94 protein-coding genes, 1 tRNA gene and 4 pseudogenes (2 of these 99 cut by a window edge) are annotated in these 115,343 nt (G+C 38.0%); 48 read left to right on the top strand and 51 right to left on the bottom strand.

The features are described 5' to 3' along the window. The 6 genes from M9949_05355 to M9949_05380 all read right to left on the bottom strand — a co-directional run. Positions 1-187: the 5' portion of an aminodeoxychorismate/anthranilate synthase component II gene (locus tag M9949_05355; protein MCO5250834.1), read on the bottom strand. 392 nt of this gene lie to the left of the window's left edge; 187 of the gene's 579 nt are visible here — the first part of the coding sequence; the start codon lies at positions 185-187; its stop codon lies off the left edge, out of view. Continuing rightward, the gene (locus M9949_05360) at positions 184-369 is read right to left on the bottom strand and encodes a hypothetical protein (protein ID MCO5250835.1); all 186 of its coding nucleotides are present in this window, start codon (positions 367-369) and stop codon (positions 184-186) included. Before M9949_05360 ends, M9949_05355 begins: the two co-directional genes overlap by 4 nt. Continuing rightward, on the bottom strand, positions 366-1,577 hold the full coding sequence (gene tyrS, locus M9949_05365; GenBank protein ID MCO5250836.1) for a tyrosine--tRNA ligase: 1,212 nt from the start codon (positions 1,575-1,577) through the stop codon (positions 366-368). The genes M9949_05360 and tyrS overlap by 4 nt, the downstream gene beginning before the upstream one ends. 70 nt (positions 1,578-1,647) lie before the next feature. Beyond that, complete coding sequence (locus M9949_05370; protein MCO5250837.1) at positions 1,648-2,631, bottom strand: hypothetical protein; 984 nt, start codon at positions 2,629-2,631, stop codon at positions 1,648-1,650. Further along, positions 2,610-2,906, bottom strand: a complete 297-nt coding sequence (locus M9949_05375) for a hypothetical protein (protein ID MCO5250838.1) — start codon at positions 2,904-2,906, stop codon at positions 2,610-2,612. Before M9949_05375 ends, M9949_05370 begins: the two co-directional genes overlap by 22 nt. Before the next feature lie 193 nt (positions 2,907-3,099). After that, positions 3,100-6,984, bottom strand: a complete 3,885-nt coding sequence (locus M9949_05380; GenBank protein ID MCO5250839.1) for a hypothetical protein — start codon at positions 6,982-6,984, stop codon at positions 3,100-3,102. A 188-nt stretch (positions 6,985-7,172) separates the two neighbouring features. On the opposite strand from M9949_05380, the gene M9949_05385 reads away from it, so the two are divergent. The 12 genes from M9949_05385 (at position 7,173) to M9949_05440 (ending at position 15,431) form a co-directional block, all read left to right on the top strand. Further along, positions 7,173-7,967 (top strand): hypothetical protein, encoded by a 795-nt coding sequence (locus M9949_05385; GenBank protein MCO5250840.1) that lies wholly within the window; start codon positions 7,173-7,175, stop codon positions 7,965-7,967. Positions 7,968-7,976: 9 nt separating this feature from the next. Beyond that, positions 7,977-8,921: a major capsid protein gene (locus M9949_05390; GenBank protein MCO5250841.1), complete on the top strand. Its 945-nt coding sequence runs from the start codon at positions 7,977-7,979 to the stop codon at positions 8,919-8,921. A gap of 15 nt (positions 8,922-8,936) precedes the next feature. Next, positions 8,937-9,281, top strand: coding sequence for a DUF2190 family protein (locus tag M9949_05395; protein ID MCO5250842.1), 345 nt, complete (start codon positions 8,937-8,939; stop codon positions 9,279-9,281). Between the two features lie 9 nt (positions 9,282-9,290). Further along, complete coding sequence (locus M9949_05400) at positions 9,291-9,719, top strand: DUF1320 domain-containing protein (GenBank protein ID MCO5250843.1); 429 nt, start codon at positions 9,291-9,293, stop codon at positions 9,717-9,719. Between the two features lie 19 nt (positions 9,720-9,738). Beyond that, positions 9,739-10,032, top strand: a complete 294-nt coding sequence (locus M9949_05405) for a hypothetical protein (GenBank protein ID MCO5250844.1) — start codon at positions 9,739-9,741, stop codon at positions 10,030-10,032. A 4-nt stretch (positions 10,033-10,036) separates the two neighbouring features. Continuing rightward, complete coding sequence (locus tag M9949_05410; protein ID MCO5250845.1) at positions 10,037-10,369, top strand: hypothetical protein; 333 nt, start codon at positions 10,037-10,039, stop codon at positions 10,367-10,369. 229 nt (positions 10,370-10,598) lie between these two features. After that, positions 10,599-10,952: a hypothetical protein gene (locus tag M9949_05415; protein MCO5250846.1), complete on the top strand. Its 354-nt coding sequence runs from the start codon at positions 10,599-10,601 to the stop codon at positions 10,950-10,952. 9 nt (positions 10,953-10,961) lie between these two features. Then, positions 10,962-11,402: a hypothetical protein gene (locus M9949_05420; GenBank protein ID MCO5250847.1), complete on the top strand. Its 441-nt coding sequence runs from the start codon at positions 10,962-10,964 to the stop codon at positions 11,400-11,402. A gap of 12 nt (positions 11,403-11,414) precedes the next feature. Then, positions 11,415-12,551 (top strand): DUF935 domain-containing protein, encoded by a 1,137-nt coding sequence (locus tag M9949_05425; GenBank protein MCO5250848.1) that lies wholly within the window; start codon positions 11,415-11,417, stop codon positions 12,549-12,551. 71 nt (positions 12,552-12,622) lie between these two features. Continuing rightward, positions 12,623-13,687: a magnesium/cobalt transporter CorA gene (corA, locus tag M9949_05430; protein ID MCO5250849.1), complete on the top strand. Its 1,065-nt coding sequence runs from the start codon at positions 12,623-12,625 to the stop codon at positions 13,685-13,687. Between the two features lie 127 nt (positions 13,688-13,814). Next, the gene (locus tag M9949_05435) at positions 13,815-14,213 is read left to right on the top strand and encodes a GxxExxY protein (GenBank protein MCO5250850.1); all 399 of its coding nucleotides are present in this window, start codon (positions 13,815-13,817) and stop codon (positions 14,211-14,213) included. 270 nt (positions 14,214-14,483) lie between these two features. Then, positions 14,484-15,431 (top strand): NmrA/HSCARG family protein, encoded by a 948-nt coding sequence (locus M9949_05440; protein ID MCO5250851.1) that lies wholly within the window; start codon positions 14,484-14,486, stop codon positions 15,429-15,431. A 63-nt stretch (positions 15,432-15,494) separates the two neighbouring features. On the opposite strand, the gene aspA is transcribed toward M9949_05440, so the two are convergent. Together aspA and M9949_05450 are read right to left on the bottom strand one after the other, a co-directional pair. Continuing rightward, on the bottom strand, positions 15,495-16,937 hold the full coding sequence (gene aspA / locus M9949_05445) for an aspartate ammonia-lyase (GenBank protein ID MCO5250852.1): 1,443 nt from the start codon (positions 16,935-16,937) through the stop codon (positions 15,495-15,497). A gap of 132 nt (positions 16,938-17,069) precedes the next feature. After that, positions 17,070-17,219 (bottom strand): annotated as a pseudogene (locus tag M9949_05450) (cyclic nucleotide-binding domain-containing protein). 334 nt (positions 17,220-17,553) lie between these two features. Between M9949_05450 and M9949_05455 the strand changes: the two are divergent. The 3 genes from M9949_05455 to M9949_05465 all read left to right on the top strand — a co-directional run bounded on the left by M9949_05455 (position 17,554) and on the right by M9949_05465 (position 23,996). Next, positions 17,554-19,704: an OmpA family protein gene (locus M9949_05455; GenBank protein MCO5250853.1), complete on the top strand. Its 2,151-nt coding sequence runs from the start codon at positions 17,554-17,556 to the stop codon at positions 19,702-19,704. 524 nt (positions 19,705-20,228) lie between these two features. Further along, positions 20,229-21,422, top strand: coding sequence for a T9SS type A sorting domain-containing protein (locus M9949_05460; GenBank protein MCO5250854.1), 1,194 nt, complete (start codon positions 20,229-20,231; stop codon positions 21,420-21,422). 234 nt (positions 21,423-21,656) lie between these two features. Next, the gene (locus M9949_05465) at positions 21,657-23,996 is read left to right on the top strand and encodes a CotH kinase family protein (GenBank protein ID MCO5250855.1); all 2,340 of its coding nucleotides are present in this window, start codon (positions 21,657-21,659) and stop codon (positions 23,994-23,996) included. Positions 23,997-24,004: 8 nt separating this feature from the next. Here M9949_05465 and ubiE read toward each other — a convergent pair whose 3' ends face one another. Next, entirely contained in the window at positions 24,005-24,700 is a 696-nt protein-coding gene (ubiE, locus tag M9949_05470) for a bifunctional demethylmenaquinone methyltransferase/2-methoxy-6-polyprenyl-1,4-benzoquinol methylase UbiE (GenBank protein ID MCO5250856.1), read from the bottom strand. 33 nt (positions 24,701-24,733) lie between these two features. Here ubiE and M9949_05475 point away from each other — a divergent pair, with 33 nt between their 5' ends. Continuing rightward, a complete protein-coding gene (locus tag M9949_05475; GenBank protein MCO5250857.1) occupies positions 24,734-26,194 on the top strand; it encodes a potassium/proton antiporter in 1,461 nt (486 codons plus the stop codon). Here the strand turns inward: M9949_05475 and M9949_05480 are convergent. Continuing rightward, positions 26,184-26,651 (bottom strand): SRPBCC family protein, encoded by a 468-nt coding sequence (locus M9949_05480; protein ID MCO5250858.1) that lies wholly within the window; start codon positions 26,649-26,651, stop codon positions 26,184-26,186. The two genes, M9949_05475 and M9949_05480, sit on opposite strands and share 11 nt — an antisense overlap. A 149-nt stretch (positions 26,652-26,800) precedes the next feature. Here M9949_05480 and M9949_05485 point away from each other — a divergent pair, with 149 nt between their 5' ends. The 3 genes from M9949_05485 to M9949_05495 all read left to right on the top strand — a co-directional run bounded on the left by M9949_05485 (position 26,801) and on the right by M9949_05495 (position 29,894). Next, the gene (locus tag M9949_05485; GenBank protein MCO5250859.1) at positions 26,801-27,124 is read left to right on the top strand and encodes a hypothetical protein; all 324 of its coding nucleotides are present in this window, start codon (positions 26,801-26,803) and stop codon (positions 27,122-27,124) included. Between the two features lie 114 nt (positions 27,125-27,238). After that, the gene (locus M9949_05490; protein MCO5250860.1) at positions 27,239-27,703 is read left to right on the top strand and encodes a hypothetical protein; all 465 of its coding nucleotides are present in this window, start codon (positions 27,239-27,241) and stop codon (positions 27,701-27,703) included. Further along, positions 27,693-29,894, top strand: a complete 2,202-nt coding sequence (locus tag M9949_05495; protein ID MCO5250861.1) for a TonB-dependent receptor — start codon at positions 27,693-27,695, stop codon at positions 29,892-29,894. The genes M9949_05490 and M9949_05495 overlap by 11 nt, the downstream gene beginning before the upstream one ends. Positions 29,895-29,905: 11 nt before the next feature. Here M9949_05495 and M9949_05500 read toward each other — a convergent pair whose 3' ends face one another. From M9949_05500 to M9949_05510, 3 genes are read right to left on the bottom strand one after another with little or no spacing between them, the layout of a single operon-like run. Continuing rightward, positions 29,906-30,661, bottom strand: a complete 756-nt coding sequence (locus M9949_05500) for a type III pantothenate kinase (GenBank protein MCO5250862.1) — start codon at positions 30,659-30,661, stop codon at positions 29,906-29,908. Next, positions 30,648-31,382, bottom strand: coding sequence for a biotin--[acetyl-CoA-carboxylase] ligase (locus tag M9949_05505; protein ID MCO5250863.1), 735 nt, complete (start codon positions 31,380-31,382; stop codon positions 30,648-30,650). Before M9949_05505 ends, M9949_05500 begins: the two co-directional genes overlap by 14 nt. A 5-nt stretch (positions 31,383-31,387) precedes the next feature. Next, positions 31,388-32,038, bottom strand: coding sequence for a hypothetical protein (locus tag M9949_05510; GenBank protein MCO5250864.1), 651 nt, complete (start codon positions 32,036-32,038; stop codon positions 31,388-31,390). A 72-nt stretch (positions 32,039-32,110) separates the two neighbouring features. Here M9949_05510 and M9949_05515 point away from each other — a divergent pair, with 72 nt between their 5' ends. Genes M9949_05515 through M9949_05525 form a run of 3 tightly spaced genes read left to right on the top strand, consistent with a single transcriptional unit; the run spans position 32,111 to position 35,428 of the window. Next, a complete protein-coding gene (locus M9949_05515) occupies positions 32,111-32,836 on the top strand; it encodes a UDP-2,3-diacylglucosamine diphosphatase (protein MCO5250865.1) in 726 nt (241 codons plus the stop codon). Then, positions 32,833-34,899 (top strand): AAA family ATPase, encoded by a 2,067-nt coding sequence (locus M9949_05520; GenBank protein MCO5250866.1) that lies wholly within the window; start codon positions 32,833-32,835, stop codon positions 34,897-34,899. Before M9949_05515 ends, M9949_05520 begins: the two co-directional genes overlap by 4 nt. 25 nt (positions 34,900-34,924) lie before the next feature. Continuing rightward, positions 34,925-35,428, top strand: coding sequence for a hypothetical protein (locus tag M9949_05525; protein MCO5250867.1), 504 nt, complete (start codon positions 34,925-34,927; stop codon positions 35,426-35,428). Positions 35,429-35,468: 40 nt separating this feature from the next. Here M9949_05525 and M9949_05530 read toward each other — a convergent pair whose 3' ends face one another. Both M9949_05530 and M9949_05535 read right to left on the bottom strand, forming a co-directional pair. After that, positions 35,469-36,245: a DUF268 domain-containing protein gene (locus M9949_05530; protein ID MCO5250868.1), complete on the bottom strand. Its 777-nt coding sequence runs from the start codon at positions 36,243-36,245 to the stop codon at positions 35,469-35,471. 30 nt (positions 36,246-36,275) lie between these two features. Next, positions 36,276-36,794, bottom strand: coding sequence for a TlpA family protein disulfide reductase (locus tag M9949_05535; GenBank protein MCO5250869.1), 519 nt, complete (start codon positions 36,792-36,794; stop codon positions 36,276-36,278). Between the two features lie 92 nt (positions 36,795-36,886). Between M9949_05535 and M9949_05540 the strand changes: the two genes are divergently transcribed. The 3 genes from M9949_05540 to M9949_05550 are packed head-to-tail and all read left to right on the top strand — an operon-like array spanning position 36,887 to position 39,214. Continuing rightward, positions 36,887-37,657 carry a T9SS type A sorting domain-containing protein gene (locus M9949_05540; GenBank protein ID MCO5250870.1) on the top strand — a complete coding sequence of 257 codons (771 nt, stop codon included), beginning with the start codon at positions 36,887-36,889 and terminating at the stop codon, positions 37,655-37,657. A 2-nt stretch (positions 37,658-37,659) separates the two neighbouring features. Next, positions 37,660-38,634: an aminodeoxychorismate synthase component I gene (locus M9949_05545; GenBank protein MCO5250871.1), complete on the top strand. Its 975-nt coding sequence runs from the start codon at positions 37,660-37,662 to the stop codon at positions 38,632-38,634. Beyond that, positions 38,609-39,214, top strand: a complete 606-nt coding sequence (locus M9949_05550; GenBank protein MCO5250872.1) for an aminotransferase class IV — start codon at positions 38,609-38,611, stop codon at positions 39,212-39,214. Before M9949_05545 ends, M9949_05550 begins: the two co-directional genes overlap by 26 nt. Here the strand turns inward: M9949_05550 and M9949_05555 are convergent. Then, the gene (locus tag M9949_05555) at positions 39,201-39,881 is read right to left on the bottom strand and encodes a hypothetical protein (protein MCO5250873.1); all 681 of its coding nucleotides are present in this window, start codon (positions 39,879-39,881) and stop codon (positions 39,201-39,203) included. The genes M9949_05550 and M9949_05555 overlap by 14 nt on opposite strands. Before the next feature lie 313 nt (positions 39,882-40,194). Between M9949_05555 and M9949_05560 the strand changes: the two genes are divergently transcribed. Then, on the top strand, positions 40,195-41,577 hold the full coding sequence (locus M9949_05560; GenBank protein MCO5250874.1) for a tyrosine phenol-lyase: 1,383 nt from the start codon (positions 40,195-40,197) through the stop codon (positions 41,575-41,577). 246 nt (positions 41,578-41,823) lie between these two features. On the opposite strand, the gene M9949_05565 is transcribed toward M9949_05560, so the two are convergent. The 6 genes and pseudogenes from M9949_05565 to M9949_05590 all read right to left on the bottom strand — a co-directional run bounded on the left by M9949_05565 (position 41,824) and on the right by M9949_05590 (position 48,339). Further along, positions 41,824-42,321 (bottom strand): hypothetical protein, encoded by a 498-nt coding sequence (locus tag M9949_05565; GenBank protein MCO5250875.1) that lies wholly within the window; start codon positions 42,319-42,321, stop codon positions 41,824-41,826. A 420-nt stretch (positions 42,322-42,741) separates the two neighbouring features. Continuing rightward, complete coding sequence (locus M9949_05570; GenBank protein MCO5250876.1) at positions 42,742-44,214, bottom strand: Eco57I restriction-modification methylase domain-containing protein; 1,473 nt, start codon at positions 44,212-44,214, stop codon at positions 42,742-42,744. Continuing rightward, positions 44,191-44,553, bottom strand: a pseudogene (locus M9949_05575) (endonuclease domain-containing protein). Before M9949_05575 ends, M9949_05570 begins: the two are co-directional and overlap by 24 nt. A gap of 324 nt (positions 44,554-44,877) precedes the next feature. Further along, positions 44,878-46,535, bottom strand: a pseudogene (locus M9949_05580) (BREX-1 system adenine-specific DNA-methyltransferase PglX). Between the two features lie 109 nt (positions 46,536-46,644). Continuing rightward, a complete protein-coding gene (locus M9949_05585; GenBank protein ID MCO5250877.1) occupies positions 46,645-47,838 on the bottom strand; it encodes an adenylate kinase in 1,194 nt (397 codons plus the stop codon). 87 nt (positions 47,839-47,925) lie between these two features. Continuing rightward, positions 47,926-48,339: an ATP-binding protein gene (locus M9949_05590; protein ID MCO5250878.1), complete on the bottom strand. Its 414-nt coding sequence runs from the start codon at positions 48,337-48,339 to the stop codon at positions 47,926-47,928. A gap of 87 nt (positions 48,340-48,426) precedes the next feature. Here M9949_05590 and M9949_05595 point away from each other — a divergent pair, with 87 nt between their 5' ends. Together M9949_05595 and M9949_05600 are read left to right on the top strand one after the other, a co-directional pair. After that, entirely contained in the window at positions 48,427-48,762 is a 336-nt protein-coding gene (locus tag M9949_05595) for an STAS domain-containing protein (GenBank protein ID MCO5250879.1), read from the top strand. A gap of 11 nt (positions 48,763-48,773) precedes the next feature. Next, positions 48,774-49,388, top strand: coding sequence for a transferase hexapeptide repeat family protein (locus M9949_05600; protein ID MCO5250880.1), 615 nt, complete (start codon positions 48,774-48,776; stop codon positions 49,386-49,388). 21 nt (positions 49,389-49,409) lie between these two features. Here M9949_05600 and M9949_05605 read toward each other — a convergent pair whose 3' ends face one another. From M9949_05605 to M9949_05630, 6 genes are all read right to left on the bottom strand, one after another. Beyond that, entirely contained in the window at positions 49,410-49,931 is a 522-nt protein-coding gene (locus M9949_05605) for a hypothetical protein (protein ID MCO5250881.1), read from the bottom strand. Further along, positions 49,932-50,747, bottom strand: a complete 816-nt coding sequence (locus M9949_05610) for a cobalamin-binding protein (GenBank protein MCO5250882.1) — start codon at positions 50,745-50,747, stop codon at positions 49,932-49,934. It abuts the gene before it with no gap. Positions 50,748-50,768: 21 nt separating this feature from the next. Continuing rightward, entirely contained in the window at positions 50,769-53,081 is a 2,313-nt protein-coding gene (locus M9949_05615; protein MCO5250883.1) for a BamA/TamA family outer membrane protein, read from the bottom strand. Between the two features lie 111 nt (positions 53,082-53,192). Beyond that, positions 53,193-53,432, bottom strand: a complete 240-nt coding sequence (locus M9949_05620) for a DUF2795 domain-containing protein (GenBank protein MCO5250884.1) — start codon at positions 53,430-53,432, stop codon at positions 53,193-53,195. A gap of 179 nt (positions 53,433-53,611) precedes the next feature. After that, complete coding sequence (locus M9949_05625; protein MCO5250885.1) at positions 53,612-54,298, bottom strand: serine/threonine protein phosphatase; 687 nt, start codon at positions 54,296-54,298, stop codon at positions 53,612-53,614. After that, positions 54,295-55,923 (bottom strand): T9SS type A sorting domain-containing protein, encoded by a 1,629-nt coding sequence (locus M9949_05630; protein ID MCO5250886.1) that lies wholly within the window; start codon positions 55,921-55,923, stop codon positions 54,295-54,297. The genes M9949_05625 and M9949_05630 overlap by 4 nt, the downstream gene beginning before the upstream one ends. Positions 55,924-56,149: 226 nt before the next feature. Here M9949_05630 and M9949_05635 point away from each other — a divergent pair, with 226 nt between their 5' ends. The 13 genes from M9949_05635 to M9949_05695 all read left to right on the top strand — a co-directional run bounded on the left by M9949_05635 (position 56,150) and on the right by M9949_05695 (position 79,863). Beyond that, positions 56,150-58,294 (top strand): thiamine pyrophosphate-dependent enzyme, encoded by a 2,145-nt coding sequence (locus tag M9949_05635; GenBank protein ID MCO5250887.1) that lies wholly within the window; start codon positions 56,150-56,152, stop codon positions 58,292-58,294. Between the two features lie 160 nt (positions 58,295-58,454). Beyond that, positions 58,455-58,528 (top strand) — tRNA-Arg (locus M9949_05640). 40 nt (positions 58,529-58,568) lie between these two features. Further along, on the top strand, positions 58,569-59,300 hold the full coding sequence (locus M9949_05645; protein MCO5250888.1) for a tetratricopeptide repeat protein: 732 nt from the start codon (positions 58,569-58,571) through the stop codon (positions 59,298-59,300). A 100-nt stretch (positions 59,301-59,400) separates the two neighbouring features. After that, positions 59,401-67,431, top strand: coding sequence for a YCF48-related protein (locus tag M9949_05650; protein MCO5250889.1), 8,031 nt, complete (start codon positions 59,401-59,403; stop codon positions 67,429-67,431). A gap of 83 nt (positions 67,432-67,514) precedes the next feature. After that, positions 67,515-69,446, top strand: coding sequence for a T9SS type A sorting domain-containing protein (locus M9949_05655; GenBank protein MCO5250890.1), 1,932 nt, complete (start codon positions 67,515-67,517; stop codon positions 69,444-69,446). Between the two features lies 1 nt (position 69,447). Continuing rightward, complete coding sequence (locus tag M9949_05660; protein MCO5250891.1) at positions 69,448-70,653, top strand: T9SS type A sorting domain-containing protein; 1,206 nt, start codon at positions 69,448-69,450, stop codon at positions 70,651-70,653. A 28-nt stretch (positions 70,654-70,681) separates the two neighbouring features. Beyond that, a complete protein-coding gene (locus tag M9949_05665; GenBank protein ID MCO5250892.1) occupies positions 70,682-73,933 on the top strand; it encodes a T9SS type A sorting domain-containing protein in 3,252 nt (1,083 codons plus the stop codon). Positions 73,934-74,007: 74 nt separating this feature from the next. Then, entirely contained in the window at positions 74,008-74,769 is a 762-nt protein-coding gene (locus M9949_05670; protein MCO5250893.1) for a T9SS type A sorting domain-containing protein, read from the top strand. 6 nt (positions 74,770-74,775) lie between these two features. Then, the gene (locus M9949_05675; protein ID MCO5250894.1) at positions 74,776-75,849 is read left to right on the top strand and encodes a glycosyltransferase family 2 protein; all 1,074 of its coding nucleotides are present in this window, start codon (positions 74,776-74,778) and stop codon (positions 75,847-75,849) included. Positions 75,850-75,915: 66 nt separating this feature from the next. Next, complete coding sequence (locus M9949_05680; GenBank protein MCO5250895.1) at positions 75,916-76,659, top strand: hypothetical protein; 744 nt, start codon at positions 75,916-75,918, stop codon at positions 76,657-76,659. 2 nt (positions 76,660-76,661) lie between these two features. Next, the gene (locus M9949_05685; protein ID MCO5250896.1) at positions 76,662-77,738 is read left to right on the top strand and encodes a glycosyltransferase family 9 protein; all 1,077 of its coding nucleotides are present in this window, start codon (positions 76,662-76,664) and stop codon (positions 77,736-77,738) included. A gap of 29 nt (positions 77,739-77,767) precedes the next feature. Beyond that, the gene (rlmD, locus tag M9949_05690) at positions 77,768-79,195 is read left to right on the top strand and encodes a 23S rRNA (uracil(1939)-C(5))-methyltransferase RlmD (GenBank protein ID MCO5250897.1); all 1,428 of its coding nucleotides are present in this window, start codon (positions 77,768-77,770) and stop codon (positions 79,193-79,195) included. Continuing rightward, positions 79,192-79,863, top strand: a complete 672-nt coding sequence (locus M9949_05695) for a 7-carboxy-7-deazaguanine synthase QueE (GenBank protein ID MCO5250898.1) — start codon at positions 79,192-79,194, stop codon at positions 79,861-79,863. The genes rlmD and M9949_05695 overlap by 4 nt, the downstream gene beginning before the upstream one ends. A 2-nt stretch (positions 79,864-79,865) precedes the next feature. On the opposite strand, the gene M9949_05700 is transcribed toward M9949_05695, so the two are convergent. Both M9949_05700 and M9949_05705 read right to left on the bottom strand, forming a co-directional pair. Continuing rightward, complete coding sequence (locus M9949_05700; protein ID MCO5250899.1) at positions 79,866-80,564, bottom strand: glycosyltransferase family 2 protein; 699 nt, start codon at positions 80,562-80,564, stop codon at positions 79,866-79,868. Positions 80,565-80,698: 134 nt separating this feature from the next. Next, on the bottom strand, positions 80,699-83,839 hold the full coding sequence (locus M9949_05705; protein ID MCO5250900.1) for a DUF2723 domain-containing protein: 3,141 nt from the start codon (positions 83,837-83,839) through the stop codon (positions 80,699-80,701). Positions 83,840-83,994: 155 nt separating this feature from the next. Here M9949_05705 and msrA point away from each other — a divergent pair, with 155 nt between their 5' ends. Continuing rightward, entirely contained in the window at positions 83,995-84,639 is a 645-nt protein-coding gene (msrA, locus tag M9949_05710) for a peptide-methionine (S)-S-oxide reductase MsrA (protein ID MCO5250901.1), read from the top strand. Here msrA and M9949_05715 read toward each other — a convergent pair. The 4 genes from M9949_05715 to M9949_05730 are packed head-to-tail and all read right to left on the bottom strand — an operon-like array spanning position 84,636 to position 88,330. Next, on the bottom strand, positions 84,636-86,237 hold the full coding sequence (locus M9949_05715) for an SPFH domain-containing protein (GenBank protein MCO5250902.1): 1,602 nt from the start codon (positions 86,235-86,237) through the stop codon (positions 84,636-84,638). The two genes, msrA and M9949_05715, sit on opposite strands and share 4 nt — an antisense overlap. An 18-nt stretch (positions 86,238-86,255) precedes the next feature. Next, the gene (locus tag M9949_05720) at positions 86,256-86,837 is read right to left on the bottom strand and encodes a DUF1449 family protein (protein MCO5250903.1); all 582 of its coding nucleotides are present in this window, start codon (positions 86,835-86,837) and stop codon (positions 86,256-86,258) included. Positions 86,838-86,891: 54 nt separating this feature from the next. Beyond that, positions 86,892-87,182 (bottom strand): hypothetical protein, encoded by a 291-nt coding sequence (locus M9949_05725; protein ID MCO5250904.1) that lies wholly within the window; start codon positions 87,180-87,182, stop codon positions 86,892-86,894. Then, positions 87,179-88,330: an aminotransferase class V-fold PLP-dependent enzyme gene (locus M9949_05730; GenBank protein ID MCO5250905.1), complete on the bottom strand. Its 1,152-nt coding sequence runs from the start codon at positions 88,328-88,330 to the stop codon at positions 87,179-87,181. Before M9949_05730 ends, M9949_05725 begins: the two co-directional genes overlap by 4 nt. A gap of 111 nt (positions 88,331-88,441) precedes the next feature. On the opposite strand from M9949_05730, the gene M9949_05735 reads away from it, so the two are divergent. Beyond that, positions 88,442-89,446 (top strand): hypothetical protein, encoded by a 1,005-nt coding sequence (locus M9949_05735; protein MCO5250906.1) that lies wholly within the window; start codon positions 88,442-88,444, stop codon positions 89,444-89,446. 9 nt (positions 89,447-89,455) lie between these two features. Next, positions 89,456-90,202: a bacillithiol biosynthesis deacetylase BshB1 gene (gene bshB1, locus M9949_05740; protein ID MCO5250907.1), complete on the top strand. Its 747-nt coding sequence runs from the start codon at positions 89,456-89,458 to the stop codon at positions 90,200-90,202. A 30-nt stretch (positions 90,203-90,232) separates the two neighbouring features. On the opposite strand, the gene M9949_05745 is transcribed toward bshB1, so the two are convergent. The 3 genes from M9949_05745 to M9949_05755 form a co-directional block, all read right to left on the bottom strand. Then, positions 90,233-91,369, bottom strand: coding sequence for a Fic family protein (locus M9949_05745; GenBank protein MCO5250908.1), 1,137 nt, complete (start codon positions 91,367-91,369; stop codon positions 90,233-90,235). A 275-nt stretch (positions 91,370-91,644) separates the two neighbouring features. Continuing rightward, the gene (locus tag M9949_05750) at positions 91,645-92,280 is read right to left on the bottom strand and encodes a hypothetical protein (protein ID MCO5250909.1); all 636 of its coding nucleotides are present in this window, start codon (positions 92,278-92,280) and stop codon (positions 91,645-91,647) included. 54 nt (positions 92,281-92,334) lie between these two features. Continuing rightward, on the bottom strand, positions 92,335-95,526 hold the full coding sequence (locus M9949_05755; GenBank protein ID MCO5250910.1) for a PDZ domain-containing protein: 3,192 nt from the start codon (positions 95,524-95,526) through the stop codon (positions 92,335-92,337). A 275-nt stretch (positions 95,527-95,801) separates the two neighbouring features. Between M9949_05755 and M9949_05760 the strand changes: the two genes are divergently transcribed. The 3 genes from M9949_05760 to M9949_05770 all read left to right on the top strand — a co-directional run bounded on the left by M9949_05760 (position 95,802) and on the right by M9949_05770 (position 102,555). Then, positions 95,802-99,806: a PKD domain-containing protein gene (locus M9949_05760; GenBank protein ID MCO5250911.1), complete on the top strand. Its 4,005-nt coding sequence runs from the start codon at positions 95,802-95,804 to the stop codon at positions 99,804-99,806. A 179-nt stretch (positions 99,807-99,985) separates the two neighbouring features. Further along, positions 99,986-101,683 carry a proline--tRNA ligase gene (locus M9949_05765; protein ID MCO5250912.1) on the top strand — a complete coding sequence of 566 codons (1,698 nt, stop codon included), beginning with the start codon at positions 99,986-99,988 and terminating at the stop codon, positions 101,681-101,683. Between the two features lie 41 nt (positions 101,684-101,724). Continuing rightward, the gene (locus tag M9949_05770) at positions 101,725-102,555 is read left to right on the top strand and encodes a PHP domain-containing protein (GenBank protein MCO5250913.1); all 831 of its coding nucleotides are present in this window, start codon (positions 101,725-101,727) and stop codon (positions 102,553-102,555) included. An 80-nt stretch (positions 102,556-102,635) separates the two neighbouring features. Here M9949_05770 and M9949_05775 read toward each other — a convergent pair whose 3' ends face one another. The 14 genes and pseudogenes from M9949_05775 to M9949_05840 all read right to left on the bottom strand — a co-directional run bounded on the left by M9949_05775 (position 102,636) and on the right by M9949_05840 (position 114,952). Continuing rightward, positions 102,636-104,837 (bottom strand): DUF262 domain-containing HNH endonuclease family protein, encoded by a 2,202-nt coding sequence (locus tag M9949_05775; GenBank protein ID MCO5250914.1) that lies wholly within the window; start codon positions 104,835-104,837, stop codon positions 102,636-102,638. 99 nt (positions 104,838-104,936) lie between these two features. Continuing rightward, positions 104,937-105,920: a PDDEXK nuclease domain-containing protein gene (locus M9949_05780; protein ID MCO5250915.1), complete on the bottom strand. Its 984-nt coding sequence runs from the start codon at positions 105,918-105,920 to the stop codon at positions 104,937-104,939. 99 nt (positions 105,921-106,019) lie between these two features. Further along, entirely contained in the window at positions 106,020-106,907 is an 888-nt protein-coding gene (locus M9949_05785; protein MCO5250916.1) for a hypothetical protein, read from the bottom strand. 242 nt (positions 106,908-107,149) lie between these two features. Then, on the bottom strand, positions 107,150-107,425 hold the full coding sequence (locus M9949_05790; GenBank protein ID MCO5250917.1) for a hypothetical protein: 276 nt from the start codon (positions 107,423-107,425) through the stop codon (positions 107,150-107,152). A gap of 279 nt (positions 107,426-107,704) precedes the next feature. After that, complete coding sequence (locus M9949_05795; GenBank protein MCO5250918.1) at positions 107,705-108,190, bottom strand: DsrE/DsrF/DrsH-like family protein; 486 nt, start codon at positions 108,188-108,190, stop codon at positions 107,705-107,707. A gap of 133 nt (positions 108,191-108,323) precedes the next feature. After that, positions 108,324-108,641: a TusE/DsrC/DsvC family sulfur relay protein gene (locus M9949_05800; protein ID MCO5250919.1), complete on the bottom strand. Its 318-nt coding sequence runs from the start codon at positions 108,639-108,641 to the stop codon at positions 108,324-108,326. A gap of 9 nt (positions 108,642-108,650) precedes the next feature. Next, on the bottom strand, positions 108,651-109,361 hold the full coding sequence (locus M9949_05805) for a DUF1641 domain-containing protein (GenBank protein ID MCO5250920.1): 711 nt from the start codon (positions 109,359-109,361) through the stop codon (positions 108,651-108,653). Positions 109,362-109,363: 2 nt separating this feature from the next. Continuing rightward, positions 109,364-110,593: an NAD(P)/FAD-dependent oxidoreductase gene (locus tag M9949_05810; GenBank protein MCO5250921.1), complete on the bottom strand. Its 1,230-nt coding sequence runs from the start codon at positions 110,591-110,593 to the stop codon at positions 109,364-109,366. Then, positions 110,590-111,150: a hypothetical protein gene (locus M9949_05815; protein MCO5250922.1), complete on the bottom strand. Its 561-nt coding sequence runs from the start codon at positions 111,148-111,150 to the stop codon at positions 110,590-110,592. The genes M9949_05810 and M9949_05815 overlap by 4 nt, the downstream gene beginning before the upstream one ends. A gap of 150 nt (positions 111,151-111,300) precedes the next feature. Further along, a pseudogene (locus M9949_05820) lies at positions 111,301-111,396 on the bottom strand (AraC family transcriptional regulator). Positions 111,397-111,471: 75 nt separating this feature from the next. Next, positions 111,472-112,149 (bottom strand): N-formylglutamate amidohydrolase, encoded by a 678-nt coding sequence (locus tag M9949_05825; GenBank protein MCO5250923.1) that lies wholly within the window; start codon positions 112,147-112,149, stop codon positions 111,472-111,474. 169 nt (positions 112,150-112,318) lie between these two features. After that, positions 112,319-113,206 (bottom strand): site-specific DNA-methyltransferase, encoded by an 888-nt coding sequence (locus M9949_05830; protein MCO5250924.1) that lies wholly within the window; start codon positions 113,204-113,206, stop codon positions 112,319-112,321. After that, the gene (locus M9949_05835) at positions 113,206-114,045 is read right to left on the bottom strand and encodes a type II restriction endonuclease (protein MCO5250925.1); all 840 of its coding nucleotides are present in this window, start codon (positions 114,043-114,045) and stop codon (positions 113,206-113,208) included. The genes M9949_05830 and M9949_05835 overlap by 1 nt, the downstream gene beginning before the upstream one ends. Next, positions 114,029-114,952: a DNA adenine methylase gene (locus M9949_05840; GenBank protein MCO5250926.1), complete on the bottom strand. Its 924-nt coding sequence runs from the start codon at positions 114,950-114,952 to the stop codon at positions 114,029-114,031. Before M9949_05840 ends, M9949_05835 begins: the two co-directional genes overlap by 17 nt. Positions 114,953-115,256: 304 nt before the next feature. On the opposite strand from M9949_05840, the gene M9949_05845 reads away from it, so the two are divergent. Beyond that, positions 115,257-115,343, top strand: partial view of a serine protein kinase PrkA gene (locus M9949_05845; protein MCO5250927.1) — the start only. It continues 1,992 nt past the right edge of the window; 87 of the gene's 2,079 nt are visible here — the first part of the coding sequence; the start codon lies at positions 115,257-115,259; its stop codon lies off the right edge, out of view.

Here is a 115,343-nt window from a genome sequence, read left to right on the forward strand (position 1 = left end):
TTGTGTATTCGTCAGGATGTCCGGGACCCGGTGAAATAATTATATGGCTGTACGCATCACAAATTTCAATGTCAAAAATGTCATACCGTACTACATCGCATGAATGACCAATTTTGCGTAATAATTCAACTACGTTGAACGTGAAGGAATCGAAATTATCAATCAAAAGAATTCTTGGTCTCTTCATGAAATCTCATAGCTATTTACAAAGTGCATCTTAAGTGGCTTCCGACGCAAATAAACAGGATGATAATCTAATGTTTGAACAATAGGCACAGGGCGGCGATTGGAATAATTCTCCGCACCGACTGCCATTATAGCCAGATAAAATGTAAAAATCAAGGTAAATATGAATTTTTTTGCAATCATTTTGCCATTACGTATAAGAATTTTCTTTTGCCTACTTTGAGCAAACGTTTCGATGTCAAGTCAATTTCAAAAAATGTATCAGCAATTTTTTCGCCGTCAATAGTCACTCCGCCTTGCTCGATTAGTCTTCGAGCTTCTTTTTTGGAAGGTGCTAATTGTGTAAGCACCAACAATTCGTCGGCTCTGAAAGATGGCTCCTCCAATAGCATTTCGTCAATCACATCGGGAATGTCTTTGTTGACAAAAATTCTCTCGAACTCTTCAAAAGCCGCTTTTGCAGCATCTTCCTTATGATAAACAGCTACGATTTTCATTGCAGTATCTACTTTGGCGTTTCTCGGATGTATAGTCCCGTCTGCGAGCCCGCTTTCTAATTTTGCGACTTCTGAATCAGGCATAAAAGCTGCATAATGTGCATATCGTGAAATAACATTATCGGGGATTGACATCACTTTGCCAAACATTTCACGCGGCGTATCGGTAATTGCTATGTAATTATCGAGCGACTTGGACATCTTTTGCACTCCGTCAGTGCCTTCGAGAATCGGCATAGTCAAGATACATTGCGCTTCTTCGCCGTAAGATTTTTGAACTTCTCTACCTACAAGGAGATTGAATTTTTGGTCAGTGCCGCCCAACTCGACATCCGATTTAATATGGACAGAATCCATTGCTTGAGCGAGTGGATATAGAAATTCATGAAGACTGATTGGAGTACCTGAATGATAACGTTTGGAGAAATCATCTCGCTCGAGAAGTTGAGCCACAGTATATTTTGAAGTCAATTTGACTACATCCATAAAATTCATTTTATTGAGCCAATCCGAATTATACACTACTTCGAGCCTGTCCGAACTAAGGATAATCGTCGCTTGTTCGAGGTAAGATTGCCCATTTATTCTCGTATCTTCGATTGTCAGGTGCGGGCGAGTTTTGGATTTGCCCGTTGGGTCGCCAATCATCGCCGTAAAATCACCGATAATCAAAATGGCTTTGTGTCCCAAATCTTGGAATTGGCGCATCTTGTGCAACACCACAGCATGACCTATATGCAAATCAGGTCGGCTTGGGTCTGCACCTAACTTTATTCTCATCGGTTGATTTGTCTTGATTGAGCGTTCGATTTTGTGTGTTAATTCATCTTCTGGAAGTAAATCAACAACGCCTTGTTTGATTAAATCCATCTGTTCGTTCAGTGACGGAAACATAGTATATATTCTGTTTGTTTATAAACAAAGCATAACGTAATTACAATAGATTTATTAAAAATGCAGATTATTACAAGGTTGCAATCACTATAGCGATTATCGCTCCTATGATTGCAAGTACTGCAATAGTCGTTGCGGTAGATAGACTTTTTTTCAGAGCCGCTGTCTCGGTGCCGAATTTTGTGATTTTGCGTTGGAGCTCGTCAATTTTTTTGCTGTCATTGTCTGGCATGACACTCGAAAATTCTTTACTGCTCTGAAATGAAGCCGGCAATCGTCCTAAAATTTCGTCATGGGATTTGCTTTTTTCTTGGATTGATTCAATCAATTTGTGCATAGCATCGAATTTGTTTTGGAAATCCGTTTCAATAATACCTATGCTATTTTGGTCAATTTCAGACTTATTGGCATTAACAGATGAAAATATACTTTTGAGCGTATCCATCTCTTTGTAGAAATTCCTGACTTCTTCGCGATATCTGTCCTGGAAAGCCCAATATATTTGGTCGAAATAAACAATTCGTTTTTCGACGGAAACGAGCTTTGCCATCAATTTATCTTCAGTTTTTGAAATTTCTCTCGAAATTGCTTCACTTAGATTTTTGTCGGCATTTTCAAGAAATTTCTCAACTTCGCGATTGGACCTGTTTTTGATTTCATTTGAAAGATTGATAAAAGCATTTGATTCTTTTTGCAGGAATTCGTATTGCACATTAAGCGATTTTTGGATTTCGCTGATTTCTTCGACTGCTTTGAAGTAGGATTTTTGCAATTTCTCCAAATCCGAAATTTCGGAATATTTTTCTAAGGTTTTGAGTGTTTCGATATTAATGATTTTGATAACATCGTCATATTTTTGTTTAATGCTGTAAAAATCATTGTTTATAACTTTGTAAAATTCTTGAACTTGTTTCTTCAAATCTCCAACAAAATACTCGTAGTTTTCGCGGTCTCGTTCAAGCGTCTCGAAAGCACGATTATACTTCATGGCATGCTCGCGAATCATGTCGAACAAACCTCTGATTTCGGGTCTTATTGCCTTGTTTTCTGCCATTCTTCGGTATATTGATTAAAAAAACTGAGACTTTCGAGAATTTGTTCTAAATAGTAAACTTCCAAATCATCATTATAACTTTCTGCATACCTGTAAATATAATCGTAAATTTTATCACGATATTCGGGGTCTGTATCGAATTTTTCTTTAAGATAATCTTTGACATAATACTCAAGCACGCCAATTTCGGCTAACTCATCAAGATATGTCTTGGGTTCGAGTTGGCTTTTGATTCTAAGTAATCGCTTTAGCTTTTCTTTTTGTATTATATCCATCAAATCAAACCTGTCAAATCAATCCCATTCAAATAGTTTATATATAGTAATATGTAAATCGGTAACTTTACGAATTTCTTTATAATATAAACTTAGCAAAAAGTTTGCCACATAGTGAATAATGTATATAAACAAAAAAACTGCCGCGTTATTAGACGAGACAGTTTTTTAAGATTGTTATGGTTAATTACGCTTACTTGACCATCATTAATTCACCGTTGATAGCTGAATCACCTACTAAAATTCGGTAATAATAAGCACCTGTTGGCAATGATTTTGGTTCCCATACTGTACGAACTTGACCGGGAACGACATAAGCTAAATCCTTGTCGTAAACTTTTTTGCCCGAAGCATCAGTTATCTGTAGTTGAACTCTTGTGAAAGTTTTGGCTTCAAACTCGATTGTCACAGCTTGTGTAAACGGATTCGGATAAGTTCCAACATTTGCAATATAATCATTTACTGAATTTGCAGGACCTGTATAGAAAAACCACACCTGAGACCAATCGGATTTGCCATTACCCAAATCAGCTCTAACTTTCCAGAAATACTGTGTATTATCACTCAATCCTGATACTGTGTGAGTAGTCGTGGTAACTGTCGGTTCGTCTTCAATTACTTGTGTAAATTTGTTATCGGTAGCAAGCAAGAATTCATACGATATAGCTCCGTTGTATAATTCCCAACTGAAAGTAGTTTCCAATGGTACGTATTCTGTGTTATTTGCCGGTGCAATCAAGAGTGGACCGCCAATTCCTGTTTCAAATTTCCAAACTACTGACCATTCGCCCGGACCATCGACGCTATAAGCGCGGACTCTCCAATAGAATGTCGAATTTGGTGCTAAAGTCGGGAATGTATGACTTACAGAACTGATTGTATCTTGAGAGAAAATTAAGTCATTAAATTCCATATCATTGGCAATTTGCAAGTGATAGCGAACTGCATTATTCATCGAAAACCATAAGAATTGCACTGACGAAGGAAGATTCTTTGATTCATTCGCAGGAATACGGAGACTAACCGCTTGAAGTCTTGTTTTCAATGTCCATACTTCAGACCATGTACCGAAATTATCATCATCTTCGACTCGGACTCTCCAGTGGTAACTTGTAAATGGTTCTAATGCTACAGTATGTTTAACAGCGTCTGCGACACTATCATCAATTGCCTTTTCGATAAAGTCGGAATTTTTTGCCACTTGGACATGATATAATTCGGGTCCACCGAATTGAGTCCATTGTAATTCAGGCGAAATTAGTTGGTTGACAGCCATATTTGGAGGCGAAGTCAACATAACCGGTGCATATGCTGTCAAAAATTCTCTCATATCAGACCATTCGCTCATTCCGAATTCATTCGATGAACTGAGAATTGCATAATATCTTGTGTTATAATTCAATCCGTTCACCATATGCGAAGTGCCGACTATTCCGGTTTCATCGTAAAATGGTTCGGAAGCATCGGGATTTGTGCTGATTTTAAGATTGTAACTTGTAGCTTCTAATGCCGGATTCCAAGTGAACTCCAAGTCTATGCTGTTGCCGACTGAAAGGTGCTCGGGAGTTATAAATCTCGGAGGTCCAAGTACAGTAGTAAATGCCCAAACTTCAGACCAATAACTTGTCGAATTATCATTGATAGCTCTAACACGCCAGAAATATTTAGTCAAACCGTCAAGTTTAGGTGTTGCAATTTTCGTTTCAATCACATTGTCATTTGTGAAGAAAATTACGCTGAAATCTTCGGTAGTCGAGACTTGAACTTCGTATTTGTCCGCTCCCCAAACTTCTTCCCAGTCTAATTCGGTGGAAACAGCAACGCCTACAGAATCATTTGCAGGAGATACAAGCACAGGTGGAGCAATTTTGGTAGTAAATACATGTGTACTTGACCAAGGACTGACCGCTGAATGATTTTTAGCTCTAACACGCCAGTAATACTTAGTGTTGTATGTGAAATCAGATTGCATAATATGCGAAGTATCGGAAAGTGTTATTGATTCGAAATTGAAGAAGTATTCATCGTCAATCGAAACATGAACTTGATATAATTCAGACATTTCGACGCTTTTCCATATTAATTCCAAACCGTTTTCTATATCGAATGAATTATGAGCAGGGTTTATGATTTCCGGTGCTGTAAGTATTTCAGGGTCAATAGCACGATATATCATACCGGACTCGCCACCCATAAAAAATGTATTGTCTTCGTTTATAGCATATGCAGTAATTATTTCAGAATGATAATCGCCCCTGATGTAATCGAATGTTGCCCCTTTGTCATCAGATGTAGCTATTGTACTTGATAAAGAGAAATTTGCAGGTAGCATATAAACACCGGAAACGAAAATTTTTCCATTTTGGTCTGCAAAGACTTTATCTGCGTACGTAAGCCCTGTATTCAGCTTTGTGAACTGACTTGGTGTACTTGATTTGTATAAGCCATCCCAAGTTGCAATATAAACATTTCCGTCAGGCGAAGGAAATATGTCTTTAATGCTCCCTCCTAATAAATTAGTCGGGGTCCATTTTGTACCTCCATCAGTTGAGTAGAAAGCCAAAGGTCCAGCTGAGACATAAATGTACTTGTTATTTGTAATAGCTAACTTGTAGGGTGGGTCATTACTTGGCAGAAAGCTTGGCGATATATCAATCCAATTATTACCATTATTAACAGTTATAAAAACATAACGCTTATCAATAGGTTCGCCCGGAGGGTCCGGCATGAAATAGTAATGAACGTTTGCAACGAAATGATTGTCCGGCGAAACTTGGACTGCATAAACGATAGTGTCCGCAAATCTTATTCGATTCCAAGCTGTAGCCGATTGGTCAGAAACATATAAACCTACATCCGTACCGACTAAAAAATTACCGACAGAATCCATCGCAAAATCATTCACCTTTTGACCAATATTTGAAATCATAGCCCAGCTATCACCGTAATCTAATGTTTGCCAAACTTCACCATCTGCCATTATTTTGAACATTCTGTCATTTTTTGCATAAAATATTCTGGATGTGGGAGCAGGGTGTGGATAAATTCTATCATCATCTTCAAACACATCACCATTACCGAGCGAATAGTTCGGTTTGCGACTGGAGAAATATGCAAATAGATTGTCGTTTGCTCCTTTGATTACACTGGTAACACCTTGACCACGGGTGGTTGAAGCAGGAACCCAAGAGAAATTGACTACGTCATCATGCACAAATACTCCGCCATATCGAGTTCCATAAACTACTCTGCCGTTTTTGTTAAAAGTAATTGTAGTTGCATTGAAATCAGGTAATGGTTCTTTATTAGGGTTTAAGGGACGGGTCATGAATGTATCCAATTCTGCCCAGGTCAAACCGCCATTGACTGATTCCATAACACCACGACCATTTGTTGCTGCAAAAACATAGCCCAAAGGAGAGCGTTTGAGGTCGTTAATGAAAAGATTTGTCAGCCCGCTGTTTTGACGTAACCATGTATCACCACCATCGCGAGAAACATAGATTCCGCCACCGTATGTGCCGGCTACAATGTAGTTCTGAGTTGTAGTTTCCAACGAAGTTATATCGCGATACATCAAACCCTCTCCGGTTTGAGTCCACGATGCTCCGTAATCCTTTGAAACATAAATTCCCCCACCATAAGTACCTACAAAGACATCGCCGTTAACTACGGATTTGATTGCTTTGACATGAAGGTGTTCTAATCCGTTGTTAGCCGGATTCCAAGATGCACCATTGTCTGTAGATTTGAAAATGCCATCAATTGTTCCAACATAAACTTCGTTGGTTCTGCCAAATTCGATTGCATTGATGTAGAAGTTTGTCAATCCTGAATTGTTTGCCGTCCAATCTGCACCACTATTTACAGAGGTATAAATTCCGGCACCCCAAACACCGACATATTGCTTGCCATTAGTTGCAGCCTTAGCTACGGTCACATAGTTTGTACCGGGGCTTGGTATTTTTGCAAACAAATCTTGCGATTTCAGCTCATGAGGCAAAATCATCCCGACGCAAAAAATCAGAAACAAAATGCCTTGGCATTTCAATCTCTGTAAATCGTAATCACATATCATAAATTCTCCCAAAAAAAAGTTAACATTATACTTATATAATATCAAAAAACAACAAAATGTTACAGACTTATTTTAAAATATGAAAATATATTTTTAAAAATAAGAAATAATCATACACTATATATGTATAAGCACCCTTTATATTTTTGCACCGTAATTATTTTGTTCAAAAAAAGTAAGGATGTTGCATGTGGATTGAAATCTTCAAAACGGGATTACACACAGATTCCAAGGGTAATGAGAGAAATTTCGATGCCGAAATGTTGGATAAAATTTCCGCAAAGTATAATCAAATGGTCGAACTCGACCGACATTCCGAATCACCGATTGTAAAAGGTCATCCAAAAGATGATTCTCCTGCCGTTGGATGGATTAGCAAGCTGAGTCGTAGAGGCGAAAAACTGCTCGGCAAAGCGCAATTTGTTGCCGATAATATTCTTGATGAACTCAAAAGCGGTGTGTTCAAAAATGTTTCTGTATCTCTTGGAGCGGATTTGGAGCTTCGCCATGTGGCATTGCTCGGAGCTGCTAATCCTGCCGTAAAGGGGCTTGATACCCTAAAGTATTCCGATTTTACGGAGAATCCGGAACATGAAACAGCAATTGAGGATGCTCCAAATGAAAAAGAAGCAGCCCAAACGGAGCCAAATTCGCGGATTAATAGAATCCAAGAAATGGCAAGGGAACTCACGCCGGCTCAAGAAGCTATGGTAGTGGAATTAGCCGAAAAATTTGCAGATAAATCAAATAACGGTTATGATTTTTTCGGGATTTTGGAGCGAATCATTACCTCGATGCTCGACAAAAGTCTGATTAGCGAATTCGCTATTGGATTTGAACGCATTCCCTCGAGCAAGAATTTCTCGCATACATCAGTGAATCCTGACAGATTATCTACTCATATCTCGGCTGAAAGGCTTTCGCAAAACGATAATATCAGCTATGAAGATGCTCTCAACATTATTTATTTTCAAAACCAATAAGGAGGATTTATGGCAGAACGTAGAATTGATGAATTACGGATGGTGGACCCTGTACTTACCACTCTCGCCCAAGGTTATACGAATGCTGCATTGGTGGCAGACAAACTGTTCCCCGTCGTTTTCGTCAACAAGTTGAAGAACAAAATTCCTATTTTCGGGAAAGAGGCTTTTTTAGTTCGTCAGACTGACCGTGCTATCCGCGCATCATCAAATAGGATTCCGCCCTACGAATTTGAGATGATGACAATCGAAACACGCGAGCGGGACATCGAAACGGCTATTGATTATCTCGAAGAAGATGAAACGCCGACATTTTTCAAATTGGAGCAAAAAATCGCCAAAGATTTGAAGGACATTCTTAATCTCGGCTGGGAAAAGGATGCCGCAAGCCTTGCACAAGACGAAACTAATTACGAAATCGGTCTGACGCAAGAATTGACAAGTCTTGAGGCTTTCGATGATTACGAATCTGACACCGACCCTATTGCAATTATCCGTAATGCAATGTCGGCTGTACGTGGTCATATTGCAAAATATCCGAACGTAATGATACTTGGCGATTCGACTTACCAAGCATTATTAGACCACCCCAAAATTCTCGAACGAATCAAATACAACGGCTTGAGCAAAGTAACTACTTCCATTTTAGCCCAAATCCTTGATTTGGAACAAGTGTACGTAGGCAAAGCAGTAGAATGTGATGTTGATGGAGAGCATAGTGATATTTGGCAAGACAATATTGTACTTGCATATGTAGATGACAATCAATCAAACCGACGCTCCGAATTTAACCCAAGCTTTGGATATACTTTTCGACGTGAAAATATGCCCGAAGTGGATTCATACTTTGAAAATGGCGGAAAGATGAAAGTAGTTCGTTGCACCGATAATTATAGTGTCAACCTAACTTCAAAAGCTGCCGGATTTTTAATCAAACATACTAATCATTCATAATCGGAGGAATAAATCATGTCGTTAAATAATAAAAATTATGCTCCCATTCAGACAATGACTATCAAAGCTACTGAAGATATACCGGCTTTCAGATTTGTAGATTTCGCGGGTGCTTTATGTGCTGATGGCTTAAAATCACTCGGTGCAACAGATAATCTTTGCAATGAGGGCGATTTCGCCGCCGTTACCACAATAGGAATTGTACTTGTCGAAGCGTCCGGCTCAATCGGTCTTGGTGCTGATGTGAAATCAGATGTTGACGGTAAAGCAGCCAATGCAAGTGTGGGGGAATATGTCAACGGGCATTCATTGGACGAAGGAGTTGCAGGTGATTTGATAAGAGTTTTGCTCACTACATAGGACATAGATATGGCATACAGCGATGACGACGACTTACTATTGCAAATATCGTTTGCTGATTTGGCACGACTATCAGGCGATGATACCGGCAGTGCAATTGACGAGGACAGAGTCAGCGAAGCTCGACGTAATTCCGATGCACTAATAGATTCATTCTTGAGCGGCAGATACAAACTGCCGCTCGAATCTGTCCCGGAAATAATTCGAACCATTTCAATTGATTTGACTGTTTACTTTTTGCACGAATACAGATACCGCGACTCTTTGATACCTACTGCCATTGTTGCTTTACGTGTGAATTCGGAAAGGGTTTTGTCCATGGTTCAAAAAGGTGATTTAGTTTTATTCGAATCAAATAGCAACCCTCCGGAAATTATTACTAATAAAACGGGATATAAAATTTTCCAAGGAAACAAAACTGATGTATTCTTTAGCTGAAAATATTGAGAGGTACAAAATGACTATTAAAAGTTTGTATTTATTTCATGTAATCAAACGCCATGCAATTTGGCTTATCATGCTTATTGGAGCAGTTCTATTGTTTAATCCTCAAATTGAAGAATTGACTACAATCATGTTTATAATTACAGTCGAATTGATTGCAATTGCACTTTCGGGGGTAGCAACTTATGTTTATACTCGGATAGATTTCCCAAGCCATTCGCCTATTGTATTAGGTTTCATCTTTCTTGGAGTGCATATTTGTGCAGGTTTGACAATTTTGGGTGTTTATTTAGTACAATTCGGATAATAAAATGAAATATTTAATGATATTATTTTTCTTATGCGTAAGTGTCTATTCTAAAGAGCGTTACGAAATAATATGTAGAAGCGATTTGCTTTATTTATCGGAATCAATTGCTAAATTGGAAATTGGAACTATTGAAAGCGGTAAAAATCGGGGTGATGTAGAAAAATATCATAAGATTATGAAGCTATCTTTGGGCGAACCCTATTGCGCTGCCGGTGTCTATTATTGCTTTGCCATCGCAGCGGATTCGCTCAAACTCAGCCGAACAGAAATTCCAATTGCAAAAAGCCCCTTAGCAAATAGTATTTATACTAATGCAAAAGCAAAAGGCAAATGAACTACTTACAAAGCAAAGCGACATGATTTGATTATTTGGAGAAAAGGAAAATCCCGATTTGGGCATATCGAAAGAGTGATTGAAGTGCTCCCGCACGGGAATGTCCGGACAATTGGGTTCAATGTCAAATCGCCCGATAATCCAAAAATTGAAGGTGTATTTATTAGGCGACGCAACATTCATTCTTTTTTAAACGCTATGCATATTCGTGGAATAATAGGATTCAGACATGTTCAACACTAATTTGCTCAAAAATCACACAATGACAATTGATTTCGAGACGGCTTGGTTTCCATTATTTGTGCTGGATAAAAATCAAAGCAGAATTATTCGCAAGGCTGCATCATTGCAAGTTTATTGGAATAATTTAGCTGTTACGGGTGATTATCCGTTAATTAAATTTGCTGTATCGAACGACAGAATTGCATATAAAATAATCCAAACCGTCGAGCCTGACGTGGGCAATAATATTACCGATTCAATATTTTTATCCTTAAATGCTGATTATGTATTTATTAAAATAATATTTGAATCGCGAGATGCAATTTCAGGCAATCTGAATTTAGTTCTTTCTTATAATTAATCGAATAAAATGAAACAAATTCTATTTATATCGCTCCTGTCCTTATTGGCAGGAGCTTTAATTTATCATATTTTATTGCCCGAGAAAGCGGAAAATGTGCGAATAATAAAAAATATCGTCCGCGATACAGTTTTCCAAATCGAATATCGAGAACCAATAATAATCGAAAAAGCCAAGCCGGAAATACTTTACCGTAGTGATACTGTATATGTAACTCAATCATTTTCGGCAATTTTAGATACAGTAGTCCATTACGATACCGTATTTGTGCGATACGATTTTCCGGAGCATTTAATTAATTTATCTGTTAGGCATAAAGCTGATACAAATGCAATCGCAGAAATCATTGTCGAAAATAAAGTCGCAGAATCGCAAAGTTCGTGGGAAACGGTTCTAATCGCTATCGCATCAGTTGTGATTGGTTTCTTGTTGGGCAATTCATCAAAATAAAAGGAAATAATTATGCAGAAAAAATATCTTACCTCCGAACTTGTCAGGCGCGAAAACAGGTTGTCGTTTTTTAATTATATCGGAATTTTGCCCAATCCTGATGAAATATTGAGCAAGACAGGCAATTCCATCGAAAATTATCGCAAACTGAAATATGACCCACACGTTTGGAGTTGTATCCAATCACGCAAGAGCGGATTGCAAAATCTTGAATATTCTCTTTTAATAGACAACGTTGACCCGGCTTTAACTAAATTAATAGAGCAATTTATTTCCGAAATAAACATATCATCGCTAATTAGCGATATTGCGGAATCTGTACTTTACGGTTGGCAACCTTTCGAGTTTATTTGGAATGAAACTAATTCCGCCACCAGATATTTATTGCCTACCAAAATCCAAGCAAAACCACAGGAATGGTTTTGTTATGACACAAAAGGCAGATTGTGTTTAAAAGGAAAACATGCAGAGCCAATGCCGGTTTCGAAATTCAAGTTTGCAACTGCTAGCCATGAAGCGAGTTATGCCAATCCATATGGTGAAGCATTGCTGGCGAGATGCTATTGGGCTGTAACATTCAAAAACGGGGGACTTCGATTTTGGGTGAATTTCATGGAAAAATACGGAATGCCGATTTTGATAGGCAAATACAACCGTGGCGCCACCAAAGACGAAGCCGAGAACTTAGCCCAGGTGCTATCCGATATGCACGAGGACGCCGTAATTGTATCGCCCTCGGATATTGAAATCACTTTGGCAGAAGCCACCAGAACGTCCTCCACAGATTTGTATTTAGAAATGATTAATTTTTGCAATACGGAGATTTCTAAAGCATTGCTCTCTCAAACTTTGACCACGGAATTGAAAACCGGCTCTCTCGCCGCTGCTCAAACACATTACAAAATCAGACGCGAAATCATCACCGCTGATGCTAAAATCGCCGAAAGTTTCATCAATCATATTATCAAACTAATAGCAGAAATCAACTTCGGGGAAGTCAAGTCACCACAAATCAGATTGACATTAAACGATTCCGACAATAATCAGAAATTGGAAAGAGATATTCGATTACTCAATGCAGGCGTACCCTTCAATTTGGACTATTGGACTCGTACTTACGGATTGAAGAAAGAAGATTTGAATTTATAAATTAATCAGACTAGCACTTAAAAAAGTCAGAATTCGTTCATTATCGTATTTCATATGAGAGAGTGAAAATTATGCCATTATATATCCAAAAATATAAACAAAAGGTTGGACTTCCGCCCGGAGCACTTGTTCATATTGGTTCTGAACGCACTGAAAGTAGCAAGATTTCGCATATTTCATATAGTAGTGATGGAACTTTCGAGGAGAAAGAAGTCAGCAAAATCGAAGAACTCAAAATTGATGACCAAAGTTCGGGAGTAAATTGGATAAATGTTATTGGTGTGCACCAAACTGAAGTTATCGAAAGCATTGGCAATCATTTTGGATTGCATAAGCTAATCCAAGCCGATATAGTGAATACAAAGCATCGCCCCAAATTAGAAGATTTCGATGACCACATTTTTGTAGTGCTAAAGATGATATATTTTGATGAAAACGAGAAAATTATCAACGAACAAATAAGTTTGATAGTCGGCAAAAATTTTGTTGTTTCATTTCAAGAAATCGAAGGTGACGTATTTGAACCAATTAGAATCAGATTAAGAAATAGTAACGGACAAATTAGAAAAAGAGGTGCTGATTATCTCGCTTACACTTTGATTGATACAATAGTTGACAACTACTTTGTGGTATTGGAAAGAATTAGCGAGAAAATCGAAAACATAGAAGAGCAATTGCTCAAAAATCCTACCCAAGACACTACTCTTGAAATCCACACACTCAAGAGAGAACTTATATTGCTAAGACGCTCAGTTTCGCCCCTCAGAGAAGTCGTCGGAACACTTGAAAGGGGCGAATCAAAACTCATACATAAAACGACACGAATCTACCTCAAAGACGTTTACGACCATGTAATTCAGGTGATTGACACTATCGAATCATCGAGAGACTTGCTATCCGGTATGCTTGACGTATATCTCACTACCGTCAGCAATAAGATGAATAGTGTGATGAAGGTGCTGACTGTCATCGCAACAATATTTATGCCTCTGACCTTCATTGCCGGAGTTTACGGTATGAATTTCCAAAATATGCCCGAACTAACTTGGAAATATGGCTATTTCTTCGCTTTAGCACTAATGTTTGCAATAGGGTTGCTGATGCTCATTTTCTTCAAACGTAAGAAGTGGTTGTGAAGTCTGAACTATGATTTTTATGATTAAAATGAATCAAAGTCTGAACTATGATTTATATGATTAAATTGATTTATGTGATTAAAACAAAATATTCAGACATTTTCTTTTTATATTAAATTGAACTCATATGATTAAAGAACAATACAAGTATTCTGAAATTACTTCAAAAATCATCAAAGCTGCGATGTCAGTTCATGGTTCGTTTGGAAATGGTTTTCAAGAGTTAATCTATCAAAGGGCTTTAGAGATTGAAATGTCAGATATGGGATTAGTTTTCGATAGAGAATTGGAAATGCCCATATTTTATAAGGAACAACTAATTGGCTCCAGGCGTGTAGATTTCTTAGTAGAAGGGGTTATTTCGGTAGAATTAAAAGCAATCACAAAATTGGAAGATGTCCATTTTGCTCAAGCTATAAACTATTTGGAAGCATATAATCTGGAAATCGGTTTGCTAATCAATTTCGGAGAAATAAATTTGAATTTCAAAAGACTTACTAACAAGAAATTCAAACCTGAAGTGTGAAAGATACAAAGTCTGAAATATGATACAAGTCTGAACTATGATTTATATGATTTAGGTGATTGAAACCCAATCATAGAAATCATAATAAATCAAACAAATCATAGTTCAGACAACTCATAATAATCATCCCCAATCAAACAAATCATAGTTCAGATATTATTTGTCATGACATATAAAATATGATTGCAAAATGTTCGTTTTGTATAATACTTATATTTGTATTATATAGAAAATTAACGTTTTGTAATCATTTTATTAGGAGTGTTTTTTATGAGTAAAATCATTGCTATTACCGGTGCTACAGGAGCCCAAGGCGGAAGTCTGGCTCGTGCTATTCTGAACGACCCGCAGAGCAACTTCAAAGTTAGGGCTATTACGCGCAACCCAAAATCTGAAAATGCCATGAAATTGGTTGAAATGGGTGCCGAAGTCGTCCAAGCTGATTTAGACGATGTGGACAGTTTACGCCGTGCTTTCGAAGGTGCTTATGGCGTATTTTGTCTCACCAATTTTTGGGAACATTTTTCACCTGAAAAAGAAATCCAACAAGCCGCTAATTTGGCACAAGCTGCTAAAGATGCAGGAGTCAAACACGCTGTCTGGTCAACTTTTAGTGATACTCGCAAATGGGTGCCATTGGATGACGACCGTATGCCAACTTTGCAAGGCAAGTACAAAGTTCCTCACTTGGATTCCAAAGGCGAAGCCAATGCAAAATTTGCTGCCCTTGGTGTACCTACAACTTATTTGCTGACATCATTCTATTGGGACAATATGATATACTTTGGAATGGGTCCACAACGTGGTCCTGATGGCGTATTGGGTTTAACATTGCCTATGGGCGATAAGAAATTGCCCGGCATGGCAGCTGAAGATATTGGCAAATGTGCTTACGGAATTTTCAAAAAAGGTGATTCGTATATCGGTAAGACTGTAGGAATTGCCGGTGAACATTTGACTGGTTATGAGATGGCTTCGGCTCTGACTAAAGCAGTAGGTCAAACTGTACGCTATAACGATGTCCCGGCGGATGTTTATCGCGGATTTGGTTTCCCGGGTGCCGATGATTTGGGGAATATGTTTCAATTCAAACGTGATTTCAACGATGTTTATTGCGGTGAACGTAATTTGGACGAATCACATGCACTCAATCCTGAGCTCCAATCTTTTGAAAAATGGTTGAACGTAAACGTTTCGAGAATTGCTATTCCGGAATAATTTGCTTATTGAAAAAAATTAAATCAACCGCAGAGATTATGCTCTACGGTTGATTTTTTTTGCTTAGAATTTTCTTTCAATTGTAACCGGTCTGAGCATATTTTCGGGTTTGAGAACTTCGTCTAATTGCTCTTTGGACATATAATTCGATTCGAGAACTAAATCATAAACGCTTTTTCGTGATGATAGGGCATCTTTGGCGAGTTTTGTACATTTTTCATATCCCAGAATCGGGTTGAGAGCGGTTACAAGCCCGATGCTATTATAGACTAAATCGCGGCAGTGTTCTTCATTGGCTGTGATTCCGTCAATACAACGATATTTTAATGTCATCATCCCGTTTGTGAGCATTTCCATTGATTCGAATATTGATTGTGCGATAATAGGCTCCATTACGTTTAGCTGGAGCTGTCCGGCTTCAGCAGCCATAGTAACAACAATATCATTTCCAATCACTTTGAATGCAATTTGGTTTACAACTTCCGGGATGACCGGATTGACCTTGCCGGGCATAATTGATGAGCCGGGCTGCATAGGTGGCAAGTTGATTTCTCCCAATCCTGTTCGAGGTCCCGAACTAAGCAGTCTCAAATCATTACAAATTTTGGATAATTTCATAGCAAGTCGTTTTACTGCCGAAGAAAACATTACAAAGCTGCCTGTGTCTTGGGTTGCTTCAATCAAATCATGGGCTAAAACGAGCGGCATATTGGTTTCTTCACACAGATGTTTTGTAACTAATTCGCTGTATCGTGGGTCTGCATTAATTCCTGTTCCGATTGCTGTGCCACCCATATTGATTTCGAGGAATAGTTTTGAGTTTTCGTGCAATCTCAGCACTTCTTCTTCGAGCGTGACTGCATACGCAGTAAATTCCTGTCCCAATGTCATTGGTACGGCATCTTGGAGTTGCGTACGTCCCATTTTGATAACATTTTTGAACTCTTTCGCTTTTTTTCTGAAGGATTCTATCAAACTTAATAGTATCTTTTCGAGCTTTTTGCTGTCATAGATAAGTCCGAGCTTGATAGCTGTCGGGTAAACATCATTAGTAGATTGGGACATATTGACATGTTCGTTGGGGTGGCAATGCTCATTTTGTCCTTTTTCATATCCCATCAATTCGAGTGCACGGTTTGCAATTACTTCGTTAGCATTCATATTTGTTGATGTACCGGCACCACCTTGCACCATGTCCACAACAAAATGGACGTGATATTTGCCATTCTTGAGTTCTTCGCAAGCACGTACAATCGCATTTTTCATGTTTTCGGGAATCAAACCAAGCTCGTAATTGGCTTTAGCCGAAGCAGACTTGACTTGTGCCAATGCTATAATAATTGACGGGTAATGCCCAATTGTGACACCCGTGATGTTGAAATTCTCCAATGCTCTCAAAGTTTGGATACCATAGTAATGCTCGAAGGGAACTTCTCTATCTCCTAACAAATCGTGCTCATGGCGAGTTTCCCCTGAGGCATATTGTGCAGATGCACCTATAACCATTGTTGTCGTCAAGCTCATACGTCGAGAGATAACGCGAGAAATCCGAGCTAAAGTTTTGTGAACTAAGGTAGGGTGAGTAGAGAGCAATTTATCAAATTCTACTCGGCCTATCACCAAGGTTTTAGTTGGTTCGATAGCACGTGTGGATGTTGAATGAGGATAATCGTCCAATAAGGAGCCTTCGCCCATGAAATCGTTATTTTCAAAAATTCGTAAGACTTGGTCAATCCCATAAACATCTTTTTTTAGCAATTCAACTCTACCGGTGACTACCAAATACATCGCTTGACGAACTTGATGCTCTTCGAAAATCATTTCGCCGGCTTGGAAATCTTTTTCAGTGATTATCTCTGATAGTACAGCTATCTCAATATCATTCAGGTCTTTAAATAATTCAATTTGTCTAATCATAATTTTATTTGGGTCTTGTTTCATAATAAATCAGAATTTGTAATTAAAACATTCTCAAAATTACAAAATTTTCATTTAACTATCGCGTAATATACAAAAATAATATGAATTTTTAAACTAAAATATTGATTCTGCCGTGTCTAATTTTGACGCTTAGTCTAAACCATGTGCTAATGTGATTTTTAAACATTTTTTAGGTGATTATATGAGAAAGTTGTTTACTTCTATCATTCTATTTGCATTTTTAAGCCTTTTATCAAGTCAACCGAACTTATTCGGTCAAAGTGAAGGCGGCAGAATAGCATTCGGCTTCAATGCCGGGGCTACCAAATACTGGGGTGAGCTGACTGACAATCAGTTTTGGCTTGGTGGAGACCTTTTCTTACGATATACCATTGTACCAAACTTCTCACTCCAAGCTACATTTGGGTTAGCACAATTACGTTACAAAACGGATAAAGACGCTTTGAGCAAATACGCTACATATTTTGGCGAAAATGCTCAACAAGGCGACATATATCCGGGTTTTGAAAGCATAGGTTCGCCGAGAATTCAAGAAAAGAATTCGACGCGGATAAACACTTATGAATTATACGGTACATTGAATCTCTTCCCGTCACAAAAATTCGTTCCTTTTTTGTTTGCAGGTGTTGGGATGATGAATTTTGAACCAAAAGCCGGTGATACAGGCTACGATGGTTCACTTCCGAACAATGCCCTTGGCAAATACGAAAAAAATCTTTTCGTAATACCTGTCGGAGCGGGTTTTGAGATGTACATAACAGATGATTTTGTATTTAGCGGTCGTGCAACTTTGAGATTGACCGGAACAGATTACCTCGATGACCTGTCCCCATTAGAAGATGCGGCTGCAGATGCGGCTGATGACTTGTTTATGACATTTGGCTTAGGTTTCACGTACTATATTTATGGTGAAACTGATTATGACAAAGACGGTCTGTCAAATGTTCGTGAAAGAGCTTTAGGAACAGACCCTTACAATCCCGATTCTGACGGAGACGGATTACTTGACGGCGAAGAAGTTTATACATATTTTACTGACCCATTGAAAGCTGATACTGATGGTGATGGTTTGAACGATTACGAAGAAATTTTCACTTATAAAACATCACCTGTCAGAGCAGATTCTGATGCTGACGGACTTAATGACGGTGAAGAAATTGCTCGTAAAACTGACCCAAATAATCCTGATACTGACGGCGACGGCTTACTTGATGGCGACGAAGTCCATAAATACAATACTGACCCACTAAATCCGGACACCGATGGAGACGGTTTGAGTGATGGCGATGAAGTTCTTACTCACGGCACTAATCCGCGAATGAAAGACACCGACGGCGACGGTTTGAGTGATGGCGATGAAGTCAATATATATAAAACTAATCCTACTCTCGCCGATACAGATGGTGACGGTTTGACTGACGGGAATGAAATTAATATTCACAAAACTGACCCATTAAAACGTGATACAGATGGTGACGGTCTTGATGACGGTGCCGAAATAACTACTCATGGTACTGACCCGCTTAATCCTGACACCGACGGTGATGGACTAAGTGATGGAGATGAAGTTCGTAAATATAATACAAATCCACTTAACCCTGACACTGATGGAGACGGTTTGAGTGATGGTGACGAAGTTCTTGTCCATAAGACTGACCCTCTGAACATTGATACTGATGGCGATGGTTTGCGTGACGGACTTGAAGTTCTGACTTACAAAACTGACCCACTCAAACCCGATACTGATAATGATAAGCTCACAGACGGTTATGAAGTATTTCAGTCGCATACTGACCCACTCAATCCCGATACTGACGGTGATGGTATTATTGACGGCGAAGATAAATGTCCCCTTACGCCGGGTGTTGCAAATACAGAAGAACCGGAAAGACACGGTTGCCCACCTGCACCAAAAATAGGGACTAAGACAGACTTCCCTGACATATTATTCATCGTGAATACAGATGAATTTAATTATGATATGCCGGGAACTGCTCCGAGTTTGGCTAAATTACTTGACTACGTAACACAATGCGAAGGTTTGCAAATCAGACTTGAAGGTCATGCTTCGAAAGAAGGTTCAGCAAAACGTAATCAAGAACTTTCGGACATGAGAGCAAAACGCGTTCGTGCATGGTTGATTGAGCAAGGTGTGTCTTCTGACCAAATTCGCGGTACTATTGGTTATGGTTCATCGCAAGAAAAAGTACCTGAACCAACAGGTAATGCTTTGAAAAATATATCGAAAGATGAATTGGAAGCTATCAGAAAGCAAAATCGCCGTATTACAGTCGAAATTGTAAGAACTTGCGACGAAGGTAAAAAGAAATAACATTATTTCTGATTGATAATATAAAGAGGCTATCTCAAAAGGATAGCCTCTTTTTTTTTATAATTCTCAACTCCGCTTTCTTGTCCTGACAGTTGTTACAAAGACAGGACGAGGATTATAAAAGACGTCCGATAACAGCTTTAAATTAATTAAGATTGACTTGGTGGATGCATATCGTCAGGTGTAACATCTGACGGGACAAAAATCCCTATGTCACAAATTTCCAACATCAATTTTCCATATTGTATGTTCGTTTATTGCTAACAGAAAAAAGCTTTTCGAGATATGCAAATGGTATTTTCGCCATTTTGAGCCGAAGCGATGAATCAAGGTTTCATTTTAAACATGGATTCCTCCTTTTTTTCAAAATTGCAAGGGACTTTTTGGTGCGCAAGTTTAAGTCCCTGAATTATTTTTATGTTGCTTAACTTATATAGTTTACAAATAGAAAGCTAGTAATAAATATAATAGTTTAAGATTTTATTCGTAGTGCTTTCTGATTTAAAACAAGGAAGTAATTAATTATGTTTAGATTATTATTACTAATAATTTTTCTCTGTACAGTAATAAACTCCTATGCTCAATGGGTGAGAGTAGAGCAATTGCCGCAGATTTATTTTACCGGTATTGCTCTTAATAATGAAACAATATTTGTAGCAGCAGACACATGCATTATTTTCAAAAGCACCGACAAGGGGAAAAATTGGCAAAGTATAAACTTTGACTATAATGAAGCCGGAGCTTCAACAATCGCATATCTGAATGGTAAAATCTATGTGGGAACAAATGCCCATGGCGTTTATGTCAGTACTGATAAGGGTAATTCATGGAATAATAAAGGTCCCTCAATGATGCCTGTCTCGGGTTTTTCAGAATTTAAAGGTAAAATTTATTGCTCAACTTTGGGAGACGGTGTTTTTGTTGAGTCAACAAGCTCTTGGGTGCGAATGAATAACGAATTACCCACCTATTCCCAACAAATATACACAATGACTTCGACTCCTAATAATTTACTTATATCAGCAGGGTCTAACGGTGTTTGGTACAGATACGATTTTGAAATTGGTAAATGGATTGAAGGGTATTTTTACGAGGGTTTATCTCCCGGAATGGAAATCTGGAAGATGATTTATGATAACGGTAGCTGTTACGCTTCAGCACGAAATAGAATATTTTCGAGTACAAATGATGGTGAAAAATGGGTCCAAGATATTGTGGGTACAAAAAATGGTACAGACAGGATAATGTACGCCGGAAAAGAACATATATACGCACTCACAAATTCAAACATGGTTGGTGTCTGGATTCAGAAGCGTTATAAGAATTTGCCAGCCGGCTCCTCATGGAGCAACGATGAGGAGTTTGTTAGTGGCATTTACGCTTTCGACATCCTCGAATACGACGACATGCTTTTCCTTGCAACCGACAGAGGACTTTATATAAAGCACTTAAGCAATACTCATGTTGACTATGAAAATTCAAGCCAGGTTGAAATTTTTCCCAATCCGACTTCAGACGGTTTTGTTCAAATCAGGAATTCAGAAATAATTAGTAAATATGAAATTTTCGATTTAGCAGGTAGAATTATCCATAAAGAAAACATCAATGATAATGAGCTTGTTCTTTCTTTAGACCTCGATTCGGGATTATATTACGTATCCATAAATTGTTTAAACGGACAAAATTTTTATATCCCTCTATTAGTTGTTAAATACTGATATATTCACTAAATATTGGTCATATATGGTAAACATCATGCGACTGCAATAACATTTTTACTCGTACGTGCCTTTTCTTATGAAAAATCAATGTATCATGATTAAAACAAATCATGCATCAAACTCTTCCGGGGATGTAGGTATTTCATATTTTCAAAAAAGTACAGATGAGAAACCAACTAAGGTTTTAGCTTATTTTAGTTCATTTTAGGGTATGGTAAGATGTATGCTTATATGAAAAAAAGCTTATTAATTGTTCTGATTATACTCTTCCTATCCTCCGTTTACGGTCGTACACAGGTACTGTTTATAAATGAAATCATGTCGTCCAACAACAAATTCTACTTTGACGAAGACGGAGATGATAGTGATTGGATTGAAATTTACAACAATTCCGGCGAGCCTGTCAATTTGGAGGGATATTGCTTGTCTGATAAATCTAAACAACTTTGTCGCTGGTCATTCCCGGATACTTCAATTCAGGCTTACCACTATCTAATTGTATTCGCATCGAACAAGAATCGGGCTGAAATAGGCAAAGAGTTGCATACGAATTTTGCAATTGCCAAAGCAGGTGAGGATATTTTTCTCAGTTATGGCGGAGAAATAGTACACATGCTGCCCGCAAAGGAACTTGAAACTAACACGAGCTATGGGCTCTTCCCCGATGGTAATAGCCAAAGCTTTGTTTTTGTAAACCCAACTCCAGGCGAAGCCAATTTTTACCAAGATTCAAATGAACAATTGCAATTTTCGCACGAAGGTGGGATTTACGAGAATACTTTTAATCTGGAAATTATCAACCCTAATCCCGAAAAAAGGATATTTTATACCACTGACGGTAGCACTCCTACTGCAGAATCATTATTATACGAATCCGCTCTGGTACTCGATTCTTCCTTTCATTCACAGCGAAACATATCCCAAATTTTGATTACACCGCCTTCGGAGCACCAAGCACCTGACATTTCGGATGTCCCAAAGGCAATAATCATCAAAGCTGCATATTTTGACGAAAATGGCGACATGATTAGCGATGTTACAACTCATTCGTACTTTTTCAAATCCTTAGGTATAAATCATAATAGCCTTCCAATAATCTCGATATCAGCGGATTATGATGATTTATTCGATGAGAGCATCGGAATTTTAGTTCCGGGTGTTAATTGGGATTCAACTAATCCATTTTTGTCCGGAAATTATATGTTAAGAGGTGATACTTGGGAACGAGAAGCATATGCCGAATTTTATGAATCAAATAATCAAATAGGATTTAAGCAAAAGGTAGGTCTAAGAACGCATGGCACTTCTACACGTCGGAATCCACAAAAAGGTCTCAAAATCTATGCAAGGAGCAAATATGGTTTGTCTAAATTCAATTACAAGTTATTCGATGATAGAAAAACTGATATTTTCAATACTCTTATTTTTAAACCGTTTACAGCCTCATGGAATTTTGCGGGTGCTGAGGATTACATTTGCAATAAAATAGTCGCCGGGCTGGATGTTGATGGTGTAGCATCGCGACCTGCTATATTGTATCTCAATGGAGAATACTGGGGTATTTATTATATTTCAGAAAGAATTGATGAAGAATATTTAGAAACATATCACGATATTGACCCCAATAATGTTGATATCATTGGCGATTGGCAGGGTACTCCGAATTGCGGAGACAATACTGATTATCTGGAGATGTATGAATTTGTCAAAAATAATGATTTTTCCGTTTACGTAAATTATAATGAAATCAGTAAACTAATTGATATTAACAATTTTATTGATTATCAGATTTTCCAGATATATGTCGCAAATTACGATTGGCCCGCAAATAATTTCAGATGCTGGCGTTCAAAAACTCCCGGTAGCAAGTGGAGATTTGCTTTCTATGATGGTGATGCTTGTTTGATGAACTACAAACTTGACATGTTCGAACGTTCAACAGACACAACAACTACACATGGACCAACTCATATCGGTGCTACATTGATTTTCAGGAAATTGATGGAAAATGAGATGTTTTGCAATAAGTTTTTCGCTCGAATGGAAGATGTTTTAAATCAATTTTTATATTATCAAAATACCTTTGTTTTTTATAATATTGCATATCAATTTTTAGAACCTGAAATCACAACACTCATCAACCGATTTTCAATCTCCCATCATTACGTATATTGGATATATATTATGGATGTAATAAATGAATTTTTAGAGAAAAGAAGTTGTACCATATTAGAGCAGGTTTACTCAAAATATGGAATTGAGCTTGATATTAATGGATGTGTTCCCATTTCAGTTGACCCCGGAGGTGGGCTGGACAAAAATCCCGGATTTTCCCCCAATCCATCTAATGGCAACTTCAGGGTTGATTTTACGCCCAATTTTTCAGGCAAATATGACTTTTTTCTAATTAATTTATTTGGAGAAAAGATTAATTTAGAAAGCAGATATTTAAAGAAAAAGTTAACATATACTAACTTGTACAGAGTATCTTTATCACCCGGAATTTATTATATTGTAATCCAAGGCGATAAGGAGTATCGTTCAGGGAAAATAATTATAATCAATTATTAAAATTAAATCTATTCTTTCTCGGCAATATAGATATAAACCACTCCGAATTGTAATTTAGTAAAATTGATGTTTTTCAGTTCGGGTGACGTTTGCATAATTTCCACGAAACGCTTTCCGTATGGGAACTCAAGCGATGTTTGCGGCAAATATGTATAAGCATCAGGGTGTTTAGTCAGTATTTTGCCGATTTCGGGCATAATGTGCTTGGCGTAAAACTTATAGACGCCATAAAATCCTGCATCCGGCGTACCAAATTCCATTATCCCCAATTTGCCGCCACTTTTGAGCACGCGTGTCATTTCGGCTATGGCTTTTTCGATTTCGGGAATGTTCCGAATACCGAATGTCATTGTAACATAATCGAATGTTTCTGTCGGCAATTCGAGCTTTGTGGCATCACCAATTTTGAATTCGATGCAATCAAATGAATTTCGCGAATTTGCTACTTCAATCATTTCTTCAGAAAAATCTACTCCTGTGATTGAGCAATCATGTTTCAGTGCCTTTGCGAATGCGAAAGGGAGGTCTCCGGTGCCGGTTGCTACATCAAGGATTGCATTACCGGGCGTGGGTTCGAGCTGCTTTATGAAATATTTTTTCCAGCTGCGGTGTCTCCCAAACGAGAGTATATTATTGGCGGTATCGTACTTTTTTGCGATTTCGTCAAACATTTTTTTAATCTGTTCGCTCTTTTCAGTTTTCATTTTAGTATAATTTTAGCTATATTTAAAATATATATGACACTAAGTCCCGAAAATATATTGTTAATTGGTTCGATTTTACTGTTCATCAGTATTTTTGCGAGCAAGACATCGGGCAAATTCGGGATACCGTCTTTGCTCATTTTTCTAATCGTAGGTATGTTAGCCGGTTCAGAAGGTATTGGCAACATTCATTATGATGACCCGGGAGTAACGCAGTTCCTGGGTGCACTTGCGTTAGCATTCATAATATTTTCCGGTGGGCTTGATACTAAGTACAGTAGCATCCGAAGTATTGTTTCAAAGGGAATTCTGCTTTCAACTTTGGGCGTTATCATTACTGCCGTTGTAGTTGGCTTGTTCACACATTTTGTTCTCGGATTCCCCATGTATAAAGCGATGCTTCTTGGGGCAATAATTTCATCTACTGATGCCGCCGCTGTATTTTCAATTCTTCGCTACAAAGGTGTAGATTTAAAATACAATTTGCGACCCACGCTCGAACTCGAATCCGGAAGTAATGACCCGATGGCTTATGTGTTGATGCTGACTATAATCAAGTTGATTACCGTGCCTGATTTGTCCATGGGTGATATGTTCGTTTTTCTAATCATCCAATTTACTTTGGGTGCGGCAATCGGTTATGTAATGGGCAAAATGATGATTACCATAATTAACAAAATCCGGTTAGATAGTGACGGGCTCTATCCGGTATTGCTCATATGTCTGATGGTTTTCACATATGCCGTGACAAATTATATCGGTGGCAATGCTTTTCTGGCGGTCTATATTGCCGGAATAGTGCTCGGCAATGCGAATTTCATCTACAAAAAGACGCTGATGAAATATTTCGAAGGCATAGCTTGGCTTTGGCAAATCATTTTGTTCCTTGCATTGGGTTTGCTCGTTTTTCCATCAGAAGTTTTGCCGTGGATTGGAACAGGGGTTTTGATTTCGCTTGTCTTAATTTTCGTAGCCCGCCCGATAGCCGTGTTCTTGTCACTTACATTTACTAAGTCAATTTTTCGTGAAAAGCTCTTTTTGTCATGGGTTGGGCTTCGTGGAGCAGTGCCGATTGTTTTTGCTACATATCCTCTTTTGCTCGGCATCGAATACGCAACGGAGATATTCAATATAGTATTTTTCATTGTTATTATTTCGATTTTGTTGCAAGGCACAACGCTGACTTGGGTGGCGAAGTTGCTCGGGGTGCAGGGCGAGAGCGTCAAAAAGAAAGAAAGCCCCTTTTCTGTGGAATTATCGGAAAACGTTGTGAGCGAGCCATTAGAATACGTTATCGGAGAGACGAGCAAAGCAAATGGTAAAAAAATATCCGATTTACATTTGCCCAAAAGCACCTTAATAGTTTTGATATATCGTGACGGCAATTATGTAACTCCACGCGGCAGCACTATAATTCACTCAGGAGATATACTATTTATCATGACTGACGAGCTAAATGCAGTTCCCCAACTTGATGCTTGTCTTAAGAATTGATTGAGTTGAAATAATTTTCAAGTACTTTGAAGCGGTAGTCGAAAATTTGCTCCAATTTCTTACGTACAAAGATTGAGTGGGCGATTCGTCCCAAAATCCCGAAAGGCAAACCATAATAAACTGTATCTTCCATAATCACACCTTCGTCTGTAAGTTTGAATTTATGTGTATGATGCCAAAATTTATAAGGTCCGAATCGTTGCTCATCAACAAAATAATTTAGCCTATCGAGGTGAGTTATTTCAGTCACCCAATTGACCGGCAATCCGGCTATAGGAGAAATTTTGTATGTGATCACCAATCCGGCGTACACTTCTGTTGGCAATTCGCTCGTAACAATAAAACCCATATCCTTCGGCGTGATTTCTTTTAGATTAGTCGGGTTGGAAAAGAAGTCCCATACAAAGTTAATGTCATGCTTAATCAACTGCTTTCTATTTAATCTGTAAATTTTCATTATATTTAAATATTGTAGATAAAATTTTCTTTACTAAAAACACATGAAATATAGAATAGTATTCAACGTTTTTATTTTAGATGAATGGCGCAATTCAAATATCGAAAAAATTCTTTCACAGATTATTAGTATTTTCTGTGATTTTGTCAATGCTGTCAACACTTTCTGTTGATTTGTGGCATTCGCATAATCACGATGGCGACGACAATTGTGCCCATTCAACTTGTTGCGATTCACATTCCAACAGTCCCGATGATTCGGGCGGCACTTTAAATCAAGGGAAATGGATAGAGTCTCATTCTAATGATTGTTTGCTTTGCTTGGCAGTTAAGTTCCAATTTGCGAAATATTTCCAATCTAATGATACACCAAAAAATTTAATCGAAGAAAATTTTACTTTTTCATCAGAATTTGCCAATCCAACGATTAAACAAAATCATATAAATAGTGGCAGAGCTCCACCCTTAGCTTAAAATATTATTATAGAAATTTAAATTAGCAATTTTAATTCAAATAGATTGTAAGCCTATAAATAGTAATGGTTTACATGCTTATATATTATATTATTTCAATCAAAGGAAAATAAAATGAAAAATATTTCAATGTTAATTCTCGCTCTTTCAGTTCTGATATTTTTAAACAACTGCTCAGATGATACCCATTCACCCGCAGACCATTTCGACCCCGAAGGTTGGGTATTCATTGACGAAACGGGTGCAAGATTTATGCAGATTTATCAAGGGAAATTCAAATCCGGCTCGGATGAGGAATTCATAGTGCCTTATGAAAACGATACAGACCATTATAAGATTAAATTTTTAGACAAAAACGGTAAGGAAATAGACCCACCCACTTCTGAAGATTACACTCTTTCTTGGGAAATCAAAGACGGTAGCAAATTAAAATTGGAGCAGCATGACGGCGAAGAATGGGAATTCCATCTCGAAGGCTTGAAACTCGGCGAAACTGAAATCCAATTCCATGTCTATCATGACGGACATTCTGACGTAAGGTCGGGATTTATTAAAGTAAAAGTGGAAGATGTGGACTAAATTCTCATTTATATTGCTTTTCTCTCTGATTATGGCATTTGAAGAATCAATTTCGGCTCCGTTGACAGTAAAAATCAGCGGAGTCGTACTTGATGCTCGTTCCGGTGAGCCCGTGGTCTCTGCATATGTCCGAATAAAAGAATTGAAAAGCACTTGCTATACCAACGATTTCGGAGAATTCGAGGTGCTTGATGTCCCTATTGGGCATTACACTTTGATGATAGGAAGAATTGGCTATAAATCATTTGAAACTTTTATTATGGCAAATGGCGGAAGTCGCAATGTATTCGAGATTGTTCCGGCTGACATAAGCTCAGCGTCTATCGTCGTATCGAGCCATCGATATGTTTCGCCACTTGAGATTAGCAAAATTCAGCCCGATTTAGAAGCTAAGGAGCTACGAATTGCCACTGCAAATACTTTAGCCCAAACGCTATTGTCTATGCCCGGTATCGAAATCAGGAGTATGGGACCTGCTGTAGCTGCTCCGGTAATTCGCGGGCTCAATCCGGCTCGAATCACAGTACTCGAAAATGGCAGCCAAATTAACGATTTGTCCGCCACTTCTGCAGACCACGCTCAAGCAACGGAAACTTCGGGCATCGAAACTATTGAGTTTATTTCGGGGGCAAAAATGCTGACTAAAACGTCTTCTGCGTTCGGTAGTATTATCAATATCAAAAACAACAGAATCCCACTAATTATGCCTGCCGAAGCGATTTACGAAGGGAATGTGTTCCTCGAGAGTATGAACACGGGCTATAACATCGGCTTGCGAACAGATTTTCCACTCGCAGGATTGGCTTTTAATGCTATGGGGAATTTCCGAAATGCCGATAATTACAGCTCTGCCAACAAAACATTGGATAATACTGAGTTCCGCAATTATACTTTTTCGCTTGGCTCTGCTTATATTAAAGATGATTTTACAATCGGCGCTTCAGGTGATTATTATGCCAACGATTACGGTATTCCGGGCGGATTTGTCGGCGCTCATCCCAATGGAGTTAATATCGAATTATTTTCACGAAATTTTAGAGTATTTTCCGCATATCACGCTCACGAAAGCCTTTATGATATAATTACTTTAAATATTTTGCACTCCTTTTATAAGCATACAGAGTATGAGAGCAGCGGATTAATTGGTGCTCAATTTATTAAAAATGATAATAGAATTAATATTGATTTCGCAACTTTTGGCGATAGTTTTTTCGATAACGGTAATTACGGTTTTGAGTATAATTTCACAAATCGAAAAAGTGGGGGATATGTATTTACACCGAATACGGACAAACATAATTTTGCTGCATATATTCTCCGCGAACACGATTTCGATTTCATGTCATTTTCCTCATCTGTCAGATACGAATACACAAAGCTAATTCCCGAGGAAAGGATTGGCATAGACAAAGATTTGCTTATCGAGCGTACTTTTTCGGGCTTGAGTTTTGCACTTTCGACTTTATTCCCGATTACGGATGATTTAAAAGTAGGATTTACGATTTCAAATTCGAGACGTAGCCCGATGAGCGAGGAATTGTACTCTGCTGGTCCACATTTGGCAGCATATTCCTACGAAGTCGGCAATCCATATCTGGGAATCGAAAGCGGAATTGGCGCCGAATTTAATACTTTTTACAGTAAATCTTTTATTGATGTGAAAATTGGTGCATTTGCGTATGATTATGCTCATTATATTACTTTTAGACCGAGTGGTGATACCAATTGGGCACAATTCTTGCCAATTTACAAATCAGACGGTGTGAAAGCATTGCTTTATGGCGTTGATGCAGTCGTAAAGTTCAATTTCACCGACAAGATAAGTTTGAATAATGTGGCATCTTTTGTAAATGCTACAAACAAAAGCGACAATCAGCCATTGCCCTCAATGCCACCGTTTAAGTTTCATTCGGATTTGCGATGGAGCAATTCATCTCTAATCGCCGGTGTCCGCCTCGAAGTAGCATCTGCTCAAAATCGAATTGATTCATTCGAGCAAGCTACCGATGCCTATTGGATTGCAGGGCTTTATGCAGGGTATTCATTTGTGAGTTTGGGGTTCTTGCACGATTTATCGCTAAATATTGATAATATTTTCAATGCTGAATACGCAAATCACTTATCGAAAATTCGCACAATCATGCCCGAACCCGGCAGAAATTTTCGCTTGAATTACAAGTTTTATATTTAGAGAATGCTGCCTTACTCTATCGCAAAATCATCGAGCAATCTCAAAATGCCTTGCAACACTAAGTCTTGTTTCATAATTACATTTGGATACTCGGCGCTTAAATAGTGCGCCAAATGATGAGCATATCCGCCTGTGATATAAATCGGGCTTTCGATTACTGTGATTCCTTCTTTTAGTGTTAGTTTCAGCAATCGCTCAATCCCGCCAATTACCGAACTTATTACACCAATATTGACGGCTGCGGCAGTTGAAGTGCCGATACTGTCTGATTGGAAATTGATTTTAATTGCTTTCAATACGTTCGAGATATTTCCCAAAGCATGAAATTGTGTAAATACACCCGGGAAAATCGCTCCACCTCTGCATTTGCCTGTGTCGTCAATAACGTTGAATGTAACTGATGTGCCACAATCAACTGTTACAAGCGGTGGTTTGGAATTATCCAAAGCGCCAATCATCCCCAACAACCTATCCGAACCGATGCCGGATATATCGCGATAGTCCAAAATATTTTGCCGACTGAGCAACTCGACCGTGTTGATGCGGATAATTGAATTGTAGTCTTCAAGATATTTCAGAAGTTGGATTTCGATTGTAGTATTTACCGATGAATAGCCCACAATCGCATCGGGGGCGTCATCGAGAATTTTTTTGATTAGAGATTGCCAATTTGTGTCGTATTCGCTGGCGTAAAATTCGCCGTTACAAGCAATTTTGATTCTACTGTTTCCGATATCAATTGCTATAAGCTGTCTATTCGTACTCATACCTTATACTGTCTCCGTCGTCGATAATTTTTATAGACGAATCACTGATATTTTCAGCTTGTAATCTGCCATCATCAAAAACTTTAGTCACCAAATAATTTTGACCGTCCGAAACGAGCTTTACGATTCGCCCTTCGATTTCTACCAAATCATGCCATTCATCATAAATAATGCTATCGCTATCAAATTTATACTCGCTAACGATATCGAAAAGGAAATTGAAAATGTCGTGCACTGTGACAGCATAGCCCATCCGATTTAGAGATGTGGCAATGTCTTTGACTTCGTCGGGGTATTCCATTTGTTCGACGTTAATGCCAATTCCGATAATTGTCGCTTGCAAAGTATTGCCGTAAAAAATATGTTCAGTCAATATACCGCAGATTTTGCGAAATTTTCCGTCAGCGTCCTTCACCATAATATCGTTCGGGAACTTCAGTCGAACTTGTTCTTTTGGTACGATGCGTGTGATAGTATTATAAGCAATAATCGCTCCGGCAAATTGATAAGAATGTGGTTCAAGCGTTTTAGAATGGATTCTGTGTCTGAATCCAATCGAACAATAGAGATTTTTACCCTTATCGCCGACCCATGTCCTATTTTTACGCCCTTTGCCACCGAACTGCTCATCGGCAGTAATAATAATCGAATCATGCTCATTGAGCAAGAATTTTGCTTGCTCATTTGTGGAATTGAGACTGTCATAATGAAAATGTTTCATCAATCTTATTCTACTGCTTCGCTTTCCATTGTTTTGGTCATCTCGGCAACTACAAAATCACTAATAACCGATAATGCTTTTGATACAGCCGGTGGAATACTTTCAGCATAATTATTTGGGCGTTTAACCATATGGCTATATGTTTGGCTGAATAAAAGCTTGTTGCCTTCAGTAGTCTCAGTTCTTTTAAAAAAGTTGAAATTGATTGACATTGCTACAAAATTATCAGAAGTAGCTGTCGAATTGCGTATATCCATTTCGATAACCCTACTTTCTAAGTAGTAATCCGGCAATGTAATAGACGAATTACGGACAACACCTTTACCGAACAGCTTGTATCCAATAAGCCTTAATTCTAAAAAATCTGTTGCTAAGTAGCTAAAATCGTTTATCCAGCGGTAATAAAAGTAACGCTGAATGTTTTTGTTATCAACATTTGCGATTATCGAACGCACTGCATAGGTCTCGGGCACTTCAACATTTCTAAGCAAAAGGGCAACATCACGACTAGGGAGGGAATCAATAAGCATCTTGTCTTGAGTCAAGCCATAATACTTGATTTCCGGGTATTCTTTCTTGAAATTCAAGCATCCGCTCAACATTGCAACAATCAAGCCCAGAAAAAAAATCTTCGCTAAGTCATTTTTTCTTAACATATTTGCTGTTGACATTTTGTTACAACCTTTAAAAAAATTATTTATTTAATATAATTATAGAATGAATTGCCAATGATTTATTTTGTTTCTGATATTCATCTTGGATTGTTCGACCGAAAACAAGACATCAAACGTGAAGATTTGTTCATAGAATTCTTGAACAAAATCAAAGTTGATTGCGATAAACTCTATCTGGTAGGGGATATTTTCGATTATTGGTTTGACTATAATACTGTAATCCCCAAATACTTTTATCGAACACTTTCCGCATTGTACGATTTGAGAAAAATTTGTGAAATCGAGTTTGTTTTCGGCAATCACGATTTCGGACATAATGGTTTTTTTGCGGATGAATTGGATATTCCAGTTCACGGTGCAGATATCGAAAGGCAACATAATGGCAAAAACTTCTATATTTCGCATGGTGACGGCAAAGACCCAAAGGATAAAGGCTATCATTTGCTTAAAAAAATAATGCGTGCTCCGGCTTCGTTGGCACTTTATTTGAAGCTACATCCAAATATTGGTATAAAACTTGCGTCAAGCAGTTCAAAGACAAGTCGTGATTATACGACTAAAAAGGATTATGGGGAAGATAATGCAATGTTGAATTTTGCTAAACATAAAATTGATGCCGGTTTTGATTACGTAATCATGGGACACCGTCACAAAGCCGAAACCACTGCATACAATAATGGTTTGTATGTCAATTTGGGCGAATGGATTCGGAATCCTCACTATGGCGTCTTTGACGGAAATAAGTTTGTATTGAAAAATTTTGGTACTGATAATTTGTGAAATCGAAACATTCATTGGTAGGCATTGAGCAATACCTCGATTTATATCGAAAAGGGATTGCCAAATTAAAAAAAGGCAGTGGAAGCGTCATATTGTTTAGTGGCGATTCCGGAATGGGCAAATCCGCTCTTTTAGAGCATTTCGACGAATTTACGAAAAGAAACGAAAGCACAATCATTTCGATATTGACTGAAAGTAACACTCCAATCGGCGATTTCAAAATCGGCAAATTGCAACCTCTGTATTCGTTCAGCAAAGCTGTCGAATATTTGCTCGATTCTAAAGAGCAATCTCCGGAGCGACGATTAGCTAAAAATGTCGGATTGACTGCATTGGCTGTAATTCCTTTGATTGGTGATGTTTTCTACGCAGTAAAGGAAATGGGAAAAGATTGGAGGCAATTCAAGAAAGAAAAATCTTCCGAAAGTGTCCGAAAAGTGAGTAATGTCGCTGCTGATTACTACGATACTTTCCTTGCATTTGCCGATAAAAAGCCTTTAGTAATCCTTATGGATGATATGCACTGGAGTGATGCCCAATCAGTCGAGCTTCTGGGGCTGATGTCTGAGAGAATTACCGAATTCCCGATTATGATAGTTGCGAGTTACAAAGAAAGCGACCTTCAAGCACAAGGTCTGCCTTTTTATAATTATATAAACAAAGCTGAAGAAAATCCCGCAATTACAAAATTTGCCCTCGAGCCTTTCATTTTGGATTATATACGCGATTTATCCAAAGAATACTTTGCAAACTATCGTGGTAATAACGAGTTCGAGAAATGGATTTTCGACCGTTCATACGGTGTGCCGGGCGTCATAGTCGAATATTTGAAATATTTCAGCCAATTCCCTCCATTCGATAATGAAGGCAATTTGGTCATGAATTTCGAGGGGAACGAATTTTTGCCTTCGACAGTACAATCGGTTTTTGCACAACATCTCGAATCACTATCGGACGAAGACCGAAACTTATTGGCAATTTGTAGTGCCGAAGGGCGAGAATTCACTGCAAACATCGTTTCCCAATTGTTCAATCTTGACGTATTGAGCACTATCAAAAAATTACGTTCGCTACAAAATAATACGGGAATTATAAAAAGTATCGGCGCCCAAGTTCGATACGGTGTCAAAACCACAGTTTACAAATTCACACAGGCTTTTTACCATTCATTTTTCGAAAATTCACTCGAATATGAAGAATATACTGCTTTGCACGGACAAATTGCAGCACTGCTAAAGCAAAAATATGAAGCTACCGAAGATGAAAACCTGCGAAGCGAAATAGCTCCTTATCTCGCCGCACATAGTTCCGAATCCGGTGACGAAATCACCACTCGTGATATGTTGATGATAGCTGCGAAAGCGGCTGCCGACAAATATGGCAGTGCTGATATTATCAAAGATGCAGTTGCTGAATATTCTGATTTGGCAAAAGCTTCGGAGAGCGAAAATTTTGAGTACGAATTTGGCGAACTGCTCCACCAAACAGACGTGAATATCGAAACCACAATTAACGGTACGAATGGTGATGATTCGAGTTCATTCCAATCCTTTGAAACAGCTGAATTCAAATTCATCAGGAAATCTATAGTCAATGATTTGCTCAAAAACGATTATGATTCTGCTTTGTTGAAATCTCAACAGGTGCTAACGTCGCTATACGACGATTTGACTCACTTAGAAAAAATTCAAATACTTACACTTTCGGCTAAATCGAATCTTGCCAAAAAAGAATTTGATGCTGCCGACGAAAATTTGAAACAAGCATCGGCTTTGCTTTCGACATACACAGACCCTGTCGCCGAATCCATTGTGTATGTCAACATTGCATTGTACAATTTCCACCGAGACAATTTGAGCAAAGCATATTATTATTTAGATAAAGCGGCATCAATTTCAACTCATTTACCTTCGGAAGTGAAATTGCTTTTATTATCGGCGATTGCGATAATAACCAAGAATTCTTCTGCCGGAAAGGCTTCGGGATATTATGAAGCTGCAAATAAATTGAGCAAATCACTCAAATTTGAAAATTTCGGAAAAGAGCTAAAAGAGCTTGTTTAAGTGAATAAATAAACGAAATTCACAAATGAAAATCATATCTAAAATTATTATTATCTGGGTCGTGCTTTCAGGTGCAGCTTTGGGGCAAGTTTCCCCGAACATGAGCATCGAAATCATTGATGAAAAAGAAAATGCGGAGCGAATGAGCCGTGGTAATTCTAATTGGCTGAATCCGGATTATTACACGCCTCTAAGTCTGATTCAGCATTTAATGATTGAGGAAAATCGAACAAAAGAAGTGAATGTGACCACAATTATGGACGAATTCCCCGACGATTGGGTGACTAAATCTGATATTGAAACACTAATGACAATGGTTGAATCAACTCAAAAATGTGATTGTCTTGTCAATCCTCTTTCGTCCAATATTCCAACAGAGGAAGATGCCGATGTCGGTGGTTATGCTATAAAGTTTCTTAATGCATTTCGCAATCAAGAGAAAGTGTCAATCGGTTATTATATTTGCCCAAAAACAAGCCCGGAAGAAGTAGAAGAAATTCGAAATTGGTGGAATGAAGTAAATAAGTAAGATTTCCTTCCCCATTTACTAAAACTAAAAAAATAATAAGCTATTTTTTCGTGAATTGAAACAGCCCGCAAGCATAATCAGAATTTTCGAGAATGGAAATGTCTATGTTTTGGATGAAATTGCCGTCATCGTCAATTCCGGAAAGTTCGACTAACTGAAGTTCGTCAAAATATTCGAAAATTTGAGCCGGTGAATGAATTCGGTGTGCATTGAAGCATAGTCTTGGTTTCCCGACCGGTAGCGAAAAGTAGAGATTGCCGGTTGGAGCCAATATCCTTTGCAATTCCTTGCATGCTTTTTTTGTACCCAAAGGGTCAAGCGGGTCGCCATAACGCCCCAATCCAATATGCTCGGCAACGTGTAAGCAAGAAAGCGAATTTACCGAATCACTCTCGTAGGGCATTTCGAGAATACTCCCTGCGACAGATTTATAATTGCTAAGATTCGCATTCAATGGGCGAATGTCCACAAATGTAACGTGGGTAACCGCTGTTAGCAATCCGATAGTTTTGATAGACGACCCTACATCAATATGTTCGGGTGCTTTCGAATCGTAAATTTTCTTATATGCCCAAATGTCTTGGTAGAAGTAATGCCTATCGAATGGAGTGGTCTCCATTCGGTCGTGAAGGTTAGGATAAGTATCCATAAATCGAATTTTCTCTGCACCTACAGCGTTTCGATAGCGAATCCAATCACCAAAGAAACGGAAATACCGCGGGAATGCCCCTACAAATTTTATTGGGTCTAGAAATTGACTAAGCCACCTATATGCAAGATAGGCATTATCTTTGAATCCGTTGTTGAATTTTCTCATACTTTCAGTGCTAAATTAATTCAGCAATACTTACTTTTTGCCGACTAATTTTTTCACTTCTTGGAATAACTTTTTTTCGTCGCCGGGTGCGTAACCATTGTGCTCCCAAACAATTTCACCTTTGCCGTTGAGCAAAAAAGTATGAGGTGGGTTTGCAACATTCATAGCACGTTTGAAGTCAGAATTTTCGTCAATATATACCTCATATTTCCAATTACGTCCGCGTACAAAAGGAGCGACCTTTTTGCTGTTACGCGAATCATCTATCGAAATGGCAATGAGTTTGACGCCTGTTTGCTCTTGCCAATCAGGGTAAACGTCTGAGATATTGTTTAGTTCTTGAAGGCAAGGTTTGCACCATGTAGCCCAAAAACTGACAATCATCGGCTTGCCGTCATTGTTGAAGTCTGTAGTGTTTACAGTCTGACCCCGCATATCTTTGACTCTTGCAGAGGCTAATTTCTTGCCGCTATCTTGAGCAATCGTCACCATTGTGAATCCTATTGCCAGAAATATGACACTTATTAAGAATATTTGAGCATTTTTCATTTATTTTCTCCGAAACTGTAACTTTTTTAAATTAATTGTGTTATTTTAGAACGATATAAAAGTGTAAAAGTTTATTTTTAAAGGACAAAATTATGAATATTTTTCGACATATATTGATTTTTCTTTCAGTTTTGATGTTTTCGCCTTCACTTTTTGGGCAATCACTAGAGCTTGTAGAAGGCTCCGGATTTGCAGAAGGAACAGTTGAAGACGTGAACCCTCTTGCTGCTTACGCAACTTTCAAAAACGTTACAGAACAGCCTATATGGTTTAAAATATTCATGCTTACAGAAGGAATCACAGAAGGTCATACTGCAGCACTTTGCTGGCAAGTTTGCTACGAATATACTGACCTAAACTTCGAATCTCCCGAAGCTTATCCTTTAGATGCATTCGAATCTTCATTTCATGGTGATTTTAGTGCTTATCTTTTGCCTTACAAATTTTTAGGTATGGACGAAAACTTCGAACCTCAATACTCAGATCCCGTTCCAGGCGAAAGCTTAATCAGATTTGAATTTGTTAATACTGAAGACCCGGGAGATGTGCTTGTTTACGAAGTCTTATTCCGAGTCCTAAATCCCGGAAATGTGGAAGATGCAGCTATCGAAATTGTAAAAATTGCACCGAACCCTGCTTCATACTTCGTAGGCGTTACTCTTGATGAAGTTCAAGCTCAAACTGCTTCCAAAATCGAAATCTATGATTCAATCGGAAACTTGGTGAGCTCTGTGAATATGATGGGAATCGGCAATTATGCTAATATTAACGTTAGCAGCCTATCGCAAGGCATCTATCATTTGAATTTGGTCAATACTGACGGCAGCAGAAGTAAATTCCGCACGATAGCAATCCAAAGATAAGAATGCTTGATTTTGTACATAAAGCAAATGAATATGGCAGCATCGGGCTGCCATTTTTCTTTTTGGTTGATTTTGAGCTTGAAAAGCCAATTATAATGCCCTTGGACAGCTTGGCTGATGAGGGAATATTTTTCGATTTTGAAGGGCAGGCAAATTCCTCTATCACAAATATGATAAGCAAGGATTTCGCCTTCGAGAAGCATCCCGTCAGTCGCGAAGTCTATACTCAAGCATTTGTCAAAGTGCTCGAAAATATCAACTATGGCAATTCATACCTGACAAATCTAACTTTCGCCTCAGAAATCGAGTGTGACTTGGATTTCGAAACCATTTTCGCAAATTCGGAAGCAAAATTCAAATTGCTATTCCGTGATGAATTCGTTTGCTTTTCGCCGGAAATTTTTGTCAAAATCATTGATGGCAAAATCTTTTCATATCCGATGAAAGGCACAATTCCCTCCGAAATTCCAAATGCTTTGGAAATCATAATGGCTGATAAAAAGGAAGAAGCGGAGCACAACACGATTGTGGATTTGATTCGCAATGATTTATCAATCGTCTCCGAGAAAGTGGAGGTTCTTCGCTTTCGCTATCCCGATTATTTGCACACAAACACAAAAAATCTAATCCAAATAAGCTCCGAAATTTGCGGCTCTTTATCGAATAATTGGCAAAGCCGCATTGGAAATATTTTGGCTGCATTGCTTCCGGCAGGTTCGGTCAGCGGCGCCCCCAAAAAAAGAACTTTAGACATCATTGCCCAAGCCGAATCAGACAAACGTGGCTATTATACAGGTGTAGCCGGTATTTTCGATGGCAACAATTTGACTTCATGCGTTCTAATACGTTTTATCGAAAATCGTGCCGGCAAAAGCTATTTTCGCTCCGGTGGTGGAATTACATCTTTGAGCGATTTGGAAAGCGAATATCAAGAACTAATTGACAAAATCTATGTCCCCATTCATCGAAACACTTAGAATCAGAAACGGTGATATCCCCAATATTGATTATCACCAAAGTCGCATGACGCGAACAATATTTGCACACTACAATTTGGGCAATATACCTTTTCTCGAATTTGAAATTCGCGACCGTGCTAACGAACTTGATGCAGACATCACGTACAAATGCAGGGTCACTTATGGTAAATCAATCGAAAAAATCGAATTTGAAAAATATGATATAAAGCGTCAAATTGCAATCAAGGCTGTTACGGCAAATAATTTGCATTACTCCTTCAAATATGCCGACCGCAGCATTTTTCAAAAGCTTTTGGAGCAAAATCCGGACTACACCGATGTATTAATCATCAAAAATGGATGCGTCACCGATACGACTTATGCAAACATTGTGTTTGTCAGGGATGGCAAAATGTTCACACCCTCAACACCTCTTTTGGCAGGTACGATGCGACAATCATTGCTTGACACCGGATTAATTACCGTAGAACTCATCAGAAGGGAAGATTTAGCCGGATTTGATAAATTTTTACTTATAAATTCAATGATGGATTTGGACGAATCCCCAATTTATGATATAAGCCTTATTTCGGTTTAGCATTCAAAGGATTGATTCCCAAAGAGTCGGGAAAAAGTTCCTTCCAAGCAAAATTTACTCGTACGGCGCCAACTTCTGCGGGTGCAACCTGAAAACTATTGAAAATTACCGAACCACTATCCAGCATAAACAAAAAGTTCTTGAAATTTTCCAACACAGGCTCTGTCCCGTTCCGAATCCACGTAGTATCAGCATCCGGCATTTGGGCTGTTAATTTGCTAAAAGTAAGCTCTGAAAGCCGCTCCAATAGTGTGGTATCAGATTGCAGCACATCTTCGATGAAAATCGTCTCACCGCTCAACAGGTTGAAATTGAGCACTTTATTGTACTGAAGCACATTCTCAGACGGCAAATCGAGTTGCTCGAAATGAAAAATCAGCGATGAAATCAGCCTCGAATTATATGCCAAATCATATTCAATACTCAATTGCGAGAAGGGCGTCAGACTATCATTTTCAGCAACCGTTTCAATGGATTGACCACCCAAAAAAATCTTGAACGATGATACAGAGCCGTCCAGAATTTTCTCGATTTCTGCATTGAATTGCTTTCGGATGTTTTCACGCTCATAGTGCACCAATTCAGGGAATTGGGCATGTATGATGTAATTTGGCTCGGCACTCGTATCGGCAAAAGTGCGATGAATGAAAATCAAAGTGTCAGGCATCTGCGCTGTGCTCGTCAGTGAGTCTACGTTTGGGTATTGGTCACGATGTTGCCTTTGTGTTTCGCTGCACGAAACACATACCAAGCAAACCGCAAACAATATTAGAAATTTTTGTATCATAATCTAAACGAAAATAAGAAATTTTTGAAATAATCGGAGCTTTTTATGTTATTTTGCTTAATAAATTTGGTAAAACAGCCAAATTTGAGTAATTTCGTAAATTAATTATTAGTCATATTTTGAAAATTTAATTGAAGTATAAACTGAATTTGAACAACTAAATAACATTTAAAAATATAAGAGGAATTGTGTGATGTTTAAAAAACACATCCCATGGGCAGAACCCTACAAAATCAAGGTCGTAGAGCCCTTGAAAATGACAAGCCGTGAAGACAGAGTCAAAGCGATTCACGAAGCCGGATACAATACATTTTTGTTGAGGTCGGAAGACGTTTACATTGATTTCCTGACTGACAGCGGCACCAACGCTATGAGCGATGCACAATGGGCAGGAATGATGATGGGAGACGAAGCTTACGCAGGCTCCAAAAATTTCTACAGGCTCGAATCAGCTGTCCAAAAATATTATGGTTACAAGCATTTAGTTCCAACCCACCAAGGTCGCGGAGCCGAAAATTTGCTCTCGCAGGCAATGATTAAACCCGGCGATTACGTACCGGGCAATATGTATTTCACTACAACCAGATTTCACCAAGAGAAAGCCGGTGCTACTTTTATAGATGTCATTGTTGACGAAGCCCACGATACTGCATCACTCCATCCTTTCAAAGGCAATATTGACCTGCAGAAATACGAAGATTTAATCAATCGCGTTGGTGCAGACAAAATCCCCTACATTTGCGTTGCTGCTACTGTCAATATGGCAGGCGGACAGCCAATCTCGATGGAAAATATTCGTGCCGTCAAAGCATTATCCGACAAACACGGCATCAAAGTCATGCTCGATGCAACTCGTGCCGTCGAAAACGCCTACTTTATCCAACAACGCGAAGAAGGCTACAGCGACAAATCTGTGGCTGCAATTCTGCTCGAATTGTCCGGCTATTCAGACGGTGCCACAATGTCCGGCAAAAAGGACCTGCTCGTGAATATTGGCGGATTTGTAGCCGTCAACGATTGGGACTTATTCGAGGAATTGCGGAACATGGTCGTAGTTTACGAAGGTCTCCACACTTACGGCGGATTGGCGGGTCGCGACATGGAAGCAATGGCGATTGGGCTCGAAGAAGCAGTCCAAGACCAAAACATCGGCGCCAGAGTTCGCCAAGTTGAATATTTCGGCAAGCTCTTAGAAAAAGCAGACGTGCCATTCATCAAACCCGTCGGCGGACATGCGATTTTCTTGGATGCAAAACAGTTCTATCCGCATATTGACCAAGAGCAATTCCCGGCACAAGTCTTAGCCGCCGACCTCTACGTCGAATCCGGCGTTAGAGCAATGGAACGTGGCATCGTTTCCGCAGGACGCGACATCGTCACAGGCAAAAACCACAAACCCAAATTGGAACTCGTTCGCTTGACAATCCCGAGACGCGTCTATACACAAGCCCATTTCGACGTCGTCGCCTACTACGTAGAAGAACTCTACAAAAAGCGTCACGAAGCCAAAGGCTTAAAAATGGTTTACGAACCAAAATACCTAAGATTCTTCCAAGCCCGCTTCGAAAGACTGTAGTTTTTTTTTGGCATAATTTTCAACATGGGCTGTCCACCAAGGGCAGTCCATTTTTTTTGTTTTGTGGGGTTGGGGGTTGGGGTATGGGGGATAGGGTCTTTACCCCGAAGGGGTAACATATCTATGTCTCGTGTCTTTACCCCGAAGGGGTAACATGTTTATAGGAAAATTTGTCAAAAAATATTCATCCGACCTCGAAGAGGTCGAATATTATCGGGATTTTCATTTATTATGATTTTTTTTTGTCTATAAACTATATTTTGATTTTATTAAATCACTTAATTTATCCAATTTATTATAATTCATTTTCAATATTATGTTAGCAGAATTGACTTTATCAATTTGCTCTTTATACTCTAAGATTGGATTCATTGAAATCTGTAAAAGATTATTCTTGATTGAATTGATATTTTCAATAATTTCATTTAATATTTTTAACTCGTCAGAATTTAGTAGATACTTTAACTTTCTAAATAATATATTTAATTTCACTATTTGAGGAGAAATTAGAGTATCAAATTCGACAGAATGCTTTTTACCATCCATAGCGGTTAATGTATACATAACTTCAATATCATGGGCTATTTTTATATAAGTTTCATAGAAACCATTAATAACATCAAACCTCATCTTAATATAATTGATTTGTTCTATCTCTTTCAATTTGCTTTTGTAATTCCAATATAATGCAAAAACATTGCCAATTATTGATATTGTAAGTCCAATATAAGGAAACACATCCATCACCCTTCTCCCTCCACAATATTAATTTCTGTAGGTTCTGTAGAAAAATCGGAAATTCCGATTTTTCTATCACTATTTTTCTTAAACAAATTACTCAGTTTACCAACTTTCCTCATCACTTAAATCACCTTCATATTTATCAATTGAATTTGTTATCATGCAAATATAAATGTTTCAATTTTATAGTTTTCAACAAAAAGAGATTTTTTGAAAAATTTTCCTTTGCTATATACATTCAACTCCTTCGGAGTTGGCGTGGGTTTGTGGGCATCCTTTTGCTATAAATATGTTACCACTTCGTGGTAAAAACCTTTATTGGCTCTAAGCGGAGTGGCATGTGGAAAATTCCGCCGTACCATTCATTCAGAGTTGAATCCCCAATCCCCAATCCCCAAACCCCGAACCCCAAACCCCAAACCCCTAAACTTCCCCCTCCACAATCCTTATCTCTTCTTCGCTTAATTCGTAGAGCTGATAGACGAGTTGGTCTATTGTGCGGTCGGTGTGGTTGATTATGGCTTTGATTTCCTGTGCAAGGGAAGTCATTCGGGTTAGGCGTTCCGACCAGTCTTCTTTGTGAACGCCTTTGAGCTCGATTTTTAGCTTGCGGAGTTCGGCGGTGAAGTCTGCCCAACTGAGTTCGTACCAATTTTGCAGTTTGGTGCTTAGTTTTTCGATGCTGAAATCTGCTTTCAGTAGGTCAAGAAACTTATTCTTTACATCCTGCAACTCTTTATTTTTCTCAAGCATAATATCGGCAAGCTCTATGAATGGGACTTGTGCTTCTTTTGAAATTTGAACTAATGGTATATTTCTAACATCGTTAACAAGAATTTTAGGGAATAAACCTTTATTTGCTTTAGGTGCAATTTTATTATGAAGCCATCCAGTTAATTTAGAATTTAAAATTAGCAAAGTATATTTTAAATCCAAAATATCAGATTCATCAATAATATTAATGCATGAAGGTGTATTGTAATATTCTTCTTCTGTATAGCCACAATAAAGTGTATCATCTGTTATCTCTCTTACTAATATTCTTTTAGAAGTAAAGAATTTTTTATCCCGTGGAGCAGCTAACCAACTTCCATAACTAATCCAAAGCTGTTCATTCCATACAATTTTATACCTATTTACATCGCCACCTTTTAGTTCTTTTTTGTAGGTTTCATCTTTCTTAAAATCTGCATGCCAAATTCTATTTTTAATGGTATATTCGTCATGACCTCTATATTTATCATAAGGAATTAAACCTTGAGATACTACATGATATTCTTTTAAAGATTTATTTTTCATTAACTTTTTGATAATATTTTGAGCTTCGATTGATTGAGAAAACAAACTCAGAATATTTTCCGATTCTTTTAATAATTCATTTTTATCATAAACAGAAAAATCAAAAAATTCCTTGTTCATTACTTTTGTAAATTTTGTAGAATAATTACTTTTCGTTTTTTGAAAAGAAAATATACAAGTTCTAACAGAGGCATCACTAAAAGTATTATCATTTGAAAGATCAACAATTTGATTTACTTGTACATCATTAAGCAATTCTTCTCTATATTTTTTCCCAAAAATTGTAGATAAAAAAGTATTTGGAAAAATATATGCAAGCATTGAATCATTTTTCAATAACTTTTTATAGAGTGATATGAAATAAATATAAATCTCATAATCTGGGACTAAATTATCAAATTGTGATAAATATTTTTTCTCCTCATCATTGAAATTTACTCCATACGGTGGATTGCCAATAACGACATCGAAGCCGCCGGAATATTCTAATTTTTCATTTGTTGGAGTATCGGCTTGTGCATTATCGCTATTTTTCAGTAAATACAAACGGTCAACTTCATCAATTATAGAATTACACACACCCTCAAAACTGTTCATCACTTCTAAATTGTTGAATCTTATAACTTTAATGCCATAATGATTTAATATTTCGGAACGGACAGTGTCGTATTCAAGGCCTTCATCACTAAAATGCGAATCGCCGTCAATTTCGATTGCCAATTTCACCTCGGCAATATAAAAATCAACGATATAATTGTCAATTGTTCTCTGCCTTAAAACTCTGAATTTGAAATCATGCAGAAAGTGATACCAAAGCTTTTTCTCGGGCGCGGTCATATTTTTCCTCAACTCTTTCGCCCTATCAATGAGTTTCGGATTATACGGCAAATAATATTGCGAATAAAGCAGCCCTCTTTTGATAATCCAATCTTTCATATGTGCAAAAGAATCCCCCTTTAATTCCCCCTTGGGAAGGGGGATTTCGCCCATATCTTGATTTAATTTCCCCTTGGAAAGGGGGATTTCGCCCATTTCTTCATCAAATTCGTCCATATTTTGATTTAATTCCCCCTTGGGAAGGGGGATTTCGCCCATTTCTTCATCAAATTCGTCCATATTTTGATTTAATTCCCCCTTGGAAAGGGGGATTTTGCCAAACTCTTCATCAAATTCGTCCATATTTTGATTTAATTCCCCCTTTTTAAGGGGGTTAGGGGGATATGACTTTTCATTCATTTTGGGATATGTATTCTTAACTTTAAACACCTGCGGAAACTCCTTCGCCCAATCAAAGGCTTTCTCGCCTGCTACATCGGGGTCGTCTATCAGTGAGTTGCCACATTTTATATTGCTTGTGAGCGTGTTTAGTTTTCTGCCTTTTGTGCAGTCCGCAGCCATAGGGAAAGTTTTGCGATTTCGACGGATTCTTCATTTATATCCACACCGAATATATTATTTTCGAGTATGTCGTTGGTAATATCGGCAAAAACTAAGCCACCACCGAATAGCAAAGCCCGCAGTTCATCAAGCTTTCTGTGCTCTTCGATGAGGAATTCGAGCGCCTGATTCAAAAATGCACCGGAGCCGCAAGCCGGGTCAAGTATTGTGATGGTAAGCAGCCAGTTGCGATAATTTGTGATTTTTGCGTCGAGTGCAATGATTATGTCCTTATCTTTTTTGGTTCTTTCGATTGCATATTCCTCAGCGACGATGCCGAATTCCGCCCGTTTTTCATTACATAATTTTCCGACAGTATTTTCAACGATGTATTTTGTGATGTATTTTGGAGTATAGTAGATGCCGTCTTTTTTGCGTTTGGATTTCTGGGTTTCGACTTTTTCGCCCTTGATTTCCGCCTGCACGTTTTCAATTTCACCAAGCGAATGCTCGAAAATATGCCCGAGAATATTGACGTCAACTTCGGTATCGAAATCGTATTGGGATAGTTTCAGGGTATGACTGTATAGGATTTCATCATCAATAGTGATGTTGTCCAAAATTTCATCTTCAGCGAAAAGCCCTCCATTATAGGCAAAAACTTCCATGTGCTTATTTTTGAATCCGGTGTTCAGGTAGCCGAAATATTTTTTGAATCTGTCGTAGAGCGGCACGTATTCATCAAGCACATCACGCAAAGTTTCCCAATGATTTATAATTTCCCTGATGGAATTTGGTGGCAGAAGCAGTCGGTCCTCAGCAAAAAATACGAACAAAAATCGGTCGAGAAGTTTTTGCGTCTTCTTGAAAAGCAGGAGTTTGTCGAGCTCGGGATTATTCTTAATCAGATTATTATAAATAGCGTTGCGGAATTTGGAGTAATCGGCATAGAGCTTTTTGGTAATGTCTTCTTCCTGCAACAGGGAAGATTCCTTGATTTTGAGCGGTACATCATTTAGCAGATTATCTTTGCCGAGGCAGAGCCACAGCAGAGAAAATTGATTACGCGAAAGATTGAACAAATCAAAATCAATGTAATCAACGGCATTTTGGATATAAAAACGTAACTTGCCGAAATTTGAAGTAATGACATAAATACATTTCGGATGATGATTTTTGTAGCCGAACGCCTGCGATTCGATAGTGTCAAGGTCTGTAGTGGAAAGCGATTTCAGTTCGATGACGGCAAGGGCTTCATCACCGCGTAAAATAGCACCGTCGGCTTTGCGGCTGTTGGTGATATTTTTATATTCGGAAATTAGGTTGTAATCTGGCTCGGGCTGTAGAGTATAGCCCAAAATTTTCACGAATAATTCCCGCAGGAAGCCTTCCTGAAATTGTTCTTCTTTTGCAGATTTAATATTTAGCTGAATCAGCTTATTGCCGAAATATTCCATAAATGCGGAATATTTGACATCAATGAGAGCGGAATCCAACTCATTTAGATATTTTTTCTCAACTGACTTTTGAAATAAACTCATATTTAATTCATGAATATTTTTATTATTAATTTATTTACCCAAACCCCAAACCCCAAGCCCCAAACCCCAAATCCCAAGCCCCAAGCCCCAAGCCTCAAACCCCAAACCACTAGCGCATGTCTTTTAGTACGATTTCGATTTCGTGGGATAATTTTTTGTTGACTTGGTCGAATGAGCCGGTGCCGTCTATTTTGACGCCGCCATGCAGCTTCATGTATTTTGAAATTACGGGGACTGTGCGCGTTTCGTGGTCTTGCAAACGTTGGATGATTTTTTCGTAATTCGAGTCATAGGGGCGGCTGACGTCGGTTTTGCCACGCTTATTCAATCGGCGAATCAGCTCTAATGTGGGGACTTCGATTTCGATTACTTTGGTGATGGACGATGTGTATTTCTTGAGCAATCCGTCTAAGATGTAGGATTGAACCAATGTTCTGGGGAATCCTTTGAAAATAAATCCCTTCATTTCTTGCGATTTCGAGATTTTTTCTTCGATTAGCTGTACTACAATTTCATCGGGTACTAATTGACCGATTTGGTCGGGATTTAATGTGCCGAGGTCGTATAGCGATTTTATTTGGATACCGTAATCGGTCTGCTTTTCGACTTCGTTTTCCAACATTTCTCCGGCTGAAAGGTATTCGAGCCCGAACTTTTCGGCTAATGCTCTGCCTTGGGCGCTACGTCCCGAACCCGGATAACCGAATAGTACGACATTGAGCAAGCTCTTGCTGAGTTCTTCTTTGACGATTTCGGTGATTTGGTCTTTGACGCCTTTGATGTCCAAAAGCCCGTTGACTTCTTTGTAATTGCCTCGGTCTTTGAAAAATTTGAGCACGGGCAGCGTTTTTTGGTTGTATTCTTGCAATCGTGTTCGGATGACGCTTTCGTTGTCGTCGGAGCGGCTCGAAGATTTCCCTCTGCCGAGAAGCCTTTTGACGGATTCTTCTTCTGGCACATCAATGCTGATTAGGCAATTTAGTGAGGTGTTGAGCTTGAGCATCAATCCTTCGAGTATGTAGGCTTGGACGTAGGTACGCGGGAAACCGTCGAAAAGAAAGCCGTTGAATGAGGTGTTTTCGGTGATTGTCTTTTCGATTATCTGTACGATGATTTCGTCGGAAACCAGCCCACCGGACGCTATGACGCTCTTAACTTCTTTGCCGATTGGCGTATCGAGCGAGATTTCGTTGCGGAGCAAATCGCCTGTCGAAATGTAAAATAGATTGTATTTCTTTATCAAATACTCTGACTGTGTCCCTTTCCCTGCACCCGGAGGTCCGAATAAAGCTATGTTCAGCATTTTTATAATCTTCGTAAATTTTCAAAAGGATAATAACGTAAAACTAATGAAATACTTGGTAAATGAGAAAATATTAACGCTTTATGACTATATCTTCATAGTTAAAGTTAGAATATTCCGACTGTGCGAGCGGCGATAGGTAATCGAATCGCAAAGTTTCTTCACTATGAATATGCCTAATCCGCCGACGGTTCGCTCCTCCAATGGTGCTTCGACGTTGGGTGATTCTCTGTCAAGCGGATTAAAATCGATTCCGCTATCGCAAATGGTAATCGTGATTTTGTCGGTCTCGGATTTGATATTTATATCTATTTCGCCGCTTTCGTGCTTGGGGTAGCCGTAGTTTATGATGTTTGTGACAAGTTCGTCAAGGCATAAAGACAGATTGTATGCGACTTTGGGAGCTAATTCGGCTTGCTCGGTAAAAGTTTCCAATTCCGAAGCTAAGGTACGGAGTTCGGAAATTTCGTTTCTCAATTTTATGTCTATGTTCAATTTCATATATCTTTGCTTTGTTTGTCTTGCCGAAATAATCTAAATTTGCTTTTGAAATAATACAAATTTAAAAATAACAAATTGGAGTCAGAAATGAATATTGTTTTTTCTAATGAAAATGAAATTGAGGTCGCAAAGTTATCAGGAAGAATTGACACGACAAATTCTGACGAGGTTCAGAATGAATTGCTCGGCAAAATCACTTCGGGAACAACAAAATTAGCGATTGATTTTTCGGAAGTGACTTATATAAGCAGCGCCGGATTGAGAGCTATTCTTTCGTCAGTCAAGGAAATCACGAAGAGAGAAGGCAAACTTGCAATTTTTTCGATGCAAGACAATATCAAGGATGTTTTCGATATGTCGGGCTTTTCGGCAATCATGAATATCCTTCCCGATTATGATGCAACCGTAAAATTCATGAAGTAAACGAGTATAAAATGAGTAATATTTATGAATTTGACGGCTACATTCCGGTGATTGACGAATCTGCTTTTGTGCATCCGCAGGCGAATGTTACGGGGAATGTAATCATCGGGAAAAATGTTTATATCGGTCCAGGTGCTTCAGTGCGTGGTGATTGGGGGCAAATTATCATCGAAGACGATTGCAATGTACAGGAAAATTGCGTTATTCACATGTTCCCGGGAGTTACTGTAGTTTTAGAAAGCAAGGCTCATATTGGTCATGGAGCTATCATCCACGGGGCTCGCATTTGCCGGAATTCGCTGATTGGGATGAATGCTGTCGTGATGGACGGTGCTGTCGTCGGAGCAGAATCTATCGTTGGAGCCTTATGCTTTGTACCCGCTGATATGATTATTCCTGAACGTAAAATCGTTGTGGGCAATCCGGCAAAAATCGTGAAAGATATTGTGCCTGAAATGGTGGATTGGAAAACAGAAGGCACAGAGCTTTACGTTGGACTGCCACAAGATTGTAGAGATTCACTTCGCCCTTGCGAGCCGCTTCGGCAAGTTCCGGCGAATCGTCCGCCGATGAAATCGGATTATAAAACTTGGAAGGAATATATTGCTTCAAAAAGTAAAATTTGAAAAATGTGGAATTTTTGGTAATTAAATTCTAAATATCATGGCGCCTGATTTCAAACTTGAAGTGAACATATCTAAGACTTTGCCTTGCTCAATCGGACTGAAATGATGCAAAACATTCGAACAAATTATAACATCAAATTCTGTACCGACACTTTTATATGTCAGCAAATCATGTCGTTTGTACTGAACTTTTTGGCGAATTGAATCCTTAACTTGGTAGTAAACATTATCTTCCTCGAAATATCTGCTAATCAGGTCATTTGGCATATTCGTCAAATTATTTTTCGGGTAAATTCCTATCTCGGCATTCGATTTGAAAGTTCGCAATTCGTCAATATCAGTGGCAATAATTATGACTTTGTCTGTATATGCTTGCATTCCGATTGATTCTGCCAATAAAATCGCCATCATGTATGTACTGTGACACATTCCGCATCCGGCATCCCAAATCCTGATTTCAATTTGATTATTTATCAGACTTTTGACATGAGAAACAAGCTCGGAGATGAGTTCTACATTTTTGTAAAATTGCGAGAATGACATTTAGTTTGTTCTCCGATTTAGATATGTAGAGATTATCGAATCAATAATATCAATTCCATCCGTAAGGGCAGCCGGACCGGGTTGCAGTATAATTGCCGAATCTATTTCGTGAATTTCATCATTTTGAATAGCTTTTATTTCTGTCCAACCCTTCCTTTTCAACATACGTTCACGTTTAAAAGGTTTGCCGCACCATGATGCAATTATTATTTCGGGATTTTTCTCGATGATTATATCTGTGCTTTCCAAAATTCGGCGTTTAGCATCGAAAAAATTGCGGTGATGCTCGAATGGGTCAATCCCACCACAAAGTTCAATTATTTCGCTTACCCAGCATATGCCTGTTATCAAAGGGTTATACCATTCTTCGAAATAGACTATAGGTTTGGATTGATAATTTTGGGTACGATTTTGCAAATTTTCAATTTTACTCAGATATTCCCTTACGAGTTTCTCGGCTTCTTGATTTTTTCCCACAATAGCCCCTACTTTGAGTATCATGCTCAAGATTCCTTCGATTGAACGATGATTGAAAGTAAAGACTTCAATACCGTTTCGGATTAGTTCCTCCGAAATTTTTGATTGCAAATCCGACCAAGCAAATACTACATCAGGTTTGAGCTTGATTATTTCATCAATTTCGGCATCAATGTATCTGGCGATAATCGCTTTGGTTAATTTTGCTTCAGGTGGGCGAACTGTATATGCCGTGATTCCGACAATTCTATCGTCTGCTCCCAGTTTGTATAAAGTTTCGGTAGTTTCTTCAGTCAAGCAAACAATGCGTTTCGGCAATGACGGATTGAAATCAAACATATAAAAAAATCTCCGTAAAAATTAGAATGCGTGACCGATACTAAAATGAAACTTCAAATCTTTCATCGTATTGTGCTCAGTCCATATTTTGTAATCGGGTAAATTATAGTTCGGTTTGTAAATTGGCAACGCAAGGTCCAATCTTATCGGTCCAATTGGTGTTTCGTATCGTAAACCAAGTCCTGCCGCCCAAGCCAATTTTGTAAAATACTCCACAAAAGTGATTTGCGATATTTCATCATCTCCTTCGGCAAACCAATGATAAGCATTACCGTAATCCAGAAACGCAGTAATACCAAGCTTGGAAATCTGTTCAGCTACAACTTCATTGATGCTCCGATAAAAGGGGAATGTGTATCTAAACTCTACGCTGCCTTCAACTAAAACACGGCTACCGACTAAATTTGAATACAAGAGGTAGTCGTTTCTATAAGAGGAATCATTAGGATGAAATGAATCGGGTTCATTGCGAGAATAATGTAATTCGCGTGAACTCCATCCGCGGACACTATTTGCACCACCGGCAAAAAATTGTCGCTCAAACGGAACGTATGAATTTTCAGTATCGAATCTGAATATAACACCTGTCCTGAATTTTGTAGCAAATATTGTATTATCGGATATTGGATTGAATACTGAATATGCAGTTTGCAGACGTAAATACCTCGCAATACCCGATACATAAGGATGACCTAAGAAAAAATTCCATCCATCAACCGAACCGAAGAAATAATCTCCTGACGTAGGATTGAAAGGATGATTTCGGCTGTCACCAATGAGCGTAATCCCAAGCAAATTAGCAGTCGTAAGTTTAAGTCCCGGTTCTTGCAGATAGTGGTATAATTGGCTGTAAAAGTCTATCGAACGCTTTATTCTGGCATCAATACTGTCACCAGAGATGTATTTTTCTTGAACTTCCTCGTAATTTACCAAATTTTGCAATTCAAAATTGAAATCTATGATTATCTGATTAATATATGTTTCGTTGGTCAAACTTATTGGAATTCTGAAATTTGCGAACCATGCAGAAATATCGAATAGTTGTTCGACAGTCAGATATGAATAATAGATTCTACCTGCACCACCAATCCGCATATTTTCTATAGCCCAAATCAGTGGTTGTGCAAGTCTAAGACCTATTTGCCCTTCATATTCGGCACGTTCCCCGGAAATTATGCTGCTTATATCCTTAGCCTTTATATTCGCATATAAAGTACCCGATTGGGCTGCACCGCCCCAATTTCGATGCGATATTGAAGCTTCAGTACCAATATTTGTAAGGTTGTCTATCTGTGTATTGTTGACAAATAAGCCGACAGCCCACTCCTTTTGTTTACGGTAATCGGATTTTACTACTAAAGATAATGTGGTATCAGTTTGCATTTTAAAAACAGAACTTGTATCGATATCGACTGCTGTAAATGTCCCCAGAGAATTCAGATTGTTGAGTGAGCGTTGGACGTTTCGTCTGCTGTACCAATCATCCACTTTGATGTCCATCTGCAATCGTTTCATTTTCTCAACTACGATATTTTGATTATTTAGGCTATCAACGAATTCGATTGATGCAATTTTCTGACGTTTTCCGGGTGTGAAAACTGCTGTCACACTATCGGATTCGCTCTCGACATTAATAGAAACAGGCAGGATTTCGAATTTGGAATAGTAATAGCCCGAATTTTGAAGGAGATTAAAGACTATGCCAATTTCTCCCAATATTAACTCTTCATTAAAGAAGTCGCCACTTTTAACTCGTCTGGCATTTTCGATTATTTGCCTTGTTAAAGTATCTACACTTTCAAGACCCAGGTACAATACGGTATCCATCTTGTAACGAGTACCTTCGTTGATACTGAAAGTCAAGACATTGATTTTTTCTACCGAATCCGGTTCGAATCTGTAGCTAATTTCTGCGAAATGGAAGCCGTTTGTATTATAGAAGCTCCACAAAGTTTCGGTATCCATATTCACGTCCACTTCATTGAAATGGCTGATTTCGTGATTATGATTTCTCAGAAATGCTCCAAGCGATGTATCAAGAATCGACGGAGTCCAAGGTATTAGTTTGACATTGTCATAGTAATACTCAGCCATTCTATGTTGAGGACTCATAAAGGTCGCTTTCGTGTTGATTATCTCTAAGAGTTCGCCGTCGCCGAAGGAGTCATTGTTTTCAAATTCGATTTTATCAATTTCGAATTGCTTCGTAAGACGAGTAGAAGGATATAGCCCGGGGGAAATGTGATTTTCAATAGCAAATACTGCAATATCGGTGTAGAACACCGATATTAACAAGACAAGCATAACATATATTGAATATTTTATCGAACCCATTTCCTACACCATTTTTCAAATGGCACAGACGTTATACAAGTATTAAGGTTTTAAATAAAGAAAAAAGCGAGAAAAAATGAAATTCTCGCTTTTTCCATAGTCTTCGAAAACTTAGATATATTGCTCTTCTTCATCATCGTTATAAAAGTACTCTTCAGAATTGAGGTCTTCATACTCGGGCCATAAGTCTTCCATGCCTTCGATTAGCTCGTCTGTATCATCTAATTCAGCCAGGTTATCCAAAACTTCTTGTGGACATCCGGCTCTATTGGCATAATCTATTAACTCTTCTTTAGTAGCCGGAAATGGCGCATCTTCTAAGGATATGGCTAATTCAGGTGTCCAAAACATAATGCTCTCCAGTCTTTTGGTTTTAATCGTTTAACAATTTTGCAAAATTAGCATATTTTTACTGATTATAACAATACTATTTTACTTTAGTTACAAAGAATCTCAATTTTATCTTTATATCGTGGGTTCCTTGATATTATTTTACTTTATTTTTCAAAAGTGAAGATTTCGTTGATAACTTAACTATCTAATTCGCAATTTTCGGTATAGAATAGCTCTTTGGATATTAAATCGAATGCACAGAGATAGCCCAAATCTTTGACTTGGCGATGGTAAACGCATCCTCCGTCAAGTCGGATTATGTCATTGTGCAAACTTTCCTTAATCGCCGAAATTGGCGTAGGTGTGTGCCCAACAAGCATTCTGCGGTCACCGATTTTCTCACGATTGATTTTTGAGGATCGCGTCCATAGCATGGCGTGAAAATCTGAATACGGGTTCTTGATATCGAAATTGAAACTCGCATGTGTGATTGCAAAATCATCTGTCAGGTGGAACATCTTCAAATTGAGGAAGAAATCTAAATACTCCTCGTCAAGGAATCCCGAACTCATGATTTCAAAATCGTCTAATGTACTCTGAGCACCGTTTCGGAGCCAATTCCTGAGTGATTTGGGCTGATTGATTGCATCAATTAGCATTTGCTCATGATTGCCCCTAAGCGTAATTACATCAAATCCGGCTTTTCTCAGATTCAAGATTCTGTCAACAACTGCTTTTGGGTGCGGACCTCTGTCTATATAATCGCCCAAGAAGATTAACGTATCATCAATGTTGATTTCGCAAACATCATCCAATAACTTATCCAATGTATTAGAACATCCATGTACGTCGCCTATGACAATGGTTCTACCCGTTTTACTCATTCTTTTACGATTATTTTAGTTACAACTTGGTTTTTCATTGTTAGAGTAATAAAATATGTACCGTTTGCATAGGAGCTTAAATCGATTTCCGTAGCTCCGAATATATTCTGCATCAAAATATTTTTGCCCATAGCATCGCTGATATTCAAAATAGCGGATTCAATACCGTTTATGTATATGCTCCCGCTGCTTGGGTTGGGGTATATAAGGACCTGGTCTGATTCAATCAATTCTACAGATGTTACTTTGCAAATTTCGTGAATCTCGTTTGGACTATTGCAACCGCTCGCATTATTTTCAATAATCGAATTTTCTGAAGTAGCCAAGTGCATACAAATGCTCCAAACATTGCATTGGGATAATTTTGGGCACGATTGGATGAATAAATAGTTAATGCTTTGGTAATCAATGCTATCCAATCCGGACAAACTCTCAAGCTTTTTCAAATTCAACAGATGAATGTTTCCACCGACGCTTTTCAAGGACTGAAAAGCTAAAAGGTGCTCCATATCTATATTATCCGTCACTAAAAATTCACCACCAACGGAATTCAAAGAATCAAGCCCGTTGCAGTTTTTTAATAATAGATTCCCTGAGATGTCAAGGTAGCCTCCTAATGATTTGAGATTCCCGAAAGCATCAAACTCTTTTAAAGCCAAATTATGCAAAATCATCAAATCGCCGTTTATAAATTCTAATGCTCCGAAACCCTCTATTGACCGCATGAATAAATTATCTTCAATTAACAAATTGCCGCCAATAGATTTAAGATTATCAAAAGATTTAATTGAGGGCAAATTTGTATTAGACATAATTGTAACATTTCCACCTATAGTTTCTACGCCTTCTAATCCTTCGAGAGAATTCAAATTATAGTTCACTCGTGAGCTGAAATATCCGCCAATGGTTTTAAGGGATTCGATGCCTTCGAAATTGACAAAACTTGATGAATCTACATTCAAATTCCAATAAATTGATTTGAGCGAATCCAATCCTTTCAAATTCGTCAAAGCCAAATTTTTGACTATGACTAAAGAGCCGTTAATATGTTTCAAAGAATTCAGCCCTTCTAAGTCCTTTAGCACCTCATGACCGTGAATTACAAAGTCGCTTTTGAGCGTATCAATGGCTTCCAAGCCTTTCAAGGAAGTAAGCTTATTATTAAAATACATCCAAAAGTAACCACCGATAGTTCTAAGTGAATTTAAGCCCTCAAGAGATTTTAATACTTTATTCCATGATATCATTACATCGCCGTTGACTCTTTGAAGATTTTCCAAACCATTCAAATTTTCTAACTTTTGATTGCTAAGTAATAGGAAATTTCCGCTAACTTCTTCCAATGAGTCCAATCCACTTAAATCCGTCAATAGTGCTGTATAATCGAAGCTCAAATTTCCACCGATTTTCTTAACATTTTTCAAAGCTTCTAAATTAGTTATGTTTCCGGTGATGCGAACATTACCTTCGATTTCTGTACAATCTGGATAATTGACAAGGAAATCATCAAGCGACTGTTGTGTAAAAAACGTTACACCATCCGGCAAGCACGATTGAGCAAGTGCTTGATGGGACATCACTATTACAGAGAACAATATTAAAACTCCGGACATGATTTTAGTCATGACAACCTCATTTGATAATGATACTTCCAACAAAAATAACAATTTAAACTTATACAATACTATATATAGCAATTATCTTTCCAAAAATTGAACACAATATCTTAAAATACTGATTACTTCTAAAATTTGAAATTTTACAAATAAAACAAAAGTATAAGCGTCCAAGTAAATCTTAACCATAATAGGTTGATTTTTATTATTTTTGATTATTATGATGGAGATTTTGATGGCAGTTAATGCAACCGCTTCAAAAATAGATGTTAAAACGGCGAAAAACGGGTCAGGTAAAAAGTCTGCTACTGTTACCATGAATTATCAAGACCACGAAATCGAAGTTGACTTATTCAGTGCATTCGACTTTGGCAAATTTGACAAAGAAACTATAATTGACTGGTACAAACTAAATCACTTAGGCAGAAGATTAGATGACAAAGCTGCTTTGTATCTAAAAATGGCTAAGGGCTGGTCATATCATGCACCTTTTGCGGGGCATGACGGCATCCAGCTTGCTTTGGGCTTAATGTTTCGCCAAAATCACGACTTTTTGTTTCCGTACTATCGTGACATGTTGACTTCTTTGGCAGGTGGTATTACAGTCGAAGAAATCATTCTTAACGGATTGAGCAAGGATACTGATGTAGCAGGTGGTGGACGCCACATGAGCAATCACTTTGCCAAACCTTCGATTCGTATCCAAAATGTATCTTCATGTACAGGCAATCACAGCCTTCATGCTGTTGGTGTTGCTCGTGCGATTAAAAAATATAATGGTGACGAAATAGCATTCTATTCAGGTGGCGAATCCGCTACTGCCGAAGGTTATTTCTACGAAGCTATAAGTGCCGCTAATCTTGATAAATTGCCTGTTGTCTTTGTTATTCAGAACAATAAATTCGGCATCTCGGTTCCTTTACACGAAGTATCAGGCAACATGGTTGTGAGCGATAACTTCATTGGATTTAAGAATATGAAAATAATCGAATGCGACGGTAGAGACCCATTTGATTGTCATAAAGCTCTCACTGCGGCTATCGAGCATATTCGCGAAGGCAAAGGACCGGCAATGATTCACGCAGATTGCGACAGAATAGGTTCACATTCCAATTCGGACAGACACGAACTGTATCGCTCAGAAGAAGAAAGAACTACTCTAAAACGTCGTGACCCATTGATGCAGTTCCGCTGGCACTTGCTGGACAAGAAGTTTCTCACTTTGAAAGAAATAGAAGCTATCGAAGAAGAAAACAAGGAAATCATCTTTTCTGCAGCTGATAAAGCTGAAGCTGCTCCTGATGCAGACGGCAAAAGCTGGGACCAATTTATAATTCCCGAACCCTATGTAAAAATTTCTGACAATACTGAAACTGCTATTAATCCTGATGCTCCGCGAATTCAATTTATTGAAGGTATAAATCATACACTGAAAGAAGAATTCCGCAGAAATCCTGATACCTTCTTATGGGGTCAGGACATAGGCAAAGGCGGCGTTTTCAATGTTGTAAAAGGTATGCCTCAGGAATTTGGCAAAGAACGCGTTTTCAATGCAGCTATTGCCGAGGACTGTATCGTCGGTACAGCTAATGGATTTACTCGTTACAACGAAAAAGTCCGCGTAGTGGTAGAAGGTGCAGAATTTGCAGATTATTTTTGGCCCGCAATGGAACAATTAATAGAATGTTCGCATGATTACTGGCGTACTCGAGGGCAATTTTCTCCTAATGTTGTCATTAGAATCGCAAGTGGCGGCTATATCCAAGGTGGATTATATCATTCGCAAAACCTCGAAGGTACATTAAGTACAATTCCCGGTATTCGAATAGTTATGCCCTCGTTTGCAGATGACGCCGTAGGACTTTTGCGTAATGCAATTCGTTCACGCGGTACAACATTATTTTTAGAACCAAAATTTTTGTATAATTTCAAAGCCGCATCAGCACCTACACCTGATGATGATTTTATAATTCCTTTCGGTAAAGCTAAAACTCGCCGTTCGGGTAGTGATATTACCATTGTATCATTCGGGACAACAGTTCATCTGAGTATGATGGCAGCCGAAGAACTTGCAAATGATGGAGTATCGGTCGAAGTGATTGACCTTCGTTCGATAATCCCTTGGGATAAAGAAGCAGTGCTCGAATCGGTCAGAAAGACAAATCGCTTGGTAGTAGTTCACGAGGACAAAGTAACGGGCGGATTTGGTGGAGAGATAGTAGCAACAGTTGCTAAAGAGGCATTCCGTTCATTAGATGCTCCAATTATGAGAGTTGGGTCGAAAGATGTACCTGTAGGATTTGCAAAAAGTTATGAAAGTATAACTTTACCAAATAAAAATGATGTCATCAAAGCCGTAAAGGAGACCTTACAATTTTGAAAATTGTGTGGAATTTAGTTGACAGTGTGAAATATCACACACAAGGATATTGTTTAAAGTTTATTTATTATATTTGATATGCTGAAAGTTGCCGAAATAATAATTGTTTATTCGGCAAACTTAGCATATATTTGCGTACTATTGAGCGGGAAATTTTTTTGCGCCCGTAGCTCAATTGGATAGAGTATTGGATTCCGGTTCCAAAGGTTGGGGGTTCGACTCCCTTCGGGCGTACAAACTAAGATAGTTATTAACTTATTTTCAGAAAGGGTAGATGAAAAAGAGAACAGAATTAGACAAAGAGAACTACATGAATGAAGGAGATTCGTCAGTTGATGAAGTTTCTGAAGACCGCAACCCGGCGGAAAATTTCATTCAAAAATACAGTAAACCAATAATCATTGTATCAATAGTAGTCATAGCATTAGTAGCATTGCTTCTCTATATGAGGTACCAGGCAAACGAAAATGAAATCAGGGTAGCAACCTTGATGACACGCATTGTACCATACTTCCAGGCAGGTGATTTCGATAAGGCGCTCAACGGCGACCCCGATAAAACCTATTTGGGAGAAAAAGTCTTAGGACTCAAGTACATAGCAGATGAATATCAGAGTACTTCTCAAGGCAAAACTGCATCTTTATATGTTGCAACAATTTACGCCGATAAAGCCGATTACGATAATGCTTTGAGCTACTTTGAAAAGGCTTCAAAATCCGATGCAAATATCGTTCATATGGGTGGATTGGCAGGCATTGCTTCTGTTCACGAACAGAAAGGCAATCTGAAAGAAGCTGCTCAAAATTACCAATCGGCATCAGAATTAGCCGAGGATGATAATACCAAATCACGCTATTCTTTCTATGCCGCATTATGTTTTGAAAAAAACGGCGATACAGACAAAGCCGAGAAAATTTTTAGAACTATCATTGAAGAGAATCAGTTAACTGAATTTACACCCATGGCTAAGGCGGGATTGATTCGACTTGGCACGATTATTGAATAAGTTGATTGGGTTCAAACCCGTATTTTTGTTTTATTATATGATTGAAATAGATGTTAATATATAATTTGTTGTACATAAGTATTAAATTTTTGGAGGTATCATGAAACGATTGATTCGTTTGAGTTTTTTGGTGGTACTATTGGGCATCCTGTCTTACGGATACGCTCAGTCAAACCAAGTTTACGTATCCGGCTCCATTGAGCCGGGTCAAGTAAGGGTTTTCATGAAAGACTCTGTTTACATATTCAATAAGGATTACACTGTAAACGGAACTCTTATCATCGAACCCGGAACTACACTCTACATGCATCCCAATGGCAGATTGATTGTCGCCGCAGGCGGCAGAGTTTTAGCCGATGGGCTTGCAAAAGCTTCTTATATTGAAAGACCGGGTGGTTTAAACCCAGTTTTAACGTATGAGCCGCTTGGTCACGCTAGTTACGAGTATTTCTTCTACAATGCTGTTGACCAATACAATGACAACTCTGGTGCTGCTCGCACTATTAGAGTTGAAACACCAAAGGACCCAACGGTCCATTTGGATAAGTATAATCATATTTTCCATGTGTTGTTGAATAAATCAACAAGACAAATTGTTGATATTGTTGACCCCAGCAGTAGCAACTACCCAAGATTCCGTAATGCTGTGGCTCAAAACAATTCAAACCATATCGTACTTTCGTACGAGCAAGCATTGATGTATCAAGCTTCACGTTTGAATTTTGACCCCGAAAATTACGACCCTAATCTTAAAACTATGCCTTGGAGAAGAGTTGGTGGCAAAGTCGCTACTATCAATCCCGAAACGATTAAGTTCATCGGTCAAGCTTTCGATATGTCCCGCGAATGGGGTCATATTATTGTATTACCCGGTGCAAGAGCTGCTTTCTTCAGAAATGTAGAATTCGAATCTTTCAAGAAAGATACAACCGTGGATAGAGTTCCCCTTTATCCGGGTGGTGCAACGAGCGCTCTAAACATGAGAATGAAACAATTAACTAATGGTGCAGGTGGTGCTATCACTACTTTCTCATCAAGAACTTGGTTGATTGATTGTAAATTTTCAAATAACATGGCTCGTCTTCGCGGCGGTGCTTTGAATATTTTGTCCGCTCCTATGGAACTTGCTTCTACTTTTGGTGGAAGTACTCAAGGCGTGGGCTACTATCCTGCTACTAAAAACCCACACGTTACAAATCCTGATGGTACTCCTTCTATTATAAATACTCAAAATCCAACTTTGAGAATTGATAATATTGATGAAAGTATGAGTATGTCAGAGCCTTGGGGAAGCAATAACGCTACTTATCGTCAAGCTTTTGATGATGCTCGTTTAGCTATGTTCTTGGGTAGAATGCGTAATCTTGAATTCCACAATAACATGGTTCAATTAGCTAATGTTAGAGTTGAAATGCAAGATGGTCGCCAAATTACTCGTGACGTAACTGATGAACCTGCTAACTATCCAATGCAAGCAGGCAATCATGCTTATGGTGGTGCGATTTACATTTCAGGTATGCCTGAATACAAAGAAAGACAAATTGAAGTTGCTTTAGGTTTCAATAATAGTATTAATATTGGTGGCGAAGTTGTATTCTTCGATAACCCCGATACTTTTATTGCCAGAGATAACGAATCAAGAAACTTCCAGCAATCAATGAATTCACATGGTGCTCGCGGTGGTGCTTTATACATTGCTAATTACACTTCGATGATTGTTGCCGGTGAATATACTGATAATAGTACTTATGCTAAATATTTTGAAGATGGTGAATTATTTGGTGTTACTTCTGCCGGTTACTCACAAGGTGGTGCGATTTTCATGGAAAATACACTCGGCAGACTTCAAGTAAGAGGCGGTCCATCACGCGAAAACGTTAATGAAACTTATTTCACAGGCAACAAATCTGCTGCCGGTGGTGCGATTTTTATTGATGGTAATACTTCAGAACATTCTTCACCTGTTGTTGGTGGTTCGGATGCTAAACTCGAAACAAGAGATTATGGTTTCGATATTAAATTTGAAGGTAACTCGGCTTTGACTCATGGCGGTGCAATTCTCACTAAGAGAAATATGTCTGTTAATGGCTCAGGCGGTGTTGAAGCAAATGCTTTATTAGGTTATGACGGTAAATATTCAGTTAGATTCTGGAACAATACAGCCGGTTTCTCCGGTGGTGCAATTGACATCAGAATCCCGAATGCAATTCCTCCGGTTCCTCCAGTTAAGAGAGCTGTTTCACTTATCCGTGCAGAATTTATCGGCAACGTTGTCGGTGAAGGTATGGAAGAAGATAACATAACTCAAATTCGTGGTGGTGGTGCGATTTATTCATTTAATGGTGAATTGAACGTTATCAAAGGTGTTGACTTTTTGAACAACACTGTATATAATGGTAATGGTGGTGCGGTATCTTTGGTTAATCTCCAAGATGCAGCTACAAAACGTTACTTCCTTACAGACTTAGATGAAATTTATTACGAGAACGGTTTACCTATTGGTTATATTCCTCATAATGGTGCCTTTACAGGTGCTGACCAAACTTTCCCTGCTGACGTAAGAATGTTGACAAGATTCATTGATAACAAGATTATTCTTGACCAAGATAATGAACTCGTTCAAGCTCAAATGGGTACAGGAACAACTCAAGTTGGTCAAGGTACTCCGGTTACAACTTTAGATTTGTTAGCCACAAAATGGGTAACTAATACTACAGGTTATGCTGTCGGCATGAATGGTGTAGCTATCAAATTTACAAATAGCGGTGATGATTGGCAATACTTGAACACAGGTGTTCCTTATAGATTCACTACTGTTGCATTTACTTCAGAAATGGTTGGCTACTTTGGTGGCGACCGTGGTATTATCGTTAAAACTATTGACGGTGGTGCTACTTTCCAAATGCTAAATACAAATACTGACAAGAGAATCAATGATGTATTCTTTGTAGGTTCAAACGTTGGTTATGCAGTTTGTGATGATGGTTACATCTTAAGAACTGTTAATGCCGGCGCTACTTGGTCTGTTACAAAACCAGGTATCCTTGATTTGAAGAGTGTATTCTTTGTTTCGACTAATGTAGGTTTCGCAGTTGGTAACAACGCTGAAGTATTAAGAACTTCAGATGGTATTAACTGGGAATTTATTGACCTTGCAGGAACTTACCAAGATTTGAACTCAGTTCATTTTGTAAATTCTAACAAAGGCTTTATCTTAGGTCAAAACGGAACATTCTTAGTAACTGAAAATGCAGGTAATACCTGGAATTTAGTTGACTTTGGAATCATGAACCACTTGAAAGATATTACTTTCATCGGTCAAACTAACGGCTATATGATTGGTACAGGCGGTTTGGCTTGGAAATCAGTTGATGGTGGTTCAACTTGGACCCCAATGACTACTGATACTGAATTAAACTATCATGGACTTAGCTTCCCAACTCCAAATGTTGGTTACATTGTCGGCGATGCCGGTTTGGTACTAAGAACTATGGACGCCGGAGCTTCTTGGACAAAAGCTAATCCTACTAATATGAGCTTTACTGATGTAAATCGCTACAACCTTGATTCATGGTTACCTGAAAATGGTATCGGTCTTGGTGGTGCACTTTATATTCTTGATAGTGTTTCACAATCAAAAATTGGCAGAATTGATTCTGTGAACTTTAATCGTGTTAGAATTCAAGATAACATGGCTTATTCAGGTTCAGCAATCTATTCGGACAACTATGACTTGAAACTTATCTTAACTCGTTCGTTAGTTACAGGCAACAATGCTTATTCAATGATTGGAATGGAACAAAATGTTATCACCGGCGCTCTTTCAAGAGATAACGGTGGCAATATTGACTTTAACGAAGCTTCATCAGACCTCGCAGGTGCTACTATTTATGGTGAAGTTCAAGGTCCATTACCAGCTTATACATATTCAGAAGCTGCCAACAGTATTTACAACAACAATGCAAGATTCTTAATTAGATTGCCCGATGCACCGAATTCAAAAGGTATATTGGCAGGTACTACAGGTCTTGGATATGGTGGTACTGATACTTTACGCGGTAACTTCTGGGGTGCAACTGAAGCAAATGTTCATTTTACATTGCCTCATATGCAAGAAAATCCACAATTTGCAAGAATGGAAACTTTCTTCGTTTCAGGTGATGGCAATACTTGGTTACAATTCTTATATCCTGAATTGATTAATCCAAATCCTGCTGACCCAAGACAAAAAGGTCCATTTGAATCAATTTCAAGAGGCGACGTTATTTATGTTCCTGTTGTATTGAAAAACGAAGACGGTACACAAAATACACATGATGCAATGAGTATTCCTGAAAAATTACTCATGTCGGGTCATGTTTATGATTTATATGACAAAAACACAGACATCAAAACTGCTGACTATTCAAACAGAAGAATGAGCCCGATTGAAGACTTTGCTGCAGGTATTCCGCCTAAGTTAAGAACCTTCGATAACCTTAACCAACCTTCATACGGTAAGGTAATCAAACGTTGGACTCGCGATCCGTTTATTGCAGAAGCAAGAGATGAAGATAATAATTTGAAATATCCGGGTATTGCAGCTCTTCTTACAGAATTCAAACCTGATGTTGAAGGTGTTAACTATCATCCAATTGGCTATCCTCTGTATCTTGAAGCAAGAGCTAATTATGATGACTTAACAAGAAGAAGCAATCATGACCCAAGATTATTGAACCATACAGTTTACTTTGTAATCAACTTGAATACAGGTGACTTTATACGTGCAAATCTTGAACAAGTAAGTGAAGATGCTCCACATAGAGAAACTTTCAGAGCTACAATCGAAATGATTCCTGACTCTTCAGAAAGACGTGACCCAACTTGGAGACGTTCAGCAGAAGGTTTGGCTAACTTAGGTTCAGGTCCTGAATTGTTAAAGAGATTGTACTTAAATCCTTATGATGAAGATTTCGGTGTCCTACAAGGTCGTCGTTATACTGCTCAAACTCACAGACTACTTGGTAGAGTTCCTGATTTATTCAGCAACCGTCCTGGTATGCCTGCATCAAACTTAATCAATGGCGAATCAAGAACTACTTACTTTGGTGGCGAAAGATACCGTTCATTACCAGTAAGAGTTGGTGACTCAGTACAAATCGTATCAAGAACTATTCTCTGGAGAGAAGGCGTTCATGAAGCGGCTATGAAAGGAACTGCTTTCAGAATCGTAGAATCAACAGAACCTCCTGTATTTACAGGCGATATCGTGAAATTACAAACTGACACTATTTTCAAAACACTTCCATCGTACGACGATCCTGATGTTAAAGAAGAAATTGTTATTACTGAATTCTTAAACAAAGTATTTGTTACTGAAGATAGACCTTATCCAGTTGAATTCCGTAAATATAGCGGTTTAGATATCGAAGGTGACCCATCAGGTGAATTAGCCGGTGGACGTGGAAGAGACTCCATATTAAACATTACAGCAGTTGATACAAATAGATTCTGGGACCCAAGGTATTTGGAAATTCCGGCTGACTATTCACAATTAGGTTATAGAATTGAGCTTGAACCAAATTCAGGTTTAACTCATTGGTTAGTCGTAAATAGAAAAACAGCTGCGGACCCTGTAAAAGATGGTGCTTATGGCTATCTCGAATTAGCAGGTCGCCCAATCAATCCTTTTGTAGTGCCTGGTGGAGAATGGGTAAGAGTTTACTCTGAAAACTATCCTCCTCATTACAGAACACTTGATTCATTGTTGGCATTGCAACCACCGTTAGACCTAGATGTGATTGCACAATATATCGAAACATTCCCTTCTTATATGCACGCTGAAATGTATGATGAAGTAAATGCAAGATATTTGCAACAAGATACAATCAATGTAGGTTCAAGATATACTAATTCTTATCAATTCCACATCTTTGTTGTTGACAGCGTTCCTAGATTCCTTGAACCTGGAGATGAAGAAACAATTTACAGAATGGATAATGAAAATGAAATATATGTTGATTATGTTCCTTCAGTTTATCCATGTGGATTTGACAGAGATAATAGATTGATTGCTAACTTAACAGACAAACTTAGATTCCAAATTGACATCAATACTGATGACGAATTAGAAGACCATTCGCCTGCAGCTGCCGGTTGGGACTTCCGTTATGGTAGAACTTCTTATGGATTCATTAGCAAAGCAATACGTATGAATCCTGCTGATACAGCAATATTCGACGAAATTGAATATGATAGTGATATGCCAATTAAATGGGAAGACGGTGTTTACTTAGTTCAATCAAGACCAGAATGGATGGATCCTAAATATATGTATCTCTATGATGGTGAAACTCAAACGGATGAATTTGCAACTGATTTCACAGCATATGGTAAGATTAATATCAGAATTCCAGCAGATGAAGCTTTTGCAATGCTTACTCCAGACCCACAATATCATGGTGCTTTCCATACTGATACTATATTTACAGTTGTCGTTAACGACGGTCATTCAGGAATTGCTTCAAAGCAATACAGAGTTATGATTAATGTCGTACCAACAATCGTTACAGATTCGTTACCGGCTGCAATTGAAGATAGAGACTATAATCCGACATTATTAGATCAAACTCGTAGAATTATTGTTACTGACCCTAACTTTGGTCAAAAGCATACTTACAGATTGATTTATGTAGATACTCCTGAAAATTCAATTCCTATTGACCCTTGTTTCGAAGAAGCAGGTGACATTGACTTGACTAACAAGAAGACTACACCACGTTGGTTGAAAATCAATCCAAATACAGGCGTATTATACGGAACTCCAAGAGTTAAAGATGCTCCTAAAGACATCATAGTAACTGTTGTAGTTACAGACGAAGATGGTCTTTCGACATATGCTCAAATGCCTATGGTAGTTCATGGTGTTTCACATAATCCTTTCGTAACAGGTATTCCTTCGGTTGATTGTATAGATCCAAATTCACCTTGGAGCACTACTTTCACTATAACTGATATAGACTTGTTGAGAACGATTCCTGCTGAAACAGTTACAATTACATTGTTGAATGCTGAAGATCTTCCTTTGCAAGGATTTACCGTAACACCAAATACCTACACAGGTAATGGAACAACCGATAATTTTGAAATTACAATTACAAAGACCGGAACAATTCAACCTGATCCGGATGGAAAAGTAACTATCAAAGTAATTGTTGAAGATGCATTTAACAATAAATATGAGAAAATCTTTAAATTGAACGTATCATTAGAAACAAACTTTACTGCTACAGTGAGAGTTGAAAATGTTAATGGTGCATTCCAAGATTTGATATTTGGTACTTCAAGCGTTCCCGGTACTTCAACAGGTGATGGTAATGATGGCGAATATGTTGGTAAACTTGATGCAGAACTTTGCGAATATGAATTACCACCAGTTCCATTTAATGACGTATTTGATTCAAGATGGGAAATTGCAAACAGACAAGGTGTTCATTATAACATCTTCCCGACTGCAATTAGCAATAATAATAGGGTTTATATTTATAAAGCAATATTCCAAGCAGGCGGTCTCGCCGGTGGAACATCTGCACTTTATCCTGTTAAAATATCTTGGGATCCGAACGAAATACCTGCTCTCAATGATGCAGCGAAAAACCCTGCCGGTTCTTCGTGGCACCTAAGAGACAGATTCTCAGATGGTAATCTCTTTACTTTCAATATGAGAGACCCAATGCAAAACTATTACACAAGTTCCATTAGATTTGAAATGGTTGGTGGTAGAGCTGTTGTTACTGTGATTGACAATGCTATAGAAGGATTTGTAATTATGCATGACTGGACTAACTCGGTAACCGAAATTAATCCAAATGCTACTGCAACTCGTATCGTTAGCGTATCGCCAAACCCGGTCAACGAAAATACTACAATCGAATTCGAACTGCTTAACAGCGGTAATGTTACCATTCAGTTGGTTGACCTTATCGGTAATGAGTTGATGACACTTACTAACGATGTTATGACAAGCGGTACTTACCAAATCAATTGGGACGGTAATTTAACTGACGGTAACAAAATCTCAAGCGGTCAATACATGCTTAGATTAGTTTCCGGTAAAGCTACAAGCGTTTATCCGATTGTAATAGTTAAATAATTCAATTCTTGAGCAGGCTTCTCTTTTGAGAAGCTTGCTCAAAATTAATATTGAAAATAAATATATAAAAATAGGAGATAATCATGAAAAAATTTCTATTGAGTGCGATAATGATAACAGTAATTGCTGTAATCGTCAATCTGCCTCAAACAGCAATTGCTCAGGTGTTCGGTGAATTCAATAGCATCACTCTGGTTGAAAACAAACCATATGATGAATTTACTGATGGAACTTTAATACCTGCCAGTGCGTTTTCGTTAGGACCTAACTTTAACGAAACAAACAAAAAAGATGGATACTATCGTGTTAATCTCGGATTCGATTTCGAGTTTAACGGAGAAATCTTCAACCAAGCGTGGATTAGTGTTAATGGGTATATTACCTTGTCACCACCTCCATTCTTGCCATCGCCAAATCCACAAGCTCTATTTTTGGATGCGAATAGCTATCCAACTAATGTAATCGCTCCTTTTTGGGGTGACCACTATTATAGAGATGAAACAGACTTCTTTACTAACGGTTACGTTGCTTCAGAAATATCATACAAAACTATCTCTGAATTTGATGATAGTACAGGAATAGAAAGAAAGGTATTTATCGTACAATGGAAAGATTTGAATATTAACTATCATCTTGATGGTGAAGATGTTAAATCAAGCGTTGGTAATTTCCAAGTTAGATTGTACGAATCTTACGATGAATATTCAAAACAAGGTGACATCGAATTCGCTTATGGTTCTATAGGACCACGTAATCGTCCCGATATTACTGATACTCGCGTTATCACAAGAGGCGCAGTTGCCGGTATCAAAGGCGAAGGCAAAATCGTTGGCGAAGGTGCTGACTTTTTGAATGGTTTATTTTTCGATAGAGATATCGAATTAGCCAGCACAAGAACTGACGTTACTCAAAATTGGCAACCCTCAACAGGTTCCGATAAGAGAATCCTCTTTACTGCAAGCATCAGATTTAATGTTGCTGAATGGTGGGGTGACGGAGACGTTGACTTCTCAAAAGCTATCGGTAACAAACATTACAATATGCCACAAAGTAGATTTGTGACTGTTAATGATGTAAGATTGATTTTGAAATCAGTCGCTACCGGTATTCCTTTAGATCCAGTTAGACGTCGTGCTGCTTATCATGCTGATGTTAATCATAATGGTAGATATTACTACAATACTGCCGGCGAGAAAATTAATATTACCAGAAGAAGCAAAGTATTTACTGATGATTTACCAAATGAAATTAGTTCTATCAAACAAGTTCTTTTTGAAGCTAATGAATATGATGCTGCTTGGATTTTGCGTTATATCGGTGCAAAGATTGTTGAGTTACCTTGGTTACTTGATACTTCTGTAAACTATGGTAAATTAGCTGCTGAAGAGCACGCTAATCATATCAAATTAGGTAATATTACTCATTTGGGTAATGGAAAAATCCAATTACCTATCTATTTGAATGGCGCTTTAAATCATGCACTTGGATTTAAATTCGATGTAAATGCCGAAATACTTGATGTTATCAAATATGAAAGTGAATCTACCAATATTATGGTTATGTCTAATTCTAATACTATTGTTGTATCCGGAGATGGTAAATTCTCAAATACTGACCCCGTTGTTATTCTTACTTTAAGATTAAATGATGCAGCTTTGAATTTAACAAACATTAGATTTAACGATAATGAAGTTGGTGACTTGAACCTTGTTGTTAATACAATCGAATCAAGTGATGTAACTACGCTAACCTTGTCAAATACTCCAAATCCATTTGCTGAAAATACACTTATCAATGTTAATATTGCCCAATCAGGCAACTATTCACTAAGTGTTTATGATTTGCAAGGTAATTTGGTAAAAGAAATCTTTAACGAAGATTTGACTGCAGATGTTCATTCTTATATGTGGAACGGCTCTGATATGAATGGTAATAATGTTGCCAACGGAGTCTATATCTACAAATTACGCGGAAGCGGTGTCAATGTTTCAGAAACAATGATTTTGAACAGATAAAATGAACAAGCGTTTTACGATATATATGATGTTGTTACTGTTGCCGATGATTTCCATCGGCAACAGTGCCTCATTATTTTCGCAAAACGATGTGAAACCCGTACTTAGAAACTATTATGATACAAGACTTTGCGGAACCGAACGCAACAAAGAGATTTTAATATTGTTAGAAGTCGGGAATGTCGCTCTTAAAGATTCATTATACGGTTTTGATTTTTCTGTCTCTTATGACCCGGAGTTGATTAAGTTTGAAACTCCTGTTTATATAAATACATTAGCTGAATTCTTTGAATGGAAAGATATTAACTTTGCATTGGATCATGGAAAAGTTAAGGGATATGCTTTGGCAAACCATCCAATGGGTGGCAATAAACCTTTGATTGGTTTTTTGGGCAAATATATTCATGACTGCAACGTTGCAACTCCACTCGTTTTGGAATATCTCGAATTTACCGATGATTTCCAAAAAAATGTAATCAATTCCGACACTCTTTGGATTAAACCAAATATGGTCGAAAATCCTGACTATATTTACAACATTGCAATCGAAGAAGAATTATTCGTTTTTGAAGATGAAGATACAAAATTGTTCCAATCTAAAATTGAATATGTATCGAATGTTAGTAATGAAGATTTGAGTTTTGATGTTAGAATCGATTCCGATAATTATGTTATCGAAGCTATCGAACCCTTAAATTCATCATTCGAGATTTTAGAACAGAACGTTTTGCAAGATGGCGTGAATCTAAAAGTGAAATTAAATGATTTGAATCCTGATATTTACGAATTCTCAATCTTGTTACGTGAAATTAGAAAAGATTCGAACCAAACATACAAGCTGAATGTAGTACCTTTACAATTGAGCGAATGTAATTGCGTTTCAGAATATAATGGTGATTTTGTCGAAATTAGAACTGTAATTGATGGTCAAGATACCACTGTTTCAGTCGTAGAAGACAAACACTACTCAAATTATATCAAAGTATTGACTGATGACGTTTATGTTACAATAGACAACCAATCAGCAAACTCTATGAAAGCAATATATTTATTCAATTATGAAGGTAAATTGGTGAATACTTTCTTGAATATATCTCACGTGAGATATAGTATTGATAAAAGTCATCTGACTCCTGGAGTATATTTTTTGAATATACAAATGTCAGACTTGGTTTTTGTAAAAAAAGCAGTTTTAATATACAATTAGTTAATTTTCAATTATTATGGGGGTTATTATGAAACTCTTACTACGTTTAGGTAAAATCAGAAATGCCTTTTTACTGTCTATGGTTATTGGTTTTATAGCCTTGACAATTACTGATTCTTACTCACAATCTAACCGTCCTCAAATACCGAAATTGAGTTTAATGGGACAAGACGAATCCTATGACACTGATTTCTATCCGGATGGAAGAATTTGGGTCCCGCCAACCACAACAGGCGCTCGCGAATTTTTGGTACCTGTGTTTATTACAAACAATTGGTATAGCTATACAAACGCCGAAGGCGTTGCACTGTATTCGGTAAGTCCGATTACCAGTTTTCAGTTTTCGATTTTTTATAATGGTCAAGCTGTTCGTGCTATAGGTGTTGAAAAAGCACATCCGTCTTTTGTTAGTGACTTGGATTACGAACCATTAGCAAATACTTTCGAATTCAAAACTGATGACTTCGAAGATGATTACTATTGGTACTTCCTCAACCCTAATAAATGGGAAGATTCACGTGACAATGAATCAGGCCGCAGAATTGTTATTGCTGGCGCTTCGGGCAAAGAGCTCCCTAATACTGATAGACTATTCACAGAATATAAAGTTCTGTTGTATGTAAGATTCCGTGTTGTTGCAAAAAGCGTAGAGGGCGATCCTGGTTTTCAGTTGTTACAAACTTCGCCAATGTATATTGACAACAGACAAGTCAAATATAACGACATGGACGTTGCAAGAGATTTTGCATGGCAACACATGACTGACTATGACGTAAATAACTATCGCAATCTTTATAATCGTGTTTTGATTGGACCAAACAGAGGTAGATTGGATGGTGATTTGTTCGTACCTGAATCTTATTTAGACGGTCTGAACAATGCACCAATTTCTGAAGATGATAACAATATTATTCTTCCCGGTCCATTACAAGATGATGGGATGTGGAAATCAGAACCGGTACTTCCAGGTGTTATTACATTGAAGATTTCTGATGCGGTGCCAAGATTTAGAGTCGCATCAGTAACCGATGATGAATATGATTCATTTGATAATGGAAGTCTCTATCACTTACCTCAAGTTGTTACCGTTGATGATAATTCACCTACAGTTTATGGTATTGCTAATATTAAAATCACTAACAGTACAACAAAATCCAGACTTAGTAATATTCGTATCGAAACTGATAACGATTGGTTAAGAATAAGTCGCAGCCCACTTAATGAAAATAATACTTTTAGAACTACACCTCGTAGTGGAACTGCAAAGTGGTTAGACAATGGTATCTTAGGAACTGAATTAGACCCGATGTTTAAGACAACTTTAGATGATGGCGATATATTCGTAAGAATCGAAGCCGACCCTACAAGACTGACAAACAAGGGAGAAGAACCTTGGGGACTTCATGAAGGATTTATAACAATTCATTCTGATTATGCAATTGTTAGCCCGGTTAGAGTAAGAGTATTATTCTATTTCTTGGCTAATCCTTTCGAACCTTCATTGACTAAAACTACTCCGGGCGGTATTAATCTTAAAGTTACAAATTCTGCCGGTGCAGTCGGTCAATCTTTGAATATGGTTTTCGGTACAGGTCATAGAGCTACTGACGGTGTTGATTTACTATACGGAGAAAGAGCTTATACAACTCCTTTGTCAGCATCTAACTTTGATGTACGTTTCTACCCGTTCCCCGAAAATCCTGCAATTCCTTATGGTTTTGGTGATTTTGCACCAAATGTGAATGGTCCAAGAAGTATTTCGCGTGATATTAGAAATAGTAAAATGGCTGCAGGAGTTAACTCATATATTTATGTAGCTCGTTTCAACAACGCAGCACAAGACTATCCGATAATTGTTGAATGGGATACACAAGATTTTCCTGATGGAGCACAATTATTCATACGTTCGGTTCTCCAAGGCGATCTTTCACCTGCTACTGATATGAGATTGGCTACTCCTACTGGGGCAACAACACGTGCTTATACTATTCAAGACCCAAGGGTCAAAGAATTTAGAATTGAATATACTTTACCAAGTACAATACGTTTTGTTGATTCAGAAGGTTTTCCTGTAATTAAATTTGGTTGGAACTTGCTTTCTATGCCATTGAAACCAACTAATAGCAAATGGGATGTTGTTTACAAAAACGCTATTAATATCCCTTACGCTTTTGTGAATACTCAATATCAACAAACAGAAATCTTGAAATTTGGCGAAGGTTATTTTGTAAAATATCCTCAAACTGTTGATACAAATTTTGCAGGTGCTTTCATTACCGAAGTTGGCGTTCCTAATGACTATATTAGAGTTTATGGTGGCGACGCACCGGATCCGGGCGACCCACAATACAGAGGTGGTTGGAATTTGATTGGTGCTCTTTCGGTAGAAACAAGTATTGAAGGTATTCTTTTCACTCCAACTCCTGACGGTTCATTACCAAATACTGATTATACAAGACGTTATGATGTTTGGGGATACAAAACTGATTTGGGTTACCATCCAGTTTCTGTTTTAACTCCCGGTTTAGGCTATTGGATTAAAACTTCCGGCGATGGATACCTTAGATTGATTCATACACCTAAGAATCCTATTCCTGAAAATCCTGGAAAAAATAGTGCAAGTTCACTTCAAGATACAAAACAAAATATTCTTGACAGATCACAATTGATTAGTGTTCGTGATAACGCACAAAAATCTACTCAATTATATGTATCGAATAATACTAATTTGGAAGTTGACAATTTTGAATTGCCACCAACTCCACCATTAGGTTTGTTTGATATTAGATTTAAAGATAATAGTTACTTGACCAATGCTACAGAAAATGTAATCACTCTTCAAGGTGCTACATATCCGGTATCATTCACAGTTAACAATGCTGAAACTAATTTGACATTTATTGACCCTGTAACGGGCGAAGTTTATGGCACAATCGAAGCCGGCAAATCCGGTTCAGTTCAAATTAGAAATCTTCCGTTTAACTCTGTGAAAATCATGAAACCAACAAGTAGCAATGTCAATTCATTTGCATTCAGCACTTATCCAAATCCTGCTACTCATAATGCTACTATGACTATTAATTTACCTGAAAGCGGTAATGTAGTTGTTGGCTTATATGACGCCTTAGGTAATCAAGTTGCTGTATTGTTGAACGAAGAAATTGCAGCTGGTCCTTACATTCATAATGTTGATTTGTCTGCTTTTGCTTCCGGTAGCTACACTTTGAGAGTTGTAGCCGGTCAATTTAGCACTGCTGCCAAATTGAACATCGTGAAATAATAAGTATTCATGCTTTTAATATGGGCAACCGGATTTATCCTGTTGCCCTTTTATTTTTAATACTGGAATTTATTATGAAAAAGTATATTGTTTTTATTTTGCTTTTGTTTGCCACTTTAAGTGTGCATTCACAAATTCATTCTGTTACAAATTTGAATATCAGTAACGACCGCGGAGCTACGCTAAGTTGGAATTATGGGTTTGGAGTTTCTCATTTGGCAACTGACGGAGTTGATAAAGAATTAGGCGAATTTGATTTGCCACCTGCTCCACCCGAGGGTTTATATGTCTATTTTGAATATATCTATAACCGATTTGGAATGGATGAAATCATTTCCACTAATATGGACATCAAAGCATTACCGGAAGAGGAACATTTTTATATCAAGCACAAATTGAATATTAAATGGGGATTTTCTAAGGAAGTCTATATTAAATGGAATAATCTTGCTTTTTCCGAACATGTTGATTCAGTCTTTATCAAAGACGCCCTTAACGGGCAATTTATCAAAGCCGACATGAAGCAAAAGGATTCCCTATTACTCAGAAATAATGCATTTACGGTTTTTTACATTCATGTATATTATTCTAAAAATGCGGCAAGTATCATCGAAGATGACGAAAATATTTCAGATTATGAAGTTTTTCCAAATCCCGTTGTTGATATTTTATCGTTTGGAAAAAAGGATTTTAATGATTTAATCGTTTACTCAATTGATGGTAGAGTCATGACCCGATTTACAGGAAATCAATTAATGTCGGTTAATAATCTGCCACAAGGACTTTATTTTTATTTGATTGATGGTATTCATTACGGAAAATTTATAAAACAATAAGTTCAAATGGCTGACAAAACCGAAGAGACTAAGACTAAACCAAAAGAAATTACCGTTATTCCGACTGCTTCTGAACCGATTGCCAAGAAAAAGAAAGCATTTGGGAATCGCGAAAATGCTCATAGCAACCAAGCAGACAAAGATATTCTAATGTCAGTGGTAATTCCATTGTTGGATGAAGAGGAATCTTTGCCCGAATTATCATTAATGCTTGAATCCGAATTGCGTAAAATCGCAGGAAGCAAATGGGAAGTCATTTTTATAGATGACGGCTCAACAGATAAATCCTTCGAGGTAATCAAGGAAATCAACAAACGAAACAAACGATTTAAGTGTATCAGATTTCGACGCAATTACGGCAAATCTGCCGCTCTTGCTGTTGGTTTCAGACAGGCACGCGGCAAATATGTCGCAACCATGGATGCCGATTTGCAAGACGACCCCAAAGAATTGGAGAATTTGCTTAACAAAATTAAAGAAGGGTACGACTTGGTGTCGGGATGGAAAAAGAAGCGTTATGACCCTATATCTAAAACATTACCCTCAAAGTTTTTCAATTTTGTTACATCAATTGCGAGCGGAATCAAATTGCACGATTTTAACTGCGGATTGAAACTTTACAGGCGCGAAGTTGTAAAAACGGTCAATGTTTATGGCGAGATGCACCGTTACATTCCTGCTTTGGCGCACTGGGAAGGCTTCAAGGTCACAGAATTGCCTGTTAGCCATCATCCTCGGCAATATGGAAAAACCAAATTTGGTCTTTCAAGGTTTGTCAACGGCTTTTTGGATTTGCTTACTGTATTGCTTACTACCAGATATATGAAGCGACCACTTCATTTCTTCGGAGCGACGGGTTCGCTGATTGCAATTCTTGGGCTATGTATCAATATTTATTTGACCATTGAATGGGCATTGGGAAATACTTATCTTAGTAATCGTCCCTTAGCTTTATTTGGAATCGGTATGATAATTGTTGGTGTCCAGTTCATATCAATAGGCTTGATTGCTGAAATCATCACCAAAGGATTGAATGAATCTCAGTCAATTAATTACAGTATCAAAGAAAAAATTTTATAAATGTAACAAACGACATTTATTTTTGTCTATACATTATATTAGAAACGAAAACGGAAAAAGAGAAAGATGTCAAAATACATAATCACAATATTCACTATACTTTTACTCAATGCCTCTATTTCTGAGGCTCAATTTCCGGGAGGCATTAAAGTTGCCCTCGGTCTTACAACCACATCGCTTTTGGGTGATAATCCCGCCAAACAACCTATGGTATATGTAACTGATGATGGATACGCGGTACTCGGTGGTGCTTTACGTGATGCTCAACCCGGTATCGAATTTCGGTTAACGATGCCGGTTGATAAAGAACAAAAATATTACGTACCTTTCAGTTTTGAATATTCATTCTTTACCGGACGAGAACGTCACAATTTAAGCCCACATATTGTAGAAATTTGGACACATTCTTTCGACCTTGCCAGTTTAAGTTCAGGATTGCACGTGAACTTCTACAAAATGGATTTTGCAAATGCTCAGATTTATGGAGGAATCGAAGGACGTGTTTCTTTCATCAATAATATTGAAACCCACAGAAATCGAGTATTTCTGCAACAAGTACAACCAGACTCTTCTTGGAATGAGATACCTAAAGCCAAGGCAACCAGATTTGGTGGTACCATAAGAGTGGGCGTTGAAGGTAAACTCCGTGATTTGGTTCACATAAATGCAGGCTTTGCCGTATCGGCTTTAAATTTAATCGGAAAGGAAGATGAAAGAGGCGAGTTATTTACTCCAAATAATATGTTTGAACTTCAAGAACCAACTGTGACGACTTTTCAAGTATTTATACTACTTCAATTAAATCTTTAGCTATGGATTTGACAATATACAAAAGCGATTGTAAGCATTTCCTTGGCTTCGTCCCTTGTAAACCGCACAAGCTCTACGGTGTTCATTGTGACGGATGCGAACACTATTCAAAAGTCGAAGGAAATATTCTTATTATCAAACTTGGAGCAATTGGCGACGTAATACGCACTACTCCTTTATTGCACAGATTATGGGCGGAATTCCCCAATCATCGTATTTGGTGGCTTACTTACAGCCCCGATATTATTCCTGCATCTGTCGATAGAGTGCTGAACTATGACGCTGAATCTGTCGAAATTTTGAAATCTATAAAATTTGATTTATTAATCAATTTAGATAAAGATTTGCAGGCTTGTGCGCTTGCTTCATCTGTCCAATCTCGCGTCAAACGCGGTTTCATTATGGGCAATGCTGTTCCGGCGCCGATTGATGAATTAGCAAATGGCAAATTCCTGACAGGACTATTCGATGATGTCAGTAAAGCAAATACCAAGTCTTACTTAGAAGAAATATTCGAAATATGCGGCTGGAAGTTCGCAGGTGAAGAGTATATCATGGATTGCGATACATCAGTCAAATGGGAGTTGCATAACCAAGGTAAACCCGTTATTGGCTTAAATACGGGCTGTGGTGCTCGATGGGTTTCGCGATTATGGTCTGATGCAAATTGGGTCGCTCTTATCGAAAAACTTCAAGATGCCGGTTATTTCCCATTATTGCTTGGTGGCAAGCAAGAGCACGAAAAAAACGAATCTTTTGCTGCTAAAACTAATTGTGCTTACCTCGGATATTTTTCTCTGCCAAATTTCATCTCATTAGTCAATCATTGCGATACGGTCGTTTCGGCGGTGACTATGGGCATGCACATTGCTATGGGGCTCAAAAAGAACCTCGTTTTGATGAATAATATTTTCAATCCCGCTGAATTCGAATTATACGGCAGAGGCGAAATTGTAATGCCCTCAAAGCCTTGCGAGTGCTATTTTACACCAAAATGCAAAAATACTGAATATTTTTGCATGGACTATCTAACTGTTGACGCCATATTTCAAGCCGTCCGTCGTACTATTAACTCCTAAATGCTTCTCAATAACATATTTGGATTTTAATGCCTTCTAAACGAAAAAAAGATATAATCATTAGGGATTTGAGCATCGAAGCAATCGGATTCGAAGGTGTTGCCGTTGGGCGACACGAGGAAATCGTTTGCTTTGTCAAAGGTGCCGTTCCCGGTGATGTGATTGATGCTAAAGTCAAACGCAAAAAGAAAAAATATTACGAATGTCGCGTAGAGCAAATTCACGAATTTTCTGCCGATAGGGTCGAACCACCTTGCATTCATTTCGGCGTTTGTGGTGGATGCACATGGCAGCAACTCGATTATGACAAGCAACTGTACTGGAAGCGTCGAAACATCGAAGATTTGTTCCGAAGAATTGCAAAAATCGAAGTCGGAGAATATTTGCCTTATCTTTATTCCGAGCATATGTATGGCTATCGCAACAAAATGGAATTTTCATTTTCGGCAAATAGATGGCTGACCGATGAGGAAATCGCAAAAGATGATGAAATTTCTGACAAAAATTTTGCTTTGGGTTTGCATTTACCCGGAAGATTTGATAAGATTCTGAATATCGAAAATTGTCATTTGCAGCAAAACACCGCAAATATTATATTGAATGAAGTCCGAACGCAAGGCTCTAAAGCCGGAATGAGCGCCTATCACGTCACTAAACATCACGGATTTTTGCGACACCTTACAATTCGTTATTCATTGGCACAAGATGCATTCATGGTTATTTTGACTACGGCTGAAATTTCAAGCGATTCCGAAATGAAGTTTGTGAACGATATTTGCCAACGATTAATCGAAATTATTCCGAATATGAAATCCTTTGTTCACGCTCTCAATATTTCGCATAATGCTGTAATGATTGAGTCCTACAAGGTTCTTCATGGTGATGAATATCTCGTTGAATCTGTTTGTGGCGTGGAATTCCGAATTTCGCCATTTTCATTTTTCCAAACAAATTCCTATATGTTGAATCCATTTATCGGCAAAATCGTCGAATCTGCTGCTATCCGTGCCGACGATATTGTTTGGGATTTATACTGCGGAACGGGTTCGATTTCATTGCCGGCATCAAAATCGGCAAAATCAGTTTATGGCTTGGAATTGTCCGAATCATCTATTGCAGATGCTAAAGCCAATGCCGAATTCAACGGAATTGAAAATTGCGTATTCTCGGTGCTTGATTTGCATGGCAAAAACGCAACTGAATCTATTTCGCAATTGCCGTCTCCTGATGTCATCATCGTTGACCCACCAAGAGCCGGAATTCAACAAAACATCATTGATATTTTGCTCAGTAGTGATTGCCGTAGAATTGTTTATGTAAGTTGCAATCCGGCAACTCAAGCTCGAGATTGTGCCCTTCTCACCGAAAAATACTCTGTTACTTCGATATTGCCTGTGGATATGTTCCCGCAGACTTATCACATCGAATCAATCGCAATTTTAGACCGGATTCAATGATTGAACTAAAAAAATATAATTTCAATATTTCGGAAATCTTCTATTCGATTCAAGGCGAAGGAACCCGCGCCGGTTTACCCTGCGTTTTTGTGCGATTGCAAGGTTGCAGGCTGCGTTGTTCGTGGTGCGACACGCCGTACGCTCTTGAAATTAATCAACAGGAAACGTTGATGACCGGCGCCGAAATTATCGAGAAAATAAAATCTTACGGATGTAATTTTGTCGAGTTCACTGGTGGCGAACCTTTTGAACAAGCTGATATTCACCATGTGATGCAATTTTTGGCTGACGAAGGATTCGTAGTGGCAGTTGAAACTTCGGGCTATATTGATTTAGCTTTCGCGGATAAACGGATTATAAAAATATTAGATGTCAAATGCCCGGATTCGGGGATGTCCAAGAAAAATAAATACGAAAATTTCGAATATTTGACTAAAATTGATGAAGTTAAATTTGTGATTGCCGATAGGGCAGACTATGAATTTGCAAAAGATATATGCAACAAATATTCACTCGAAAAAAAATGTGATTCGATATTATTTTCGCCTGTTTTTGGCAAAGTAGAAAATCTTGAATTGGCTGAATGGATTTTGGCAGATCGATTAAATGTCAGGATGCAAGTTCAGATGCACAAATACATTTGGCATCCCGAGAAACGCGGTGTTTAGCACTATTTGTGAATTGAACGGATTTTTAGTATTTCCACCAACATTTTGAATGAATCCGTAACAGGATTGACTTTGCTACGTTCGTCATTGTACCACTCCACGGGTAATTCTTTAATCTTGAAATTGAATTTTGATGCAAGAAATAATATTTCTACATCGAATCCAAAGCCATCAATTTTGGTGAGTGGAAAAATCGCCTGAACTGATTGTTGCGAAAATCCTTTGAAACCGCATTGTGTATCGCTAATGCCCTTGAATACAAGTGACTGGACAATTTTATTGAAGGTTTTGCCCATGAACTCACGATAAAATGGCTGGTGCTTCCTAATCAAATCACTTTCGATAGCTCGGCTGCCTATGCAAATATCATAACCATTTTTCAATTCGTGCAAAATTCGCGAAGTTTCGTAAATCGGAGTGGATAAATCAGCATCCGAAAATATGCAGTGCGTTCCGATTGATTCAAGCATCCCGCGTCGAACTACCGCTCCCTTGCCCAAGTTTTTGGGTTGGCAAATCAATTTTACTTGCGGGAATTTTGCGACAATTTCGGTAGTCTTGTCATTAGAACCATCGTCAACGACTATAATTTCGGTAGAATAATCTTGTTCCGCAAAATACTCAATAACCGTCTTGAGAGTCATCCCAATGCGGTTTTCCTCGTTATAAGCTGGTATCACGAAACTTAAGTCAACACTCATTTGGTTCTACTTTTTTTGATAATTTATTAAAGACAAATAAAGCAACAATTTAATGTTTTGTTTCAAAATAAGTGTGGCTGTTCACGATTTTGGGTCAGAGAACAGCCACATCATTCAAAAATTAATCTTCAAATCTAAAAATCCAATAAGTCCGGTGTGCTGTCTTGAGCCCCTTCTTGCAACTGCATAAGCTTTGCTCTGAGGGCTTGATTGCGATACTGGTCTTCGATTTTATCGGGTGAAAGATTTTGAATCATCTTTTCCAAAGTATCAATTGCAGCATCTTTGCCTTTGCTTGCAAGCACATTTTCGACTGTCATTTCATCGTTAAATCTGAATACTTCGATTAAATTGTATCGGATTTGGTCACGCTCTTGTTGGCTCAGATTTATATCGCCTCTCGAAATAATACCTTCCATATAAGCCCCAAGTCTGTTCATAATTTCGATTGCATTGTTGAACTCACCTTTGAGTTCATACATATATGCTGCTGCTTGGTGTGGACCGATACGTCGACCGAGTGCTTCGAAATAGAATATATTCGGATTTAGATAGGGCTTATTGATTAATTCCATCGAGGTCGCAATACACATATCCGCATATTTGAAAGCTTGTTCCTGCATACCCGCTGTTTCGTACATTTTTGCTATTCGCATTTCAAAATCTAATTCCAGTGGGAATTGTTCTGTCGAAATTAACTCGTCCATCTTGTCTAAGATTGCGATAGCTTTTTCCGGTTGATTTTGATTTTGCAACATATATGATGCATAAGTCAAATAGAGACTGCGATAGGTATTCATCAATCTGCGGTGAACTTCATCATAATAGATGCTCGGGGCGTTCAAATTACGCATTTTGAAACCGTATTTAAAATCGGTGCTGTAGTTGTCACTATTGTCAACGTTCATCAAAGATTTTTCCATTATATCGATATCCATCGAAAGTGAATTGCCTGTATTTTGGGGCACAGGGCAAATTCTCATCGCCATACCCTCGTAACGGAAGAATGCTTCTAAACCTGAATATGCGTCAGGACCTACAGTATTTGAGAAATAAACAGGACGTTCAAATCGAGTATTTTGCAAAATATTCAAAATCAGTTTGTCTTGGACTCTGAATAGGAAAATTTCTTTTCCTTCCATTTGGGTGTAATTTTTCCCTGTCCATTTGAATCTAAAATGTCCATCCGCAAGAATTGCCGGGTCATCAGTATATTTTTCGAGTATTTCGCGTTTCACCGGAATCGCAACATTTATTGCTTCCCCAAAATCATATGAAAGTGCCTTTGGGTCCGCTTCATCTTTAACTTGCAAACTGTCGTCTGCAAAAGTTAATGGAATTTTGTCAGTTCCCCAAGGTTGGCGGTTTTTCAATTGGTCAACGTACCATAATGTATTTCCAAGACTTAAATTTACAACTCTGACATCACGACGAACACCTACAACATCTTGGATAAACCATAGTGGGAATGTGTCGTTGTCGCCATTTGTGAATAATATAGCATTTGGTTCTACACTTTGCAAAATGTTGTACGAATAATCAAACGGTAAATAATTACCTGCACGACTATGAATTTTCCAACCACCAATCGCCATATTGACCGGAACTAATAATAATGAAAGAATTAGTACCGGAATTGCAATGGTTGTAGTCATTCTGCCTTTGCCGAGAGATTCCTTCAAACTAAATGCTCCCATGCCTATCCAAATACACCAGACAAAGAATGAGCCCGCGTAAAAATAATCTCGTTCACGCGGCTGAGGGTCTTGTTGGTTTTGGGCTAATGCTGTCAGCACACCCATCAATAAAAACATGATAAGATAGACAAACGCCATTTTCGGGTCTTTCTTGAAATGGAATATAAGCCCAATCAGCCCGAATAGCAAAGGTAATGCAAAAAATCTAACAGGGAATTGGTCTGCATAGCCTGATTTGTAGTTCAACGTTTGGATGTCAGGGTCTGATTTGTTTGAGAACCATGCCGTTCTCGCATCCTGAACGTCGCTCTTCCTACCGATGAAGTTCCAGCCGAAATATCGCCAATACATATGGTTCATCTGATATTTGACCAAATAGTTGATTTCGCCTGATGAATTGATTTTTGTAAATTCGTTCGTTCCTATCGCAGTTCCATCTTTTCTGCGAGCTTCGCCTCTTGATGGCGGATACCATTCACCGTAAACATAATTCCCTTTATCATCGCGACTGTTGTAAATACGGACAAACATATCGTCAGTTTGGTATCTTCGGGGCCAAGATGGTGCGTCACCGTATTGTTCACGACCAAGATAAGAAGTCAATCTTGTCAAATCTTTAGGTTCGTTTTCATTCATAGGTGGATTAGCATTAGAGCGGAGCAATATTTGTGTATATGTAGAATACCCGAATATCATAAGCAAAAATGCTGTTGCTGCTAGATTGAGCCAGTTAATTTTCTTCTTCATTCCGTAGAATAATGCGTAAGCAGCACCGATAATGGAGCCTATTGCTACTAATTGTAGGAATAATGAATTATCAATTGCATACTCGCGAGCTTGCGATTTGCCTGCTGTATGACCGGCTAAAAATGCCGGAATCCATTTTACGATTATAGGATAAATTAAGTAGAAGACTAAAACTGCAATTACTGTCATCAGTAAGAATGAGCCGATACTGAATTTGTACTTACGGTAATAGACAACCATTGCTATCGAAAATACTGTCAAAATACTGAGCAAGTGAACCCCAATTGATAGACCTATCAAATACGCAATTAGGAGTAAATATCGCTCATTACCGGGTTCGTTGGATTTTTCATTCCATATCATCATTAGCCAGACGATTGCAGCCACGAAAGTCAGAGACGTGGCATATACTTCGGATTCGACAGAGTTGAACCACATCGTATCGCTGAATGTCAAAGCGGCGGCGGCGACGAATGCAGAACCGTAAATAGCAATGGCTTCGCCCATATTTTCCGCTTTTTTGAAGAAATTATTAATCACCTTGACAGTAATTAAATACATGAAGAGCACCGAAAACGCACCCGAAAATACTGCAGCAAGGTTGACTCGCCAGCCCGAATCGCCAAAAGGTATCAATGTATGGAATACATTGCCTATCAGCAAAAATACAGGAGTTCCGGGAGGGTGGGGAACTTGTTGCCAAATTGCAGCGGAAGAAAATTCGCCGCAATCCCAAAATGGCACTGTCGGTTGAACTGTCATCAGATATACAATAGCGGCAAGTGTGAATGAGGCTGCCGCAAATATCCTGTGAAGGGTTTTCATATCCATCTAAAAATCCAAATTTATCATTAAAAATTACTTTCTGTGTAAATATGTAAAATCATAGACTTTAAATATAATTAATCTGTGTCTTATGGCAAAAGAGAATCTTAATTCTCACTTCTTTTTCGTAAGATTTACACCATTCTAACGTCATTATTTATATGAAAATGTTAATATATGTATATTTGCTTGTTTTTGTGGCTCTTAATTCGTGTAATGCCGAAAAAAGCCAACCAAAAACTGAAGCTAAAGGTGGCGAAATGTCTTACAAAAATTTTGATTCCGTAACTTTAGGCGGTGGATGCTTTTGGTGCGTCGAAGCTGTTTTTCAACGTCTCGAAGGCGTCGCAAAAGTCGTTTCTGGATATTCCGGTGGTAAAATTGAAAACCCAAGCTATAAACAAATCACCACCGGCACAACAGGTCATGCCGAAGTTATCAGAATTTATTATAATCCTGAAATTATCACCTTCGAGGAATTGCTCGAAATATTTTGGATGACTCACGACCCTACGACTTTGAATAGGCAGGGGGCAGATGTCGGTACTCAATACCGTTCTGTAATCTTTTACCATAATGATACGCAAAAGGAAATTGCCGAAAGATACAAAAAGCAACTCAACGATGCTAAAACTTTCGATTCGCCGATTGTGACTGAAATTAGCCCTTTGAGCAATTTTTACGAAGCCGAAGATTATCACCAAAATTATTACAACGATAACAGCCACCAACCTTACTGCTCCTTTGTCATTACGCCAAAGATTCAGAAATTGGAAAAACTATTTAAACAAAAGCTAAAAGATTAGTCTTGATTGTTTAAGTTGGTCTTTTTAAATTGCGATAGTATGTCAACTCCTGTTGCATTTTCAATCATTTCGCTCAGGTTTACCACAGCGCCCGGAATTTGATTGACAACTCGTGACATAGGTGTCGAATCGGAATTGCCCGAGTCAATAATGCTGATTTTGTCTATCTTAACGTCTTTGACTGTGCTAACTAATTGGCTGATGATATCAGGCAGCATATTGAGCATGAAAATTTTGTCGCCCTGCTCTTTTGCTGATAAATAAGCCGCAATTTTTTGGTTGATTACATGTATAGTTGCGTCGCCGTCAGCCAAAATGCTGGATGCCTTACCTTTTGCTTCCAATTCCATTGCTTCCATTTTAGCTTTTGCGGGTTCAATTACATCTGCCATTAGCCTCTTTTGCTGGAGTACAATTCGTTCTTCTTCGAGTTCTTGCTCAAATTTCACTTTAGCCTTGTGCCCTGCGACAACAGCTTCTTGTTCTTTTACAACGGCAGTTTTTTCGAGTTCGGCTTTTTTGATACGATACTGATTATTTTCGATTTCGATTTGTTGGTCAGCTTGAGCACGAGAAATCTTGACATTCTGGTCGGTGCTGATTTGAGCTTGTTCTATATTAAGTTTGGCAGTAGCTCTTGCTTTTTCTGAGCGTTCGCGAGAAAGTGCTTCGGCTTCTTCCGAGGCAGCTTTTTTGTTTGCTTCGGCAATGTAAATGTTTTGTGCAGTTAGAATCTGTGCTTGTTCAATCTCCAATTTTGCTTTAGTTTTTGCAATTTCGGCTCTCTCGCCACTTTGGGCTTGAGCTTCGAACGTTACAGCATCTTTCATGGCTTGTGCAATTGCAATGTTTTGTTGGGATTCTATTTGAGCCTTTTCGATGTTTTGTTTGGCTATTGCTTTTGCTTTTTCGGAACGTTCTAATGAAGTTGCTTCGGCTTCGCTGGATTCTGCCATTTGTTCAGCTTCGATTTTCTTGGCACGTGCAATCACCTCGGCGGTTTTACCACGACCGATTGAATTCAAATAATCATTATCATCGGAAATATTTGTGATTTTTAAAGTATCAAGTTGAAGTCCAAGTTTTTGAAGGTCAATTTCGGCTTCGTCCATCAAACTTTCTGCAAATTTCAATCTATCTTCGTTTACTTCTTCAGGAGTGAGTGAAGCCAATATTCCACGCAAATTACCTTCGAGAGTGTCTTTGGCAATTGCATGAATTTCGCGGTCGCTGCGAGTCAAAAATCTTTCGACAGCATTGCCGAATGCAGGTTCCGAAGAAGCGATTTTAATATTTGCAATTGCTTCTACACGCAAGGGAATACCGCCTTTGGAGTAGGCATTGCTAACTTGAAGTTCAATAGGAATTGTTTCGAGCGACATGCGAGTTGCTTTTTCGAGCAATGGAATTTTGAAAGTTCTTCCGCCACGAATCGCCCGATAGCCAACAGTTTCGCCTGTTTCGATTTTACGTTTCCTGCCCGAAAGTATAATTACTTCGTTCGGATGAGCAATTAACAGCATTCTGCTTATCATAAAAAGTATTGTGACTATGGAAACTGCCCCAATCGCAACTAAAGTTAAAATTAATTCAAGCATTATTTATCCTTAAAATATTTATAAATCTGATTTTGTAATTATCGCATCATTGCCGGAGAAATCAATCACAAGGATTGTCTCGCCTATTTTCAATTCATCATCGTCTGAGGTTTCGGAAACGAGTGCCGTCAGCTCTATCGTTCCCGATGAAGTATTTATCAAGACTTTACCACGTTTATTTTTTGTAGCTGGCAATACTACTTTGCCTACCCTACCGCTAAGGCTTCTGATAGAGATTGATTGACCGGAATCCGAATTTTTGATATATTTCATAAAGGCATACCCAAATCCGGCAGAAAACACGCCCATCGTCATTGACGACAGAAAAGTGACAATAGAGTTGGTGTCGAGCCAATGCAAGACAGAGCCGGTCAATCCGAAAAATGTCAGGAAGAAGATGATATTTCTGATACTGAAAAACTGAGCGGCTTCAGCCATCAAGCCGTGCGAAGGAATATCACCATGTCCCAAGTCTCCTGTGTCATGGCTCAGGTCTGTATCGTGAGTGACATCCGGTGAATCGCTGTCTGAATCGGAAAACATGGAGAATCCGAGAAATATTCCGCCAAATATCAGTGCTGCTAAGTATAATGCAAGCATAAGTATTTAACCGATTGTTTTTTTATAATCAACTAATTTAAGAAAAAATTTGATTTATCCGACATAGCATGCTATAAATTCTTTTATTTTGGCAAGAGGACTAATGTCATCGCCTTCGGGCAAGATTATCATGAAATGGTCGTCGCCTTCGTTGCCCTTTAGCGTATATTTCCCCCGAACAATTACTTTAAATACAGGTTTGTTCATATCAGTGATGTAAACAAGTTTGCCCAATTTAGCTAAGTAATCTATAAAATTCTTGTTGATTGTATCATTCAAATAAGCTGAATGAACGTTACGACCTTCCAAGCACCCTTCCTCATATTCAAAATAGATAACTTTCATATCAAATTTTCTTCATTATCTGCAATCTTTTTGATAGCATTGATTGTGTAATCAACTTCTTCATCGGTAGTGAAAAAAGATGGGCTAATTCTGACTGCTCCGAGAGGGTCAGTCCCGATATATTTTCGAATGACCGGCGAACACATCAATCCCGACCGAGCAACAATATCGTAATTTGTCTCAAGCCAGTAATGCACTTCTTCAGGGGGTAATTTGCCTATATTAAAGCTCAAAAGTGTGTCGCTGTTGTTAATGCTCGAATAATACAGTTTGATACCGCGATAATCTACAAGCGACTCAGCGAATTTTTTGATGATAGATACTTTTCTTGAGTGAATTTTGTCGATACCTGTAGCTATTATCCACGCGATTCCGGCATTGAGTGAGATAATTCCGGGAATGTTCAGCGTACCGGATTCGTATTTATATGGCAACTCTTGTGGCTGGCTCAAGGAATCGCTCTTGAATCCTGTGCCGCCAAATTTGAGTGGTTCGGGATTTTGGTCTTTCCTTATGAACAATCCGCCGCACCCTTGCAAACCATACAATGATTTATGTCCTGTAAATGCAAAATAGTGGCAGTTCAATTTCTGCAAGTCAATTGGGATTACACCTGCTGTTTGCGAACCGTCTATAACTAATATGCAATCATGCCGCTCGGCAATTTCCGAGATAGCTTGAATATCAGTCATCGCTCCGGTGATATTGGAGCAATGATTGATGGCAATCATCTTTGTGTCTGTTTTGATAGCTTTTTCGATATCATTTGTCGAAACATTGCCAAACTCATCGCAAGCGACAATAGTCAATTCAATTCCATAATCTTTCTTAAGTTTTTCTAAAGGTCTATATACCGAATTATGCTCGATAGCCGTTGTTACTATGTGGCATTTTTCTTTGATTGAGCCGAGAATCGCCAAATTGAGCGCTTCGGTGCTTCCTGAAGTAAATACAAGATTGTGGGATTGCGACCCGTTAAAGAAATCGGAAATCAAAGTCCTTGTAGTGCTTACAATCGAGCCTTTACCTTTGTCTATACCGCTTCTTCCGTAATTACCGGGCAATACGTTCAAATGTTCAATTAGCGACTCAGTCACCTCGGGAGGCTTCGGAAAACTCGTCGAACCGTTATTTAAATAAATTTTCATTTGAGTCTTTGTTAATTTTATACCAAAATACGATATTTTATTGGACTTGATTTGTATATTTTTATTATTTTGGCACGGTAATTACAGCTAATACGTTAAAACAATTTATATATGGAAAATTCTAAAACAGATAGGCAATTATATTACAAATTAACTAACCATAACCTTGGTCAGTATTTGATTTTTATGCTCATTTTCTCAGTTATACTTTTCTTTGCTTTCCATGGAATTTTACAGGTCATGGAGGAAACGGTTATTGAGAAATATCTCGAAGGAAAAGTGTATAATACCGGGCAACTTGTTAGTATGCAAAAAGAGAGCCGCAGCGCAGAAAAAGCTACGTCGTATTATTCTTCTTGGGCAATTGATATTTATATCGGTACAAGTCAAGAATCACGATATTGGCTAAATCCGACTTTGTCTCTAATCTTGCCCATTTCATTATTGTCAGTATGGCTCACATTGATTATCTCCTCATTTATGCCAATTAGTTTAGGACTTATCCGGCATAAAATCGAGCGAGAAATAATTCATGTGCTTGATAACATTCATTATAAAATTCACGGATTTTATTCAACTGACGAAAACCGTGAATTGATGAACGAAATAAAAACTGCAGATACTCGTGCTGCGCATGATTTTGCCGAACGTTGGAATTTGCTTCACGAAGATATTTCATCGCTTCAAAAAGTATTGTTTTGGTTGCATGGCAGCGTTAGCTACAAAATATTCCACCCATGGAGCGGACTCAAATTCTATCTCAGATTTTATTTTACCGAAAAATATAGCAACATAATTTTGGGCTTGGTTTATATTGGCGCTGCGGTGTTGATTATAATAATAGGTATGAGAGGCTTGAAGTTTATTCCTTCCACTCAACCATCGCTTGTGTTTTTCGCACTTGGGCTGGAATTTTCGGTTTTGCTTACATATGCTTTTTCGGTAATGTACAGCCGGAATGAAAACGAGTCGGAACAAGACAAGAACAAGGAAAATCAGTATGCCGGAAATTATATTTTATCGGACGAATTTGGCAATTCGAAAGAAGTTGAAAATTTGCTCCGAGCTTTTATTAGGTCGCCAAAACCCGAAAGAATTTCTGAAAAAAGAGAATAGGCAATATAGATGACTGACCAATTTCCGGGTGAATTTGATTGCATGGTCATCGGGGCACATCCTGACGATGCAGAGCTATGCTGTGGAGGTACAATTGCCAAGCTGACATCGGAAGGCAAAAAAGTAGTTCTTGTGGATTGCACCAAAGGCGAAATGGGCACTCGCGGCAGTGATGAATTGCGTCTTCGCGAGGCTGAAGTAGCCGCTAAAATTCTTGGAGTCCACGAAAGAATCAATCTCGGATTCCGAGATGGATTCATAAAAATTGATGAAGAGCATCTATACCCAATGGTTCAAACTATTCGGAAGTATCGACCGAAAATCATTCTCATTCATCCTTGGTTCGAAAGACACCCCGACCACGAAAATATGCACAGATTATTCCGTGATGCGATGTTCAAATGCGGTTTACGCAAATTTGCCACTGAAAATGACGGTAAAGCACAAGAAATTTTCCGTACTCGCCGAATATTTTGCTATCAACAAGCTTATCAATTGCCACGGTTACCTGACTTTTTTGTGGACATTACCGACGTACATGAGATTAAAATGCAGGCTATCAAAGCGTTTTCATCTCAGGTTTTTGTTCCCGGTCAATACGAAAACGAACCACGAACGCGTTTGTCAAGTCCCGAATTTATGGAAGAATTAATCGCTCGTGCTCGCTATTTCGGCGGATTGTGCGGTGTGAAATATGCAGAATCTTTTTTGTCCGTAGAGCCGATTCTACTCGGGAGCATGTCACGCTTTTTGTGAGAAGGGAGGGGGAGAATGTTTTAGAAAATCTTAATCATTGAACAAGTTAATATAAGGCTCGTAGATAAAAATACGGTTTCGGTGATTACCTGAAAATTCTTTGAGTAATTGTTTTTGTTCAAATAAATTGATTAAATCACCTGCAGCTTTTGGACTTAGTCCACATATTTCTTGTACATCTTTAACATCCACTAAAGGTTGTTTCAGCAAGTTGTTGTGAAGTATCAAGCCAGTTTTGATTCTCTTTCCAAATTCATTCTGAATCATATGTTCGGACTCGATTTTTAGTTCAATAATATTGCTGAGGGTTTCAACTGCTTGCTTGGCTGTTAGAGCTATTCCTACTAAAAAGTATTTTATCCATTGTAGTATGTCATTATGTGTTCGTACTCTTGTAAGATTGTCATAATAAAGATTTTTATCTTTTTCAAAGTAACTTGATAGATAAAGCAGTGGTTTTGCTAACACTTTTTTTTCTATTAAAAAAAGCGTGATGAGCAATCTCCCTATTCTACCGTTTCCATCTAAAAAGGGGTGTATTGTTTCAAATTGATAATGGATAATTGCAGCTTTAATAAGCATCGGGATTGAAAAGTTTTCGTTGTGAATAAAGTTTTCTAAATCACTCATAAGTTCGCTTAGGTGGTCGGCGTGAGGTGGAATAAAAACTGCATCTGATAGTGATTTACCTCCAATCCAATTTTGACTACGTCTGTATTCACCCGGTGTTTTCTTTTCTCCCCTCACACCTTGCATTAAAACATGATGTGTTTTCAGAATCAGCCTTGAAGAGATAGGTAATTCATTTAATTCCTTGATGGCTTCGTTCATTGCTTGTGTATAGTTTTGAACTTCCTGCCAATCATCTTTACGTTCAGGATTGACATTTTCCTTTTGCAAAAAAGCTTCATCAAAATGTGTTTGTGTGCCTTCTATCTTGCTTGAGACTACAGCTTCTTTTGTGATATGCATGTGAATAAATAAGTCAATATTGGGAACTAACTTTGCATAAGAATTGAGCTGTCCTAACTGATAGGAGGCATTTTCTATCAATTTATTAATTTGAACATCGCTCCAAAACCATTCAGTATTTATAAAGTTAGGTACAAAATATTTATAGTCTATACTTTGTCTTATCTCGCCCGCTTTATATTTCTCTATTTGTATCATTTCATTTTTCCTTCTAAAGTAAAATAGCGAGTTCCTTATTTTACTTTAACACTGTTAAAGTAAAATAGCGAGTTCCTTATTTTACTTTCGACTATGTTATTTATAGAATTCATATAACAATTTGCTCACTTATCTCAAATTTTCATAAAATGGTTTATAAAACTAAGTAAAAATCAGCATTTTGCAAAATTTATTTTTGTTAATAGTTATACTTAAAAAAAATAGCTACCCTTTTGGAGGCAGCTATTTTGTAAACTTATATCAAAATGCGATTACATGCTTTCGACTCTGACGCTATTCAAAAATGTTTTGAAAGTGTCAATTTCTTTGCTCAAAACTGATTTTGGTCCGAAAACTTTGAAGTAATACGGTCCTTCCGATGAGGGAACGATTGCAGCAAGAACCATGTAATCAGCAGTCGGGACAAATTCCTGTGCCATCGGGAAAGGCTTGAGATTATAAGTGCCTTCCAAAATCACGAAATCGGTTTTGCCGTCATTCATTTTGATAACGGACGAATTATCAAGTTTGTTGAACTCATTTTTCCAACGTTCGATATTATCAGCAGCCAAATCTTGTTCGCCAAAAAAGAACCCTGTAACTTTGAGCGAATTATCCGCTTTCAAGGCATATTGCACTACTCTCATCGATGACGATGGAGCTTCGCGTATCCACGTACTTGGAGACGTGAAGGTTAAATTCGACAATTTCAATGTAGGGTCTTCGGGGTCGAAATCCGGGTCGCCGGAAGCTAATTGGTCGAGCATCATTGTATGGTCAGGCATTACGCCGAGATGCGGGTCAACATTGGACATATCTGCATGTGGGTCTGTTTCTGCTTCTTGCTCCTTTTCACCACATGATATGATTAAAGCGATACTTGCAAATAAAATCAGTAAATTTTTCATATTTATCCTCAAAAATATATTACTCAAAAAGACTATTAACGTTTTTACAATTTATTATTTTGATTCATCAGGAGCCGGAGGAACAGTGATTTTCTTCACAGGATTCAACCTTAGTTCCTCAAGCAATACCTCAATCGCTTTATCGAGCGATGGGTCTATTCCCTTAGCTGTCAAATCAGGGCGGTCAACCACTTCAATGTCGGGCTCAACGCCGTGATTTTCGATTATCCAATTGCCGTCAGGGTCCATAATTCTAAATGTTGGTATATTCAAAAATCCACCATCAACGAATGCAGGATTGCCGGAAATACCAATCAATCCGCCCCATGTGCGAGTACCGATTAATTTGCCAAGTCCCAATGACTTGAAATAATAGGGGAAAGCGTCGCCACCCGAACTTGAGTATCCGTTAATCAGACATGCTTTAGGACCCTTGTGCGAAAATGTCGGGTCGGGCAATGGGTCTAATCCGCGTCTCGCCCAATAATTCAATACGCGACGTTCGAGAAGTTTTATCATCATGCTCGGGATAAATCCGCCGCCATTCCAACGGTCATCGAAAATTAAGGCATCTTTGTCCACTTGTGGATAAAACCAACGGTAAAGCTCGCGATTTCCTTCAATGTGTGTGTTTGGTAGCCAAATATAACCGATTTTACCGCCGGATTTTTCGGCTACATATTCACGATTTTTGGTTACCCAATCTAAAAAGCGAAGTTCAGATTCGGAGTTGATTGTTTTGATTTTGTATTCGCGTGCTCCGGCTTTGTCGGGCTTGCTGTTTACTTGAATTGTAACTACCTTTCCGGCTTTATTCTGCAAATATTTGTAGGGATTTTCTTTTGTCAAGATTTCTTCGCCATCAATGCTGATTAAGTAATCGCCTTGCTTGACGTCCACACCGATTTCGGTAAGTGGCGAACGCCATACATCGTGCCAATTTTCACCAATGAAAATTTTCTCGATTTTGTAATATTTGCTGCCATCATTAGCAAATTCGCATCCCAACATTCCGCCTTCGAATCTTTCGACTTGGGCTTCATCGCCTGAATTAACATATGTATGACCTGCATTTACTTCTCCGATTAACTCACCGAGAATGAAATCCAAATCATTGCGATGTGCCACGGATGGCAATAATTGTTCATATTTTTTGCGTATTTGCTCCCAATCGTATCCGTGCATGTTTGGGTCGTAGAACCAATCTCTCATCAATCTCCAAGCGTCTGCATAAATCTGATTCCATTCTGCTTGAGGTTCGATTCTCATTATCAAGTTGTCCATATTGAGTTTGCCGTCATCAGCTTTTTGGCTTGGGCTGTTTTTGCAAATTCCCCACGCACCACCCGACAAATAGAGTATTGATGAACCATCAGCAGATATTTCGTAAGTTTGAACGCCTGTCATGATTTCGCTTTCTTTGCCTTCGGCTAAATCATACTGCATCAGAGTTGAATTTTTCTGGTAATATAATTTTCCTTTAAAGAATGACAAGTTTCCATAACCTGCATTTGCGAGTGGCAGGCTTTGAATTCGTCGAGCGAAGTTCTCTTGTTTGATTTTAACTACGACGCTTTCATCAGTTTTTTTATCATCGGCGCTTTTTTCAACTTCATCAGTTTTATATTCAAATACTGCCGGAATGCCATCGTCAAGTGCGGCGTAGTAAATTTTAGTTGGATTAGTGTAAAAATAATCAAATTCGTAGCCGGAAAAAGACAAGTTGTAATCACGATTTGACAAAAAGAACATGTATTTACCATCATCGGAAAATATAGGGTCGTAATTATTTGCAAATCCGTCTGTAAGCAAAAAAGTTTTGTTTTGGTCAAGTGAGTAAACATAAATTTGTGTCAGGAAGTTTTCGCTTTCCTTTACATATACTATCCATTTGCTGTCGGGCGACCAACGGTAGAAAGTCATATCTGTATATAATCCACGGTCAACATCTGTAATTTTGCCGCTTGACATATCTATCCATCTGAGCATTTGGTCTTTATCGCCGTAAGCCATTTTCTTGCTGTCGGGCGACCATGTGGGGGCGAATCTCCAGCGATTTGAATTCTTGGTGATTTGCTTAGGTTTTTCTGAGCCATCATTATTAATGGTATAAAGTTCGTATTCGCCTGTTTCATCAGAATAATATGCAATCGTTTTGCCATCGGGTGACCAAGTCGGATATATTTCTCTCACTCCCGAAGTTTTCGTCAAATTATAAGTTTCGCCGATTTTTGCAGGAACTGAAAATAAATCTCCGCGTGCATCAAAAACTGCTCGTTTGCCGTTTGCAGATATTGAACCGGATTGGATGTTGCTTTTGACATTTTTGAAATATGGAACTGAGAGTCCCCCGTCGTTTGCAATGTTGATTGTCAATGCTTGGGTAGTTTTAGTATCGGGATTGAGCTTCCAAATTCTGCCACCACATTGATAAACAATTCCTCCGGGACCACTCGAGGGCCATAGCACATCAAAATCGTCATGAGTTGTGATTTTTTCTGTAGTTTTAGTTTTGGTATCATAAGCAAAAATGTTGAGAGTGAAATCTCTGTCGGAAGTGAAATAAACTTTGTCACCATGCCATACGGGCATATTATCAGTCATTAAATGGTTTGTTATTTGCTCGGCATTCATCGTTTTCAAATCATAAATCCAAACATCTTGAGCTCGTCCGCCACGATGTCGTTTCCATGTACGCCATTCGCGAGCAATAGGTGTAAATGCCAATTTGGTACCATCGGGAGAGTAATCTGCATAACCGCCTTCAATTAAGGGCAGTGGGGTTTCCAATCCACCTTCGACAGGGACAGTAAAGTATTTCCCATTTCGCTTGCTCCATGGAGTCCGATTTGCGATAAATAAAATATTTTTTCCGTCGGGAGTCCAACCCAGAACTTGGTTGTCGAATCCACCTCTCGGAGGCATTACACCAACATCATTATAATAAGTAAGCTGGGTAGGCATTCCACCTTCAGCCGGCATGACATATACTTGCCGAGTGCCGGTATATTCTGCCGAGAAGGCAATCCATTTTCCATCCGGAGAGAATTTCGGAAAGAGTTCTTTGCCGGAGTGCGAAGTCAGTTGCCGGGCTGTTCCGCCGGTTGAAGAGGCAACATAAATATCGCCGCCATAAACAAAGGCAATTTTGTCATTATGAATATCAGGGAATCTCAACATTCTTGTACCGGCTAGAACAGTAGCGGGTATAAGCATCAACAGTATCAATGCAAGACGCAATTTCATTAAACATTCCTAAATTATTTTTTTTGCAAATTTTTCAATTACAATTTTAAGCATTTTCATCCACATAAGCAATTATTACTATCGTAATTCGTAGAGAACTTTTATCTGTATATCGTTAATTTATTTTAATTTTGAGATTTTATTTGCAAAACTCAAAAATTGTGTTTATTTTAGTATATTAGAATAAGAGTTTTAAGTGTAACTAAATTCTATATAATTATGGTATTGTTTATAACAATTTGAAAATAACATTCTTTATTTTAATAGGGGTTCTTATGAAAATTATGAAACTTTTGGTTTTGGTAGCAATGTTCTTGCTACCTGCGGCTTTGTTTAGCCAAAATCCGGTACACTTCACATTTACAAGTGTAACGGGTAATAATATGACGGTTATCGTGCCTTTAGCGATTAATCCGACAATCAGCGGAGTGCCTTTATCAGCCGGTGATGAAATTGGTGTGTTTACTAAGGATGGACTTTGCGTTGGTGCAACTGTATGGACTGGAACAAATAATCGTTCTATAACAGTTTGGGGCAACAATGACCAAACTCCGGAAAAAGATGGGATGGCTGCCTCCCCGCCTGATACTGTCTATTTCAGAATTTGGGATTCTTCAGAAGATATTGAATATTCTGTCGTTGTTGCAACATGGGTTGGCGGCGGTTCTCGCGTTTACGTAGCGAATTCTTTTTCTCCAAACGTAGCATCACTTGAGGCTTTCTCAGTTCCTGCGCAGCCAAATATCACGGCTCCTGCAGATAACTCTGTTGGTAACGCTTTGAGTGGTAATATTGTATGGGATGTAGCCGGTGGAGCTGACGACTATGACGTTGTTTTATCGGCAAATAGTGATTTTTCAGACCCTATTATCAATACAAATACTACAAGTACAAGCGTTGCCTACTCAGGTTTGGAATTCAATACAATGTATTATGTACGCGTAAGAGGGAATAATGACGTTGGCGAAGGTGCATGGGACGAAGTTTCCTGGAAAACTAAATTAGCTCAAGTTACACTCGTTAGACCGGCTGACGGTGCTACAGGCTTGATGGAAAGCGGTACTTTATCTTGGAATTCGGTTTCGGGCGCTGCTAACTACGACCTTACTATCGCTACAGATGCAGGATTTACAAACGTTGTAGTGAATACAAATGTTGGAACTACTTCTTATAATTACACAAATCTTGATAATTACGAAACTTATTACTGGAAAGTTCAAGCTAAAGACGGAGCCAATACAGGCGATGAATCAGAAACGAGAGATTTCAGAATCAGAGTTGGAAGCCCCGTTATCACAGCTCCCGTTGACGGTTCGACAGGATTAGCCGTAAATGGCAATGCTACTTGGACTGCTGTTGACGGTGCAACAAAATATCGTATGCAAATCGCAACTGATGTTGATTTTATTAATATCGTTGAAGAAGTGAACAATATCGCACTTACAAACCAAAATTATTCAGGTTTGAGCAACTATACTAATTATTTCATTAGAGTTTTTGCAGGTGATGATGATGGCGAAGGTATTGCTTCCGCTACTGTTACTTTCAGAACTATTCTTGGTATCCCGACTAACCTCACTCCTGCAAATGGTTCATTTGCACAGCCTTTGGCAGGCAACTTGACTTGGAGTGCTGTAACAGGTGCTACGACTTATAATGTTCAAATTTCTACAAATGCAGCATTTACAAATATCGTGGTAGATGCTAACACAGCAGCAGCTACTTATGCTTATGCAGGATTGAATAACAACACTCAATATTTCTGGAGAGTCAGAGCCGGTGAAGATGCCGGTTTCAATGCATTCTCAACACACACAAGTTTCACTACTTTGTTGGGTCAAGTTGTATTGAATACCCCTGTTAATAATGCTACTGGTGTTTCGCCTTTGAGCGGAATGTTTACTTGGACAGCATTAGCCGGTGCTACAAATTATCGCATCCAAGTTGCTACCGATGTTAACTTTGTTAATATGGTAATCAACCAAGACGGTATTGCAGCTACTACTTTCAATTATACAAACTTAAATAGTGTCACTACTTATTTTTGGAGAGTAATCGGTTATAATGCAAACGATGCAGGACAAAATTCTGCAGTATTCCAATTCTTGACTTCACTTGGCAAAGTTGCACTTGTTGCTCCTGCTAATAATGCAGTTGGTGTTGAATTAAATGGCGTTAATTTCTCATGGGGTGCTGTCAATGGTGCTGAATCATACAGACTTCAAATTTCGGAACAATCCGATTTCTCTTCTTTTGTTGTCAATACAGGCGGAATTGCAGCTACTTCAACTGTGATTAACGGCTTAATGTACAACAAAACTTACTATTGGAGAGCAAATGCTCAAAATACAAATGATGGTGAAGGACCATTTAGTGATTCACGCACATTCCAAACTAAAGTTGAAGCTCCGACATTACTCACTCCTGCTGACAACGAAACTGATGTGATTCTTGACGGTCAAATGACTTGGACAACTGTGCCGGGTGCTGACTCATACCAAGTTCAAGTTTCATTGTTTAATGATTTTAGCTCTACAGTAATTAGCGCTACAAACGGTACCACTACTTATAATTATTCAGGTTTGGAAAATAACAAACAACATTACTGGAGAGTTAGAGGTATCAAAAATGGTGGTTATGGCGATTGGTCAACAGTATTCACTTTCGAAACTATGAACCTCGCTGCACCTGTACTTTTATCACCTGTAAATGGTAAATTGAATCAATTTATTGATGTTACTTTCACTTGGGAATCAGTCACAGATGCAACAGGTTATAACTTCCGTTTAGCATCTGATGCCGGATTTACTAATATCGTTGCTTCAGGCAATAACTTAGGAACTACATCATTCAGCGTTACCGGATTGTTCAAAGACAGAAAATACTATTGGCAAGTTCAAACAATCGGTTTGCAAGGTGTTTCAAACTGGTCAACAGCATTTAATTTCACAACAATCAAAGCTCCGGTGGTATCAGGACCTAATTCTGTTTGCCAAAGTAGCCAAGCAATGTACTCGACTGAGTTCTTTGATGTCATTGATTATCAATGGACTGTTACAGGCGGTACAATCGTAGGTGCTTCAACTCTTTCTACAGTTACTGTAGATTGGGGAACAAACACTTCCGGTTCTGTTAAAGTAACTCGCAGCTCTGCTGAATGGGGTGTTTATACTGATAATGCTACAATGAATGTTTCCTTGACTCCAATTGCAATGATTACCGTTGGTATTGATGCTGAACATTACTACGAAGGCAATGCTTGCATGAACGAAACAGTAAAATTTACAGGCACTACAAGTAGTGAAAATCCTGTAGTTTGGAACTGGGATATGGGCGATGGCACTATGAAAACCGGCAAAATCGTATCGCATGTTTATGCAGCTGCCGGTGATTATACTGTTACTCTTACTGTTACAAACGGTGTGTTCTGCGAACGTGGCGAAGAAACTTACGACATTGAAGTTCGTGATGATTGCCCGTTGACTATTTTGGCTGATGCTGAACTTGAATCATGTAAAGAAGCTTCACCGACATTCCAAAGCGTAGTATTTGGAGGTTCGGGTGATTATTCATTCCTATGGCATCCGGCAAATGACTTCGTTGACGCTACAGTTCTTAACGCAACTGTTAAGAGAGCAGTATTCTCGAAAGAATATAAACTTACAATATTTGACAACGAAAGCGACGAAACATTAGTTACTTATCCTTATCTTAAAGTATTGGCTTCGCCAAATGCATCTTTAAGCAAAGGATTTGTGGTCGTCAAAGGAATGGGTTCGATTGATTTAACTGACCCATCTATTTTGGTTGTCTCAGTTTCTGGTGGACAAGCTCCCTATATTCATAGATGGGTAGATAACAACGGTCAAGAAGTTGACCCGACTAACGTTAATCCTCCTGTTGGCTCGACTCAATATTTTGTTACAATCATTGATGATAATGGATGTTTGTCTGTCGAGAAGAGATTCATCGTGTTCCGTACCGCTTCTAAAGATGCTATTCCTGAAGATGTCGTTGCTGGTTTATCCGGCTCAGGTTTCATGTTTACTTACCCGAACCCTGTTATTGACAATTTGAATATCATTGCTGAATTCGACGAACAATCTTACACTACTGTGAGAGTAATGAATTTGTTAGGGGAAGAAGTCCTTTATCTGAACCTTGGTTCGATGAAGAGTTTGGAAACTGAAATCAACCTTCGTCATTTGACAAAAGGATTCTACAACTTAGTTGTCGAAACAGAAAACAATACTTTCGTTAAGCCATTCATAAAAGAATAGTTTAGACTTTTAATTTAATTTAACTGCACCTTTTTAAACAAAGGTGCAGTTTTTTATTTATTTGTCCAACACCATATTTGTTGTTATTTCGTTTCTTAACACTTAATAAAATGGACATTTGTCCTGATTTTTAGTTACCTTTGCAGACTTTAGAAAATTGCATTTGGAATAAATAGAAAATGAAACAATCTGAATTTTTTGTACCTACTCTGAAAGAGACACCTGCAGACGCAACGATTCCGTCTCATCAACTGATGCTGCGTGCAGGATTAGTGCGTCCTTTGGCTTCAGGGATATTCTCCTTCCTGCCAATGGGATTCCGTGTACTGAACAAAGTTATCAATATTATTAGAGATGAAATGAATTCAATCGGTGGTCAGGAGTTTTTGCTTCCGGCACTCAACCCGATTGAAATTTGGGAGCAAACCGGCAGAGTCGAAGCTATGGGTGATGTCATGTTCCATATTAAAAACAGGGAAGGGCTCGTTTTAGCTCCTACTCACGAAGAAATCATCACTTACCATGCTCGCCAGCACGTCAAATCGTATCGCGATATGCCCCAAATTTGGTATCAAATCCAAACAAAATTTCGCAACGAACCACGCCCCAAATCCGGTGTGCTTCGCGGCAGACAGTTCATCATGAAAGATGCTTATTCGCTCGATACTTCCTGGGAAGGATTAGATGTAAGCTACGAAAAGCATTACGAAGCATATAAAGCGATTTTCAACAAATGTGGTATTAAATTCTTCGATGTTGGTGCTTCGAGCGGTGCAATGGGTGGCAGCAAATCCCAAGAATTCATGGTAGAATCCGATTCCGGCGAGGACACTTGCGCCATAAGCGATGCGGGTTATGCTGCAAATATCGAAGTTGCAACTTCCAATCTCCAGCCTGTTGGTAGAATTGACCAAGATTTGCCAATGGAAAAATTCGCCACTCCCAACGCTAAAACTATTGATGACCTGATTGAACAATTCAATATCCCCGAACATCGTTGCGCCAAATCTGTAGTTTATATGGCTGACGAATCGCCTGTATTAATTTTCATGCGTGGCAATGATGAATTGAACGAATCCAAATTGCAGTCCGTTCTCGGCACAGCCAACGTGCGTGCTGCCGTTTCCGAAGAGTTAATTCAATTCACAGGTGCAGACCACGGTTCAATTGGTCCGATTAATCTCAAATCAAAAATTAAAATTATTGCCGATAATTTGCTCAAAGATGCCAGTGGAATGGTCAGCGGAGCAAACGAAGACGGCTTCCATTACAAAAATATAGATTTCGTTCGCGATACAAGCATTAGCGATTTCCACGATTTGCGAACCGTTCAAGCCGGCGAACCTTGCCCCATCAGCAGTCAAGCACTAAGAGTGGTGAAAGCTATCGAATTAGGGCATATCTTCAAACTCGGCACAAAATATTCCGTCGCACTCGGCGCAAACTATCTCGATTCCGAAGGCAAAGAGCACCCAATTATCATGGGAAGCTATGGCATTGGCGTAGAAAGAGTCATGGCTTGTTATATCGAGCAGCATCACGACGATAAAGGGATAATTTGGTCATCGCCATTGACTCCATTCCATGCACATTTGATTGGTATCAACGAACCGAAATTCCCAGAAGTCAAGGCTGCTGCCGAAGGTATTTATGCCGATTTGGTCAAAGCCGGATTTGATGTGCTTTATGACGACCGCGACGAATCACCCGGAATCAAATTCAACGACGCAGACTTGATTGGCTTACCATTCCAAATCATCGTCGGCAATAAGAATTTGAAAGATGGAAATATTGAAGTTAAAGACCGCCAGACAGGCGACAGAAAAGTTATTTCGATTGATAGTGTAATAACGGAAATACAAGAATTTTATAAATAATAGTAGGGGAGATTGTCATCACAATTTCCCCTAATGGTAATATGACAAAGAAAGTTGACCTACATATGCACACCTTTTACTCCGACGGAGCCTTGTCTCCGGAGGAGCTATTGGCTAAGGCACAATCTGTCGGGCTTTCGGTAATCAGTATTACTGACCACGACACGCTCGATGGGTGCATCAATGCAATGAGCCTTGCACCCAAATACGGAATTGAGATTATTACAGGCTGCGAGTTCAGTTGCAACGATGTCGAGCGCGAATTTCACGTACTCGGCTATAACGTTGACCCCGACAATAAGCACCTCAAATTCCATCTGCATAATTTCCGTAATGCCAGACTTGTGCGCGCCAAGCAAATACACAAGAAATTGCGCAACATGGGAATGATGATTGATTTTGACGACATTTTAATCAAGGCTGACCAAGCGCCAATCACTCGTCCGCACATCGCTCAGATACTGCTCGAAAAGGGCTACGTCGAGACTTTGCGACAGGCATTTGATAAATATATTGGTGATAGCGGACCTGCATTCCACCCCAAAGCAGTATTTCCGGTGAGCCAAGCAATAAAATTGATTAATCAGGCAAATGGCGTGGCAGTGTTGGCGCATCCTGCAAATTTTGTTGACCAGCCGACTCTCTACAAGATGATTCAAAGCGGATTGGACGGCATCGAAGTCATTCACCCGATGCATAACCAATCCCAGCGCGAATTCTACCGCTCAATCGCAGCACAATATTGGCTACTCGAAACGGGCGGCTCCGACTTCCATGGCAACCGCGAACAAGACGAACTCAACTTCGGCAACTTCTACATTCCCTATTCAATCGTCGAATCCATCAAATACCACACCGGGCAGTTGTATTAGGGAGGGTGGGGATGACGCCACAAATTGACGCAAATTTCAAATACAGTTAGTCAAATGCATCCGTCTTTTGATTATTCTTTCTATCGCAAAACAATTTCTACTGCATCTTCAGGCATATTATATTTGTTCATAATGTTCGCAATTCTATTCATACAAGTAGATGCTGATATGTTAATGTGAATGAAAAAAACTTCATCAGCAAGGTTGTCAAATTCATTAAATGTCTTACCTTCTAATGTTTTGTATCGAGTTCTTAAATCCGTATGTTTACTTATGAGTGATTTTAAAGTAGTCAATTTCACAATTTTATTATCATTTCCGAAAAGTTCAGTCTGATTATCAAGGATTAAATCAAAGTCAAAATCTTTATTACCTTTAATATACTGAATGAATTTAATGAATACATCTTGCCAAGTTGATACCTTTATTATACTATTGTCGATGTGTATCTCTGAAGGTTTGTTACCTCCAGCAATGTCTCCCGCATCGTTATTAAGTGGAGAAAATTTAGTACTTTCAATTACTTTAATATTCCAATTGTCGGCTTCTTTATATTTGTCTGGTAACGGAAATGTTTCTAGAAACCAATTAATCATATTTCGTTGGTGTTCTTGAATACTGGTTTCATTCCAAATCTTTTTACTTATAACGTCTAATCTAAAATTTAAAGAAGAAGTATTCAACTTTGCTTTTTTGTCCGCAAATGATTTATTGCCTATTTCGCTGTTAAACTCTGTAAGTATTAAATTTCCTATGTTATGTAAAAATGTTTTATGAACTTTGTCAAAATTTGAACCTATTTCAACTTCCCAACTATTATCAAGTTTTTGAGGCATAATATGTTCAATTGTAATTTTAGGATTGCGAAAATCAACTGCTACTTTTGTATTGTGTTCTTCTATTTTACCCAAAATAAATTTTGAATACTTTTTTAATCCATCGTAAAAATTCATTGACTCAAGTGCATTTCTCATTTCATTGTCATTAGGGAGCCTCATTTTATAGAATATGGTAGACAACAAATCAATCATTTCAACTTTTTCTTTGGCTAATTCTTCAATCCGATTACTCATTACTACTATGCTTTTGTTTTCCCCTTGTGTTAATCCTAGTATCCGGCGACGAATCAAATAAATACGAATAGTATTTAAAATAGATATTAATTTATCATCATTCAACCTAACACCATCCAAACCACACTGATGGTACTCAAATAATCCCAGTACAAACGGTTTGAATGCTTCTGCCTTAATATCGTGAAAAATATTTCTAACAAGTTCAATTATTTTGATATTCTTTATTCTATCTTCTGTTATTGAATCGGAAACAACTTCAGTGATAATCCATTTGTACCAATTTACATAACGAACAATATCATTGATAAAATCAATATGGTTGTTAAATTGGTCGTTAACGAAACTCTTAAATAATTGGTAAACTTCTTTTGTATTATTATCGCTCACTACTTTAATCGAGCTTGTTGTTTTGTATTGCAGGTAGTCGCGGAAAAACTCAGAAGTATTTTCATTTAAAATAGATTCAATTTTTGGATGCCAAGTATTTTCGTATATATCCGATTGGCTGGCGCTGTCCATATTTAACAATACAAAGTTTCTAACTAAATCTGATAATGTTAATGGTTTGCCAAGAGAATTCAATGTTTCAAAAATAATTTGTGGATCTTCTCCTTTGAATGGTCTTTCATCTAAAAAAATAACAGCTACATTCATTCTTCGAATCGCTGTAATGTAATGCTCAAATTCTATTTGTGGTTTTGTAATTTTTTTTTCACTTAACATTTTATAAAAAAGTTGGTATGCATTAGTAATAATTCCTGGTTTGGGCTCATTGCTATTCACTAATGCCCTATATGCCTCCCAGTCTTTTGTTACTTGTTTCAGTTTTATTTTATCTTGAAATGTAGATGCGCTATTTTTTAAATAATGATCTGTTATAAAATCTTGATTTGATGCGTTTGATTCAATGTCTCTTAGAGCAATTAAAAAGATTAATGTTGTAGTAAGGCGTTGTTGTCCATCCACTACAACCGATTTATTGGCGAAGCCTGCCTTCTCTTCTTTTATAACAATTGTACCGAAAAAGTGTTCCAACTTGTCATGTTGTTCAGCATCCAATTCAGAATCTATAATACGTAAAACATCACTAAAATATCTCTCAATTTCAGGTTTCCCCCAAGCGTATGCTCGTTGAAATGGAGGAATGAAAAAAGATGTTACATTTTTTGCTAGAACATCGTTTATAGAATGATTCTCAGTTTTCATTTATTCTCCTGTCATTTACTTTTATGTTTATTCAAACTCCAAAACAACACCCAAATATACACATTCCATATAACATATGCAAATGATTGAGATAACCATCTATTTTTCAGCGCTTTCATCTTCGAACATTTCGCGCAATTTCTGTTGTAAAAGTTTCTTGTCCGGGAGTTGCGTTTTATACTCGGCTACCATTGTCGGAGAAAGACTGCGGCTTAATGCATATTCCACAACTTCGCTGTCCTTGTCTTTGCACAACAAAACGCCGATACTTAGATTTTCATTCGACTTTTTCACATCTCGGTCTAAAGCTTCTAAATAAAAGTTCAATTGTCCCAAATAATCCGGCTTAAATTTATCAGCTTTAAGTTCAAAAGCAACTAAGCATTGCAGTCCACGATGATAGAAAAGCAGGTCAATAAAAAAGTCGCTATTGCCAACTTGCAATTTGTACTCTTCTGCGATAAACAGAAAATCTTTGCCAAGTTCAAGTATGAAATTTTTCATTTGCCTTACAAGCCCACCTTGCAATTCGCTTTCGCTGTGCGGCTCCGGGAGGTTCAGAAATTCAAACACATAGCTGTCCTTGAAAGCTTTTGTTACATCTTGACCAATTTCTCTCAGCAGTGCCGAGAGTTTTGTATTTCCAATCATAGTTCGTTCAAATAGACTTGCAGAAATTTGCCTGTCGAGCTCTCTTTTGCTATAGTTTTCCTGTTTAATCATTTTTAGGTAAAACTCTCTTTCTTCAATAGATTTGCATCTTGAAAAAACCAGCATATTATGAGTCCAACTAATTTCTCTCACCAGTGGTGAGAGTTTTGGAAAGTCCTTGTAGGTCTCGTAAAATTGCTTCATTCGCCAAATATTCTTGTCGGAAAATCCTTTTATTTCGGGTTCAGTCTGTTGGATATATTTAGCTAATTCTGAAACAACGGAATCGCCCCATTCCGATTTTTCGATTTTCTTGCTAATATGCTCGCCGATGTTCCAATAGAGCTCAATTAGTTCAGCGTTAACGGCTCTAATAGCATTCGTCCGAGATTGCTTAATTAGTTGGATTATGTCTGTAAATCTTTTATCCATGATTATACTTGTTTATCTACTTTCCCACTCCCCCAAATATACACATTCCTATTTACATATGCAAACCAAACTCTCCTACTTCAGATTCATAGCGTTTCCTCACAATTTCACTACGACGCTCACATACGGAAGTCCGATGAATATCCCTTCTGCAATGTCGTCATTATTAAATAGTGCTAAGTCAACGGCTAAGTTTTCGCCAAAAAATCTTACTCCGTATGAGACAACAAAGAAGTCTTGAGAAGGAACAAACCAATTCTCGCTTATTAATGAAGCTTTTTTAGATATTCGTGTAATTCCTGAAAGATTAATAAATGTTTCATCTTGAAAAACGCCTCGAGCATGTCCCCAAGCTACTCCGCCGGTTACATTATGGTCTAAAGTGCCATATGTACCCATTGCATTAATAAAAGTCACACCGTTACTGTTCCGAGAACCGGTGCCTAATATATTTATATATAAAATCTTAACTCCGGCATGGAACTTTTCTGCAACTTTAAACCCCACTTTGGGTGAGATGAAGAATATTGGTTCAAAATTACTGAATAAAGATAAAAACTCAAATCCGGCACTTAAAGATAGAAAATCTGTAATACCAACATCGAAAGAGTTTAGGAAAAGGTATGTATTTTGATAGTAACCTTCTCCCTTCTTTAAATTAAATGCGGATGATCCGGATAAATATCCTGTAGGATGAGGATTTGCAAACCAATCACTGTCTATCCTGAAATTTGATTTATCAAAAATATCTATACTTATAATTTTTGAAATGGGAATTTCAATTTCGGGCAATGATGATGTTTTCATTACAATTGTAGTCAAATCTCTTTGTATTATCTTTCCCACAATCGTAGAACCATCCACGAGTTCAACTCTGTAAGTTTTTGTTGAATCAATTGGACCGTTGACATTTGTCGTTTGACCAAATACATTACTTGTAGCGAAAAAAAGTAAGGCGATGAAAAGTGTCCGGATTAAATGTTTCATTTTGTATTTTATACTCCATTTTTATTGAAGTTAGTTCTTAAATGTATCACCAAACACAAATATACACATTCCTAATTACATAAAAAAAATTTTGTATCCAGACCAATTTCTCTCAACAGTGTTGAGAGTTTTGGAAGTCCCTGTAGGGGCAATTGTATTAGGTGGTGTGTTGGGGGATCTTTTGCCCAATATTGTAGTGAAATCGTAATGTGCTGGTTGTGAAGTGTTGACATGGTTCTATTTTATAAAGCTTTAAAAAGTTTTTGTTTATCGTTTAAGGTTTCTAAATTAACTGAATTTGTACTTGTCAAGTCAGATTTATATTTCACTTCTGAAACCCTCTCAGGGATGTATAGTTTCTCTATTTTGGAAATGTCTTGATGTCGATAAAACCTTAAAGAGCTATTTGCTAAACCATAATCATATTTGATTCTTATAGATTGTTCAACCGTGTTACCTAGCGTTTTAGCAACAACTGAATAAAGTTTGTCCATTAATGTTTTATCCAAAAGTTTCATTTGGATTGATTCCATTAAGTCAGTTATGCTTCTACCATTTGATGTTTGTTTAGCCTTCCAAATTTTGTATGCGATTTAGTCGCTCATATATTTTGAGAGCAAATGTTTACTTCTTGTCAAAAATTTCAGCCAGTTTTTCGATTCTCTCTTTTTCTAAGTTATCTTTTATTGTATTAATGTTCCCTAACTAAAAGGCAAATCTCTAACTGTGCCAAAATTTAACTGTTTGGCAAGCTCACTCTACTATAAGTTCACTAATAAATTCTCCTAAAAAAAATCTTATGTAAAAATTATCTGAGCACCGGCAGATTTTTCATAAAACTGCCCGACTGATATTATATCATTAACCTGCGGACAAAAATCTTTTTTAGTAAGATGGAACATATCCACCGTTGCTTTGCAGGCGTAGAGTTCGCCGCCAGCATCGCTTATCATCTCAATGAATTCACGAACGGGGGGAATATCGATTTTTTCCATTTCCTTTTTCATCATAACTGTGGCAAATCTGGACATACCCGGAATTGCACCTAACCAGGTTGGCATTTTTAATCCGCCGGGCATTCTCATTGCAGAGTTGCCGACTGTAGCTACACTCAAGCCATCCATTCTTTTTTCTATAATAGCATCAAGTCCAAAGAACGTGAAGAAAAGCGTTGCTTCAATTCCCTCCATTCTTGCACCGTTTGCCATGATTAAGCCGGGGTACAATCCTTCGAGTGATCCGTGCGATACAACGATTGAAACTTTTTCGATTGGTTGTGACATTTTTTTCTCCTGAAAAATATTATTTAGCTTTTACTTTTGTCATTCTGAGCAATTAGCGAAGAATCTTAAATTAAATAAGAGATAGAGATTCTTCACTTCACTTCGTTCCATTCAGAATGATAGTCTGGATTAATTATATACAGCCTTTTGGTTTTGGAAGACCTGCAATCTTTGCTGCTTTCTTTGCAGGACCTTTTGGAAAGAGTGCATAAAGTTCTTTTGTATCAACACCGCTTTCCTTTGTTAATTTCCTGATTGAAGGTGCGTCGTTTTTCTCTTTAAACTCTTTGCGCATATAATCAATTACTAGCCAATGACGATCAGTCAGTGAATCTATGCCTTCGAGCTTTGCGAATTCCTGGGCAACTTGTTTATCCCAGTCGTTCAGGTTTTTAAGATGCCCGTCGGCATCCAGTTCTAAATTTCTTCCTACTAATTCTACTGTTTCCATATTTATTCCTTAATAGATTTGTTTAGTATTTATTTTGATTAAGTTATTTTGATTTGATTCCATTGCTGCAAGGTTTTTCAAAAACTTCAAACCCACAGCAAGTCCTCTTCTAACTTCAGGTGAATTCATTTCTTTCAACAAGCTCATTAGCGAAACTTTTTCATCAACTTTAATATCAATGTTCTTATAAACAGCCACTGCATTATTAATTGCCTGAAGCATATCCGGTTGAGTGAGATTCTTTACTGTATCGAGAATAGTAACAATGTTTTCGCCGAGAAGCTTTATATCTTCTGCGCTGTAATTTGTTACTACGTTGTCCATTGCCTTTCCCATTTCTTTCGCAAACTGGAAATAACCTTTCCTGTCAATCTCATCGAATTTTTTCATCAGGTCTAAAATAGATTCCCGGACAAGCGGGGAAACATCACGTGCAAAATCTCTTACGCTTTCCATCTGGTCAAAAGCTTTGCTGAGATTATTTACGTTGCGCAGCAACTTCTTTCCAAGATGAAGAATATCACCTGTATTTATGTGATCGTGAACTTCTTCCAGCTCGACGATTGCGGTTTCATATAAATCTTTTCCTACACGGTAAAGGTCATCTTTCAGATCCTCCATCATTCTGCGATGCTGTCTCTGAAGCTCGATTTCTTCAAGAATAATATTCAGCTTGGAATTTATTTCGTCAATCTGATTTTGGGTTACTACTGCTTCCATTTTTAAAACCTCTTGCCGGCCATCGACATATTTGATTCGATAGGTAATTCCAGACCTTTAATCAAGAAGTTCCAGTAAGTCCACCTGAACATTATTTTTCCATAATGATTCATCTTAGTTTCTTCAAGAAGTGAGAATGGACCAATTCCCGGAAGCGGGAATTTTCCCGGTAAAGGTTCAGTTTCATAATTGAAATCGATCAGAATACCTTTTCCAAAACCTGATTCAATAAAACAGTTTGCGTGTCCATCAAACTTGGCGTGAGGTTCTCTCCCTTCAATTACACTAAGGAAATTTTCCTGAAGTATATCTGCCTGAAAGTGAGCTACTGAACCTGCTTTTGAACTTGGCAGATCGGTTGCATCACCAATTATAAAAATATTATCATTAGCTTTAGATCTTAGAGTTTGAGGATCTGTGGGAATGAAATTAAGCTCATTACCCATTCCGCTTCTTGCAATCACCTCATCACCCATATTTGTTGGAATTGTTACAAGAACATCAAATGGGATTTCTGTTTCATCCCACGAAACAATTTTCATTTCATCATTATCTACACGGGCAATGTTAAACTCAGATGTTAGTTTTATGTTTTTCTTGTTGAGGAAGTCGCCAAGTATTGCAGAAGCTTTTGGTTTAGTGAAAGCCCCGGGCAGGGGAGTTACAAAATGAATATCAACTCTATCACGAATTCCTTTTTCGGTAAAAAACCAATCAGCAAGAAAAGCAAATTCAAGAGGAGCCACCGGACACTTAATCGGCATTTCGGTAATGTTTATTACAAGCCTTCCGCCTGTCCAGTGCTTGAAGAAGTCTCTCAACTGACAAGCACCTTCTATTGTATAAAAATCGAAAATTTTCTTATACCATAGCTTATCCTTCAATCCTTCGGTTTCTTCCGGTTTTGTTTTTGCACCAGTTGCAATTATTAAATAGTCATAACCAACGACTTGACCGTTTTGCAGTAACACTCTATTCTCAACAGGTTCAATTTTATCAATTGTGGAATTAATGATGTTAACCCCGGTTGGATAAAAATCTCTTTTCGGCTTTGTAACATCTTTACAGGTATAAATATTAAACGGAATAAAAAGAAATCCCGGCTGGTAATAATGATTTTCGTGCTGATCTACTATAGTTATCTGCCATTCATTTTTATCAAGAACATTGTTGAGCTTGTTTAGCATCATTGTGCCCGCAGTTCCGGCACCGAGTATTAATAATTTTTTCATTGTCTTTTACTCTGTTTAGTTTTCATTCTTAAAACGTTTGAGCATCTCAAATGTTTTAGAAAAAGATTCCGAAGCAAGTTCGGAATGAAAATTTGTGCCTGCAATGCCATTATTATGATTTCTCCAAGTCGCAATTTAACCAAGTCCTGAGTTTCGTTACCTAACCTTTCATACAAGTTGTGCGCATAATAGTCATCGAATTGAATTATATTGCATTTGAAAATCCACAAATCATCACACCTATTCAACTCCTCTGATAGCTCGCCAATTAAATATGCTCCCTTATATGTATCAATATCCTCATCAATTATTGCTTTTGCAATAATCAAAGCCATAGTCATATGGTCGAACTTGTCCGGCAAATATGGAGCAAATGCTTTATCAACTAAATCTCTTATATCACTCTGAGTAGGTTTGTTTAATCCGGCTAATTCTATCATATGCTTATTTTCTATTCCGTTTTCAATAAATGTAACAGCATAAGTTGGTAATTCTTCCGGGTACACCCAATCCAGCTTATATAATGTATAAACGAGTTCCGGTTTTAGTTCTTTCATTGCTTTCCTTATATAAAACTACAATCCAAATATACACATTCCTAATTACATATGCAAAATTATTGTAGTAAATGGGTGTTTTCGGTAGTATTTTTGGCGAAAAAATGTTTGATTTGGCTCTTATGTTATTAAGTCACGCTTGTTGAGTCGTTAAATATTTTGAATAGCAATCCTTCTTATGTCTTTCAATTTTTTAAAATGCGAAGGCGTCAACCCTGTCATCTTCTTGAACTGCATTGATAAGTGTTGAGCACTAAAGAGCCGATTTCGGAGAAACTTTGTTACAGCCAAAGCAGGGGAGCGGTGGTAGATGGGGAGCTTTTACAAGCTGTTTTTCATTTCGCGTATGAAATCTCTCGTTACTTTTTTGATTTTTTCATATCCTTCAGATTTCACATTTGACGGTTCGTCCAAATATAGCTTTCTGTTGATTTCAAGCATTATAGATTGAACATTTTGCTTCTTATTATAGTGCTCCATTGGCACGATTGTACCTTTGTATGGATAGTCTATACCTAAAGTATATCCGGCTTTCTCAAAAAATGCAACAGATTTGTCAATTAGTTTTTGGGGAGTATGGAATGAATCGGTGCCAATATTGAAATCCGGGCGATTGTGTTTTTTATGCAAGTCTCTAATCAGTGGCTTGCTCGGAAAAGAATGGCAATCAATAATCAAAGCTTTCTCGAAAGATTTCAATTGCTGATTAACTGATTGGCTGAGTTTTTGATGATGACGCCAATAATAGCCTTGCAAAATTCTTTCTCTCAAAGCCGGTGAAATGGTGCGAATCACTTCGCCATCATCGCTATTCTCGTACAGGACACCCATCCCGAATTGTGCCATAATCTCCTGCGAATCATCTGCAAATCGCTCCGGGTCGCAAAATATTCTTGAAAAATCAGCAATAATCATATCATCCTCATCAGAATGAAATAAATCTTCAGTATGCCAATCTGTCAATTTCAAAATCTCCTCTTCCAATTCCTTCTTACTCACAATGAATCCCTCTCTAATAGGAATCCTAGTAGAGGAATGAGGAATATGTAGAATGATTTGTTGTTTCATGGTTTAATTTTAATATTATGTGACCGGCTAATTTCTCTCAGCAGTGCCGAGAGTTTTTGGGGATTTCATTCTTTAGGTAGTTCCTTTTAACCATTCGTCCTTACCATTTCTTCAAGTTAATTTCTGCTCGATATTCTTCGTATGGTTCTTCAACTAAAAATAACTCAAGTTCTTTTTTGTTGTTGAAACCGCCAATTTTCTGTCTGTAAGTTGCATAAGTTTTAGGATTCTCAATTTCTAATTTTCTGTTCATACTTATTGTCAAGTATTCTTCATCTTGATCAATTCCTAAAAATCTTCTATTTGCCAAATTAGCTGCAATTCCTGTTGTTGAACTGCCTGCAAAAGGATCTAAAATCCAAGCGTTTGGTTTTGTAGAAGCTAAAATAAGTCTTGTCAAAACCGATAAAGGTTTCTGTGTTGGGTGTTTTCCACAAGATTTTTCCCAAGGTGCAATTGCTGGCAATTTCCAAACGTCTTTCATTTGTTTATCGCCATTTAATTGCTTCATAAGCTCGTAGTTGAAATAATGCGGAATTTTCTCATTTTTTCTTGCCCAAATGATTTGTTCTGATGAATGTGTAAAGTAACGACACGAAAAATTGGGTGGAGGATTTGTCTTTTCCCAAGTTACAATGTTGAGAATTTTAAATCCTAATTCTATTAAAATTTGTCCAACTGAAAAAATGTTGTGCATTGTTCCGCTAATCCAAATTGTCGCATCATCTTTCATCTTATCACGAACTAATGAAAGCCATTTACGGTTGAAGTCGTTTATAAATTCAAATCCTTCGGATTTGTCCCATTTTCCTTTATTTACACTTACAATTTGTCCGTTTTGTATTGACAGTCCATTGTTTGATAAAAAATAGGGTGGATCAGCAAAAACCATATCAAATTTGTGATCAAATTGAGGCAAAAGTTCCATTGTATCTCCTTTTAAGAGATAGAAATTTTTGTCGTCCGATTTGAAAAATGGTTTAAGCATTAAATTTCAACTAATCCTTCGTTCTTTATTTTCTCAATAAACAAATGAAGAGTCGAAAGATTGTATAAACTTGGAATAACGCTAAATGCCTCTTCAAGTTTGTTTTTGGCTGAATGCCAACCTTGTCCGTCTGTAATCCAAACAAATTCGTAATTTTTGTATTGGTTTATTTTCAGAGCAACATCAGTGTAAGACCTTGCAGTTTCATTAAGTTTCGAACCACCGCTGTTGTAATAATTGGTTTCAATCAAATACGTTTTCTTTTTTGTTTTAATAACAAAATCAAATCGTTTTATATCTGCTCCTAAACTTATGATTTCGGGATAGATTGTATTGATAACTTCTTTTTTATAAATTATGTCTGCATTATCGAAAAATAGTGACACCGCTTTTGACATATTCGCACCACCTCTGTTTTTTCTCGCGTTTGTATCTAAACCAACTTCAATTCCGAAAACGTAATCCACAAGGTTTGTGATATTCTTATTTCTGAATACATCTCCCAAACCTGTTTCTTCAATGTATTCGGTAATTGATTTTGAAGAATGAAAATAGGTATCAAGAAAAACAATGTCACCATTGCTATTAAAGGTTTTTGCTTTCTTATTTTTACGAACTGCTATTAGAATGTCAATAACTTCAAAAACCTTCGGATTCTCGTCATAAAGTTCTTGGATTGCTTCACCTAAATTCTCTTTGCCAATCAAGTAATTTAATTGGTTGAGTTTGATTGCAATTTTAGAAACGTTGCTTTTTATTTTCTTAAAATCAGTGAAATAGCCAAGTGTTGCATTGGTTTCTGAAAGTTGTGATAAGAAGATTTTAAATTGCTCTGACATATTCTTTGCTTTTCGTTTGGTTTGTAATCAAGAGTTCTTTTAACGAACCTCTCTTCTCCGGATTAGCATTAATACTTCTTCTTGCGTCAACCCTTTGAATATTGAAGTCAGAATATAAATCGTCAAAGAAATTATCGTTAATATCTTTTCCTTTAAGGTCAGAATTGCTCAAAATCCAATTATGGTTTAGAGAATCAACTTTGGTACAAAAATCCCTCAATCTGATTTGCTCATTGTCATTAAAATCGTACTTTGCATATGCGTTGAAACTTGACGTTTCGCTTAATGGCTTATAAGGTGGATCAAAATAAAACAGTGTGTTCGCTTCTGCAAACTTCAAAGTAGCTTGATAATCACCACACAAAATTTCCACCTTTTGTAAAGCCTTGTTTACGGCAAGAATATTTTCTTTGTCGCAAATAGTTGGTTGTTTGTAACTGCCCATAGGAACATTGAATTCATTCTTGCGATTCACTCTATACAACCCATTGAAACAAGTACGATTTAGAAAAATAAACAAAGCCGCTTGACCGCTTTGCTCTTCATTTCTTGCGTTGTACAATTCTCTTTTATGGTAGTAATAGAGTTTCTTTTTTTCTTCGTTACCTTTCAAATCGTGAAATTCATTTTGTAAAATTTCAAGTATTGATATTAGTTCTTTTGGTTTTGAAGCAATGATTCTATATGTATTGATTAAGTCTTCGTTGATGTCATTTATAACAGCTCTTTCAAGGTTTGGGAACTTGTTTATCATCGAAAAAAGTACAGCCCCGCTGCCTACAAAAGGCTCAATATATGTGAATTCATCTCTCGAAATGTCTTTTGGCAAAGCCTTTTCGATATCATTTATGAGTTGGGTTTTCCCACCTGCCCATTTCAAAAACGGTTTTGCTATTTTTTCTATCATTACTCTTTCAAATTAAAAAATTTGGTCAAAATTATCAATTGTTAGATTGACATTATTGTATTTCTAACATCATCACTCCCCCCAAATATACACATTCCTTTCTACATACCCAAATATTTGACAATGTCAATCTTCCTAAAATTTTCAGTTGCATTTCCATCTCTTCCGAGTGAAAAATTTGTATAAAAATGTGTTTCAAATCGTCTAAATTTCGTAAGTTTACAAATTGAAACCACTCATTTTAAAATATGTGGTTTGTAAAATTGTTTATAATGTAAGAGAGTTCAATTAGAGGAAAATTACTATGAACGAGAAAAATGATAGTCTTGTATCAGCGAACAGTTTAGATTTTCATGTTAGCAAAGTAATCAGTGGGGAACGCCGTTTCGAG

It is taken from the genome of Candidatus Kapaibacterium sp. (assembly GCA_023957315.1).
Taxonomy (GTDB): Bacteria; Bacteroidota; Ignavibacteria; order Kapaibacteriales; family UBA2268; genus PGYU01.

Coding starts and splice junctions, on each gene's coding strand:
- M9949_05565 (MCO5250875.1), bottom strand. CDS start 42,321: ATGGATGTGTTTCCTTATATTGGACTTACAATATCAATAATTGGCAAT.
- M9949_05755 (MCO5250910.1), bottom strand. CDS start 95,526: ATGAAATTGCGTCTTGCATTGATACTGTTGATGCTTATACCCGCTACT.
- aspA (MCO5250852.1), bottom strand. CDS start 16,937: ATGGTTATAGGTGCATCTGCACAATATGCCTCAGGGGAAACTCGCCAT.
- M9949_05545 (MCO5250871.1), top strand. CDS start 37,660: ATGCTTGATTTTGTACATAAAGCAAATGAATATGGCAGCATCGGGCTG.
- M9949_05405 (MCO5250844.1), top strand. CDS start 9,739: ATGACTATTAAAAGTTTGTATTTATTTCATGTAATCAAACGCCATGCA.
- bshB1 (MCO5250907.1), top strand. CDS start 89,456: ATGACTGACCAATTTCCGGGTGAATTTGATTGCATGGTCATCGGGGCA.
- M9949_05415 (MCO5250846.1), top strand. CDS start 10,599: ATGTTCAACACTAATTTGCTCAAAAATCACACAATGACAATTGATTTC.
- M9949_05735 (MCO5250906.1), top strand. CDS start 88,442: ATGGAAAATTCTAAAACAGATAGGCAATTATATTACAAATTAACTAAC.
- M9949_05815 (MCO5250922.1), bottom strand. CDS start 111,150: ATGAAAGAACTAAAACCGGAACTCGTTTATACATTATATAAGCTGGAT.
- M9949_05425 (MCO5250848.1), top strand. CDS start 11,415: ATGCAGAAAAAATATCTTACCTCCGAACTTGTCAGGCGCGAAAACAGG.
- M9949_05695 (MCO5250898.1), top strand. CDS start 79,192: ATGATTGAACTAAAAAAATATAATTTCAATATTTCGGAAATCTTCTAT.
- M9949_05780 (MCO5250915.1), bottom strand. CDS start 105,920: ATGGATAAAAGATTTACAGACATAATCCAACTAATTAAGCAATCTCGG.
- M9949_05635 (MCO5250887.1), top strand. CDS start 56,150: ATGGCAGTTAATGCAACCGCTTCAAAAATAGATGTTAAAACGGCGAAA.
- M9949_05560 (MCO5250874.1), top strand. CDS start 40,195: ATGTTTAAAAAACACATCCCATGGGCAGAACCCTACAAAATCAAGGTC.
- M9949_05395 (MCO5250842.1), top strand. CDS start 8,937: ATGTCGTTAAATAATAAAAATTATGCTCCCATTCAGACAATGACTATC.
- M9949_05620 (MCO5250884.1), bottom strand. CDS start 53,432: ATGTTTTGGACACCTGAATTAGCCATATCCTTAGAAGATGCGCCATTT.
- M9949_05725 (MCO5250904.1), bottom strand. CDS start 87,182: ATGAAAGTTATCTATTTTGAATATGAGGAAGGGTGCTTGGAAGGTCGT.
- M9949_05765 (MCO5250912.1), top strand. CDS start 99,986: ATGAAACAATCTGAATTTTTTGTACCTACTCTGAAAGAGACACCTGCA.
- ubiE (MCO5250856.1), bottom strand. CDS start 24,700: ATGAAAACTGAAAAGAGCGAACAGATTAAAAAAATGTTTGACGAAATC.
- M9949_05375 (MCO5250838.1), bottom strand. CDS start 2,906: ATGGATATAATACAAAAAGAAAAGCTAAAGCGATTACTTAGAATCAAA.
- M9949_05550 (MCO5250872.1), top strand. CDS start 38,609: ATGTCCCCATTCATCGAAACACTTAGAATCAGAAACGGTGATATCCCC.
- M9949_05610 (MCO5250882.1), bottom strand. CDS start 50,747: ATGTTTGATTTCAATCCGTCATTGCCGAAACGCATTGTTTGCTTGACT.
- M9949_05460 (MCO5250854.1), top strand. CDS start 20,229: ATGTTTAGATTATTATTACTAATAATTTTTCTCTGTACAGTAATAAAC.
- M9949_05585 (MCO5250877.1), bottom strand. CDS start 47,838: ATGCTGAACATAGCTTTATTCGGACCTCCGGGTGCAGGGAAAGGGACA.
- M9949_05805 (MCO5250920.1), bottom strand. CDS start 109,361: ATGGAAGCAGTAGTAACCCAAAATCAGATTGACGAAATAAATTCCAAG.
- M9949_05625 (MCO5250885.1), bottom strand. CDS start 54,298: ATGAGTAAAACGGGTAGAACCATTGTCATAGGCGACGTACATGGATGT.
- M9949_05390 (MCO5250841.1), top strand. CDS start 7,977: ATGGCAGAACGTAGAATTGATGAATTACGGATGGTGGACCCTGTACTT.
- M9949_05380 (MCO5250839.1), bottom strand. CDS start 6,984: ATGATATGTGATTACGATTTACAGAGATTGAAATGCCAAGGCATTTTG.
- M9949_05660 (MCO5250891.1), top strand. CDS start 69,448: ATGAACAAGCGTTTTACGATATATATGATGTTGTTACTGTTGCCGATG.
- M9949_05570 (MCO5250876.1), bottom strand. CDS start 44,214: ATGAACAGTTTTGAGGGTGTGTGTAATTCTATAATTGATGAAGTTGAC.
- M9949_05600 (MCO5250880.1), top strand. CDS start 48,774: ATGAGTAATATTTATGAATTTGACGGCTACATTCCGGTGATTGACGAA.
- M9949_05505 (MCO5250863.1), bottom strand. CDS start 31,382: ATGAAACATTTTCATTATGACAGTCTCAATTCCACAAATGAGCAAGCA.
- M9949_05490 (MCO5250860.1), top strand. CDS start 27,239: ATGAAAAATATTTCAATGTTAATTCTCGCTCTTTCAGTTCTGATATTT.
- M9949_05540 (MCO5250870.1), top strand. CDS start 36,887: ATGAATATTTTTCGACATATATTGATTTTTCTTTCAGTTTTGATGTTT.
- M9949_05515 (MCO5250865.1), top strand. CDS start 32,111: ATGATTTATTTTGTTTCTGATATTCATCTTGGATTGTTCGACCGAAAA.
- M9949_05435 (MCO5250850.1), top strand. CDS start 13,815: ATGATTAAAGAACAATACAAGTATTCTGAAATTACTTCAAAAATCATC.
- M9949_05475 (MCO5250857.1), top strand. CDS start 24,734: ATGACACTAAGTCCCGAAAATATATTGTTAATTGGTTCGATTTTACTG.
- M9949_05760 (MCO5250911.1), top strand. CDS start 95,802: ATGAAAATTATGAAACTTTTGGTTTTGGTAGCAATGTTCTTGCTACCT.
- M9949_05630 (MCO5250886.1), bottom strand. CDS start 55,923: ATGACTAAAATCATGTCCGGAGTTTTAATATTGTTCTCTGTAATAGTG.
- M9949_05400 (MCO5250843.1), top strand. CDS start 9,291: ATGGCATACAGCGATGACGACGACTTACTATTGCAAATATCGTTTGCT.
- M9949_05700 (MCO5250899.1), bottom strand. CDS start 80,564: ATGAGTGTTGACTTAAGTTTCGTGATACCAGCTTATAACGAGGAAAAC.
- rlmD (MCO5250897.1), top strand. CDS start 77,768: ATGCCTTCTAAACGAAAAAAAGATATAATCATTAGGGATTTGAGCATC.
- M9949_05480 (MCO5250858.1), bottom strand. CDS start 26,651: ATGAAAATTTACAGATTAAATAGAAAGCAGTTGATTAAGCATGACATT.
- M9949_05830 (MCO5250924.1), bottom strand. CDS start 113,206: ATGCTTAAACCATTTTTCAAATCGGACGACAAAAATTTCTATCTCTTA.
- M9949_05385 (MCO5250840.1), top strand. CDS start 7,173: ATGTGGATTGAAATCTTCAAAACGGGATTACACACAGATTCCAAGGGT.
- M9949_05530 (MCO5250868.1), bottom strand. CDS start 36,245: ATGAGAAAATTCAACAACGGATTCAAAGATAATGCCTATCTTGCATAT.
- M9949_05555 (MCO5250873.1), bottom strand. CDS start 39,881: ATGCCTGACACTTTGATTTTCATTCATCGCACTTTTGCCGATACGAGT.
- M9949_05500 (MCO5250862.1), bottom strand. CDS start 30,661: ATGAGTACGAATAGACAGCTTATAGCAATTGATATCGGAAACAGTAGA.
- M9949_05605 (MCO5250881.1), bottom strand. CDS start 49,931: ATGTCATTCTCGCAATTTTACAAAAATGTAGAACTCATCTCCGAGCTT.
- M9949_05485 (MCO5250859.1), top strand. CDS start 26,801: ATGCTGTCAACACTTTCTGTTGATTTGTGGCATTCGCATAATCACGAT.
- M9949_05670 (MCO5250893.1), top strand. CDS start 74,008: ATGAAAAAGTATATTGTTTTTATTTTGCTTTTGTTTGCCACTTTAAGT.
- M9949_05510 (MCO5250864.1), bottom strand. CDS start 32,038: ATGTTAAGAAAAAATGACTTAGCGAAGATTTTTTTTCTGGGCTTGATT.
- M9949_05770 (MCO5250913.1), top strand. CDS start 101,725: ATGACAAAGAAAGTTGACCTACATATGCACACCTTTTACTCCGACGGA.
- M9949_05455 (MCO5250853.1), top strand. CDS start 17,554: ATGAGAAAGTTGTTTACTTCTATCATTCTATTTGCATTTTTAAGCCTT.
- M9949_05650 (MCO5250889.1), top strand. CDS start 59,401: ATGAAACGATTGATTCGTTTGAGTTTTTTGGTGGTACTATTGGGCATC.
- M9949_05790 (MCO5250917.1), bottom strand. CDS start 107,425: ATGAAACTTTTGGATAAAACATTAATGGACAAACTTTATTCAGTTGTT.
- M9949_05750 (MCO5250909.1), bottom strand. CDS start 92,280: ATGAAAAATTTACTGATTTTATTTGCAAGTATCGCTTTAATCATATCA.
- M9949_05465 (MCO5250855.1), top strand. CDS start 21,657: ATGAAAAAAAGCTTATTAATTGTTCTGATTATACTCTTCCTATCCTCC.
- M9949_05590 (MCO5250878.1), bottom strand. CDS start 48,339: ATGAAATTGAACATAGACATAAAATTGAGAAACGAAATTTCCGAACTC.
- M9949_05615 (MCO5250883.1), bottom strand. CDS start 53,081: ATGGGTTCGATAAAATATTCAATATATGTTATGCTTGTCTTGTTAATA.
- M9949_05775 (MCO5250914.1), bottom strand. CDS start 104,837: ATGAAAACTGAGAATCATTCTATAAACGATGTTCTAGCAAAAAATGTA.
- M9949_05595 (MCO5250879.1), top strand. CDS start 48,427: ATGAATATTGTTTTTTCTAATGAAAATGAAATTGAGGTCGCAAAGTTA.
- M9949_05680 (MCO5250895.1), top strand. CDS start 75,916: ATGTCAAAATACATAATCACAATATTCACTATACTTTTACTCAATGCC.
- M9949_05370 (MCO5250837.1), bottom strand. CDS start 2,631: ATGGCAGAAAACAAGGCAATAAGACCCGAAATCAGAGGTTTGTTCGAC.
- corA (MCO5250849.1), top strand. CDS start 12,623: ATGCCATTATATATCCAAAAATATAAACAAAAGGTTGGACTTCCGCCC.
- M9949_05730 (MCO5250905.1), bottom strand. CDS start 88,330: ATGAAAATTTATTTAAATAACGGTTCGACGAGTTTTCCGAAGCCTCCC.
- M9949_05785 (MCO5250916.1), bottom strand. CDS start 106,907: ATGAAACATTTAATCCGGACACTTTTCATCGCCTTACTTTTTTTCGCT.
- msrA (MCO5250901.1), top strand. CDS start 83,995: ATGAAAATGTTAATATATGTATATTTGCTTGTTTTTGTGGCTCTTAAT.
- M9949_05675 (MCO5250894.1), top strand. CDS start 74,776: ATGGCTGACAAAACCGAAGAGACTAAGACTAAACCAAAAGAAATTACC.
- M9949_05410 (MCO5250845.1), top strand. CDS start 10,037: ATGAAATATTTAATGATATTATTTTTCTTATGCGTAAGTGTCTATTCT.
- M9949_05720 (MCO5250903.1), bottom strand. CDS start 86,837: ATGCTTGCATTATACTTAGCAGCACTGATATTTGGCGGAATATTTCTC.
- M9949_05800 (MCO5250919.1), bottom strand. CDS start 108,641: ATGGAAACAGTAGAATTAGTAGGAAGAAATTTAGAACTGGATGCCGAC.
- M9949_05360 (MCO5250835.1), bottom strand. CDS start 369: ATGATTGCAAAAAAATTCATATTTACCTTGATTTTTACATTTTATCTG.
- M9949_05525 (MCO5250867.1), top strand. CDS start 34,925: ATGAAAATCATATCTAAAATTATTATTATCTGGGTCGTGCTTTCAGGT.
- M9949_05495 (MCO5250861.1), top strand. CDS start 27,693: ATGTGGACTAAATTCTCATTTATATTGCTTTTCTCTCTGATTATGGCA.
- M9949_05655 (MCO5250890.1), top strand. CDS start 67,515: ATGAAAAAATTTCTATTGAGTGCGATAATGATAACAGTAATTGCTGTA.
- M9949_05420 (MCO5250847.1), top strand. CDS start 10,962: ATGAAACAAATTCTATTTATATCGCTCCTGTCCTTATTGGCAGGAGCT.
- M9949_05685 (MCO5250896.1), top strand. CDS start 76,662: ATGGATTTGACAATATACAAAAGCGATTGTAAGCATTTCCTTGGCTTC.
- M9949_05535 (MCO5250869.1), bottom strand. CDS start 36,794: ATGAAAAATGCTCAAATATTCTTAATAAGTGTCATATTTCTGGCAATA.
- M9949_05795 (MCO5250918.1), bottom strand. CDS start 108,190: ATGTCACAACCAATCGAAAAAGTTTCAATCGTTGTATCGCACGGATCA.
- tyrS (MCO5250836.1), bottom strand. CDS start 1,577: ATGTTTCCGTCACTGAACGAACAGATGGATTTAATCAAACAAGGCGTT.
- M9949_05665 (MCO5250892.1), top strand. CDS start 70,682: ATGAAACTCTTACTACGTTTAGGTAAAATCAGAAATGCCTTTTTACTG.
- M9949_05645 (MCO5250888.1), top strand. CDS start 58,569: ATGAAAAAGAGAACAGAATTAGACAAAGAGAACTACATGAATGAAGGA.
- M9949_05705 (MCO5250900.1), bottom strand. CDS start 83,839: ATGGATATGAAAACCCTTCACAGGATATTTGCGGCAGCCTCATTCACA.
- M9949_05810 (MCO5250921.1), bottom strand. CDS start 110,593: ATGAAAAAATTATTAATACTCGGTGCCGGAACTGCGGGCACAATGATG.
- M9949_05715 (MCO5250902.1), bottom strand. CDS start 86,237: ATGCTTGAATTAATTTTAACTTTAGTTGCGATTGGGGCAGTTTCCATA.
- M9949_05840 (MCO5250926.1), bottom strand. CDS start 114,952: ATGATAGAAAAAATAGCAAAACCGTTTTTGAAATGGGCAGGTGGGAAA.
- M9949_05440 (MCO5250851.1), top strand. CDS start 14,484: ATGAGTAAAATCATTGCTATTACCGGTGCTACAGGAGCCCAAGGCGGA.
- M9949_05835 (MCO5250925.1), bottom strand. CDS start 114,045: ATGTCAGAGCAATTTAAAATCTTCTTATCACAACTTTCAGAAACCAAT.